The sequence below is a fragment of the Halomonas sp. KO116 genome, assembly GCF_000734975.2.
Classification (GTDB): Bacteria; Pseudomonadota; Gammaproteobacteria; order Pseudomonadales; family Halomonadaceae; genus Vreelandella; species Vreelandella glaciei.
The window spans coordinates 4,375,391-4,490,733 of sequence record NZ_CP011052.1 but is presented as its reverse complement, the minus strand read 5'-3'; the positions used below and the strand labels follow the sequence as shown (position 1 = coordinate 4,490,733).

At 54.8% G+C, this 115,343-nt stretch carries 106 protein-coding genes, 1 tRNA gene, 2 pseudogenes, 1 CRISPR repeat array and 1 riboswitch (2 of these 111 running past the window's edge); of the genes and pseudogenes, 56 read left to right on the top strand and 53 right to left on the bottom strand.

The features are described from left to right. The 4 genes from KO116_RS20560 to KO116_RS20545 form a co-directional block, all read left to right on the top strand. Positions 1-624, top strand: partial view of a DNA-directed RNA polymerase subunit alpha gene (locus KO116_RS20560; RefSeq protein ID WP_008959151.1) — the 3' portion only. The gene continues 372 nt to the left of window position 1, outside the view; only the last 624 of its 996 coding nucleotides appear in the window; its start codon lies off the left edge, out of view; its stop codon occupies positions 622-624. 39 nt (positions 625-663) lie between these two features. Beyond that, positions 664-1,050, top strand: a complete 387-nt coding sequence (gene rplQ / locus KO116_RS20555) for a 50S ribosomal protein L17 (RefSeq protein ID WP_008959150.1) — start codon at positions 664-666, stop codon at positions 1,048-1,050. Between the two features lie 322 nt (positions 1,051-1,372). After that, the gene (locus KO116_RS20550; RefSeq protein WP_035564141.1) at positions 1,373-2,704 is read left to right on the top strand and encodes a D-alanyl-D-alanine carboxypeptidase family protein; all 1,332 of its coding nucleotides are present in this window, start codon (positions 1,373-1,375) and stop codon (positions 2,702-2,704) included. A gap of 127 nt (positions 2,705-2,831) precedes the next feature. Next, complete coding sequence (locus KO116_RS20545; protein ID WP_035564064.1) at positions 2,832-3,707, top strand: DMT family transporter; 876 nt, start codon at positions 2,832-2,834, stop codon at positions 3,705-3,707. Positions 3,708-3,715: 8 nt separating this feature from the next. Here the strand turns inward: KO116_RS20545 and KO116_RS20540 are convergent, their stop codons facing one another. The 5 genes from KO116_RS20540 to thiM form a co-directional block, all read right to left on the bottom strand. Further along, a complete protein-coding gene (locus KO116_RS20540; protein WP_035564068.1) occupies positions 3,716-4,453 on the bottom strand; it encodes a DODA-type extradiol aromatic ring-opening family dioxygenase in 738 nt (245 codons plus the stop codon). 57 nt (positions 4,454-4,510) lie between these two features. Then, positions 4,511-4,930, bottom strand: coding sequence for a DoxX family protein (locus KO116_RS20535; RefSeq protein WP_035564071.1), 420 nt, complete (start codon positions 4,928-4,930; stop codon positions 4,511-4,513). A 79-nt stretch (positions 4,931-5,009) separates the two neighbouring features. Continuing rightward, entirely contained in the window at positions 5,010-5,930 is a 921-nt protein-coding gene (locus KO116_RS20530; RefSeq protein WP_035564074.1) for a LysR family transcriptional regulator, read from the bottom strand. Next, the gene (thiE, locus tag KO116_RS20525; protein ID WP_035564077.1) at positions 5,927-6,550 is read right to left on the bottom strand and encodes a thiamine phosphate synthase; all 624 of its coding nucleotides are present in this window, start codon (positions 6,548-6,550) and stop codon (positions 5,927-5,929) included. Before thiE ends, KO116_RS20530 begins: the two co-directional genes overlap by 4 nt. Next, positions 6,540-7,349 carry a hydroxyethylthiazole kinase gene (gene thiM / locus KO116_RS20520; RefSeq protein ID WP_035564079.1) on the bottom strand — a complete coding sequence of 270 codons (810 nt, stop codon included), beginning with the start codon at positions 7,347-7,349 and terminating at the stop codon, positions 6,540-6,542. Before thiM ends, thiE begins: the two co-directional genes overlap by 11 nt. 23 nt (positions 7,350-7,372) lie before the next feature. Next, a riboswitch (TPP riboswitch) is annotated at positions 7,373-7,471 on the bottom strand. Between the two features lie 127 nt (positions 7,472-7,598). Here thiM and gloA point away from each other — a divergent pair. Together gloA and KO116_RS20510 are read left to right on the top strand one after the other, a co-directional pair. After that, positions 7,599-8,125, top strand: a pseudogene (gene gloA, locus KO116_RS20515) (lactoylglutathione lyase). 9 nt (positions 8,126-8,134) lie between these two features. Further along, positions 8,135-8,503 carry a DUF6164 family protein gene (locus KO116_RS20510; RefSeq protein ID WP_035564082.1) on the top strand — a complete coding sequence of 123 codons (369 nt, stop codon included), beginning with the start codon at positions 8,135-8,137 and terminating at the stop codon, positions 8,501-8,503. Positions 8,504-8,517: 14 nt separating this feature from the next. On the opposite strand, the gene KO116_RS20505 is transcribed toward KO116_RS20510, so the two are convergent. Then, positions 8,518-9,183, bottom strand: a complete 666-nt coding sequence (locus tag KO116_RS20505; protein ID WP_035564085.1) for a cupin domain-containing protein — start codon at positions 9,181-9,183, stop codon at positions 8,518-8,520. Positions 9,184-9,351: 168 nt separating this feature from the next. Then, complete coding sequence (gene ampC / locus KO116_RS20500; protein ID WP_442905828.1) at positions 9,352-10,515, bottom strand: class C beta-lactamase; 1,164 nt, start codon at positions 10,513-10,515, stop codon at positions 9,352-9,354. A 157-nt stretch (positions 10,516-10,672) separates the two neighbouring features. Here ampC and KO116_RS20495 point away from each other — a divergent pair, with 157 nt between their 5' ends. Then, positions 10,673-11,563: a LysR family transcriptional regulator gene (locus KO116_RS20495; RefSeq protein WP_035564092.1), complete on the top strand. Its 891-nt coding sequence runs from the start codon at positions 10,673-10,675 to the stop codon at positions 11,561-11,563. Between the two features lie 23 nt (positions 11,564-11,586). Here KO116_RS20495 and KO116_RS20490 read toward each other — a convergent pair whose 3' ends face one another. The 5 genes from KO116_RS20490 to KO116_RS20475 form a co-directional block, all read right to left on the bottom strand. Next, positions 11,587-12,666 (bottom strand): metal ABC transporter solute-binding protein, Zn/Mn family, encoded by a 1,080-nt coding sequence (locus tag KO116_RS20490; protein ID WP_035564094.1) that lies wholly within the window; start codon positions 12,664-12,666, stop codon positions 11,587-11,589. 47 nt (positions 12,667-12,713) lie between these two features. Further along, the gene (locus KO116_RS20485; RefSeq protein WP_035564097.1) at positions 12,714-13,592 is read right to left on the bottom strand and encodes a metal ABC transporter permease; all 879 of its coding nucleotides are present in this window, start codon (positions 13,590-13,592) and stop codon (positions 12,714-12,716) included. After that, the gene (locus KO116_RS20480; protein WP_035564100.1) at positions 13,576-14,310 is read right to left on the bottom strand and encodes a metal ABC transporter ATP-binding protein; all 735 of its coding nucleotides are present in this window, start codon (positions 14,308-14,310) and stop codon (positions 13,576-13,578) included. Before KO116_RS20480 ends, KO116_RS20485 begins: the two co-directional genes overlap by 17 nt. After that, positions 14,307-14,456: a hypothetical protein gene (locus KO116_RS25540; RefSeq protein WP_170938615.1), complete on the bottom strand. Its 150-nt coding sequence runs from the start codon at positions 14,454-14,456 to the stop codon at positions 14,307-14,309. Before KO116_RS25540 ends, KO116_RS20480 begins: the two co-directional genes overlap by 4 nt. Positions 14,457-14,612: 156 nt before the next feature. Then, the gene (locus KO116_RS20475; protein ID WP_035564103.1) at positions 14,613-15,284 is read right to left on the bottom strand and encodes a hypothetical protein; all 672 of its coding nucleotides are present in this window, start codon (positions 15,282-15,284) and stop codon (positions 14,613-14,615) included. Positions 15,285-15,444: 160 nt separating this feature from the next. Here KO116_RS20475 and KO116_RS20470 point away from each other — a divergent pair, with 160 nt between their 5' ends. The 8 genes from KO116_RS20470 to cas2e all read left to right on the top strand — a co-directional run bounded on the left by KO116_RS20470 (position 15,445) and on the right by cas2e (position 24,858). Continuing rightward, positions 15,445-18,120, top strand: a complete 2,676-nt coding sequence (locus KO116_RS20470; protein ID WP_035564106.1) for a CRISPR-associated helicase/endonuclease Cas3 — start codon at positions 15,445-15,447, stop codon at positions 18,118-18,120. A 546-nt stretch (positions 18,121-18,666) separates the two neighbouring features. Further along, a complete protein-coding gene (gene casA, locus KO116_RS20465; protein ID WP_035564143.1) occupies positions 18,667-20,367 on the top strand; it encodes a type I-E CRISPR-associated protein Cse1/CasA in 1,701 nt (566 codons plus the stop codon). Next, positions 20,367-21,032: a type I-E CRISPR-associated protein Cse2/CasB gene (casB, locus tag KO116_RS20460; protein WP_008958402.1), complete on the top strand. Its 666-nt coding sequence runs from the start codon at positions 20,367-20,369 to the stop codon at positions 21,030-21,032. Before casA ends, casB begins: the two co-directional genes overlap by 1 nt. A 59-nt stretch (positions 21,033-21,091) precedes the next feature. Continuing rightward, positions 21,092-22,183, top strand: coding sequence for a type I-E CRISPR-associated protein Cas7/Cse4/CasC (gene cas7e / locus KO116_RS20455; protein WP_035564109.1), 1,092 nt, complete (start codon positions 21,092-21,094; stop codon positions 22,181-22,183). A gap of 9 nt (positions 22,184-22,192) precedes the next feature. Next, a complete protein-coding gene (gene cas5e, locus KO116_RS20450) occupies positions 22,193-22,945 on the top strand; it encodes a type I-E CRISPR-associated protein Cas5/CasD (RefSeq protein ID WP_035564111.1) in 753 nt (250 codons plus the stop codon). Continuing rightward, positions 22,945-23,634, top strand: coding sequence for a type I-E CRISPR-associated protein Cas6/Cse3/CasE (gene cas6e, locus KO116_RS20445; RefSeq protein WP_035564113.1), 690 nt, complete (start codon positions 22,945-22,947; stop codon positions 23,632-23,634). The genes cas5e and cas6e overlap by 1 nt, the downstream gene beginning before the upstream one ends. Before the next feature lie 9 nt (positions 23,635-23,643). Continuing rightward, positions 23,644-24,564 (top strand): type I-E CRISPR-associated endonuclease Cas1e, encoded by a 921-nt coding sequence (gene cas1e / locus KO116_RS20440; protein ID WP_035564115.1) that lies wholly within the window; start codon positions 23,644-23,646, stop codon positions 24,562-24,564. Continuing rightward, positions 24,565-24,858, top strand: coding sequence for a type I-E CRISPR-associated endoribonuclease Cas2e (cas2e, locus tag KO116_RS20435; protein ID WP_035564117.1), 294 nt, complete (start codon positions 24,565-24,567; stop codon positions 24,856-24,858). Between the two features lie 110 nt (positions 24,859-24,968). After that, positions 24,969-31,349: a CRISPR direct-repeat array (repeat unit 29 nt; unit sequence CCGATCCCCGCACGAGCGGGGATGAACCG). 233 nt (positions 31,350-31,582) lie between these two features. Here cas2e and KO116_RS20430 read toward each other — a convergent pair. After that, on the bottom strand, positions 31,583-31,885 hold the full coding sequence (locus KO116_RS20430; protein WP_035564119.1) for a hypothetical protein: 303 nt from the start codon (positions 31,883-31,885) through the stop codon (positions 31,583-31,585). A gap of 45 nt (positions 31,886-31,930) precedes the next feature. Then, positions 31,931-32,926 carry an alpha/beta hydrolase gene (locus KO116_RS20425; protein ID WP_035564121.1) on the bottom strand — a complete coding sequence of 332 codons (996 nt, stop codon included), beginning with the start codon at positions 32,924-32,926 and terminating at the stop codon, positions 31,931-31,933. A 164-nt stretch (positions 32,927-33,090) separates the two neighbouring features. On the opposite strand from KO116_RS20425, the gene KO116_RS20420 reads away from it, so the two are divergent. After that, positions 33,091-34,119, top strand: a complete 1,029-nt coding sequence (locus KO116_RS20420; protein ID WP_035564123.1) for an acyltransferase family protein — start codon at positions 33,091-33,093, stop codon at positions 34,117-34,119. Between the two features lie 36 nt (positions 34,120-34,155). On the opposite strand, the gene KO116_RS20415 is transcribed toward KO116_RS20420, so the two are convergent. Beyond that, complete coding sequence (locus tag KO116_RS20415) at positions 34,156-34,779, bottom strand: hypothetical protein (protein ID WP_035564125.1); 624 nt, start codon at positions 34,777-34,779, stop codon at positions 34,156-34,158. A 533-nt stretch (positions 34,780-35,312) separates the two neighbouring features. On the opposite strand from KO116_RS20415, the gene glnA reads away from it, so the two are divergent. The 4 genes from glnA (at position 35,313) to ntrC (ending at position 40,132) form a co-directional block, all read left to right on the top strand. Further along, positions 35,313-36,719 carry a glutamate--ammonia ligase gene (gene glnA / locus KO116_RS20410; RefSeq protein ID WP_008956934.1) on the top strand — a complete coding sequence of 469 codons (1,407 nt, stop codon included), beginning with the start codon at positions 35,313-35,315 and terminating at the stop codon, positions 36,717-36,719. A 161-nt stretch (positions 36,720-36,880) separates the two neighbouring features. Next, positions 36,881-37,429, top strand: a complete 549-nt coding sequence (locus KO116_RS20405; protein WP_035564126.1) for a DUF4124 domain-containing protein — start codon at positions 36,881-36,883, stop codon at positions 37,427-37,429. A gap of 221 nt (positions 37,430-37,650) precedes the next feature. Continuing rightward, positions 37,651-38,712 carry a nitrogen regulation protein NR(II) gene (glnL, locus tag KO116_RS20400; protein WP_035564127.1) on the top strand — a complete coding sequence of 354 codons (1,062 nt, stop codon included), beginning with the start codon at positions 37,651-37,653 and terminating at the stop codon, positions 38,710-38,712. After that, positions 38,705-40,132, top strand: a complete 1,428-nt coding sequence (gene ntrC / locus KO116_RS20395; RefSeq protein ID WP_035564128.1) for a nitrogen regulation protein NR(I) — start codon at positions 38,705-38,707, stop codon at positions 40,130-40,132. The genes glnL and ntrC overlap by 8 nt, the downstream gene beginning before the upstream one ends. Positions 40,133-40,146: 14 nt before the next feature. Here the strand turns inward: ntrC and KO116_RS25190 are convergent, their stop codons facing one another. From KO116_RS25190 to KO116_RS20365, 6 genes are all read right to left on the bottom strand, one after another. Beyond that, positions 40,147-40,314, bottom strand: coding sequence for a DUF6435 family protein (locus KO116_RS25190; protein ID WP_144408617.1), 168 nt, complete (start codon positions 40,312-40,314; stop codon positions 40,147-40,149). Positions 40,315-40,400: 86 nt separating this feature from the next. Next, positions 40,401-40,931, bottom strand: a complete 531-nt coding sequence (locus tag KO116_RS20390) for a YqiA/YcfP family alpha/beta fold hydrolase (RefSeq protein WP_035564130.1) — start codon at positions 40,929-40,931, stop codon at positions 40,401-40,403. A 5-nt stretch (positions 40,932-40,936) separates the two neighbouring features. Further along, on the bottom strand, positions 40,937-41,068 hold the full coding sequence (locus KO116_RS20385; protein WP_008956940.1) for an entericidin A/B family lipoprotein: 132 nt from the start codon (positions 41,066-41,068) through the stop codon (positions 40,937-40,939). A gap of 1,055 nt (positions 41,069-42,123) precedes the next feature. Then, positions 42,124-42,663, bottom strand: a complete 540-nt coding sequence (locus KO116_RS20375; protein WP_035564134.1) for a phosphatase PAP2 family protein — start codon at positions 42,661-42,663, stop codon at positions 42,124-42,126. Further along, on the bottom strand, positions 42,626-43,789 hold the full coding sequence (locus KO116_RS20370) for a glycosyltransferase family 4 protein (protein WP_035564135.1): 1,164 nt from the start codon (positions 43,787-43,789) through the stop codon (positions 42,626-42,628). Before KO116_RS20370 ends, KO116_RS20375 begins: the two co-directional genes overlap by 38 nt. A gap of 400 nt (positions 43,790-44,189) precedes the next feature. After that, entirely contained in the window at positions 44,190-45,395 is a 1,206-nt protein-coding gene (locus KO116_RS20365) for an IS256 family transposase (RefSeq protein WP_035565815.1), read from the bottom strand. 31 nt (positions 45,396-45,426) lie between these two features. On the opposite strand from KO116_RS20365, the gene KO116_RS20360 reads away from it, so the two are divergent. Next, a complete protein-coding gene (locus KO116_RS20360; protein ID WP_045812193.1) occupies positions 45,427-46,419 on the top strand; it encodes a porin in 993 nt (330 codons plus the stop codon). A 153-nt stretch (positions 46,420-46,572) separates the two neighbouring features. Here KO116_RS20360 and KO116_RS25535 read toward each other — a convergent pair whose 3' ends face one another. The 4 genes from KO116_RS25535 to phnD (KO116_RS20345) form a co-directional block, all read right to left on the bottom strand. Continuing rightward, positions 46,573-46,782 (bottom strand): PhnE/PtxC family ABC transporter permease, encoded by a 210-nt coding sequence (locus KO116_RS25535; protein WP_200897118.1) that lies wholly within the window; start codon positions 46,780-46,782, stop codon positions 46,573-46,575. Then, positions 46,779-47,330, bottom strand: a complete 552-nt coding sequence (locus tag KO116_RS20355; protein ID WP_200897117.1) for a PhnE/PtxC family ABC transporter permease — start codon at positions 47,328-47,330, stop codon at positions 46,779-46,781. The genes KO116_RS25535 and KO116_RS20355 overlap by 4 nt, the downstream gene beginning before the upstream one ends. Before the next feature lie 61 nt (positions 47,331-47,391). After that, the gene (gene phnC, locus KO116_RS20350; protein ID WP_035565188.1) at positions 47,392-48,198 is read right to left on the bottom strand and encodes a phosphonate ABC transporter ATP-binding protein; all 807 of its coding nucleotides are present in this window, start codon (positions 48,196-48,198) and stop codon (positions 47,392-47,394) included. Between the two features lie 112 nt (positions 48,199-48,310). Further along, positions 48,311-49,219 carry a phosphate/phosphite/phosphonate ABC transporter substrate-binding protein gene (gene phnD / locus KO116_RS20345; protein WP_052703813.1) on the bottom strand — a complete coding sequence of 303 codons (909 nt, stop codon included), beginning with the start codon at positions 49,217-49,219 and terminating at the stop codon, positions 48,311-48,313. 259 nt (positions 49,220-49,478) lie between these two features. Here phnD (KO116_RS20345) and KO116_RS20340 point away from each other — a divergent pair, with 259 nt between their 5' ends. Further along, positions 49,479-49,928: a DUF305 domain-containing protein gene (locus KO116_RS20340; protein ID WP_035565191.1), complete on the top strand. Its 450-nt coding sequence runs from the start codon at positions 49,479-49,481 to the stop codon at positions 49,926-49,928. A 150-nt stretch (positions 49,929-50,078) separates the two neighbouring features. Here KO116_RS20340 and KO116_RS20335 read toward each other — a convergent pair whose 3' ends face one another. From KO116_RS20335 to ugpB, 7 genes are all read right to left on the bottom strand, one after another. After that, positions 50,079-50,450 (bottom strand): DUF1428 domain-containing protein, encoded by a 372-nt coding sequence (locus KO116_RS20335; protein ID WP_035565194.1) that lies wholly within the window; start codon positions 50,448-50,450, stop codon positions 50,079-50,081. 21 nt (positions 50,451-50,471) lie between these two features. Beyond that, the gene (locus KO116_RS20330) at positions 50,472-50,834 is read right to left on the bottom strand and encodes a YciI family protein (RefSeq protein ID WP_035565197.1); all 363 of its coding nucleotides are present in this window, start codon (positions 50,832-50,834) and stop codon (positions 50,472-50,474) included. An 82-nt stretch (positions 50,835-50,916) separates the two neighbouring features. After that, positions 50,917-52,161: an RNA polymerase sigma factor gene (locus KO116_RS20325; protein WP_035565199.1), complete on the bottom strand. Its 1,245-nt coding sequence runs from the start codon at positions 52,159-52,161 to the stop codon at positions 50,917-50,919. 90 nt (positions 52,162-52,251) lie between these two features. Beyond that, positions 52,252-53,307 (bottom strand): sn-glycerol-3-phosphate import ATP-binding protein UgpC, encoded by a 1,056-nt coding sequence (locus KO116_RS20320; protein ID WP_035565201.1) that lies wholly within the window; start codon positions 53,305-53,307, stop codon positions 52,252-52,254. 2 nt (positions 53,308-53,309) lie between these two features. Next, the gene (ugpE, locus tag KO116_RS20315; RefSeq protein WP_035565202.1) at positions 53,310-54,152 is read right to left on the bottom strand and encodes a sn-glycerol-3-phosphate ABC transporter permease UgpE; all 843 of its coding nucleotides are present in this window, start codon (positions 54,150-54,152) and stop codon (positions 53,310-53,312) included. A gap of 38 nt (positions 54,153-54,190) precedes the next feature. Continuing rightward, positions 54,191-55,075: a sn-glycerol-3-phosphate ABC transporter permease UgpA gene (gene ugpA, locus KO116_RS20310; protein ID WP_035565205.1), complete on the bottom strand. Its 885-nt coding sequence runs from the start codon at positions 55,073-55,075 to the stop codon at positions 54,191-54,193. A gap of 65 nt (positions 55,076-55,140) precedes the next feature. Further along, entirely contained in the window at positions 55,141-56,466 is a 1,326-nt protein-coding gene (ugpB, locus tag KO116_RS20305) for a sn-glycerol-3-phosphate ABC transporter substrate-binding protein UgpB (RefSeq protein WP_035565206.1), read from the bottom strand. A 231-nt stretch (positions 56,467-56,697) separates the two neighbouring features. On the opposite strand from ugpB, the gene argE reads away from it, so the two are divergent. Further along, entirely contained in the window at positions 56,698-57,861 is a 1,164-nt protein-coding gene (gene argE, locus KO116_RS20300; protein WP_035565208.1) for an acetylornithine deacetylase, read from the top strand. 81 nt (positions 57,862-57,942) lie between these two features. On the opposite strand, the gene KO116_RS20295 is transcribed toward argE, so the two are convergent. Beyond that, the gene (locus KO116_RS20295; RefSeq protein ID WP_008957053.1) at positions 57,943-58,254 is read right to left on the bottom strand and encodes a hypothetical protein; all 312 of its coding nucleotides are present in this window, start codon (positions 58,252-58,254) and stop codon (positions 57,943-57,945) included. Between the two features lie 186 nt (positions 58,255-58,440). Here KO116_RS20295 and KO116_RS20290 point away from each other — a divergent pair, with 186 nt between their 5' ends. The 9 genes from KO116_RS20290 to KO116_RS20250 all read left to right on the top strand — a co-directional run bounded on the left by KO116_RS20290 (position 58,441) and on the right by KO116_RS20250 (position 70,146). Continuing rightward, entirely contained in the window at positions 58,441-58,914 is a 474-nt protein-coding gene (locus KO116_RS20290; RefSeq protein WP_035565210.1) for a YchJ family protein, read from the top strand. 70 nt (positions 58,915-58,984) lie between these two features. Continuing rightward, complete coding sequence (locus KO116_RS20285) at positions 58,985-59,962, top strand: Bug family tripartite tricarboxylate transporter substrate binding protein (RefSeq protein ID WP_235272447.1); 978 nt, start codon at positions 58,985-58,987, stop codon at positions 59,960-59,962. Positions 59,963-59,998: 36 nt separating this feature from the next. Further along, entirely contained in the window at positions 59,999-63,499 is a 3,501-nt protein-coding gene (locus KO116_RS20280) for a putative bifunctional diguanylate cyclase/phosphodiesterase (RefSeq protein ID WP_035565215.1), read from the top strand. Continuing rightward, positions 63,496-63,795 (top strand): GIY-YIG nuclease family protein, encoded by a 300-nt coding sequence (locus KO116_RS20275; protein WP_235272444.1) that lies wholly within the window; start codon positions 63,496-63,498, stop codon positions 63,793-63,795. Before KO116_RS20280 ends, KO116_RS20275 begins: the two co-directional genes overlap by 4 nt. Positions 63,796-63,804: 9 nt before the next feature. Beyond that, entirely contained in the window at positions 63,805-64,839 is a 1,035-nt protein-coding gene (locus KO116_RS20270) for a histone deacetylase family protein (protein WP_035565217.1), read from the top strand. 101 nt (positions 64,840-64,940) lie between these two features. After that, positions 64,941-65,291 carry a hypothetical protein gene (locus tag KO116_RS20265; RefSeq protein ID WP_035565219.1) on the top strand — a complete coding sequence of 117 codons (351 nt, stop codon included), beginning with the start codon at positions 64,941-64,943 and terminating at the stop codon, positions 65,289-65,291. A gap of 68 nt (positions 65,292-65,359) precedes the next feature. After that, entirely contained in the window at positions 65,360-67,051 is a 1,692-nt protein-coding gene (locus KO116_RS20260; RefSeq protein ID WP_035565222.1) for a VRR-NUC domain-containing protein, read from the top strand. Next, positions 67,048-69,342 carry an ATP-dependent DNA helicase gene (locus KO116_RS20255; protein WP_035565224.1) on the top strand — a complete coding sequence of 765 codons (2,295 nt, stop codon included), beginning with the start codon at positions 67,048-67,050 and terminating at the stop codon, positions 69,340-69,342. Before KO116_RS20260 ends, KO116_RS20255 begins: the two co-directional genes overlap by 4 nt. Before the next feature lie 21 nt (positions 69,343-69,363). Then, positions 69,364-70,146 (top strand): sulfite exporter TauE/SafE family protein, encoded by a 783-nt coding sequence (locus tag KO116_RS20250; RefSeq protein WP_035565226.1) that lies wholly within the window; start codon positions 69,364-69,366, stop codon positions 70,144-70,146. A gap of 29 nt (positions 70,147-70,175) precedes the next feature. Here the strand turns inward: KO116_RS20250 and KO116_RS20245 are convergent, their stop codons facing one another. From KO116_RS20245 to ispB, 9 genes are all read right to left on the bottom strand, one after another. Further along, positions 70,176-73,181, bottom strand: coding sequence for a response regulator (locus tag KO116_RS20245; RefSeq protein WP_035565228.1), 3,006 nt, complete (start codon positions 73,179-73,181; stop codon positions 70,176-70,178). Further along, entirely contained in the window at positions 73,181-73,864 is a 684-nt protein-coding gene (locus KO116_RS20240; protein WP_035565230.1) for a sensor histidine kinase, read from the bottom strand. Before KO116_RS20240 ends, KO116_RS20245 begins: the two co-directional genes overlap by 1 nt. 42 nt (positions 73,865-73,906) lie before the next feature. Continuing rightward, a complete protein-coding gene (locus KO116_RS20235) occupies positions 73,907-75,112 on the bottom strand; it encodes an IS256 family transposase (RefSeq protein ID WP_035565815.1) in 1,206 nt (401 codons plus the stop codon). Between the two features lie 51 nt (positions 75,113-75,163). Further along, entirely contained in the window at positions 75,164-76,459 is a 1,296-nt protein-coding gene (locus KO116_RS20230; protein ID WP_052703812.1) for a GAF domain-containing protein, read from the bottom strand. A 33-nt stretch (positions 76,460-76,492) separates the two neighbouring features. Then, positions 76,493-78,145, bottom strand: a complete 1,653-nt coding sequence (locus tag KO116_RS20225; RefSeq protein ID WP_035562535.1) for a diguanylate cyclase — start codon at positions 78,143-78,145, stop codon at positions 76,493-76,495. Next, entirely contained in the window at positions 78,129-78,527 is a 399-nt protein-coding gene (locus KO116_RS20220) for a response regulator (protein ID WP_144408616.1), read from the bottom strand. The genes KO116_RS20225 and KO116_RS20220 overlap by 17 nt, the downstream gene beginning before the upstream one ends. Before the next feature lie 127 nt (positions 78,528-78,654). Continuing rightward, positions 78,655-79,779 carry an MFS transporter gene (locus KO116_RS20215; RefSeq protein ID WP_035562784.1) on the bottom strand — a complete coding sequence of 375 codons (1,125 nt, stop codon included), beginning with the start codon at positions 79,777-79,779 and terminating at the stop codon, positions 78,655-78,657. A gap of 250 nt (positions 79,780-80,029) precedes the next feature. Next, positions 80,030-80,106: transfer RNA gene (locus KO116_RS20210), tRNA-Pro, on the bottom strand. A gap of 100 nt (positions 80,107-80,206) precedes the next feature. Further along, positions 80,207-81,211, bottom strand: a complete 1,005-nt coding sequence (ispB, locus tag KO116_RS20205) for an octaprenyl diphosphate synthase (RefSeq protein ID WP_035562541.1) — start codon at positions 81,209-81,211, stop codon at positions 80,207-80,209. A 327-nt stretch (positions 81,212-81,538) separates the two neighbouring features. Between ispB and rplU the strand changes: the two genes are divergently transcribed. The 4 genes from rplU (at position 81,539) to proB (ending at position 84,715) form a co-directional block, all read left to right on the top strand. After that, entirely contained in the window at positions 81,539-81,850 is a 312-nt protein-coding gene (rplU, locus tag KO116_RS20200; protein ID WP_035562544.1) for a 50S ribosomal protein L21, read from the top strand. Between the two features lie 29 nt (positions 81,851-81,879). Further along, positions 81,880-82,137, top strand: coding sequence for a 50S ribosomal protein L27 (rpmA, locus tag KO116_RS20195; RefSeq protein WP_008957069.1), 258 nt, complete (start codon positions 81,880-81,882; stop codon positions 82,135-82,137). A gap of 222 nt (positions 82,138-82,359) precedes the next feature. After that, the gene (gene cgtA, locus KO116_RS20190) at positions 82,360-83,547 is read left to right on the top strand and encodes an Obg family GTPase CgtA (RefSeq protein WP_008957070.1); all 1,188 of its coding nucleotides are present in this window, start codon (positions 82,360-82,362) and stop codon (positions 83,545-83,547) included. 28 nt (positions 83,548-83,575) lie between these two features. Further along, a complete protein-coding gene (gene proB / locus KO116_RS20185) occupies positions 83,576-84,715 on the top strand; it encodes a glutamate 5-kinase (protein WP_035562547.1) in 1,140 nt (379 codons plus the stop codon). A gap of 11 nt (positions 84,716-84,726) precedes the next feature. On the opposite strand, the gene KO116_RS20180 is transcribed toward proB, so the two are convergent. After that, positions 84,727-85,719: a DUF1853 family protein gene (locus KO116_RS20180; protein WP_035562550.1), complete on the bottom strand. Its 993-nt coding sequence runs from the start codon at positions 85,717-85,719 to the stop codon at positions 84,727-84,729. A 155-nt stretch (positions 85,720-85,874) separates the two neighbouring features. Further along, positions 85,875-86,351: a hypothetical protein gene (locus tag KO116_RS20175; RefSeq protein ID WP_035562552.1), complete on the bottom strand. Its 477-nt coding sequence runs from the start codon at positions 86,349-86,351 to the stop codon at positions 85,875-85,877. A 146-nt stretch (positions 86,352-86,497) separates the two neighbouring features. Here KO116_RS20175 and KO116_RS20170 point away from each other — a divergent pair, with 146 nt between their 5' ends. The 13 genes from KO116_RS20170 to KO116_RS20110 all read left to right on the top strand — a co-directional run bounded on the left by KO116_RS20170 (position 86,498) and on the right by KO116_RS20110 (position 100,589). Then, positions 86,498-86,866 (top strand): PepSY domain-containing protein, encoded by a 369-nt coding sequence (locus KO116_RS20170; protein ID WP_035562554.1) that lies wholly within the window; start codon positions 86,498-86,500, stop codon positions 86,864-86,866. Positions 86,867-86,940: 74 nt separating this feature from the next. After that, positions 86,941-87,615: a response regulator transcription factor gene (locus tag KO116_RS20165; protein WP_035562557.1), complete on the top strand. Its 675-nt coding sequence runs from the start codon at positions 86,941-86,943 to the stop codon at positions 87,613-87,615. Continuing rightward, positions 87,612-88,991 (top strand): sensor histidine kinase, encoded by a 1,380-nt coding sequence (locus KO116_RS20160; RefSeq protein WP_035562560.1) that lies wholly within the window; start codon positions 87,612-87,614, stop codon positions 88,989-88,991. The genes KO116_RS20165 and KO116_RS20160 overlap by 4 nt, the downstream gene beginning before the upstream one ends. Before the next feature lie 15 nt (positions 88,992-89,006). After that, on the top strand, positions 89,007-90,926 hold the full coding sequence (locus tag KO116_RS20155) for an alkaline phosphatase D family protein (RefSeq protein ID WP_035562562.1): 1,920 nt from the start codon (positions 89,007-89,009) through the stop codon (positions 90,924-90,926). Between the two features lie 175 nt (positions 90,927-91,101). Further along, entirely contained in the window at positions 91,102-91,911 is an 810-nt protein-coding gene (locus tag KO116_RS20150) for an EAL domain-containing protein (RefSeq protein WP_052703811.1), read from the top strand. Positions 91,912-92,181: 270 nt separating this feature from the next. Then, positions 92,182-93,147 (top strand): phosphate/phosphite/phosphonate ABC transporter substrate-binding protein, encoded by a 966-nt coding sequence (gene phnD, locus KO116_RS20145; RefSeq protein WP_035562565.1) that lies wholly within the window; start codon positions 92,182-92,184, stop codon positions 93,145-93,147. Positions 93,148-93,225: 78 nt separating this feature from the next. Next, positions 93,226-94,065 carry a phosphonate ABC transporter ATP-binding protein gene (gene phnC, locus KO116_RS20140; RefSeq protein ID WP_035562568.1) on the top strand — a complete coding sequence of 280 codons (840 nt, stop codon included), beginning with the start codon at positions 93,226-93,228 and terminating at the stop codon, positions 94,063-94,065. After that, complete coding sequence (gene phnE / locus KO116_RS20135; RefSeq protein WP_035562571.1) at positions 94,062-94,901, top strand: phosphonate ABC transporter, permease protein PhnE; 840 nt, start codon at positions 94,062-94,064, stop codon at positions 94,899-94,901. Before phnC (KO116_RS20140) ends, phnE (KO116_RS20135) begins: the two co-directional genes overlap by 4 nt. Before the next feature lie 42 nt (positions 94,902-94,943). Next, the gene (gene phnE / locus KO116_RS20130; protein ID WP_035562574.1) at positions 94,944-95,759 is read left to right on the top strand and encodes a phosphonate ABC transporter, permease protein PhnE; all 816 of its coding nucleotides are present in this window, start codon (positions 94,944-94,946) and stop codon (positions 95,757-95,759) included. Positions 95,760-95,791: 32 nt separating this feature from the next. Beyond that, on the top strand, positions 95,792-96,421 hold the full coding sequence (locus KO116_RS20125; protein ID WP_035562577.1) for a histidine phosphatase family protein: 630 nt from the start codon (positions 95,792-95,794) through the stop codon (positions 96,419-96,421). 903 nt (positions 96,422-97,324) lie between these two features. Further along, positions 97,325-97,900 (top strand): antibiotic biosynthesis monooxygenase, encoded by a 576-nt coding sequence (locus KO116_RS20120; protein WP_035562581.1) that lies wholly within the window; start codon positions 97,325-97,327, stop codon positions 97,898-97,900. Between the two features lie 185 nt (positions 97,901-98,085). After that, a complete protein-coding gene (locus tag KO116_RS20115) occupies positions 98,086-98,757 on the top strand; it encodes a glutathione S-transferase (protein ID WP_035562584.1) in 672 nt (223 codons plus the stop codon). A gap of 8 nt (positions 98,758-98,765) precedes the next feature. After that, a complete protein-coding gene (locus KO116_RS20110) occupies positions 98,766-100,589 on the top strand; it encodes a putative bifunctional diguanylate cyclase/phosphodiesterase (protein ID WP_035562587.1) in 1,824 nt (607 codons plus the stop codon). Positions 100,590-100,680: 91 nt separating this feature from the next. On the opposite strand, the gene nhaD is transcribed toward KO116_RS20110, so the two are convergent. Next, entirely contained in the window at positions 100,681-102,159 is a 1,479-nt protein-coding gene (nhaD, locus tag KO116_RS20105; protein WP_035562589.1) for a sodium:proton antiporter NhaD, read from the bottom strand. A gap of 420 nt (positions 102,160-102,579) precedes the next feature. Between nhaD and KO116_RS20100 the strand changes: the two genes are divergently transcribed. Both KO116_RS20100 and KO116_RS20095 read left to right on the top strand, forming a co-directional pair. After that, positions 102,580-103,557, top strand: coding sequence for a TAXI family TRAP transporter solute-binding subunit (locus KO116_RS20100; RefSeq protein WP_035562591.1), 978 nt, complete (start codon positions 102,580-102,582; stop codon positions 103,555-103,557). 88 nt (positions 103,558-103,645) lie between these two features. After that, complete coding sequence (locus KO116_RS20095) at positions 103,646-105,445, top strand: TRAP transporter permease (RefSeq protein ID WP_035562594.1); 1,800 nt, start codon at positions 103,646-103,648, stop codon at positions 105,443-105,445. On the opposite strand, the gene KO116_RS20090 is transcribed toward KO116_RS20095, so the two are convergent. Both KO116_RS20090 and KO116_RS20085 read right to left on the bottom strand, forming a co-directional pair. Continuing rightward, the gene (locus KO116_RS20090) at positions 105,442-106,011 is read right to left on the bottom strand and encodes a hypothetical protein (protein ID WP_035562597.1); all 570 of its coding nucleotides are present in this window, start codon (positions 106,009-106,011) and stop codon (positions 105,442-105,444) included. The two genes, KO116_RS20095 and KO116_RS20090, sit on opposite strands and share 4 nt — an antisense overlap. Positions 106,012-106,098: 87 nt before the next feature. After that, positions 106,099-107,055, bottom strand: coding sequence for a calcium/sodium antiporter (locus tag KO116_RS20085; RefSeq protein WP_035562600.1), 957 nt, complete (start codon positions 107,053-107,055; stop codon positions 106,099-106,101). A gap of 369 nt (positions 107,056-107,424) precedes the next feature. Here KO116_RS20085 and KO116_RS20080 point away from each other — a divergent pair, with 369 nt between their 5' ends. The 3 genes from KO116_RS20080 (at position 107,425) to KO116_RS20070 (ending at position 109,165) form a co-directional block, all read left to right on the top strand. Further along, the gene (locus tag KO116_RS20080) at positions 107,425-107,631 is read left to right on the top strand and encodes a cold-shock protein (protein WP_007111857.1); all 207 of its coding nucleotides are present in this window, start codon (positions 107,425-107,427) and stop codon (positions 107,629-107,631) included. 248 nt (positions 107,632-107,879) lie between these two features. Then, on the top strand, positions 107,880-108,620 hold the full coding sequence (locus KO116_RS20075) for a metal-binding protein ZinT (RefSeq protein WP_235272442.1): 741 nt from the start codon (positions 107,880-107,882) through the stop codon (positions 108,618-108,620). Between the two features lie 146 nt (positions 108,621-108,766). After that, positions 108,767-109,165, top strand: a complete 399-nt coding sequence (locus KO116_RS20070) for a lysozyme inhibitor LprI family protein (RefSeq protein ID WP_035562603.1) — start codon at positions 108,767-108,769, stop codon at positions 109,163-109,165. Between the two features lie 108 nt (positions 109,166-109,273). Here the strand turns inward: KO116_RS20070 and KO116_RS20065 are convergent, their stop codons facing one another. Continuing rightward, entirely contained in the window at positions 109,274-110,089 is an 816-nt protein-coding gene (locus KO116_RS20065; RefSeq protein ID WP_035562605.1) for a helix-turn-helix domain-containing protein, read from the bottom strand. Positions 110,090-110,341: 252 nt separating this feature from the next. Here KO116_RS20065 and KO116_RS20060 point away from each other — a divergent pair, with 252 nt between their 5' ends. Both KO116_RS20060 and KO116_RS20055 read left to right on the top strand, forming a co-directional pair. After that, the gene (locus KO116_RS20060; RefSeq protein WP_035562607.1) at positions 110,342-111,718 is read left to right on the top strand and encodes an APC family permease; all 1,377 of its coding nucleotides are present in this window, start codon (positions 110,342-110,344) and stop codon (positions 111,716-111,718) included. Between the two features lie 12 nt (positions 111,719-111,730). Continuing rightward, positions 111,731-112,618: a carbon-nitrogen hydrolase family protein gene (locus KO116_RS20055; RefSeq protein WP_200897116.1), complete on the top strand. Its 888-nt coding sequence runs from the start codon at positions 111,731-111,733 to the stop codon at positions 112,616-112,618. Between the two features lie 339 nt (positions 112,619-112,957). Here the strand turns inward: KO116_RS20055 and KO116_RS20050 are convergent, their stop codons facing one another. The 5 genes and pseudogenes from KO116_RS20050 to KO116_RS20035 all read right to left on the bottom strand — a co-directional run. Beyond that, positions 112,958-113,524: a hypothetical protein gene (locus KO116_RS20050; RefSeq protein ID WP_035562610.1), complete on the bottom strand. Its 567-nt coding sequence runs from the start codon at positions 113,522-113,524 to the stop codon at positions 112,958-112,960. Positions 113,525-113,548: 24 nt separating this feature from the next. Next, on the bottom strand, positions 113,549-113,701 hold the full coding sequence (locus tag KO116_RS25945) for a DUF4113 domain-containing protein (RefSeq protein WP_235272573.1): 153 nt from the start codon (positions 113,699-113,701) through the stop codon (positions 113,549-113,551). A gap of 108 nt (positions 113,702-113,809) precedes the next feature. Further along, positions 113,810-114,823, bottom strand: a pseudogene (locus KO116_RS20045) (Y-family DNA polymerase); the annotation flags it as partial. Beyond that, positions 114,820-115,200, bottom strand: coding sequence for a LexA family protein (locus KO116_RS20040; protein ID WP_035562613.1), 381 nt, complete (start codon positions 115,198-115,200; stop codon positions 114,820-114,822). The pseudogene KO116_RS20045 and the gene KO116_RS20040, both read right to left, overlap by 4 nt. Next, a protein-coding gene (locus KO116_RS20035) for a DUF1654 domain-containing protein (protein WP_035562615.1) crosses the window boundary here: on the bottom strand, positions 115,197-115,343 show its 3' portion. Its footprint extends 84 nt past the window's final position; the window shows 147 of its 231 coding nt (coding positions 85-231); its start codon lies off the right edge, out of view; the stop codon is at positions 115,197-115,199. Before KO116_RS20035 ends, KO116_RS20040 begins: the two co-directional genes overlap by 4 nt.

The window sequence follows — 115,343 nt, the reverse complement described above, 5'->3', positions numbered from 1 at the left end:
AACCCGGACCACATCATTGCTCATGTCAATGAAGGTGCCGAGCTGAAAATTCAGCTTAAGGTAGCGCTGGGTCGTGGCTACGAACCGGCTGACGCGCGTGGCTCTGATGAAGAGACGCGTGCCATTGGCCGCCTGCAGCTGGATGCCACCTTCAGCCCTGTCCGCCGTGTTTCCTACTCGGTTGAAGCCGCTCGCGTAGAGCAGCGCACCGACCTCGATAAGTTAATTATCGATCTGGAAACCGACGGTACCCTGGATCCGGAAGAGGCTATCCGTCGCAGTGCGACCATCCTGCAAGAGCAGCTGGCCGCCTTCGTCGACCTGGAAGCTGATAAAGAACAGGAAGTCGAAGAGGAAGAGGATCATGTTGATCCAATTCTATTGCGCCCCGTAGACGATCTTGAGTTGACCGTTCGCAGCGCGAACTGCCTAAAAGCCGAGAATATTTATTACATCGGTGATCTTATCCAGCGCACAGAAGTTGAGCTGTTGAAGACACCGAATCTCGGTAAGAAATCTTTGAATGAAATCAAAGACGTATTGGCGGCTCGCGGCTTGTCCCTTGGCATGCGGTTGGAAAATTGGCCACCGGCAAGCCTGAAGGACGACAAAGCCTCCGCGTGAGCGTCGACTTGAGTCCCAGTTTGGTAAGGAATTACAACCATGCGTCATCGTAAGAGTGGTCGTCATCTGAATCGCACCAGCTCGCATCGTCAGGCCATGTTCAAGAACATGTCTGTCTCGCTGGTCGAGCATGAAGTCATTAAGACAACCCTGCCTAAAGCCAAGGAGCTGCGTCGCGTTATCGAGCCGCTGATCACCTTGTCTAAGCAGGATAGCGTTGCAAACCGTCGTTTGGCATTTGCCCGCACGCGCTCTAAAGAAGCCGTCGGCAAACTGTTCAACGAACTAGGTCCGCGTTATGCCGAGCGTCCGGGCGGTTACGTCCGTATTCTTAAGTGCGGTTTCCGCACCGGCGACAACGCGCCTATGGCGTTCGTTGAGCTAGTTGATCGTCCGGTTGTTGAAGAAGCTGCTGCAGAAGAGTAATCCTCTGCGCTAGGTTTCTTTAGAAGCAATCGAAAACCGACCCCTCAGTGGGTCGGTTTTTTTATGGCATATATTTATCTTCTTTTGATACGCATGTAACTTCTCTTTTTCTAAGCCTAACTCCGTATATACTCAACTTATTATTAAAAGTACCTAGCATGGCCGTGCAGCGCAGGGAAAGCCTTGCGTTGCACCTTGAGTATGGCATGGTAGTTAGGCCATGGATCAGTCACAGTACGTTGATAACAAGCAAGGGGCAGGTATGTATGCGAGGGTAAAACAGATCGCCGTTGGCGGTGCATCAACGGTATGGTCACTGAGTATGGTGTTGCTGCTTATGCTGGCAATAGTCTCCAGTGCTCACGCCGACAATCCACGCTATGCAGGCATTGTGGTGGATTTGGATAATGGTGAAGTCCTCTACGCTGAAAATATTGACGATCAGCGTTATCCTGCCTCGCTGACCAAAATGATGACCCTGTATTTGACCTTTGAAGCGCTGGAAGCGGGCACGCTGCGTTTAGACCAGCCCTTGCCGGTTTCCCGTTTTGCAGCAGCAAAGCCAGCCGTAAAGCTCTGGCTTGCTGCAGGTAGTTCTATCCCCGTCGATACGGCCATACGTGCGCTAGCGGTTCGCTCGGCTAATGATGTTGCCGCGGTGGTTGCCGAAGCACTGGGCGGTAGCGAAGCGCGTTTTGCACAGATGATGACCACCAAGGCGCGCGAGCTCGGCATGCACGCGACCACCTTCCGCAATGCCTCTGGCTTGCCTGATGACGGCCAAGTAACCACCGCACGGGATATGTTGACGCTCTCAGTACGCGTAATGCAGGATTTTCCGCAGTACTACCACTATTTCGGTCTCCAGGAATTTACCTATCGCGGTACACGGCATACCAGCCACAACCGTCTGGTGCGTGATTATCCTGGCGCTGATGGGCTGAAAACCGGATTTATTAGAGCGTCTGGTTTTAATGTGGCGACCACCGCAGTTCGAGGTGATCGGCGATTAGTGGCAGTGGTGATGGGCGGTTTTTCATCTCAGTCGCGTGATACCCATATGGCCAATTTGCTAGACCGCAGCTTCTTGCGAGCTTCACTACGTGATCAGCGTAGCTGGGTGGCCGACACCGCCTTTTCACAAGAGTTTATGGCTTTTGCCCCTCCCGCCCAGCCGGTTTCCCCACCCACGCCTGAACCGCGTCAGCCGCTGTTGGCCGTCGTGGAAACGACCACGCTTTCGCCCTCCGCTGACACTGCCGCTTCAGCGCCCGTCGTGGATCTTGAAGAACAGTTGGCCGATATAACCAGCGTTCAGCGCCCCACGCCTGAAAGCGAGATGCCCCAGGCCGACCCATTGCAGGCCTTTATTGAGCGCGAACGTCAGCTTGCTTCCGTCAATGAAATAGGCGGCGGTTGGGGAGTTCAGGTAGGCGCCTTTAGCCAGGAGGCTCAGGCACGGCAATTGGCGCAGCAGGCGGCTCAGCGTATTGCACAAAATTTAGGTGGCCGTGTGGCCATTGACACTTTAGAGGGTCAGAACCCGGTTTACCGCGCCCGCTTAATGGCGTTGGATGAGCAGCGCGCCCGCCAAGCGTGTCGCGAACTGCACTCCCAGGGGATGGACTGTATGGTCGTTAACGCCAGCTTGTAAGCTAGCTAAGCTGGCGTTGTTTCAAGCGCTGATTCAGGTGCGTATCACCCCGCCACTCGCTATTGGGCGGGGTTTTTGCTTTTAAGCCATTGACGATTACCGGCTAACAACAACTAAGGGGATAGCGGTGACAACCTCACTGAAGGGCATACTCTGCATGTGTATGGGCGTTCTTTTTCTTGCCCTGGGGGACGCCGTTTCCAAATGGTTAGGCGAGACACACTCGCCGCTGCAGATTATTTTCTTCCGCGCTTTAGTCTCCTTGCCGATGATTGCGTTGCTTGCCCATTTTGCCGGTGGTTTACGTAAGCTACGCACGAAGCGTCCAGGTATTCATTTTCTGCGTGGGTTAATCTATACCGCCACCATGGTTTGTTTTGTATGGGGCTTAACGCTGTTACCACTTGCAGAAGCCACGGCAATCGCTTTTGTGGCACCACTATTCGTAACGTTACTCTCGGTGCCACTACTGGGAGAGCGAATCGATCCACCGGTGCTCATCGCTTCATTAGTGGGCTTTGCAGGGGTGCTGATCGTGGTTCGTCCTAACGGCGATGCATTTCAAATGGGCGCTTTGGTACTCGTGGCGGCCGCGCTTTTTTATGCCTTGATGATGATCACCGCACGGCGCTACGGCGCTCGTGAACACCTATGGGCAATGCTGTTTTACATGACGTTTGTGCCATTAATAGTGACCGGTTTAACGTTGCCATGGGTATGGCAAGCTCCTCAGCCGTGGCACTGGGTCGGATTTTTTGCTTCAGGCGTACTCGGCGTTGCGGCAACGGCCTTTATTACCCTGGCCTTTCGTTATGCGCCTGCCGCCATTGCCGCACCGTTTGATTACACGGCGATGCTTTGGGCAGTGCTGCTTGGCTGGTGGTTTTGGGGGGAAATGCCCGACCTCTGGGTCTGGGTGGGCAGCGCCTTGATTATGGGCAGCGGATTAGCGGTCGCGTATCACGACCGCCGCACTACTTTGAAACGCCGACCTACTGCTTAACAGAGCGCTTAAGCGAACTGGTAAACGTCCATCGCCAGTACGCCGTGTTCCACGCTGTGGTGTAACTGGGTGGCGTTACCACCAGCGCCCATCGCAACTAGCAAAGGTTGAAAATGCTCGGGCGTGGGGTGATTCTTCCGCCCGCTAGGGGCGTTCTCCCAATTTAGCAACGCCTCACGGTCATTGGCGACCAGGTGATCGTGTACCCAGTGCGCAAACTCATCTACCCAGCCGGGCATCGGGCTATCTTGCGCCATCAGCTCATATAAATTATGGGTCAGGCTGCCCGAGCCGATCACCAAAATGCCCTCGTCCCGCAGTACCGACAGCCGTTCCCCAAGTGCCGCCAGCTCCGCATTGCTCCAGCGCACCGGCAGCGATAAAGAAACGACGGGTATATCCGCGTCAGGAAACATTAACGAGAGCGGCACCCAAACGCCATGGTCGAAACCGCGCTCTATCGGTTTGGCGCCCAACAACACGGCCAGCCGTTCCGCCAGTTCAGGGTCGCCAGGCGCGGCATAGTGCAAATCAAAAAGCGCCTGCGGAAAACCGCCAAAATCGTGAATCGTCTTTGGTTTGGCGCTGCTACTGACCAGTAGCTCGCTGCTCTCCCAGTGGGCCGACACCACTACCACCGCTTTAGGCGAGAGCTGACTGCCAAGTTCACGCAGAAACGTATGGGCAGATGTTTTATTCAGTGCCAGCATGGGTGAACCATGGGAAATAAATAGGCTAGGTAACATGGGTAGATCTCCACGGCAGTACCGGCGCTTACGGTGTAGCAAGCGCCGGTGATGAGGTTAGGCAAAGCGACGGCTTAATACCCAGCGACCACTTCCCAGGCCCGCTTGAGTAATGAGGGCCAGCGTCCAGAACACCGGAAATTCCCAACCGCCACCCGCATTCGAGAACATCCAGCCGTTACCCAAATGCACCCAGGCGGCGCCCAGCAGTACCGGCACCAGGGCTAGGCTTACCCAGCGGGTGTACACGCCGAGCAGAAGGGCGATCCCACCACCTACTTCAGCCGCAATGGTTAGGTACGCCACAAACCCTGGTAAGCCGAGTGACTCAAAATAGCTGACCGTACCCGGTACGGTAAATACCAACACTTTGAGCAAACCATGAGCGAGGGCCATAACGCCCAGGCTGATGCGCAGAAGTGAAATAGCATAAGGCTGTAGCGAAGGAGTAGCCGTAAGTGATGATTGAGTCGTCATGTGAGGAGCTTCCATCTGGGTGATTGATGGAGCTACTTTACTGCCAAGCCAGTGTGAGATAATCAACGCGTTATGCACATCACTGTTGCGTAATAGGCGACAATCCAATCGCCTGTTCCCATATAGGGGGATCTCCCCACGCCTCGGTAAGCAGATCGATAAAGCATTCCACCTTGGCGGGCAGATAGCGCCGGGCAGGGTAGAGTGCGTGAACGTCGAGTCTTACCGCAGGCTCGTTGGTTAAAATCGGCACTAAACGCCCGCTGGCTATACTCTCCGTGACCAGAAAGCTGGGCTGTTGAGCGATGCCTAAGCCCGCTTCTGCGGCCTGGGTCAGCACATCACCATTATTACTCTCCAATGGGCCACTGACCGCTAATGACTGCGTTGCAATCTGCCAGTCAGCGCTCTGCTGACCACTGCGATAGCGCAGGCAACGGTGCTCAGCAAGGGCGTTAACGCTCCGGGGTTCGCCGTGGCTGGCAAGATAGGCTGGCGATGCACAAAACAGCAAACGGCAGCGAGTCAGGCGGCGTGCCACCAGGCTGGAGTCCGGCAGGCTGCCGATACGGATCGCCACGTCATAACCCTCTTCCAGTAGATCAACGCGACGGTCATTAAGGTCCAGGCGCACGTCAAGCGCCGGGTGGGCAAGCATAAATTGGGTAACGAGTGGCGCTAAGTAGCGGGTACCAAAACTCATGGGCCCGTTGACGCGTAAACGGCCGCGCACGTCACTGGTGCCTTGGCCAACTTCAGTAGCGGCTTCATCGAGCGCTTGCAGTACCTCCTGGGCACGCATTAAATAACGCTCGCCTGCCTCCGTGAGATGGAGACGACGCGTTGTGCGCTGTATCAGGCGCGCCCCAAGAGTCTCCTCCAGTGCCATGACCTGACGCGACACGCGGGTACGCGAAATATCGAGCGCTTCAGCGGCCCGGGTATAGCTACCCAGCTCGGCGACTCGCACAAAAGCCACGATATGCTCTAGTTGGTTCATAGCGGCGCAGTTGCCTGAAAAGCGCGTGCCGCTTTGAAAGGATCGTGTTGGCCACAGATCGCAGAAATCACGGCAATACCGTTCGCTCCCGCCCGCTGCACGCTAATGGCATGCTCAGCTTTCAACCCGCCAATCGCCACGCTGGGCAGTGGGCAGGCCTTGACCAGCGAGGCTAAGCCACCAAAGCCAATCGGCTGGGCGTGGTCCTGTTTACTGCCGGTCGCAAACACGGGTCCAATACCCACGTAATCGAGTAACGCGATAGGTGCCGCTTGGAGCTGAGCGAAGGTATTGATCGACAGACCAATAATCGCCTGCTCACCTAGCACTTGGCGGGCTTCCTCAATAGCGGCATCGCTCTGACCGACATGCAGGCCATCTGCCTGGCTCTCTAGCGCTACCTGTAACCGGTCATTAATGATCAATGGCACCCCGCTACCTGCCAGCAGTGCTTTTAGCCGCTTGGCTTGAGCAGTCATCTGTTCATCGCTGGCATACTTATCACGTAGCTGCACGATGGTCACACCACCTCTTACCGCTGCTTCAACCGTCTGCTCTAGGCCATAGCCGTCGCAAAGCGCAGCGTCGGTTACCAAATAAAGCGATAGATTAAACGGCATGGCGTGGCTCCAACTGGGTATGAGCAGTGAGATCGTCTGGGGTCAGTTGATAAAGTGCATCCAGCAGAGCGACCTGAAAACTGCCTGGGCCCAGCGCCGTTTTACCCGCCCGCTCGCCAGCAACGGCAAAGCAGCCGAGAGCAGCGGCGGTGGCTTCCAGCGGGGCTTCACGGTTGGCCGCTACAAAGGCGGTGACCAGCGCGCTTAAGCCGCAGCCTAGCGTTGTAACCCGGGGCATCAAGGGGTGGCCACCGTGAATACGGTAGTGCTGTGTGCCATTCGTCACCCAGTCGCTTTCACCGGTCATCGCGACAATGCAGCCATGTTGTTGCGCCAGCGCTATCGCTGCGTCGATGGCTTGGCCGGAGGCGGCGGTCGAATCCACGCCGCGGCCTTGGCTGGCTAACCCATTGAGCGCCAGGATTTCAGAGGCATTGCCGCGAATCACGCTAGGCTTTAACGCGAGTAACCGCGTGCACAGCGATTGACGATAGTGGGTCGCGCCAACGGCGACAGGGTCTAACACCCAGGGAATCGAGTGCTGGCCAGCGGTAGCCGCTGCGGTCAGCATGGCCTCTGCCCAGTGGGCAGAGATAGTGCCAATGTTGATCGACAGCCCTGTTGAAATAGCGGTGAACTCAGCCACTTCCTCTGGCGCATGCAGCATGGCGGGTGACGCGCCAGTGGCTAGCAGCAGGTTGGCCGTGCTGTTCATGGCGACATAATTGGTCATGCAATGGACTAGCGGTGTCGCTGTGCGTAGCGTCGCAAGATAATCGCCAAGCGGAGGTAGGGTCATAGCATCCTCCCGGCGGGGAGGTGGTAAGCAGTACCACGACTCCCTACGCCGGTGTTATCCGGTTCAGGTTCAAAGGGTTCTTCTCAGCTCGCCAATAACGGCGAGCGCCCCTGCCGAACGATTACTATCCTTGGCTGCGTTGGCCCTGTAAAGCCCAGGGTGAGGGAGATGGGTGGAAATATGGCGCCTTAGCCCCCATGTTAAGCGGTATAAGCCGTTAACGAACCACATCAGCGACAGGAGAGCGTGATGAGTTTTCAAGGTGAGCAGCATTCTGGTGTTGTCGATACGCCGCCCCAAACCCAAGGATTCCGTTTAAACCACACCATGCTGCGGGTGAAAGACCCCGAGCGGGCGCTGGCGTTCTACTCCAAGGTGTTTGGCATGCAGGTGCTGCGGCGGCTGGATTTCGAAGAGATGCAATTCTCGCTCTACTTTTTAGCCAACCTAGAGCCAAGCGATAACGTGCCGGAAGAGACTGAAGCGCGTACTGTCTGGACCTTTAGCCAAAAAGGGCTATTAGAGTTGACCCACAACTGGGGCACCGAAAACCAGGAAGATTTCGCCTACCACGATGGCAACGCCGAGCCCCAGGGCTTTGGTCACATCTGCTTTAACGTGCCGGACTTAGCCACGGCTCAGGCGAGCACGACGTTACCTTCGTCAAGCGCGCCGACCAGGGCAAGATGCAAGATGTTATCTTCGTTAAAGACCCGGATGGTTATTGGATCGAAGTGGTCCAAGCGAACTTGATGGTGGGGAAGAGCGATACATGAGGCCTATCAATGGCTAAACTACTGTTCCGGCTGCGCCATGTGACCGACGAAGAAGCCATGGAAGTGCGCGACCTGCTCGCTGCCCATGGCTTTGATACCTATGAAACCCAGGCGGGCTTTTTCCGCCTAGGGGTCGATGCGATTTGGCTGCGTAACCCACATCAGCATGAGGCGGCCATCGCCGCGTTAGACGCCTATCAGGCGGAGCGCCTTGAGCGCGCTCAGCGTGAGCATCAAGCAGCGGTAGAGCGGGGCGAGGCAGAAACCTTGTGGCGCCGTTTGGCCGCACACCCGCTGCAGGTGGTGCTGGTTCTGTTAGCGGTGGGACTGATTGCAGCCCTGACGCTATTGCCATTTCTGGGCCTGTCTCGAACCTGAGTTTAAACTTTGGCCTAAGCGGGCGGCAGATGACCCCGTTTGAGGTACATCATCACGTCATCATCACCGGCGGTGAGTTCAGGAGCTGCGCCGCTGGGGTAGCGACACCAGGTGCCCGCCGTGTAGCTCTGCTCGCTATCGCTCAGACTGCCTTCCAGAATCAAAAGCTCCAGACCGCCCAGCAGAGTCGGGTAGGCAATCGAGGTGCCCGCCGACCAGCGCTCCAGGCTGGTGCGCTCCTGCTTATAGGTGTGCAGCATCTTGTAGGCAATGCGCGGGCGTCGGTCTGGCTGCCAGGGCAATCGGTGAGCCGGTACCGCCAGTTGTAGCGTATCGTTAGGGTCAAACTGATGCAGTTTGACAAAAATCAGCGCCCCTTCTTCCCCAATCTGCGGCGTATGGCCGGTGCCAATGGGGTTTCTCAAGTAACTGCCCGCCGCATAGCGGCCATGCTCATCGGCGAACACGCCTTCCAGCACCAGAATTTCTTCGCCGCCGCCGTGGGTATGGCGCTCAAACTGCGTATTGGGCGCGTAGCGAACTAGGCTGGTCGCGCGGGCAACTTCATCACCAATCCGGTCAAACATCATGCGCTCGACCCCGGCACTGGGGGAATCGACCCACTGATACGCTTCCGGGGTAACACAGGCAAAGTGGCTAAAATCGGCGTTTAGACGCATGGGAAAGACTCTTCGCAGTGAAGGTAAGTGACGGGGGAGGGTGCTAGTCTCCTTATCGACAGCGAAAAATGCAACTTTCGATGTATTTCACGCGCCATTTAGATATAAAAATGCCGCCCGAAGGCGGCAACGCTTAATACTGATTAAGAAAAAGTAACAATAGTCTCACTAAGGGGCGTCGGTGAGCGCGGTAAGGAGGTGGTGTGCAGCTTCGATGCGCGCCTGATTGGGATAGTTGCGGTTTGCCAGCATGACAATACCGATCTGCTCACTAGGCACAAAAGCCACATAGCCGCCAAAGCCGTTGGTTGAGCCGGTCTTGTTGTAGAGCGCCTCTTGCCTAGGGGCTAGCGGCGGGGCTAAGCGGTTGGCGGGAGTGGGCTGCAAAATCATCTCAAGCGAGTTACCTGCCAGCAACTGATCGAGCGCTACTGGGTAGGCATAGCTTTCCCAGCCCAGTCCTTGGGTCATGTTACCCACACCAAAGTAACCCGTGCGCGTTGCTGCCAAGGCTTGGCTTAGTGATTCATCAAGTTCAGCCAACCCCATATGCGCTTCCACAAATGTCAACACATCGGCGGCTGTGGATTTCAAACCGTAAGCTTGGGCATCCAACATGCCGGGGTTCACTCTAATCGGCTTATCCTCTTTAGAGTAACCGTAGGCGTAGTGTGCCTGCTGTGCTTCTGGTACCTGAAAATAGCTGTGCTCAAGCCCCAGCGGGGCGAACAGCGCTTTTTCCATCAGCATCTCGAACGGTTTACCAAGGCGTTGGGCAGTTAAATAGCCCATCAGGCCTATGCTCGGATTGGAGTAGAGCCGATGGCTGCCGGGGGGAGATTCAGGCTGCCACTGGCGATAGTAGTCGAGCATTTGCTCTTCGTTTTGTACCGCATCGGGGAACTGCAGCGGAAGCTCACCTGCCGTATAGGTGCCCAGTTCCAGCAGCGTGATCTCATCGAAGGCACTGCCTTCAAGGGCGGGCAGGTACTGGCTGGCCGGGTCGGAAAGCGAAAGCGCACCGCTGGACTGGGCATAGCCCGTTAACGCCGCCGTGAAGATCTTGCTGATCGAGCCAAGTTCGAACAGTGTCTCATCGGTGACCGGAGTACCCGCTTCTTGGTCGGCTTCTCCATAATTAAAGTAATGCTGTTGGCCACCGATACTCACAGCGACCGTCATGCCTGGAATACGGTGCTCCGCCATCAAAGGCGCAATAGTGTCGTTTACCAGCGCCTCGATGTCTGCGTTTTCAGTCGCATCAGATGCCCAGGCAAAGCTGCCGATGACAAGAGAACCCGTCATGATAAGCCCGGAGTTTGCTGCTAACATCTTACCCATACCAGTATCCTGTTTGATTAGCATTGAGTGAAAGCTGGGTGGTCTCACCCGCCGTAAAGAGCGTGACAGTGGTTAATTTACGGCGTGCTGTGTCGATTAACAAACAGCGATATTTTGCCCGAGCCATTAGAAAAATTTGGGGGTCAAGGTGGTGCGTCCCTACCTACCGTTAAAAGCACTGCGCGCCTTTGAAGCGTCGGCCAGGCATTTAAGCTTTACCCGAGCATCTGAAGAGCTGCACGTCACCCAGGCCGCGGTTAGCCATCAGGTGAAGCTGCTCGAAACGCAGTTGAAGGTGCCGCTGTTCAAGCGCTTGCCTAGGGGGCTAATGCTGACTCAGGAGGTTGAGCTGCTGCTGCCGGTATTGAAGAGTTCATTTGATCAGATCTCCCACACCCTGGAGCGGGTGGGCGAGAGCAGCTACCGGGAAGTGCTAAATGTCGGAGTGGTCGGAACCTTTGCCGTCGGCTGGCTGCTGCCAAGGCTGGCGGATTTTAAGGACCAATACCCGTTTGTCGATTTGCGCCTTTCCACCCATAACAACCGGGCGGATATTGCGGGCGAAGGGCTCGATTTTGCTATCCGCTTTGGCTCCGGGGCCTGGCACGCTACCGCGGCGCAGCCGCTGCTACCGGCGTCACTTTCGGTCATGTGCACGCCGACCATTGCTGCGCGGCTTAACACGCCAGCCGATCTATTAGGCGAGACCTGGCTGCGCTCTTATCGCGCCGATGAGTGGACAGAGTGGCTATTAGCGGCGGGGCTGCCGCGCAGCTTTGCGATGACTAACAGCATTGTGTTCGACTCTTCCATCGCTATGGTGGAAGCCGCGATACAAGGGGCAGGCGTGGCGCTGGCGCCACCGCTGATGTTCCCCCGTCAACTGAGCAGCGGCGCGCTGGTACAGCCTTTCGACACTGCTGTCAGTTTGGGAGGTTACTGGCTTACTCGCCTACAGACACAGCCTGAAACACACGCCATGGCCTCTTTTCGCGAGTGGCTGCTCACGGCGATTAATCGTCGAGACGCTGATAGCTGAGCAGCGCGGTTGACGTTGAGGGCTTAGTGGCTATGACCATGATCATCGTGGTCGTGGTCGTGGTCGTGGTCGTGGTCGTGGTCGTGGTCGTGGTCGTCATGCCCAGGCTCTGCCAACGCATCGTGCAGCACCTGGGCATTGTGGCGCATCATCCCCAGGTAGGTGCTGGCTTCGCCTTCTGTTGCCAGCGCATCCGCGTAGAGCGTGCCCGCAATCGGCAGGCCGGTCTCTTCGGCTAGCTGGGTGATGATCGACTGATTGGTCATGTTCTCGTGGAACAGCGCCTTCACGTTCTCCTGCTCAATCACATCCACTAGCGCCGCCATGCTGGCACCGCTTGGGTCAGCTTCCGTAGAAAGCCCCACGGGAGAAAGGAAATTCACCCCGTAGGCGCTTGAGAAGTAGCCGAAGGAGTCATGGCCGGTAATTACGCTGGTGGAAGCCGGTATCTCGTCAATCAGCGCACGAATTTCAGCGTCGACCTCCGCCATTTCCTGTAAATACTGCTCCGCATTGGCGCGGTAGGCATCGGCGTTATCGGCATCGGCGGCGACTAACCCATCGCGGATATTGGCCACATACACTCCGGCTTGGTGCATATCCTGCCAAGCGTGGGGATCTTGATTGCCATGGTCGTGACCGGCGTGATCATCGGCATGGTCGTCATGGCCATGGTCATCGTGACCGTGCTCTTCATGATCGTGTTCGTCATGACCATGATCGTCATGCTCTTCATGTTCAGCGAAAGCGCGCGCCTCAATACCATCGGTGGCGGTGACCAGAGCGCCGGAGTAGTCGCTGGCGCTAATCAAACGCTCCATCCAACCCTCAAATAGCAGGCCGTTAAAGACCACTAAATCAGCGTTCGCCAGGGAGCGTGCATCGCCGGGGCTGGGGGAGTAAACATGGGCATCGCCATCGGCAGCGACCAGGGAGGTCACGTCAACGTGGTCACCGCCGACGTTTTCCACCATATCCGCCAGGATAGAGAAACTGGTTACCACCTGAACGCGCTCATTAGCCATGGCCGCAGGCAGCGCCAGCATAGCGGACACCCCTACTAACCAGCGTGAAGACCGAGATGATAAAAGGGTAAGCGACATACAACACTCCTTACGATAAGCATGAAAACAGGCAATTAAGACCCTTGCTACGCTGCCAGCGGCGTTGTTTTACGTCGCAGCTTGGCTGCCAAACTGTGGTAGCGACCAAACAGGGCCGAAAAGAGATAACCGAACCCGGCCAGCAGAATAATGCTCGGCCCCGAAGGGATATCCAGATGAAAAGAGAGCAGCAGGCCGCCGGTACTCGCCACCATGGCCAGCACAATCGCGATGCCGATCAAGCCTTCTAAGCGTTTACTCCAAAAGCGTGCCGAGGTGGCGGGCAGCATCATTAAGCCCACGGCCATTAACGTACCCAGCGTTTGAAAGCCAGCAGTGAGATTCAGCACTAGTAGCCCCAAAAACACGCTGTGTACCCAACCGCTGCGGCGGCTCTGGCCACGCAAAAAAAGCGGGTCTAGGCACTCCACGACCAAGGCGCGAAAGACTACCGCCAGAATCAGCACAATCAGCGTACTAATACCCGCAATCAGCAGCAGCGCGGTAGAATTGATCGCCAGAATTGAGCCGAACAGCACATGGGTAAGATCCACGCTGCTGCCGCCTAGCGAGATCAGCATCACGCCTGCGGCCAGGGAGATAATAAAAAAGCTCGCCATGGCGGCATCTTCGCGCTGGCCGCCCATTTTCGAGACCGCCCCCGCCAGCAGCGCGACCATTAACCCAAACAGAACCCCGCCAATGCTCATAATCGGCAGCGAAAACCCTGCCAGCAAAAAGCCTAACGCGACCCCGGGCAAAATGGCGTGGGCCATGGCATCGCCAATCAGGCTCATACCGCGCAGCACCAAAAATACACCCAGCGGCGGCGCAGCCAATGAAAGCGCCAATCCACCCACCACCGCGCGGCGCATAAAGCCGTAATCGAACGGGCTGACAAACCACGCATTAAGCAGATCCAACATGGCGACCTCCCATGGTAAACGGTACTACCTGAGCGGGTGCGTGTTGATGGGTCAGCGCACTGGGCGCGACCCAACGGCCGTGGCCGCCGTTGAGCATCAGCACTTCATCGGCCAGGCGGCGCAGGTGATCCATATCGTGGAGCACCACAATGATCGTCGCGCCGTCGTCGGCCATCTGGCGCAAAATGCGGATCAAAATATCCACGGTTTCGCTATCCACATTGGCAAACGGCTCATCGAGCAGCAGCAGCTCGGCTTCCTGCATTAGCGTGCGGCCAATTAACGCGCGCTGGCGCTGGCCGCCGGAAAGCTCGCCCAGCGGGCGGTGGGCCAGGTGGGAAATACCCAGCCGCGCCATAATCTCGCGGCCCTTGCGGTAGTGCGCTGCGCAGTAGCCGGTTAACGCGCCGTGGCTGGGCCAACTGCCGGTCATCACCAGCTCTTCCACGCTCATCGGGAAGGTCAGGTCCAGCGCTAACTGCTGGGGCAGCCATGCTCGGCGCTCTTTGGCGACGGTACAGACCACTTCGCCGCTAATAGGTCGAAGTTCGCCCATAATCGCCTGAATCAGCGTGCTTTTACCGGCGCCGTTAGCGCCGATCAGCGCGGTAATGGCGCCCGGCTTAAAGTCGCCCTCAAGGTGTTCCAGCACCGTGCGGCGCGCCTGGGCCAGGTGCAGATTGTGCAGCTGCAAGCGTGATAAAGAGCGCTGACTCATCCTAACCACCCGCCAGCCCAAACCACCAACACCCAAAGCGCCAACAGCGGCACGGCAACAAACAGCAGCCGTTTAACAGCCGATAGCGACATCAAGGAGAAATGGCAGGGGCCCTCCTTATTATGGCGGTGCGTATGCTCACTCATCAAGCGGCCTCGTATAATGACGAATAGGTTATAACATAACGTTTGGCAAAGCCAAAAAATTGCTGGGTATTTTACGCGTTCACGCCGCACAGGCAAAGATAAAGCGCTGGCGGAAAATCGCCGCCAGCGCTTTAGAGGAGTAACAAACAGGGAGAATCAGTAGCGCCAGGTAGCCCCCAGCTGCTGTGGCCCCACGTTGAACGCATATTCACCGGGGATGGTAATCGGCCCTAGCGAGAGGTTAGCGGGCTGGAAGCGATTAATCGCCGAAGACGCCTGATTGGGCTGCGACCAAATTTGCAGCTCGTTAACCAGCATGCCGGTGGCAAAGTTGATAGCGCCGTCGCTTTCCCGGCCATCGGCGGCAATCACCGCACCCGCCACGCCATTGACCACCAACGAGCTCACCCGGGCGCCCCAGCCGCGCCGTTCGCGTTCGGCTTGGGCGAGCTGCAAGCCCAGCGCCTGCACGCCGCTTAAATCGCCGCTGGCTTTCAAACGCTCATACTCGGCCAGTGCCGCCGGGTGTGGCTGGCGATCCGTCAGCATACCGGCCACGGCCAGGGCGGATTTCACCACGCCCACCCGGGCATCAAAGCGGTCATCCGGGTCACTCGCCTCGCTCGACTGGTAAGCGTTGACTGCCAGGCTTGTGCCGTAAACGCCTGTCCAGCCCCACTGCCAAACGTTGGCGTGGCTGGCGCCGTTCTCAAATACCTCATCGTATTCACCCCACTGCCCATCTGTTTGTGCCTGGGCTTGTAGAGAGACAGGCATAACGACCACCAGGGTGGTCACTAGCGCGGCGAGAAGACGAAAAGCATGCATGAAGAGGTGCCTATATAGGGGAGCGGTAGCGCTAAGCGTAGCACGCAAATCAAATCAGCCGAGGGTGGATTCAGGGTTGGCGAAGTATGACTAAGGTCAATGGCGCTTAAGCATAAAGAATGATTAGATGAGGTATTGGTAAAACGGTGGAGGGGAGGCGGTGATTTACTATCACTACTGGGGTAAAGCGCAAGCTAAAGGGCAGAGTGTAGAGTGTCATCTATTGCCGTATCACAACCTAGATGTTGCTGCGGTGGGCTGGTTGCTGCTTTCGCCGGATAGACCGCTGACACAACGTCTGGCAGCGCAACTGAGTCTTGAACCTGAAGTGCTACGTCAGCTATTGGTTTTTTGGTTGGGCTTGCACGATATCGGTAAGTTCTCCCGAACTTTTCAGGGGCTTTTTCAACCCGTCTCAAGCTTGGCATTAGTCCCTCCCGCTGCGCAATATGCCTATACCGAGCGCCATGATCGCTTGGGTGATGTGGTTTGGGAGGCTAAATGGCTAGACTGGTTTGAAGATGGCACGTTGCAGTGGTCAGTAAGCTTGACGCGCGCTGAGCGCAAAGCGCTTCGCGCAGCTTTTTCTGTTCTCTCACCACCCTTTTTTGGCCATCACGGTCAGCCAGTAAGCGCAGGCAATATCGACATAGAGAGGTTTTTCTGTCGTGATGAACACGCTGATGATGTAGAAGCAACGCGGCAGTTTATTGCCGATTGGGCCAACGTCGTTCCGCCAGAGTGGCCAATCGAGCAGCTGTTTTCAGAAGAATGGGTTTATGCCCTGCAGACGCTAAGCTGGTCAATCGCAGGCTGGGCAACTTTAAGTGACTGGCTGGGCTCGAACCAGGATCACTTTCCCTATTGTCAGAAGAGAATACCGCTCGCCGATTATTGGCAAATTGCGTTACACAATGCTGAGAAAGCATTGGAAGAAACAGGGTTTAACAAGTTTTCCGAACCGTTGCCTTACGCAGGTATGGCCGACTGGTTTGACAAGCAATCCATCACGCCAACGCCCTTGCAGCATGCCGCCGAGACAGTAGCTCTCACGGATGGGCCGCAGCTGTTTATCTTGGAAGATGTTACCGGTTCAGGAAAAACCGAAGCCGCCTGTATTCTGACTCAGCGCCTATTAGCAGCAGGACACGGCGATGGGCTCTATTTTGCACTGCCCACGATGGCAACCTCTAACGCCATGTACTCACGGCTGGGCAATTTGCATCGCCGCTTTTATACCGCTGACTCTTCTCCCTCCTTTGTTCTCGCCCATGGTGCGCGGGATTTAAACGATGACTTTGTCGCCGCCGTTGCCGCGACTCAGCCTGCTGATTTGGATTACACCGCTAGCGAGCTCTCTGCCACCAGTCGCTGCAATCAATGGCTAGCGGATTCGCGTAAAAAGGCGCTGCTGGCAGAGGTGGGCGTAGGCACCATCGACCAAGCCTTAATGGCCATTTTACCGTTTCGCCACCAGTCGATGCGTTTGTACGGGCTGGCGCGCAAGGTATTAGTGATTGACGAGGTTCACGCCTACGACAATTACATGCAAACACTGCTTAGCCAGCTGTTGGCCTACCATGCCCGGCAGGGCGGTAGCGCGATTCTGCTAACTGCCACGCTTCCCCGCGCCATGCGCAGTGCCTTAATGGCTGCCTGGCAAACGGGACTTGGCCAGCCAGCAACGAAACCACAAAAAGATGACTTTCCGCTACTGACCCATGTGAGCGAAGGGCAACCGTTGGAGCTGCCGCTAGGATCGCGCAAAGAGGTGTCCAGAAGCGTTGAAGTCGCTTGGCTAACCGAAGAGGAGCAGGCGATAGAAGCGGTGATAGAAGTAGTGGAGGCCGGTGAGTGTATCGCTTGGGTGCGCAATACAGTAGATGACGCTATTCGCGCATTCGAAGCCATTGCTGCTCGCCACCCAGAGCCTGAGCGCTGCCTACTGTTTCACAGCCGCTTTGCAATGGTCGATAGGCAGCGCATTGAGTCCCAGGTCATCGAGCGGTTAGGTAAAGACTCAACGCCTGAAGTGCGTAAGGGGCAAGTGTTGGTCAGCACGCAGGTATTTCAGGAATCGCTGGACTGTGACGTGGATGTGATGATCAGCGATATCGCACCCATTGATCTACTTATCCAGCGGGCAGGGCGATTACAACGCCATCAGCGTGGAGCGCGCTGCCTGCCGCGCCTGCTGGTACTAGCGCCGCCCTGGGCGGAAGATCCCGATGAGCATTGGCTCAAGCGCACGCTGCCAGGCACCCAGGCGGTTTATCGCGACACATCGTTAAGCTGGTTAACTCAGCGGGAGCTGCGTCGTTTGGAAGCAATCCGTATGCCCGAAGAGGCGAGAGATCTTATTGAAGGTGTTTACGGCCCCGTATCTGACGATATTCCTGATGCTCTGCAGGCAGCGCGCTATGAACAAAAAGGAATGCAGAGAACGGCGGGCTCGATGGCAAACTTCAACGCACTCAACCTTGAAGAGGGCTATGTAAAAAGCGATCAGTGGCAGGAAGAGCAAGAGATAGGCACAAGGCTGATGGACGAGCCCACGGTTAATGTTGTGCTGCTGTCACTCACCGATGATAACGAGCTGGCGCTCTGGGCGGGTGCGCGCCGCCATGCCGATATGCTTAGCCAGGTGAAGCTACGCCAAAGCCAGGCCGCCAAGTTGGTAACACTGCCAAGCCGTTATGAAAGCCAGTGGCTTGCCCTTCAAGAGCGTTATAAAGCGCTGAAGTATACCCAGCCCTGGCTGCCCGGTGATGACGCTGCTTGTGACTACGACACCCAGTGGGGAGTTAGGCTAGGTGGTAAGGAGAAAGCGCCATGATGTGTTTAGTACTTGTTTGGCTAAAAACGCAGACTTCTTTAATTCTGCTAAGTAATCCCCGCTTGTGCGGGGAGCGTTCTTCGACTCTGGACAGAACCGGTTGATCTCCGCTGCGGCAGAGAAGTGAATATCTTACATCACGATTGACATTTTACGCATGTGGAGAACATACTGCCCAAGCATTCTAAATATTAATCTATCGAAACTGGATAGAACCTTATTTTTATGAGTGCATAGAACGGCGACTGATCACCGAACCATGCATTGTTGCTCGCAACGACAAGTTAAGGTTTTCGGTGCTACTACGCAAGTAGAGGTCGTCTACTTCGGATACAACGCCTTCGCAGGAGGCAAAAATGATATTTCGACGTTACCGAAAAACCAAAGATGGAAGGGTGCTTGATGCGCGTGACTATGGCTATGAAGCTTGGCCAATCACGCCTCGGCCAACACGCAAAAGTAAGAAACCAAAGAAATAGTTGATTGTATTGGCTGGTCTCAGTAATGAGGCCAGCTTTTTTAATTTATAGCATTTCTGAGGTGCTCATGAACCTACTTGACGACCCGTGGTTACCCTTCCTGTTGAAAGATGGGAAGGTAGAGAATCGCCCTGCTTCAGCCGTGGCTGATTCTGATGTAATTAACCTTGCTCTACCGCGAGCGGACTTTCAAGGAGCAGCATACCAGTTCCTGATCGGTCTGCTGCAAACCGCACTGCCGCCGAAAACTCACGACGACTGGCTTGATCGATTGCTTGAAAGACCCAGCGTTGAAGAGTTAGGCAAGGCGTTTGCACCTTTCAGTAGTGCTTTCGAACTGGACGGCGACGGCCCCCGTTTTATGCAGGATCTTGATCCGCTTGAGGATGTAAACAACGCCACCGTCAGCGGTTTATTGATTGATGCCCCCGGTGCTAACGGCATCAAAAATAACACCGACTTTTTCGTCAAGCGCGGCCGTGTTGAGGTGATGTGTGACGCCTGCGCGGCCATAGCGCTCTACACCATGCAGATTAACGCACCTGCGGGCGGTGCCGGTATCCGGGTGGGCCTGCGGGGTGGTGGCCCACTAACCACGCTGGTGATGCCGGAGTCATCCGATGCAAGTCTGTGGGAGCGGCTGTGGCTAAACGTCATTACGCAGAAAGAAGCCATCCAGAAAGGGCAGCAGTGGTCGACGCCGCATCCAGAAGAACCTTCACTATTTTTCTGGATGGCTGATACGCGGGTAAGCGATAAAAAAGGCACCGAAGTGCTACCTGAAGACACCCACCCATTGCACGCCTATTGGTCGATGCCGCGCCGCTTTCGGTTGCTATTTGAAGATGCAGATGAGTGCCCGTGCGATATTTGCGGACGAAAAACACAGCGGGTCGTGCGCGAATTACGCGCTAAAAAACAGGGGGCCAACTACGACGGCCCTTGGTTACATCCGCTAACCCCCTACCGACGTGATCCCAAAAAGCCCAATGAACTGCCGCTTTCAAGTAAAGGTCAGCCGGGTGGGCTTGGCTATCGCCATTGGTCAGGCTTTGTACTGAATGATGAAGAAAGCAGTGGCGCAATCGCGGCAACGGTTTTAAAGAGCTACCTCGACAAACAAGACGTAGTAAAGCAGGAACGTCGCTTTGATAAAGGCATTCCAGAGCTGTTGAGAGAGGCGCGTCTATGGGTCTTTGGCTACGACATGGACAATATGAAGCCGCGCGGCTGGTACAGCATCGAAATGCCCCTGGTGGACATTCCACAAGGTCAGCAGGAAAGGCTCCGCGCCTGGGTTCACCAACTGACCGAGCTATCACGCAATATTGCCTGGATGGTTCGCACCCAAGTTAAAAACGCTTGGTTTTCGCGGCCATCGGATGCCAAGGGTGATATGAGTGCCATTGATAACCAATTTTACGATGTAACCCAGCCTGGGTTTTTTAAAGCGTTGTTAGCCCTTCAGCAGGTGCTGCAGCAAGACTCGCCACCTCCGCATATTCCTCCCGATATCGCAGAGCGTTGGTACTTCGCCCTTAAGCATGAAGCTATGCGCGTATTTGAAGAACTGGCACTAAGCGGTGCCCAGGAAAGCATGGATCTTGAGCGTGCTACCGCTGCCCATCGGCAGCTGCAAAGCTTTCTTGGTGGTAAGAGCAAAGGTAGCAAAGTGGTGAGTGACTTTATCCAACAGGGTGATTTTGACCCCTCCGCGAAGGCCAAGCGTAATGCGGCCTCTGCTGCAACAACGACAGGAGACGCCTGATGAGTAATGTGGAGACGCCGGAAACAATCGAAAAAGAAGATATTTTGTCCGAGGCGGAGAAAAAAGCGCTCGTCGCTTTGAAGTTGGATGAAGCCGCCGCCCTGCGCCGCTGGTGGCAGCGTTTGACGTTAACCCCACAGGCTTTGAAAGCATTCACCCCCCAGCCGCCACTGCCCCGAGGTGTCCGAGCAGTACTGCGCCGCTGTGATAGCGCGGAAGCAGCGATGTTAACTCAAGGTTTTCGTGAGCTTTGGGCGATGCTACCGGAGACGACGAAACAAACGGATTATCGCGATGAAAAATTACAAGTTTGGTCATGTATTGCGTTAATCGCTGCGGAGCTGCGCGAAGAAAAGAAGAGCGCATCGTTAGCCGCGCGCCTTGGTCAGCAAAAAGAGCAAACCGGTAAACCGTTAATGAGTGAGCTTCGGTTTCAGCAGCTGCTTTCCTGCCGTACGCCTGAAGAGTTTATCCAGCGCTTACGCCGCGCGCTGGCGCTTGCGGATAAGAGGGATGTCAGTGTTGTACTGCTGGCGAGTGTTATCTCACTCTGGTGGCGTGAACATCGTGGACGTTTATCTGCCAAGCCTACCCAGCGGCTTGGATTTGTACTGGCAAATGACTATTTCGCAGCAACATCTCGCTATAGCCACCGCGGCGACTGATTTTACGACTGACTATCACCCTTTCTAGTTTCATATGGAAATCACTAACGGAGTTATCCATGAGCCACTTTATTCAACTGCACCTGCTGACCTCTTATCCGCCCGCCAACCTGAACCGTGATGACCTGGGCCGCCCCAAAACTGCCTTGATGGGGGGGGCTAAGCGTCTACGTGTCTCGTCACAAAGCCTTAAGCGTACTTGGCGTACCTCTGCGCTCTTTGAAGAAGCGCTGGCTGGGCATGTGGGCACGCGTACTAAGCGTCTGGGCAAAGAAGCTTACGATCAGTTAGTAGAAAAAGGCGTTGATCAAAAAATGGCGGGGGCTTGCGCAGAAAAAATAGCGGGCGTGTTTGGCAAGCTGCGTAAAGTAGAAAAAGGCGAAGCTAAAGAGTTTGAGATCGAGCAGCTAGTGCACGTTGGCTTGGAAGAACGCCAAGCGATCAGCGAGCTGGTGGAAACGCTGGCGGAAGAAAAACGCGAGCCCAACGATGATGAATTAAAGCTCTTACGCCACAAACCTGCTGCCGCCGATGTAGCGCTGTTTGGCCGTATGCTGGCCGCCGTTCCTGAATATAACGTCGATGCCGCCTGCCAAGTGGCCCACGCCATCACCGTGCATGCCGCTGAAGTAGAAGATGATTATTTTACCGCTGTCGATGACTTAAATAGTGGTGATAAAGACCGGGGCGCGGCTCATATCGGTGAATCTGGCTTTGGTGCCGGGCTGTTCTACCTCTACATCTGCATCGACCGACAGCAGTTGGTGGAAAATCTGCAAGGTAACAGTGAATTAGCCGACCAAGCGATTGCTGCATTGGTGGAAGCCGCGGTTAAAATGTCGCCCAAAGGCAAGCAAAACAGCTTTGGCTCCCGTGCCCATGCGAGCTACGTGCTGGCGGAAAAAGGTAACCAGCAGCCGCGCTCACTCTTCACCGCTTATCTGCGCCCGGTGACAGGGCAAGATCAAGCACTCGATGCCATTAAGCGTATTGAAGAACAGGCCAACGCTTTTGATAGTGCCTATGACGCAGGCGCTGACAGCCGCTTTGTTGTTAGTGCCGAGCCTAGTTATGAAACACCACAGCTAAAAGGCAATGTTAAAAAAGGCAGCCTGACTGATCTGATCGCTTTCTTGAAAGCTGACCAATAAGGGGGCGGCATGACCGACTATCTTATTTTTCGGCTCTATTCGCCCCTAGCCAGTTGGGGGGAAGCCGCCGTTGGTGAAACGCGCCCTACCGCGACTTACCCTGGTAAAGGTGCCGTACTGGGTTTGCTTGGGGCTGCGCTGGGTATTCGCCGAGACGACGATGCAGGCCAAATGCAACTGCGGGAAAGCATTGCCATGGGCGTAAAACAGTACACACCCGGTATGCTGATGCGCGACTACCACACAGTGCAGATGCCTGCCGCGCAGTCAAAAGTGAGCTATCACACCCGCAAAGAAGAGTTAAGCGCGCCGCGCGATGCGCTGAAAACGATCCTCTCTAGCCGGGACTATCGCTGTGATGGTCTATGGACAGTAGCTGTGTGGCTAACGCCAGCGTCAACCCTCACGCTTTCTGAGCTTGAGCAAGCGCTAAAAACACCCCATTACCCACTTTATCTAGGGCGAAAATCCTGCCCGCCCGCTGCGCCGCTTGCACCCCAGCGTCGGCAGTGCAACACGCTTAAAGAAGCGCTTGATATAGCGTTCCCTAAGCTAGCGGTCAATTGCCAAGCAGACAGAAAGGCTCTGCGTTTTCCCGATGAAGCGCTCTACGCCTGGGAGGGAGAAGCCAGTACGTTAGACGGCAATGATCAGGCAGCAGAGTACAACGATGTGTGGGATTTGCCGTTGAATCGTCGGCGCTGGCAGTTTGGCCCCCGGTTAGAGTTTCGCCGGGCCATAGCAGCAGAGGAGGCGCGCTAATGTATCTCTCACGTGTACGTGTTGACCTGAACGGGCTGTCTCGCGACAAGCTGTTTGATGTGATGAACGCTGAAGCCTATACGGCTCACCAGCTTTTATGGCAGCTATTCCCTGACTACGAAGGGCGACGGCCCTTTGTCTTTAGGCAAGAGCTGGAAGAAGCCGAAGAGAGTAGAGGCCCCAAAGGACTACCGCTATTTTATGTTCTTTCAGATCGTGAACCTGTATCAGTGGCAGGCTTACTGACTGCAGAGAGCAAACCCTACGCGCCAGAACTCAAGGTGGGCGAGAGACTGGCATTTCGCCTACGCGCTAACCCCACAATGGCGATTTCCGTGCCTGGACAACGTGGCCAGCGTGCCGATGTGTTAATGGCAGCTAAAAAGCCATTCCCGCCGGGGCAGCGCACCAGCCAGGCCTGTGTTGATGCGATGAATGGCAAAGCCCGTGAGTGGCTCGAAAACCGCGCTGAAACATGGGGCTTTAGCTTGCCGGTTACGCCAGAGTTGGGTGCCTACCGCCAGCATGTGCTGAATAAAGGGAGCGGCAAGCCGGTTCAGTTCTCAACGGTGGATTACGAAGGCCTGCTGGAAGTTACCAATCCAGGAAAGCTAGTCGAAACAATGGCCCACGGCATTGGGCGGGCCAAAGCATTTGGTGGTGGTTTGCTACTACTGCGCCGACCTTAGGAGACCAACATGGGCTTTATTCCGCTAAAGCCCATTCCCGAAAAAGACCGAATGTCGATGATTTTTATCGGGATGGGGCAGATAGATGTACGCGACGGTGCTTTTGTCGTCATAGATGAGGTGAATGGCGAGCGCATGCATATCCCGGTGGGTTCGGTGGCTTGCCTGTTGCTTGAACCGGGTACGCGGGTTTCACATGCCGCAATAAAGCTGGCGGCTACGGTAGGCACATTACTGATTTGGGTAGGGGATGCTGGCGTACGGCTCTATAGCGCTGGCCAACCGGGTGGTGCGCGGTCAGATAAATTGCTCTATCAGGCGCAGCTGGCGTTGGATGAAAAGCTACGCCTTAAAGTAGTGCGAAAGATGTTTGAACTGCGCTTTGGTGAAGAGCCTCCTTCGCGTCGCAGCATCGAGCAACTGCGTGGTATGGAAGGCGCAAGGGTGCGCAAAACATATCAACTGTTAGCTAAACAGTATGGCGTTAAATGGAACGGACGCCGTTACGATCCCAAACAGTGGGAGGCTTCTGATGTTGCAAATCAGTGCTTGTCTGCTGCCACGGCTTGTCTCTATGGCATAACCGAAGCGGCTATTTTGGCGGCAGGCTACGCCCCCGCGATTGGCTATCTGCACACCGGCAAACCGTTGAGCTTTGTGTACGATATTGCCGACATCGTGAAGTTTGAAACGGTAGTGCCTGCGGCCTTTCGAGTGGCGGCGCGCAATCCGCCCATGCCGGAAAGAGAAGTGCGTATCGCTTGCCGCGATGCGTTCAAGCAATCCCGCATACTCCAGCGCTTAATCCCCATGATCGAAGATGTGCTTGCCGCTGGTGATATTCAGCCGCCGCCACCAGCACCTGATGCAGTACCGCCTGCGATTCCCGAACCCCCTTCGGTTGGCGATGCCGGGCATAGGAGCGGATAAATGGCAATGCTCGTGGTAATTACAGAAGCTGTACCACCGCGCCTACGCGGCAGGTTAGCAGTGTGGCTCTTGGAAATTAGAGCCGGTGTTTACGTTGGCGATGTGAGCCGGCGCATCCGCGAAATGATTTGGGAGCAGGTAGAAGCCCTGGCAGAAGATGGCAACGTAGCAATGGCCTGGGCCAGCAACCATGAATCAGGGTTTGAGTTCCAAACCTATGGTGAAAATCGCCGAGAACCGGTCGACCATGACGGACTACGTTTGGTGCGCTTTTTGCCGCCACAAGTTAACTAATTGATTTTATTTGATCTTTAATAATTTAATGTGGTTAAAAAGTAAGCAAAATAGCTGGTGGGTTTTTTATCTGCTATTTTCTTTTTGTAGATCAACTATCTACAGCAAGTCCGATCCCCGCACGAGCGGGGATGAACCGACGCCTCCACCCACTGAGTCACTGAACAAGTACCGATCCCCGCACGAGCGGGGATGAACCGGTTTGCCGCGTGATGTAATAAAGTTGAATCTTCCGATCCCCGCACGAGCGGGGATGAACCCACATCTAAATGCCGCTGAATATATTCAGCAATCCGATCCCCGCACGAGCGGGGATGAACCGCGGATTTAAACGGCGCAGAGCATCAAGAGCTTCCGATCCCCGCACGAGCGGGGATGAACCGCCGTATGCGAAGCGTGAGAGCAACATTGCACGGCCGATCCCCGCACGAGCGGGGATGAACCGGCTGGCGGGCGGGATCTGCACCCACGTCGGGCCCGATCCCCGCACGAGCGGGGATGAACCGCCCCATATCTTTTATGGGGCTTTTTTATGTCCCCGATCCCCGCACGAGCGGGGATGAACCGCTTACAGGCGCGGCTGCCGACCTGCTTAACGCCCGATCCCCGCACGAGCGGGGATGAACCGACTTGATGGGCAATGAATAAGCCATTCGATTACCGATCCCCGCACGAGCGGGGATGAACCGCTGAAATACCCCCCGGCCATCTTCGGCATAAACCGATCCCCGCACGAGCGGGGATGAACCGAAATTATCTACAATCAGAAGCTTACAGGCGCGCCGATCCCCGCACGAGCGGGGATGAACCGTCGTAGAAATTCAGCGTGTTGGGGAAGCCGAACCGATCCCCGCACGAGCGGGGATGAACCGTTTCATATCAGCGGTTCCGCATCTCCAGCTCACCGATCCCCGCACGAGCGGGGATGAACCGTGGTGAATATGCCCGTGCCTAAGATGCGGGCTCCGATCCCCGCACGAGCGGGGATGAACCGAATATGCACGTCCGGATGGGCGCAGGTTCATACCGATCCCCGCACGAGCGGGGATGAACCGAGCCGTGATATGGGCATGTCTTGGTTATCGGTCCGATCCCCGCACGAGCGGGGATGAACCGGCTCGTATGTTTATGTCGCTGCTACCGCCTGACCGATCCCCGCACGAGCGGGGATGAACCGCCCTATTAATCGATGGGGCTTTTTAAATGGCACCGATCCCCGCACGAGCGGGGATGAACCGTAGATAGATGCCCTATCGCCCCGGCCTATACCCCGATCCCCGCACGAGCGGGGATGAACCTTTATTATCACTAGACAAACCAGGGTAATAAACCCGATCCCCGCACGAGCGGGGATGAACCGTTACAACAAAAGCGCCAAAGCCGAAACCAAAACCGATCCCCGCACGAGCGGGGATGAACCGTGATCGAACAAGCCCGCGCCGAGTCGCGCAAACCGATCCCCGCACGAGCGGGGATGAACCGACCGTTATAGGCACGGATAGAAACAGCGGTCGCCGATCCCCGCACGAGCGGGGATGAACCGCTCTCTGGTATCCAAATAACTGGCTTCACTAGCCCGATCCCCGCACGAGCGGGGATGAACCGTGCTTACGATGCGTCGCCCGTTTTACAGCGGTCCGATCCCCGCACGAGCGGGGATGAACCGCCTGCACAACGTGTCAGCACTGCAGCTTGTTACCGATCCCCGCACGAGCGGGGATGAACCGGTTGGAGCCTGCTGTTGTGTCACCCGTTGGTACCGATCCCCGCACGAGCGGGGATGAACCGCATACGAACGGAGTTTGCTGGAATGAAGCTCGCCGATCCCCGCACGAGCGGGGATGAACCGCGGGCACCGCCGACTGGGTTCTCTGTGTTGCGCCGATCCCCGCACGAGCGGGGATGAACCGGCGTAATAGAAGTAAAAGCCTCAGTAGCAGCACCGATCCCCGCACGAGCGGGGATGAACCGCGCTAAACCGCAAAGGCAACGCGCTGGAAGCGCCGATCCCCGCACGAGCGGGGATGAACCGATGTAGTTATCATCAGCGGTCACTTCACCCATCCGATCCCCGCACGAGCGGGGATGAACCGACGCCCTGAGTGAGCGAGTGCGGGCTGCGGTTCCGATCCCCGCACGAGCGGGGATGAACCGCTCTTTTTGCACCAGCTCGTCGCGCTTTTGCGCCGATCCCCGCACGAGCGGGGATGAACCGTCTTTGCTCTCCACCTCGTCGGCGTACTCCATCCGATCCCCGCACGAGCGGGGATGAACCGCATCAGTAGGCGTCAGGGCTGCAAGATCAAAGCCGATCCCCGCACGAGCGGGGATGAACCGGCGCTGATTGATGACTGCCTCAAGGACTGGACCCGATCCCCGCACGAGCGGGGATGAACCGGATGAAAAAGATGCGGCTTTTTATTCGTAGCGCCGATCCCCGCACGAGCGGGGATGAACCGGCATACACTTCATCGGTGTAGTGACCGCCTGACCGATCCCCGCACGAGCGGGGATGAACCGCAAGTGGCTGTGTCGCCTGGGTATACCACGGACCGATCCCCGCACGAGCGGGGATGAACCGTCAGGCAGATTGAATCGTTTAGCGAGATCATCCCGATCCCCGCACGAGCGGGGATGAACCGATGGCGGGGATGGTGAAGATGATTCTGGCGGCCCGATCCCCGCACGAGCGGGGATGAACCGGCCAACGGCTGCGCGATCGACAGCCAGGCCAGCCCGATCCCCGCACGAGCGGGGATGAACCGTTCTGGCCCATTACGTTCCCAACACAATCAACCCGATCCCCGCACGAGCGGGGATGAACCGGCTGGCACGGGCAACTGCCGGTCCATACAGGACCGATCCCCGCACGAGCGGGGATGAACCGTAGTCCATCTCCCGTGGTTTTGTCGAACTGTCCCGATCCCCGCACGAGCGGGGATGAACCGATGATAGCAGCGGAACGCGGTGAAACTATGCGCCGATCCCCGCACGAGCGGGGATGAACCGATCACGCCGAGGCCGAGCGCGAGCTGGAACGCCCGATCCCCGCACGAGCGGGGATGAACCGGCATTCCCCGCACCATCGTTGCCGATACGCGACCGATCCCCGCACGAGCGGGGATGAACCGCCTCCTGCGTGCCTTCGACGCGCTCTTATGTCCCGATCCCCGCACGAGCGGGGATGAACCGACTACAGGTTCCACTTCTTCCCCTGGTTTGAACCGATCCCCGCACGAGCGGGGATGAACCGGCGTGGTTCTAATGGCTACGGACACTGAGTACCCGATCCCCGCACGAGCGGGGATGAACCGGTGGTTTTGGATCTGAAATTGGTAGCCGGGGGCCGATCCCCGCACGAGCGGGGATGAACCGATGATGGGCAGACTTTCCCTTGGACGTTAATGCCGATCCCCGCACGAGCGGGGATGAACCGTCGCCCGCGTTGGCCTTTCGGGCCAGCGTTGACCGATCCCCGCACGAGCGGGGATGAACCGAATGCGAACAGCTAGCGGCGCACGTTGAACGCCCGATCCCCGCACGAGCGGGGATGAACCGGCTATAGCTGGGGCACGCCCACGGATGCATTGCCGATCCCCGCACGAGCGGGGATGAACCGGGAACTCGGCTACCATGTCGTCGGCCAATGCCCCGATCCCCGCACGAGCGGGGATGAACCGAGAACTCTCCGACGTCATAAACAGCCTCGCCTGCCCGATCCCCGCACGAGCGGGGATGAACCGTCGGTTCTGGCGCAGCTCGATATGTTCCGTCGCCGATCCCCGCACGAGCGGGGATGAACCGCTGCCCATGTAGTCGGTCTGCAGGGTCACGGACCGATCCCCGCACGAGCGGGGATGAACCATGTTCATGATGGCGCGTTCGCCGTCACGCGTGCCGATCCCCGCACGAGCGGGGATGAACCGAAGAGGAAGCACCAGGTGGTAGCAATTCATGGCCGATCCCCGCACGAGCGGGGATGAACCGGACGGGAACGGCATATCTGCGGGTTCTATTGACCGATCCCCGCACGAGCGGGGATGAACCAGACTATTTCAAGCGACTCGCGATCTTGATGAACCGATCCCCGCACGAGCGGGGATGAACCGCAGCTGCGCACGATCGGCATGCTGGACGCCAACCGATCCCCGCACGAGCGGGGATGAACCGCTCACATACATAGAGCCCACCGCCAAGGGCAACCGATCCCCGCACGAGCGGGGATGAACCGATGGCGTGGGTATCTCTCCAACTTCTATATCACCGATCCCCGCACGAGCGGGGATGAACCGATGCATTAGATGGGTGGAGGTCATCAAATAACCCGATCCCCGCACGAGCGGGGATGAACCGATTCATTAAACAATCCTCACAACACGCAGCACCTGATCCCCGCACGAGCGGGGATGAACCGGATTGTTCAGGGTTGGGGCTTTCCAATAGACGCCGATCCCCGCACGAGCGGGGATGAACCGGATCTCGGGAGAATCCCCAAGCCGACAGACCTCCGATCCCCGCACGAGCGGGGATGAACCGTTTTCATCAACCTGAACTACTTTGATGAGATTCCGATCCCCGCACGAGCGGGGATGAACCGGTCCTTATTCTGGCGAGTATGAACCTTTTGAACCGATCCCCGCACGAGCGGGGATGAACCGTTTGGTGAAAATGTAGAGGCTGAGTTGGCGGGCCGATCCCCGCACGAGCGGGGATGAACCGGCTTAATTTTAATAATCATATAAAAAGCTAGCCCGATCCCCGCACGAGCGGGGATGAACCGCCAAAAACATCAGAAGACAGCAGCTCGATCGGCCGATCCCCGCACGAGCGGGGATGAACCGGCATGAGCCGCGAAGCCATCGACTCAATTAAGCCGATCCCCGCACGAGCGGGGATGAACCGTACCTACCAGGAGTTAGTCCCCATAAATTAAGCCGATCCCCGCACGAGCGGGGATGAACCGTTAATCACCAAGGGAGACTGCGAGGAGAGCAACCCGATCCCCGCACGAGCGGGGATGAACCGATATGGCTGAACGTACAGGGATGACAGAAGCTCCGATCCCCGCACGAGCGGGGATGAACCGGCCAGCCCGGTAGAGCAGCGCAAAGCCCTAGACCGATCCCCGCACGAGCGGGGATGAACCGTCTCGTTAATCATTTTGGCGGTCAACTGCACACCGATCCCCGCACGAGCGGGGATGAACCGGTTCAGTGTGGCACCCATGATGGACTGGACGGCCGATCCCCGCACGAGCGGGGATGAACCGCCTGTATGCCGCCCACCATCCTTGCGTCGAATCCGATCCCCGCACGAGCGGGGATGAACCGCTGCCCTACCGGCTCCCCGCGCATCTTCTCGCCCGATCCCCGCACGAGCGGGGATGAACCGGCGGTATTTTTGTCTCCTCATAAAAAATATGACCGATCCCCGCACGAGCGGGGATGAACCGAATTGGGTCGGGAGCTGTCGTCGTCATGCCGCCCGATCCCCGCACGAGCGGGGATGAACCGCCTGATGTGATTGTCTCCCCCGTTCTGGCAGACCGATCCCCGCACGAGCGGGGATGAACCGGGGATAGAAAATGCTCGACATGTTGGGCCATGCCGATCCCCGCACGAGCGGGGATGAACCGATTCGAGCGCTAGGAATTCACCGTCCCGCTGGCCGATCCCCGCACGAGCGGGGATGAACCGTAACCACGAGTGGCGACTTTGTTAATCTCCCACCCGATCCCCGTACGAGCGGGGATGAACCGAAACCAACCAGGGCAAGCCCTGCGGCGGCTGGCCGATCCCCGCACGAGCGGGGATGAACCGCCGAAGGACCCGGTGAGCCCTGGTCGTACCATCCGATCCCCGCACGAGCGGGGATGAACCGACTAGTGTGCGTGTATATTGTGATGTTTTCATCCGATCCCCGCACGAGCGGGGATGAACCGTAGCGCCCGTCACCCACCGCAGCTATACCCTCCCGATCCCCGCACGAGCGGGGATGAACCGTGGCTAAAGAAGCCGCTGAGAAGGCCGAGACACCGATCCCCGCACGAGCGGGGATGAACCGACTGATCACTATCCAGGCGCGACCGGATGCCCCCGATCCCCGCACGAGCGGGGATGAACCGCGGTTATTCGGCAGCGAGAGCAGCCAGGCGCTCCGATCCCCGCACGAGCGGGGATGAACCGCCAAAGACCTAGCCGCAGACGACTACCGCGCCCCGATCCCCGCACGAGCGGGGATGAACCGCCTAGAGCGGCTACTGCTACTACTGCACCCACCCGATCCCCGCACGAGCGGGGATGAACCGGTAAATAAAGAGGCCCATGGTCAGAACTCCACCCGATCCCCGCACGAGCGGGGATGAACCGATTCATTTATGATCGTTTTCTCTTAAATTGGGCCGATCCCCGCACGAGCGGGGATGAACCGCCGGTGATTTTTCAGCGCCGGCGCGATTACAACCCGATCCCCGCACGAGCGGGGATGAACCAGCGTCAGCTGCCTCTTCACTCATCACGCAAGCCCGCTCCCCTCGCTCGCGGGTCTTAACATAATATCTGCCGCCCAGGCAGCCTAAAGGGGCGTGAGCGAAAGCTACCTTCTATCAGTGCAATTATCAGGATGGTAGAGATACTCCCATTCTGAAGAGTGGCTAGGAACCACAAAAAAAAAGCCACCGCGCGTTGGGTGGCTGTGCATGCTTAATGGGGCAAAACGTTAGGTGTTAATCTTCTTTCGGCGGGGTTTCCATGGCGCGTTTGTCGTCGGGAACTCTGACGATGTGGCCGATATCGAGCTTGCTGTGGCTTTGGTGGCGGCCGCCTTTGGCGTCGATGATCGCGACGACTTCACCAATGCTTACTGCGTCATCTTCGCGGTATGCTTCTACCTTGATGCGTACCATGACGCCTTGGTAGCGGGCAGAAATAATGTCGCCTGGGTCGGGGGCGTTATGGTCGGGGTCGTTTTTAAAGTACTCCGCTACGCTGGCGCTACCTGGGTTATCCCATTCTATATGCTGATGCATCGTCGTCTTCCTTGTTACGTTGGATGTCGCTTTAGTGTAGTGCGTTCAGCTGCTTACTTCATCAGGGCTTTCTTCGACAGGCATTGCTTGTTCCGCCGTCTCTTCAGCTGCCGCTACATTATTGGGCTGACCCACGTACTGAAATAAGAAGTTGAGTGCGGCGGGTAGGCTGGCGCGCCAAACCTGCCATGTGTGGCCGCCGGGGTAAAGGTCGAGCCTTACGGCGTTGGGTTGAATGCGCTCCATGGCTTGACGGAGTAAGCGGGCGTGAAATTCTGCGTCGTAAACGTCGCTCCGCCCGGCGCTGATATACAGTGGTACGAGGGGAAGGTCGCCTTCTTCATCGGTGCCGCGGGGGGTGACACGCAGGCGGTATTCTTCTAAATGGGCGGTGTAGTTGAGGGTTTCCCAAAGCTCGCGGTCAAATTGCCCTTGGTCATTTATAAAGGCTGGGTGGCGCCAGGCGGAGGAGTTGCGCGGTGGTAGGGGGACGTAGCTTGCGGGGCTTAGCGCCGCGACGGCAGCAAATAAATCAGGCCGTTCTAGGGCGAAGTTAAGCGCGCCGTAGCCACCGGCGGAAAGCCCCGCTACGCCACGTAGGTGGCGTTCTTGCCCAACGCGATAGGTAGCTTCCACGTGGGGCATTAGGTCATTAAAAAAAGCGCTACGGGCGGGTTCGTTGTGGCCATCTACCCACCAGCTGCGGCTACCGGGCATAATGAAAACTGCTGGGGGGATATGCCCTGCGCGAATTAACCTGTCGGCTACCTGTTGAAGATTGCCGCGGGAAACCCAGTCGCGGTCGGTGCCAAAGGAGCCGTGTAGCATGTAAATGACGGGATAGGGCGTGGTTGCCTGGGTGTCATAATTATCAGGTAAATAAACGCTATAGGGGTAGTCGTAACCGAGGGTGGGTGAGGAAAAGTGATGGTGCTCAACGTCGCTTGCCAAGCTGTGCCCGCTGAGTGTTAGCCACCCAATCAAAGTGGTGAGTAGGGTGCGACATCGGTAGGAGAGGAAAGGTGGTTTTGGGATGAACACGTTTTCTCCGGAATTAAAATAGTTTAATAAAGTCGGACAGCGCGACGGCAATGGTTGTTCATCGTAGTTATGCCAAGTTGTTATGCAGACTCGTTACGCAGCATAGTTACACAGAGTAGTTATGCAGAATAGCAGGTTAGGCGTATGTAGCGGCGGGAGGCCCAATGCGAAAAGTTGAAGAGATCTATTGGTTGCGCGCTTACGGCTGTATAGCCGTTTTTTTGTTTCATTTATTAGATCACGTCAATCAACGCCTCGATAATGTCGCCACTGATTTAATGCGCCTGCCGTTAGTGCTGGGTACGCCAATCTTTTTGTTTATATCGGTCTTTGTGTTTGCTGTTCGCTACGATAAATCCGTGCCGGAGGGGTTTCTTACTCAGCGCGTAAAGTATGTGATGGTGCCGTACTTTGTGTATGGCTTTATTTATTCCACCGCTGAATGGTTAAGCCAAAAGACGTCGGATGAGCCGGTGGGGTTCGTGGCTAATGCTATCGAGTATTACGTTTATGCGGGCTGGCATGGCTATTTTTTGATTATTGCGATGCAGTTTTACGTGGCTTATTGGCTGTTTACCCGCTGGCAGCTGTGGCGATTAAATCCGGTGCCATGGTTGTGGGGTGCCTGCGTCATCAGCATGGCGTATTGGGGGCTGGCTTATTGGTTTGATGTTGATTTGCCCGGCTACCTGCTGTGGATCGCCCCGCTGGGGTGGATCTATGTGTTTTTCCTGGCGCTGGTGCTAGTGCGCTACTACCCGCTAGCCCCAGAGGGGGTACTCGCTGAGCGGCCCACCTGGATGCAGCAATTGGCGCACCCGGCGTGGTTGGTGCTGTTGGTGGCGCTACTTATAGCGGCGACGTTTGCGGGTTGGCTGGCGTTTTCATCCAAAGAGGTGTGGGTGATCCCATTCTTCGTGCTGTTTACGCTTTGCGCCATGCGTTATTTGGCTGGGCGCCCGGCGCCGTTGTGGGTGCGCCACATCAATGCGTATTCGTTTGGGATTTACTTGGCCCACCCCATGTTCTTTGTGCTTGCCGATCTGGTGGTTGAGCCTTTGTCGTTGCCGATTGGCGTGTATGCGCTGGTACTCATCGTCGTGGGTCTCGTCGGGTCGGTGGCCCTTAATAAATTGGCGAATACCACCACGCTGGGAGCGATGCTGTTTGGCAAGCGCTTGAAGGTTCGTTAATGGGAAAATGTTAGTGCATAAATCGAAAGGCACGGCTTACCGCTTCGATGTGTAAGCGAGATCCGGGTCGTTAGGCAGCATGGCGGATGGGTATTCATCGGCCTGGCTAAGCAAGCGGCCGCTGTACGTTTTTAGGCGAGTGGGGCAGTCATGCAAGCGCTGTAAAAAATCGTCAATCGCGCTGGCGTCATCCAGCTCAGGATCAAATCCACCTAAGCGCTCAAGCCAGGCCCGCCTGACGGCGATGTAGGGCGGTAACAGCAGCGTGCTTGCCAATAAGCGGCGCAGGATGCGTTTGGCTAATGATGGCTGAGCAAGGCCAACAATTAAGGCATCAAGGCTGTAGGTGTTCAATTGCGGGTAGAGTGAGCCCCAGAGGCTGGCAGGCAGTGGCTGTTTCTGCAGCGCAATAATTAACCACTCAGCTTGGCTGGCAAAGGCTGCTTTATTGAGGCGTGCGCCTAGTGGTAGCTTGGGGGTGATCAAGCAATGAGTGTGGTAACGCTGCTCAATCGAGCTGAGACGCGCATGGGCTTGCGTGCTCGTTACCAAAATGGGCAGCAAGTGGTCGGCTACGCCAGAATCACGTATGGATTTTAAGTGGCGTGGCAACATGTTACCCGTCACCATGGCATCAACGATAAAGCAAACCGATCCCATTTGCCGACTCCGATTGTGAGCAAATCTATCAAATTGTAATTTATTGTAGTAGCTGGCTTATTTGCGTAGCAAGTAAAAAAACTTGCGAGCCAAAAAAGAGGGCTCACTATTATTTATGCACTTTATTGGCGCATAAGGCATTATTTTTGCTCTGTATTGGTGCGTCATGCCTTTCTTAAACAGCTTCCGGGCCTGTATTTAGCCGCTTTGCGTCATCAAGAGGCATCCTGATCCACTTTTTAACAGTTATAAAACAATTGGTTGCTGTTTTTCTATGCCATATTGGTGCAGAGTTGGCATGCTCTCTGCATTATATTTGCAAGCGGCTAGCGGGCCGTAGGCATAAGTCCTACGACGTGCTAAAACGATAGCCGGTTTGAAATGCTCGCTGAGCGATTTGTTCACTAATGTCAGGCAAACGTTGAGCGAACAAGAATGACAAACGTGCGGTTTAGCGCGTATTTTGTCGAACAACACATTTATCGGTAGCTTACAGTCGTTAGCTTTAAGCCACGCTCATACCGGAGGACTCTATGTCAGCCAAGACTCTCGCGCTAATTGAAGAACATGATGTTAAGTGGGTAGATCTGCGTTTCACCGACACACGCGGCAAAGAACAGCACGTTACTGTGCCTGCTCGCGATGTGAACGAAGAATTCTTTGAGAATGGCCAGATGTTTGATGGCTCTTCTATCGAAGGTTGGAAGGGCATTAACGAATCCGACATGATTCTGCGCCCGGAAGATGGCACTGGCTATCTCGACCCCTTCACCGAAGATGCGACGCTGGTGCTGCGCTGCGACATCATCGAGCCGGCCACTATGCAGGGCTACGATCGTGACCCGCGCTCCATCGCTAAGCGCGCTGAAGCTTATCTAGAGTCTACTGGCCTGGGCGACACCGCGTTTTTCGGTCCTGAGCCTGAATTCTTTATTTTTGACGAAGTACATTGGAAGTCTGACATTCAGGGCTCCATGTACAAAATCACGTCTGACGAAGGCGCCTGGGCGACCAATAGCCAGGTAGAAGGCGGCAACCTGGGCCACCGCCCGCGCGTTAAAGGCGGCTACTTCCCGGTTCCCCCGGTTGATAGCTTCCACGATATTCGTGGCGCGATGTGTAACACCCTGGAAGCGATTGGTCAGACGGTCGAGGTTCACCACCACGAAGTTGCCAACGCGGGTCAGAACGAAATCGGCGTTAAATTCAACACGCTGGTGAAGAAAGCTGACGAAGTTCAGGAAATGAAGTACGTGATCCACAATGTGGCGCACGCGTATGGCAAAACGGCGACCTTTATGCCGAAGCCGCTGGTAGGCGATAACGGTTCTGGTATGCACGTTCACCAGTCGTTCTGGAAAGGTGGTGAGAACCAGTTCGCCGGTGACGAGTACGCTGGCCTGTCTGAAATGGCGCTTTTCTACATCGGCGGCATCATCAAGCACGCTCGTGCCCTGAACGCCTTTACTAACGCTTCTACCAACTCGTACAAGCGTCTGGTGCCAGGCTTTGAAGCGCCGGTAATGCTGGCCTACAGTGCCCGCAACCGTTCTGCTTCAATCCGTATTCCTTACACCGCTAGCCCGAAAGGCAAGCGCGTTGAGGCTCGCTTCCCTGATCCGACTGCCAACCCGTACCTGGCATTCTCTGCCATGTTGATGGCCGGTATCGACGGTATCAAGAACAAGATCCATCCTGGCGATGCTATGGATAAAAACCTGTACGACCTGCCGCCAGAAGAAGGCAAGCTAGTACCGACCGTAGCGCACAGCCTGGATCAAGCACTGGAAGCCCTCGATGCTGACCGTGCGTTCCTGACCGAAGGTGGCGTGTTCACCGACGAAATGATCGATGCCTACATCGAGCTCAAGATGGAAGAAGTGGAGCGTATCCGTATGACGACGCACCCCATCGAGTTTGATATGTACTACAGCTGCTAATCAGCGTATTAACCCCTAGCCTGGCTGCTATTATCAGCTAGGCGCTGGTAACAGTTGATAAAGACGCAGTTGATAAAAATGCAGTTGATCAAAATAGTATCAAAACCCCGCTTCGGCGGGGTTTTGTCGTTATTGAGGTTGTGACAAGTGTGAGGAGCGGTATGGGCAAGCTAACCACGTGCGCGATCAGCTTCTTGATGGCTGCTGCACTGAGCATTGAGGCGACCATCATTTCAGGTGCCGCTTTCGGGCAGACGGTTTTCAGGGTCATTGATGAGCACGGTAACGTTACGTTTACCGATAACCCTGGCCGCGGCGGTGAGGCGTTGGAATTGGCACCGTTGCCAAGCCTACCACCTGGGTTAAGCGCGGCTACGGCCAGTGTGGCAACGCCCGCTACTGAGCGCCCACGTGGCAAGCCAGGGCAGCCTTTTATGCCTTATGACCACTTTTCGATTGCGCTGCCCCAGCAAGGCGCACGGCTGCCGGAGCGAAGCACCGCGGTGGAAGTGGCCATTGCGCCTCCGCTGCGCGATGACCACCAAGTGCGGCTGATAGTGAATGGAGAGATTAGCCAGACCGCGCTGCACAGTGATGTTTTCTGGTTAACAGGGCTTCCTGCGGGGCAGCACGAGCTTCAAGCAGAGCTATTGGATAGTAGCCAACGTTTACAGCATCGCACGCCCGCAGTGACGATTACGGTTCCTTAGACCGGGTGGTTAAAATCTCGGATGCACTAAATTGGTGCGCTTGTGGCGGCATTTGGCGCGGTGATTGCGCTAAAACGATCCATCTTCTTTTATGGCTATGCCCGCAAGCCGTGCAACTAGGCATAAATGTATAATTGGCGCGCTTTTTGCAGTTCCCTCATTGATTATCCACCTGTAGGTCTGCAACGGCGATGGAAGACGTAATTTCTCAGGACACCACCATGCATCAGCGTTTGCTTGAACATCTCACCACGGCGGTACTGCTGCTGGACGGCGAGCTGCGTGTGCGCTGGATGAACCCTGCCGCTGAAGCCTTACTAGCGGTTAGCTTAAGCCGCGTTCACGGCATCAGCCTAGATACGCTTCTGGGCGGTGTTGACAGCATCGATGAGGTATTGGCTAAAGCGCGGGATGCGTTTCATCCTTACACCCAGCGAGAAGCGCGTATTACGCCGCTGAACAGTGAGCCGCTGACGGTCGACTACACCGTGACGCCGCTATCGGACGACGAGTTACTGTTAGAAGTGGAGCCGCGGGATCGGTTGATGCAGATTTCGCGTGAAGAGGCGCTAACCACTCGCCAAGAAACCATCAAGATATTGGCCCGTGGGCTTGCTCACGAAGTGAAAAATCCGCTCGGCGGGATTCGTGGTGCTGCACAGCTGTTAGAACGGGATTTAGACGATCCGGCGCTGCGCGAATATACCCATATCATTGTGGAAGAGGTGGATCGGCTGCGCGACTTGGTCGACTCCATGCTGGGTCCTAACCGAGTGCTTAAGCATGAGCCGGTCAATATTCACCGGGTGTTGGAGCGTGTACGCGCGCTGTTAATTGCCGAGCATCCCAGCGTTGTTATTAGCCGCGATTATGACCCCAGTTTGCCCGACCTTTCCGGCGATGAATCTCAGATGATTCAAGCGGTCCTCAACGTGGCGCGCAACGCCGTGCAAGCCATGAGCGATGCGCAAACCCCTGAAACTACCTTAATACTGCGCACCCGCGCCCGGCGTCAGTTTACCCTCGGGGCGGAACGCCACCGTTTAGTCAGTGAAGTCTCGGTGATTGATAACGGCCCAGGCATTCCCGATACGCTGCAGGAAACGCTGTTCTACCCGATGGTATCAGGACGCGCAGAAGGCAGTGGCCTTGGGTTATCGATCGCCCAGTCGATTTTGCACCAACATCAAGGATTGATTGAATGCGACTCACGACCCGGACATACCGAATTTCGTTTACTGATTCCATTGGTAATAATTTTACCGGAGAAGCGTCATGACTGAGGCTACACGTACCGATGTTGCGCGGGTGGTGATTGTCGATGACGACCGCGCTATCCGCTGGGTGCTGGAACGCGCCCTGGCGCAGCCCGATCTCGATGTTGAGTGTATTGAGCGTGCAGATACAGCCCTTGCGCGTTTACTCGAAAGCCCTCCTGACGTGCTGGTCACCGACATTCGTATGCCAGGCATCGACGGCCTGGACTTAATGGCGAGAGTACGCGAGGCGCATCCCGATCTACCGGTGATCGTGATGACCGCGCATTCCGACCTAGACAGCGCCGTCGCCTCCTATCAGGGCGGGGCGTTTGAATACTTGCCCAAACCGTTTGACGTTGATGAAGCCCTGGCGCTGGTGCGCCGCGCCGTGGCCCACGCCCGGGAACGCCAACGCCCGGTCGCCGTGCCGGAAGGCTTAAACGCTGAGATTATTGGTGAAGCGCCCGCGATGCAGGAGGTGTTTCGCGCCATTGGCCGTCTTTCTCACTCGCATATCACGGTGTTAATCAACGGGGAGTCGGGGACGGGGAAAGAGCGCGTTGCCCAGGCGCTGCATCAGCATAGCCCGCGTGCCGGTAAACCCTTTATCGCGTTGAACATGGCGGCGATTCCTCGCGACTTGATCGAATCGGAGCTGTTTGGCCATGAGAAGGGCGCTTTTACCGGGGCGGCACAGCAGCGCCAAGGGCGGTTTGAGCAGGCCAACGGCGGCACACTGTTTTTAGACGAAATAGGCGATATGCCATCGGAAACCCAAACGCGCCTGCTGCGCGTGCTGGCGGATGGCGAGTTCTATCGCGTCGGGGGGCATACGCCGGTCAAAGTGGACGTGCGAATCATCGCCGCTACGCACCAAAATCTAGAAGTATTGGTCGAAGATGGCCGCTTCCGGGAGGATTTGTTCCACCGCCTGAACGTGATCCGTATTCACCTGCCGAAACTAGCTGAAAGGCGCGAAGATATACCGCGTTTAACCCGGCACTTTCTGGCCGAAGCGGCGAAAGAGCTGACTACCGATATCAAGGTGCTGACCAGTGAAGCGGAAGCCCACCTAACACGCTTGCCGTGGCCCGGTAACGTGCGGCAGTTAGAAAATATCTGCCGGTGGCTGACGGTGATGGCGTCGGGGCGTGAAATCCTTGTTGAAGATTTGCCGCAGGAACTGCGCTCGCCAAGCGCTTCCGAAAGTAGCGCCCATGGCGATTGGCGTACGGCGTTTCGCGACTGGGCGGATCATGCCTTGGCCGAAGGCCATACCCATCTTTTGGAAGAGGCGGTGCCCGATTTTGAGCGGATTCTGATTGAAACCGCTTTAAAGCATACCGGTGGACGCAAAGGTGAAGCCGCTGAACTGCTTGGCTGGGGGCGTAATACACTGACCCGCAAATTAAAAACGCTGCTGCCAGCACTGGCTGACGAGTAAAGGCTAAGCAGTCGTTACTGCTCAAGGCGTTTAATCTCAGCCAATATCGCCTCAGCTTCTTCGGTAAGGGTGGCATTGGCGCGCATATCGCCGTTACGAGACGCTTCCATCGCGGCTTGCAGTTTACGCTCATAATTTTGCTGGAGTTTCTTTTTGGGGTCGCGCTTAAACATGCCAAACATAAGCAATTTCCTCACTATCTGGTTTTGGTGTACACCATTTGTATAGGTTTTGGTTGCTTGTGTCGAATGTTTGTTTTGGTCAGCGGTTATGCGTCGTTCTGAGAGTCCGCGCTGCATTGACATAGAAAGCGCTCAAAATCGACCAAAATGGTGTCGAGGCTGGCGTGTAAGCGGTGATCATCGTCCACCATTCTCAGCGACAGCCGCTGCAGGCGAGCACGTTCAATCACCGGTTCAGGGGCAACGATATCATCGCGCCAGCCGTGAACAATGTGCGTGTGGCGTGCCTGGATGGTGGGCGACGTTTCAGGGTAGGCGGCTATGCCTAACGCGGGGGCTAACAAAAAACAGCCTAATACGGGCTGCTGAGCGCTGACGGCCGCGCTTAGCCACCCGCCCAGGCTTGAACCTGCCAGTACACAGTGGGCAGGGTCATCACCGCGCTCGGCTATCACCTGTAAAAGATGCTGAAGACGTTGCTGGGGCTCTGCCATGCCTCGATAGTCCATTACCACGGGCTCACAATCATCTAGTTTTTCAGCAACGCCTTTTAGTGCCTGGATTTTAAGTGCCCCTGGGCCGCTCTCTAGGCCGTGGGATAAGTAAACAGTCATCATCACGTTTAGCTCGCTGAGCGTTGGATAGCTTCTCCACCCTGTTCGATATCCTCACCAGCACCCCGAATGGTATTGCAACCACTTACCAACAGAAGTGTGGTCATGACGAGTATGGCAAGCGCAATAGTACGTTTCATAGCGGTTTCCTCAAAGGCATGGGCGTGCGTCAAACATTGATAGAGCTGTCTGGACACTTTTTAAAGCAAAGCCTTTTTATAGCAAAGTGGGAAGGTTCGTTAGCAAAAATAATCGCTGTTGCGCCGTTTCGCCATCATTTTAATGTGTTTCAGCTAGATAGATGTGTCTTGATAACGTGTGCTTATGTCGCATGTGCCAGTTCTACACATCAAAAGTGCAGGGAAATTAGCCTATTTGGAGATGTTTGTTGTTTTTAAGTTATTGTTTTTAATTATTAATGTTGATTATTGGCATGGCTTGGCGCAGTCCCTGCAGCTACTGAGTAGTTGCGTAGAAGTTCAGTTGTTTAGCTCTAGCCGTTTAGATAATTGTTATTAGTAACTAAGTGAGTGGGTTGAGAGAAAAAAGGAAGGCAGGACGCCGAAAGACAAACAGGAAGTTAAAGGACAATCCGCCCACTCACTGGTTGCAGCGCAAGGAGGCGCTGTTCATCAGACCAAGGAGTGGAATCGGTGCAAAACGACCATCTCGTAAAAACGGGGTGGTCTTTTTGCGTGCGTATAATATTATAAGTAGTTGATTTTTAAATATTTTAAAAATTTAGCGTTCTGCATCGCTTTTGTACACACAGCTCTCGTACAGATAAAACCTGTGTTTTAGTCTATCCTTTCGATAAAACCAAATGTCGCGGTTAGAAAACGTCAACGTAACGACCGCACACGAACAGGGACAAGATTATGGCGATGGCATTGATGTTATGCATGTTTGTTTTGTTCTTAGGGTTTTCGGGGGTGGGTGTGTATATGATGTTTAAGACATCTTTCATGGCCACTATGGACGAGCGCGATGACATGCCCCCCGACATTTAACCAACTGCTCTAACCATAACAATTATTTAAAAATAACTAAAATGCCCGCGTCAGCGGGCATTTTGCGTTAGTGCTTCCAACGGCCTTTGCTTCGCTCAGGCACCATACGCTCGAAATAGAGCAAGCCAAATGCAAGCCAGCCCACGGTTAATAAGCGGTAAAAATAAGTCGCAAGAAAACGGCCATTACCCCATCCAATAAAGGCTGACCAAGGCAAAGGCATAGCCCAATGCAGCGCCTGCCAGTACATCACTCACATAGTGCAGCCCCAGCCCGACGCGGGAGATCGCAATCAGCAGGGATAGCGGTAGGATCACCGGTAGTAGCCAGGGGGTGTGAGCGGCTACTAATACGCTAAACATCACCGCATGCATGGTGTGGCCGCTGGGAAAACTATAACGATCACGTGCCGGTTCACAGCACAGAATGCCCTCGCTATAGGTAATAAAGGGCCGCTCACGACAGAGTCGTGTTTTTACCAGGCGATATACGGCTATGGCAAACAGCGCAATAACGCTGTACTGCATCAACCGCCACGAGCCGTTTGGTTGAAGCCAGGGCTGGGCCAGAATCAGCAGCACCCATACCGGCCAATCACCTAAGCGGCTGGCGGCTTGCAGAGTAATGCGCCAGGGGCGATACAGCGAGAGCCGCGATACGCGCTGGCATAATTGCCACTCTAATAAGTCAAGACGGTCGAATACGACAAGCGGACGCGGGCGCATGGTGAGCCTCCTGGGCTTGGTGTAAATAACGCAGAAACTGCTCTGCAATCCCTGTCCAGCTCTGCTCAAGTGCACGTAAACGCGCTACTCGACCTAGGCGCGCGTAGTCAGCGGGGTGCTGGCACAGCTCGACCGCTGCCTGCTGAAAGGCAGCGCTATTGCCAGCGGGAACGGTAATACCGTTATAGCCACTATTAATGAGTTCGGCGCTGGCAGCATGTTCATAAGCCACCACGGCTAAGCCGCTGGCCATTGCCTCTGCGACCACATTCCCCCAGGTTTCTGAAAGTGAGGGGAAAATAAACAGATCGGCACTGGCATAGTGGCGAGCCAGCGATTCCTGCCCCACGAAGCCGGTGAAATGCGCGTCCGGCAGTGCTTTTTCCAGCTGTGCCCGCGCAGGGCCGTCGCCTACGATGACCTGAGCGATATCGGGACGCACTTCGCGCATGGCTTGAAGGCTTTCATGGAGCAGGGTGAGGTTTTTTTCGGCGGCTAACCGACCAACATAAAGTGCGACCGGCTGATGTTCGCCTACGCCCCAGCGCTGGCGCAATTGTGTATCACGATGAGCAGGCGAGAAGCGCTCTCCGTCTAGCCCACGTGAAAGTACATGGATATCCCGGATCCCTTGCTGTTGAAGCGTATTAGCTTGCTGATGGGTAGGCACTAACGTTAGGTCGCAGCCATTATGAAAGTAGCGAAGGTAGCGCCGTGTGGTCGATGCCAGCCAAGTAACACCATAATCTTCGCAGTAGTGATCAAAGTTCGTGTGCCAACCCGCCACTAGAGGGATATTGAGCCGCCGCGCTGCTTGGCGAGCAGCCCAGCCGAGCGGGCCCTGGGTTGCTAAGTAGATAACATCAGGGCGATGTTGGCCCCAAAAGCGCCGCAATGTGGCGGGTGTGACTAACCCCACCTGTACATCGGAGTAGCCGGGTAAAGCAAGGCGTTGCACTTGCAGTTCGCTGTTCACCCCCGTCGCATGACTTGGGGTTCTTGGGCGAGGACGAATAACATCAATCGGCACTCCTTGCCGGCGGAGTTCGTAACTTAACCGGCTCAGCGTATGGGCAACGCCATTGATATCCGGTGACCATGTTTCACTGACGATGCAGAGCCGCATAAGCGATCCATCCCTTTATCACGTTTTTATGCAGTGTGGGCAGAGTGAATGACACTGCCGAGTCAAACAGGTGAATAAGTGATGACATGCAAATAATAATGAGCTTATAAAGGGCGGTAACTATTCACTTAAATAACAGTTAAATGTTAAATTAAGATGACAATCTTATGTAAAGAGCATAAAAAAATAAGTTCCCAAAAAATTAAAACTTTAAGATTAATGAAATATAACTACTTTAAAGTTCCCTGCGTTGAGGCGTTATTCGTCCTTCATTGTGCCTTCGCAAAGTGCAAGCATTAACTACTTCAATGGGAACAATCATGTTTAAAAAAACGACACTGGCCCTGGCCGTTAGCGGTCTATTGGAGGGTGTTCAAAACTCTGTGTCAGCCAACCAGCCTTATAGGCTGATGTGATGTTCCAAGCGCCCTGGGAAGTGGATGGCCATCTGTGACAGCGTCAAGTTCCAGTTCTGCACGGGGTGCGTCCAGCGCTCAGAGGCCTTGAGTATACCGGCATAGAGCAGCTTGAGTAAGCTGTTCTCATTGGCGAAGCCGCCCTTGGTCTTGGTGAGCTTGCGGAACTGGCGGTGTACGGCTTCCACCGCGTTGGTGGTGTAAATCGCCTTGCGCACGTAATCGGGGTATTTGAAGTAGGCTGAGAGCGTGGGCCACTTGTCCCGCCAGGACTTGATAACCATGGGATATTTATCACCCCACTTGGCTTCCAGGTCATCAAGCGCAAGTTCGGCGGCATTGAGCGTGGCAGCCTTGTAGACGGCTTTCAGGTCGGCCATAAAGGCCTTCTGGTTTTTCGAGGCAATGTACTTCATCGAGTTCCGGATCTGGTGAATGATACAGTGCTGGATCTCGGTGTCGGGGTAAATCGACTCAATGGCTTCGGGGAAGCCCTTCAGTCCATCGATACAGGCAATCAGGATGTCTTTGACGCCCCGGTTGTAGAGGTCCGTGAGTACACTGAGCCAGTGGTGAGCACCTTCCTGGTCCGAGAGGTAGAGGCCGAGCAGTTCTTTCTTGCCCTCGATGTTCAGGCCAAGGAGCGTGTAGATCGCTTTGCTGACGTAGCGACCATTCTCTTTGATTTTGTAGTGAATGGCGTCGAGCCAGACAATGGGGTAAATAGCTTCCAGGTCACGCTCACGCCAGGCTTGCAGCTCCGGTAGCAGTTTGTCGGTGACGGCGTTGATGGTGCCGTTGGAGAGCGAAACACCATACAGCTCGGCGATGTGCGTACGGATGTCCTGATAGCTGTTACCGAGTGCGAACAGGGCAATGATTTTACGTTCCAGTTCGTCAGTAAGGTGGGTCTGGTGCTTCTTGACGATCTGGGGCTCGAAGGAGCCGGTCCGGTCTCTCGGTGCGTCCAGCTCAAAGCTGCCAGTCGGCCCTTTCATGGTCTTGCGACTGGAACCGTTCTTGCGGTTGGCTGTGTCCTCCGAGGCTAGATGGGCCTCCAGCTCACCTTGCATGGCGGCTTCGGTGAGTTGCTTGATCAACGGGGTCAGGATACCGTCTTTGCCGGTGAGGTCTTTGCCCTCACGCAGAGCTTGAAGTGCGGCATCCATATCGAACATAGGTTTGGTCATAAGTCATCTCTTTTCGGTTCAGTCTAAAGAAATGACACAGAATTCTGAACACTACCGTCTATTGGCAGCCTCTGCAGCACAAGCAGCAACCGTTTATGACCAAGACGGTACCGATCTCGAAATCTACGGCCGTATTGCCATGGGATTTGAAGGCGGCGGTGTTGATGACGGTGTTGATAACGGCGAAGAGTTCCGCAATTTCGGCTCCCGTCTGCGGATTACCGCTGGCCATCAGATCTCCTCTGACCTGCGTGCATTCGCCCGGGTAGAGTGGCGCTTTACGGGTGATGAGCGTAATACATCTTCTGGTTTCGATGAGGTGCGTAACAGCTACCTGGGGCTGGAAAGCCAGCAGTTCGGTACTTTCATGGCCGGTAATTACAACAGTTTTTACGATAACTACGTTATGACGCCGTTCGATGTCTACGTTGAGCGCGGCTATGAGTTTGCGGGTGGTGGTACCCAGGCACGCGGCGACTCTATTGGCTATAAAACGCCTAAAATGAGTGGTTTTCAGGCGGTTATTTCTGCCAAGCACTTCTCTGAGCGTGGTTTGACTGAAGCCGAGCAGACTTCCGAAGGGTCCGTTATCGCCACTCAGGGTGGTGTTGTCTACGAAACAGGCCCAGCTCGTTTAGCGCTTGGCTATGTGGAAGATACGGTACGTGGTGGCGGTAACGGTGAAGTGCGTTTTGGCGCTACGGGCGAATTTGCTATTACAGATGCTTTCGCTGCCCGTGTAGGGTATGAAACCCGTGGGGATGACGATGTTAACGGTGGTGGTTTCGATAAAATCGGCGTTGGTGCTACGTATGCTATCGATTCCTGGAAGTTCTTCGCCGATTACTACAACATCGACGTAGACGGCGCTAGCGATGAGCGTAACGCTTGGGCGCTAGGGTCAATGTACAAGCTGACGAGTAATTTCGATATGTTCCTCGAACTGAACGATCGTAACCTGGATGCTGTAAATGACTTCGAAGAAGATATGTACTACGCATTAGGCGCTCGCTATCACTTCTAATTAATAGAGTGATGTTAGCGGTAGTGTTGCATTAGTTTTTTGTATTAGTTCTTTAGCTTTTAGTTAGCTCGCATGTTTCGATCTTTACCGGTGTGGATGATTCCACACCGGTTTTTACTTTGTCTTTAATATGGTTTTAATGGTTTTGATATATTAAATGACGCGTTTTCTGATTTGCGAGGAGAGTTGTTCAAAGCCAATGACAACGACCAGAATAACCAAAATAATGGTTAACGCGCGGTCATAATTAAATAAGCGCATAGCGGCCGCTAGTTCTACGCCGATGCCACCAGCACCTACCAGTCCAAGTGTCACCGCCGAGCGCAGCGCTTTTTCGACGCTATAAAGGCTGGTGGCGGTCATTGACGCCAGTGTTTCCGGCAAAATGGCACCGCCCCGATCACTGACAGCCTACCTGCGCCAGTGGCGCTCAACGCTTCCGATGGGCCAGGGTGAACTTCTTCAATGCGCTCCGAAAAAAATCGAGCTGCAAAGCCGATAGTGTCCATCACAATCGCGAGCACCCCTGCAATCGGCCCTAAGCCAACCGCTACGACAAAAATAAGCGCCCAAATAAGGTCTGGGATAGTGCGCATAGTGGCAATGATTAGACGAGTGATGGAGCGAATCCAGGGCGCTGGCGAGGTATTGCGAGCGGCCAGTAGCGAGAAAGGAATGCTCAAAATAACCCCAATGGTGACACCCACAATGGCAATATTAAGGGTTTCATACATTGACCACGCCAGCACATCAAGATCGGCGAGGTCGGGTGGAAAGGCGCGCCCAATAAAGTGCACTAAATTGACGCCGCCGCGCAGCAGGCGTTCCAGCGTTAAGTTGGTGGCCATCACGCCCTGAATAAACAGCGCTAAAAAAACCAACACCACACCCCAAGTAAACGGGGAGGGCATAGCAAATCTCGGTGGAAGAGAAGATGAGGTACGACGTTGTATAGACATAGCGCTCTCGATATTAGCGGGTAGAGGGGATGGCGGTGGTAACAGCGTCTTGAGCAGAGGTTTGGTCGACCCGTACATCGCCCTGATAAAGTTGCTGCATAGTGGCAAGTGCTGCGTCCTGCCGAGGCGTATCGAGGACTATTTGGCCCGCTTTCATACCGATAATTCGGTCGCCGTACTGCTGGGCTAACTCCAACTGATGCAGCGTGCACAGCACGGTTAAGCGTCGCTCTGACACCACATCCAGCAGCAAGTCCATGATTTCTCTACCAGCTTTCGGATCGAGGCTAGCGATTGGTTCGTCGGCAATTATGATCTCAGCGTCTTGCATCAGCGTTCGGGCAATCGCCACTCGCTGTTGTTGCCCGCCGGAAAGCTCACGGCAATCGGCGTGGGCCTTGTGCGCTAACCCAACGCGCTCAAGCGATGCCATGGCGCGCTCGCGTAACTCATTAGTGGCAAAGCAAGCAAGTGAGGAGAGTAGCCCTAAACGTTGTTGACCCATGGCGCCATACAGCACGTTTTGAAAAACGCTTACGTTTTGCACTAAGTTAAATTGCTGAAAAACCACGCCCACTTTGCGCCGTAGTTGACGCAATTTAGAATTAGAAAGGTGGCTGAGGGAGTCGCCCAAAATGGTGATCTCGCCTTGATCGTGAGGCGTCAGGCCATTAAGGCAGCGCATTAAAGTCGATTTACCGCAGCCGTTTGCACCTAACAAAATGACGCATTCGCCTTGGGGAATCTCTAGTGTTAAGCCACGCAGTACGTGCAACTGCCCGTAGTGTTTTTGCAGATTGTGGACGCTGATGGCCTTCATAAAAAAACCTCCTGCGTTAACGACAGGAGGTGGATACGTTCAATGTTCATGGTCAAACCTACTTATAAGCAGCACATCCCTGTGCTGGTATGTAGCGAAAAAATGGGGGGGCTTAGAGTTCGATGCCGGCTGCTTCGTAGGCACGGCGTACCACGTCGTAATCTTCGTTGGTACGGTCAAAGCCGAGTGATGAGTCGCGGTTTAAAAACTTATCTTCATTGCGATCTGTTGCAATCAGCGCATTCCAAAGCGTGTCGGCATTGGTTCTGAGTGACTCGCGCAGGGCTGTTTTGCAGGCATCATCCAAAGAGCCGCGCATAACGACTGGGTCACCGGGCAGTACATCGCTTTGGGCAATAACGCGATACTCACCGTTGGGGTCCATAGCTTGAATCTCATCGATATCCCGGTTGCCGCCGCCCATGGCATCGACGTCACCGTTGACCAGTGCGGCAATGCGCGCATCCCCAGCCATAATAATTTCCAGGTCGCGTTGAATGTCTAAACCCGCATCGACCAACATCTGGCTGGGAAAAATATGCCCGCTTGTAGAGCCCACATCTTTCAGCGCCACGCGGCGGCCTTCCAGGTCTTCAAGCGTTTCGATATCGCTGTCGACGGGGACAAAAAAGCTGCTGCCGTAGTGCGGACGCTCAATAGCAAACAGAATTTCAATATCGCTTTCGCGATCGAACAGCACAAATTCAGAAGGACCTGCGAAAACAAGCTCAACATCATCGTACTGCAATGCGGTACCCGCGGCGGTGCGGTTGCTGAGGCTGAACATCTTCAGTTCAAGGCCAGTCGTTGTTTCAAACGCTTCGGCGAAGGGGCCGAAGGCGTCTTCTAGAGGCCCCATGCCTTCAATACCGGTATCGGCCATGCGAATGGGATTAGGGCAAACATTGCGTAAATCGTCATTGGCCAGCACCGACGGCGCCGTAAAAGCGGCAACCCCGGTAATAGCCAAGCTCAAAGCTGCGTTATGAATACTCAGTTTACAAATATTGGCTTTATGCATTGGTCGTCATCCTGTCGGCGAAATATGTCTATATTCAAGTGGTAGTTAGAGTGGCAGCCGACAATGAAGGTAAGGTGTAGTTAAGATGACGTTCTCGTCACAGATTTATGACAGCCTCTTTGCTCCACCTTTATTGCTAAGGTGCCAAGGCATGAATATGGAGCTAGCCATAAAGGGTGATTCCAGCGCCATGGTTCGGCAGAGTAACGAATCAGTATCTACACTCGTAACTCCGATAATTGGTTCAAGGAGGAGGGCGATGAAAATGTATTTACGTTTCGGCGCTATGATCGTGACGGCGACCGTGATCATGTTGGGGTTGATGTACCTGAACACTTACCAGTTAGACCATGTCACTTTCAGTGAAACCCGTACTTACATGGCTATTGTCATGGGGGCCACGATGGCAGTGGTCATGCTGGGTTTCATGCTTGATATGTACTCCAAAAAGGGCGTGAACCTGGCTATTTTGGTGGGCAGCATCGTGGTCTTTGCCGGGGCGCTGTGGCTGGTGCGCAGCCAGCAGACGGTGGATGATGTTTCCTATATGAAGGCGATGATTCCACACCACTCTATTGCCATTCTGACCAGTGAGCGTGCTCAGATAACCGATCCCCGCGTACGCGAACTCGCCGACTCGATTATCGAGACCCAGCGGGAAGAGATCGCAGAAATGAAAGCATTAATAGCGGATCTTGAAGATGAGTAATAACGTTTAGTGAAACCGCCGCTGGAGGGTAGGTTAGGACAAGATTGTCGAAATTCAGTTGGCAGGTAGTCGGCCGGACATTGGGTTGGAAGGCGCCATGCCATCGGTTCATGCAGAGCGCTCCCAACTTTTATGTCGACCGGTGCCCTGTCACTCCTCATCAATGATACTTTTAAAACCACCGAAAATGAGTCGCTTGCCATCAAACGGCATTGGATTAACGTCCATCTGCAAGCGCGGGTCCTGCATGACCTTGGCCATTCCTTCATCACGCACGGCCCGCGATGGCCACTCTATCCAGGAAAAGATGATACTTTCGTCATCCTTGCGTTTGACCGCCATGGTAAAGGAGGTCACTTCCCCTTCGGGGACATCGTCTCCCCAGCACTCCACGACCCGCAGTGCGCCGTGCTCCTTGAAAACAACGGCCGCGGCATGGGCATGCTCAATAAACGCATCTTTATTAGCGCTGGGCACGGCAGCGACGAAACCATCTACATAAGGGTGTGTAAGCTTGCTCATGGCTGTTCTCCTATTACTGTTTTATTCTGCTTTAGAGGGGAGTTCTCGAACGGGGCGTACCTCAATGCTACCCAGCCGGGCGGGTGGGATGCGGCTAGCCAGCTGCAGCGCTTCATTCAAGTCGTGGGCTTCGAGTAGATAGAAACCCGCCAATTGCTCCTTGGTTTCCGCAAAGGGGCCATCGGAGATTAACGTCTCGCCATCGCGTACACGCACGGTGGTAGCGGTTTCTACTGGCTGTAACGCTTGTCCGGCCAGGTAGTGGCCGTTGGTGCTTAAGCGCTCTACCCCGGCGATACACTCCTGATTGAGGTCGTGCCATGCCTGTTCGCTCATGGCGTTGATAATCTGCTCTTGGTAATACACCAGCGCAACGTACTTCATTGAGAGCCTCCTGGTTGGTCAGGGTAGTGACTCTCTTTAGTCGTTTGGCATCGTCTTGAATCGACATAGCCTAAGCATTTTTTTAGGGGGAATTTTCGAGCTCTGCCAATCGCCGGTTCAAAAAGCGTTTTTCTGGATCCAGGGTGACCAATAGCAGTGCCTGTTGATAGGCGCTGCGCGCGGCAACATGCTGGCCTTGGCGACGCAGTAAATCCGCTTTAGCGGCATAAAAGAGATAATAGCGGCTTATTTGCGGATGATGAGCGATGTCGTCGAGTAACTTCAGGCCGGTATCGGGGGCACCATTCATGGCAATGGCGACCGCACGATTCAGCGCCAGGATGGGTGATGGAAAACGACGGCAGAGGGCATCGTAAAGCCTGACGATACGCCCCCAATCGGTCTGCTCAGCGCGGCTAGCCTGGGCGTGTACGGCGGCAATCGACGCCTGAAGGGTGTAGTACCCGGTAGGGGTGAGCGCCAGCGCCTGTTCCAGCCATGCAATGCCGACCTGGATATCCTCTTGGCGCCATAGGCGTCTGTCCTGAGCATCCAGTGTCACCAGTTCACCCTCGCTATCCTGGCGCGCATCCCGGCGGGCATCATTAAGCAGCATCAAAGCCATCAGCCCAAACACTTCACCCTGGGGCAGTAGCCGTGCCAGCTCATTACCCAGGCGCATGGCTTCTTGGGTTAGGCTGATATCGACCACGCTAACGCCCGTGCTGCGTGAGTAGCCTTCGTTGAAGACCAGATAGATGACCTGGAGCACATCAGGTAGGCGCTCAGGTAATTCTTCCTGGGTAGGGACTGCATAAGGGATATGCGCATCGCGAATTTTTCGTTTGGCTCGTACGATACGCTGAGCCAGCGTCGTAGGCTTCATCAGTAGCGCGCTGGCTACTTGCTCAGTGGTCAAACCGCACATCTCGCGAAGCGTCAGGGCAATCCGTGCTTCCATGCTCAAACTTGGGTGGCAGCAGGTGAATAGCAGCCGCAAGGCGTCATCTTCGATAGCCGTTAGCTCAAGATCCAGCGTCTCTTCTGTAGGTAACCGCTCTGTGGGTAATAGCAAGTGAGCCCGACGGCGAGCAGTACTGCGCTGGCGGATTTGGTCGATTCCGCAGTGGTAGCCGGTGCGAATTAGCCATGCCGTGGGGTTGTCAGGTTTGCCGTTAACCGGCCACTGTTGAACCGCCGCCACAAAGGCATCCTGCATGGCTTCTTCGGCTAGTTCAAAATCCCCCAGCAGGCGTATCAGCGTCGCCTGCACGCGCCGGGAGTGCTCACGATACAGGTCATCGACGTATGAAGGTTCAGTACTCATCAAGGGAGGTCCGTAAGCTTTATCTCAAACGTAGCCCATGGTTTCTCCGTTGACTTGTTTTTCTTGTTTTGTCTTTCGGGGGATAGGTATTCAATCCCCGGTGCGTTTTCCCGTGGCGCTGTTGAAAGGATGCAGGGCGTCGCGGGTCACAAAAAATCGCAGGGTTTCGCCTTCGGCAACGGGCGGCTGCCCCGAAACGCGGATGACTGTAGGCTGGTCGCTATCGGCGAGGGTCACATACAGGTGGCTTTCGGCCCCCGCGGCTTCAAACAGCGCCAGCGTTGAGTCGACAATTAGGTGAGGCGCGGTCGGCGGCGCTAGATGCATATCATCCGGTCGAATGCCGACGACATCGGTGCCGTCGGGCAGGTTATCCAGCAGCCCGTTGGCGCCTTGTTCGTTCAAGTAATCCACTGGCAGCATGTTCATGGCAGGGGAGCCGATAAACCCGGCGACAAACATGCTGGCGGGGCGGGCGTAGATCTCCATGGGTGTGCCGACTTGCTCAATCTGCCCGGCGTTAAGCACCACTAAACGGTCGCCCAGTGTCATGGCTTCCAGCTGGTCGTGGGTCACATACAGGCTGGTGGTTTTCAGGCGCCGCTGCAGCTGTTTGATCTCTACGCGCATCTGCACCCGCAGCTTGGCATCCAGGTTGGAGAGCGGCTCGTCGAATAGAAACGCCGCAGGTTCGCGCACGAGGGCGCGGCCCATGGCCACCCGCTGGCGCTGACCACCAGAGAGCTTGCGCGGTTTGCGCTCCAGAAACTCTTCGATCTCGAGCATTTTGGCGGCAATTCGCACGCGCTTTTCAATGTCTTCTTTGTTAAACCCGCGGTTCTTGAGGCCGTAAGCAAGGTTGTTGTACACCGTCATATGCGGGTAGAGCGCGTAGTTCTGGAACACCATGGCGATATCGCGCTCGGCGGGCTCCAGCTTATTGACCACCCGGTCACCGATTTTGAGCGTGCCCTCGGTAATGGTTTCAAGCCCCGCCACCATGCGCAGTAGGGTAGATTTGCCGCAGCCGGAAGGCCCGACCAGTACTACGAATTCACCGTCTTCAATGTGTAAGTCGATGCCTTTGACGGCGTGAACATCGCCGGTGTAGGTTTTTTTTAGCCCTTCCAAGGTAATACTGGTCATTCTTATTTCTCCGTCTCGGTCAGGCCTTTCACAAACAAGCGTTGCATAAACAGAATCACTAATACCGGTGGCAGCGCTGCCATCACCACTGCGGCCATCACCAGGTGCCATTGTGGGTTCTCTTCCGAGGTCATGCGCTGAATGCCCATCACAATGGTGGTGTAGTCGGGGTCGGTGGTGATCAGCAGTGGCCACAAATACTGGTTCCAGCCATAAATAAACATGATCACAAACAGCGCCGCGATGTTAGTCACGGAGAGCGGCATCAAGATATCTTTAAAGAATTTGAACGGCCCGGCGCCGTCGACCCGGGCGGCTTCGAGCATCTCTTCGGGAATGGTCATAAAGAACTGTCGGAACAGAAAGGTCGCGGTGGCTGAGGCAATCAATGGTATCGACAGCCCGGCAAAGCTATTGAGCATATTAAGGTCCGCGACCACCTGAAAGGTGGGGATAATGCGCACCTCAACCGGCAACATCAGGGTGACGAAGATCAGCCAGAAGAAGAACATCCGAAAACGGAAACGGAAGTAGACAATCGCAAAGGCGGAAAGTAGCGAAATGGACAGCTTTCCCACGGTGATGGCCATGGCCATCACAAAGCTGTTCCAAAGCATCAGCGCGGCAGGCGGGGAGTTCGCTGACGATATGCCCGATTGCCACATCTGGGTATAGTTTTCGATTCCATGGCTGCCGGGCAGCAGCGGTAGGGTGCCACGCATTAACTCACCCGGCGCCTGGGTCGAGGCCACCAGGGCGATATAAACCGGAAAGACCACCAGCGCGACGCCGATGATTAACACGGTATGGGCGAAAAAATTGGCCCATGGGCGATTTTCAACCATGACAACACTCCAACGAGGCCGATTTAATAGTACGTTTGTTAATAGTTCACGCGCCGCTCAATAAAGCGGAACTGAATCACCGTGAGCACCACCACAATCACCATGAGGATCACCGACTGAGCTGCGGAAGAACCCAAATTGAGGCCTACAAAGCCATCGGCGTAAACTTTGTAAACCAAGATATTGGTCGACTGAGCCGGTCCGCCTTGTGTAGTGGCGTGGATAATGCCGAAGGTGTCGAACATGGCGTACACCACGTTAACCACCATCAAGAAGAAGGTTGTGGGTGAAAGCAGTGGGAAAATTATCGTCCAGAATCGCTTGATAGGGCTGGCGCCATCAATTGAGGCTGCCTCAATGAGCGATTGCGGAACAGACTGTAGACCCGCCAAAAAGAACAGAAAGTTGTAAGAGATCTGCTTCCAGGCCGCGGCAAGAATGACCAGCAGCATGGCGTCGCTCCCCGAGTTGCGGTGGTTCCACTGGTAACCGACCATTTCCAGCATATAGGGCACGATGCCGATGGAAGGGTTGAAGATAAACCACCACAAAACACCGGCAATCGCAGGCGCAATGGCGTAGGGCCAAACGAGGAGCGTGGTGTAGGTGCTGCGTGAACGAATCATCCGGTTCACAGTACTAGCCAGCAGTAGCGCCACCGACATTGATACCAGCGTGGTGCCAACAGCGAATATGGCGGTCACCGACATCGAATTGAGGTAGCTACCGTCGCGAAACAGACGGGCAAAGTTTTCCAGGCCCACAAACGTAGAGCGCAGCCCAAAAGCGTCTTCACGCAGTAGCGATTGGTACAGCGCTTGGCCCGCAGGCCAGATAAAAAAGATCAGAGTAACTATTACCTGGGGCGCCAGCAGCGCGAAAGGCAGCCATCGCCCTGGAAACGTCATGCGTTTAGTTTGCATGGGCAGCTCGCATGTAAACGAAAGCGCCGCCTACCCTAAGGGCAGGCGGCGAAGTAAGTGCTTATTTACTGGTTGGCGGATTCAAAGTCACGCAGCAGCGCATTACCGCGCTCTACCGCGTCGTCTGCGGCTTCCTGACCTGATTTACCACCGGTCATCACGGCTTCCATCTCTTCGGAGATGATGTCGCGAATCTGTACGAAGTTGCCAAAACGAAGGCCTTTCGAGTTCTCGGTCGGCTCGTTGAGCGTCATCTGCTGCAGAGAAATATCCGCACCGGGGTTCTCTTCGTAGTAACCCTGCTCTTCACTCAAATCCCAAGCGGCTTGGGTGATGGGTAAGTAGCCGGTCTGCTGATGCCACTCTGCCTGTACTTCAGGCTGAGAGAGGTACTCAAAGAAAGCGGCAACAGCTGCATACTCTTCATCGCTGTGGCCTTGAAGTGCCCAGAGCGTTGCGCCACCGATAATCGAGTTCTGCGGTGCACCTTCTACGTCGTCGTAGTAGGGCTGCATGCCAAAGCCGACTTCAAATTCTGAGTTAGCGGCGACATCAGCGCGAGAGGCGGAGGAGCCAAAGAAGATCGCACAGTCTTGGGAGTAGAACATCGGCTCGGAATCCGGGCCGGTGCCGGGGCCAGCCCAGCGGTAAATGTTCTCATCCTGCCAGTCGTGTAGGTTATCCCAATGGCGGGCGACCAGCTCATTGTTGAAATTTAGCTCGGTCTCCATACCGCCAAAACCGTTTTCCAATGTGCCGAGCGGCGAGTTATGCATGGCGGAGAAGTTTTCCAGCATTACCCAGCTAGGCCAAGAAGAAGTGAAACCGCAGCTAGCCGCCCCGGATTCGACGATTTGACGAGAGGCATCGGCCAGCGCTTCCCACGTTTCGGGCGGCTGCTCAGGGTCAAGGCCCGCTTCCTCAAATACGTCGCGGTTGTAGTACATAATCGGCGTAGAAGAGTTGAACGGGAAAGAGAGCATGTTGCCATTGGTATCGGTGTAATAACCGACCACGGCGGGCAGGAAGGCCTCATTATCGAAAGCGCGACCGTGCTCTTCCATCAGTTCATATACTGGGTAGATGGCGCCTTTGGCGTTCATCATGGTGCCGGTGCCGACTTCAAACACCTGCAGGATATGTGGCTGTTCGTTGGCACGGAAAGCGGCAATGGCACCGGTCATGGTTTCGGCATAGGTGCCGCGGTAGCTGGGCGTGACCTGATATTCGTCTTGTGACTGGTTAAAATCCTCGGTGATGCCCTCAAGAATTTCGCCGAGCTGACCGCCCATGGCGTGCCACCAGCTAACTTCCGTTGCGGCCTGGGCGGATAAGCTTAGGCTGGCAGTCGCCACCCCAACGGCAAGCGCGTGCAGTGATAAACGAGACATAACAGCTCCTTGTGGGCCTGAAATTAATCAGGTGTGCAGTGTGTTATTAAGTTTTGTTGGATGCACTGAACAGTAGAAAGTGTAGGTGACGTTTTGATGAAGGCAAGGTGAATACAAGATGACAGCTGGCGCGACGGGCGGAGTAGGCGAAGTATCTGAGGGGTGTTAGGGTTAGCGGTAAGCTACTTTTAAAAAGCTGTTGCTGAAAAGCTATTTTGGAAAGAGAACATAATGCCTCACGCTATCGCTCTACTCGAAAAACTGGTTGCCTTTGACACCACCTCCAGCGAATCCAATTTGGCGCTGATTGAGTATGTTGAAGGCTATTTGGCCGAGGTTGGCGTTAGCGCCGAGCGGGTGATGAGCCCCTGCGGCACCAAGGCCAATTTGATCGCAAGGGTCGGCCCAGACGCGCCTGGAGGGGTAATGCTTTCCGGGCATACCGATGTGGTGCCGGTGGCAGGGCAGCCTTGGTCGAGCGATCCCTTTACCCTGCGCGACGGTGATGATGGGCGGCTCTACGGTCGGGGTACCTGCGATATGAAAGGTTTTATCGCCTGCGTCTTGTCGATGGTGCCTAATTGGGCGAAAGCCCCTCTGCAACAGCCCATTTATCTCGGCTTCTCTTACGATGAGGAGATCGGTTGCGTGGGCGCCCCCAGCCTGATTAAACGCTTTTACGAGCACTACTCCACCACCGCTCATGTGATTGTTGGCGAGCCCACCAGCATGCAACCTGTGGTCGCGCAGAAAGGCGCTACCAACCTGCGCACTTCGGTGACTGGCCAGGAAGCTCATAGCAGCCAAGTGAATCAAGGCACCTCAGCCATTCACGTGGCGGCAAGACTCGTCACCTTTATTGAAGACACCATGGCGGCGTTGGTCGAAGAGGGGCGAGTTGATGAAGCCTTTAACGTGCCTCACACCAGCCTGCATGTGGGCAAAATAAAAGGCGGAACGGCCATCAATATTATGGCGCGGGAGTGTCAGTTCGAGTGGGAAATCCGTCACCTGCCGACCGATACCTTCGATGAGATATACGCGCGCTTTGAGGCGTTTTGTGAACAGCTAACCGGTGAGCTTAAGGCCAAAGGCAAGCACGTTGATATCACCACCGAACCCCTTAACGTCACAGTTCCGGGGCTAGCGGATCGCGATAACGACCATGTGCTTCGCTTGGCTAAAGACCACTTGCCTACCGCTTGCTGCAACCATGCGGTGGCTTACGCTACAGAAGCGGGGCAGTTTCAGGGCCAGGGTTTACAAACCATTATTCTCGGTCCTGGCAGCATTGCCCAAGCGCACCAGCCCGATGAGTATATTGATATCGAGCAGCTTGAAGCGTGCGAGGGTTTTCTAACGAAAATGGGTAAAGCGTTAGAGAAGCCCACCTAATTAGCTAATAACTGACCAAAAAAATCCCACCCGGTTAATGGGGTGGGATTTTTTGTAGTGCTTTCATACCATGTCGTTTTTTCAGTGCTGAGGATGTTGTTCAAACAGCTCAGCTTTTGCATGGCGCATCACATCTTCGCACGCCTGCTGTTGGGCTAACTGCGTCAACAGGCGCTGAGTTACTTCGAAGCCCTTGCCTAAGCAAGTGTCCACTTCCTGTGGGCTAACGGCTGGCGTCACGCGATAATCGATTTTTACCGTGCGCCCGCCGCCTTCCAGCCGATCCGCAACTCCCCTGAGCCGCCACGCGATTTTCTCTTTCCAAGTTGCTGATTCTTCCGCGCCTTCGTTTACGCTAAACGTGCACTGCCATTCCGGTTTAAAGACCTTCATAGGAGAACCTCCAAAAATTTTGGAAAGAATGATCAATCGTGATTCGTACTCCGTCGTCTGAATGTATTGCCCCACTACTATATACCTAACGTGGCATGAAAATCGAAACAATAGTGATACACGTCGGGCGACGCGCATAGGATGTATCGGTTAGGCTATAGAAGATGACGTTAAAGAGCCTAAGCTATGACCCGCACGACTGATGTAAGTTGCCCCTGTGGTAGCGATTTAATGCTGACTATCTGCTGTGGCCGGTACCATCAAGGCGAGATAGCGCCTACCCCTGAAGCGCTAATGCGCTCTCGCTATTCGGCCTTTGCATTAGGCTTAAGCGACTATCTGTTGGCCACGTGGCACCCCACCACACGGCCCGCAGAGCTTGCGCCTGATCCTGAAACCAAGTGGAAGAGACTGGTGGTTGTGAGCGCCGAGCCAGCGCTTGCGCAGAGTGGTCAGGTGCATTTTCGGGCATTTTTTTATGAACGAGGGCATGGGCGAAAACGCTGGCATGTATTGGAAGAGGTGTCCCGCTTCGTGCACGAGCAGCAGCGTTGGTGGTATGTGGATGGCTCCCCCACGCTTACCCGACTAAAACCCGGCCGCAATGACTCATGCTTATGTGGCAGTGGGCGTAAATTAAAGTTATGTTGTGGTGAGTAGGCGCGAATCACTAATAAAAATGAGCCCAAAAAAGGGGTTAGCGTTAAGTCATCTCAGAGGAAAGGGTGGCTTGAACAAACGCTTAAAAAGGGCGCTTATAGCGTGGATGGGAACATGGCTATGCATCTGGAGCGTTACCACGCTGGCAGATAATCCCTTTCCCGACACCGACATTACGCTAGTCATACCCTTTGGCCCTGGGGGTGCCACCGATGTACTGTTTCGTGACATATCTGTGGAAGCACAAACCTATCTAGATACCGCGATCAATATCGTTAATATTGCGGGCAGTGGTGCGACGCGTGGATCACAAACTGTCAAAGATGCAGAGGCCGATGGTCATACACTGCTAGGCAGTCACCAAACCATCGACCTTGCATACTTTGCGGAGCTGTCTGCTTATTCTCATCATGCCTTTGCGCCTGTTGCACTACTCACGCGAACAGTGAACATACCCGCTACCTATCCCGGCCACGCTGCTCAACGTGCCAGTGATATTCCTGCGTTAGTCGCGGAGCAGGCTGAACCGTTAACGTTTGGCGTAGTCCCCACCTCCACTGACCATTTTTTTTGGCTGCATTTTTTCCAGCAAACGGGTATTGATGCCCAAGAAATAGTGTTCATTCAGTACCCTGATACTGGATCACAAGTGACCGCATTACTGGCTGGTGAGATCGATTTTGCGATGCTTAACCTGCCCTCAGCGAGTGAGTTGTTCGCTACCAATGCACTCACGCCGTTGGGCGTGGCAAGCAACACTAGGTTAACCGCGTTGCCAGCAGTACCCACTCTACTAGAGCAGGATATCGAGCTGGTGAATACCACTGACAGGGGTGTTTTTGCACCGTTGAACACTCCCCCCGAAAGATTAGCGATACTGGCCAATGCCTTTGAGCAAGCGCTGGCTCAGCCAAAGCTGGCGCGCACTATTGAACATAGTCATGGCTCTCTAATCGACTATCGTCCGCTTAACGACTATGCCAATTATCTTAACCATCAGTACACGCTGTTAAAGTCGCTGTCGGAAAGCGTCGCGTTTGAACGTTAGCCATCAGTGTCGTGCTAAGTAGGAGTTCCGTAGCACATGCCGATTAATACCCGTGATCTGGCGTTGGAAACGCTGCTTTTAATGGTCGCTGCCGCGCTACTCTTCATGGGCTTGGCAGGGCTAATGTTTGGTATTGGCGCGCAGTACTCGTTGTTCGCGGTAACCCTGGTGCCTGACGCTGCCGTGGCAACCTTGCTATTAGGTATAGGGCTGTTGGCAGCGTTGCAACATTGGGGATGGCTACGCCGTCTCAGCGCATGTTTATTGATGGCAATGCTGGTGTATACCCTGGCGCACAATCAATGGGCGGGGGGGCAGGAAGGCTCATGGTTAACAGGACAGCCGCGTATTACGTCGATAGCCGCTGTGATGCTACTCGCGGTGGCGCTCTGTTTATTTATTGGGTTCGCTACCTTTCGCCGCCGCTGTTTATGGCTGGCGACGGGCCTTATTTTATGGCTCTTTTCAGGCTTAGTCATTGCACGTTTATGGGGTGGCATCGAAGCAGAGAGTCCGCTTTTTTCATCTTCACCCGTGGCAGTGGTGGTTTTTGCCGTGCTGCTGGGAAGTGCGCTGATTGCCATTGGTGGGCGTAAACAGCCAGCACCTCTTAATCCAGGTCGTTGGGCTATCGTTGCTGCGTTGTCCGGCGTCGCCATCAGTAGCGTTGCGTGGCTACTACTCAGCATGCAGCAGCATGCGGCCACGCATCAACAGGCTATGTATCTACTGGATAATGTACAGCTCAATGCTGAGCAGGCAACGCGTGCCCGTTTACATCAGATGCAGCGTATGGCCGAGCGATTGAACGCAGCAGAAGGCGATGTTGATGCGGCTTGGTTGGTGCCTGATGCGCAGAATTATCTGCGCGATATGCCCAGCTTAAAAGCCATCATGCTACTCAATGAAGAGCGGCAGCTCTTGTGGTCAACCACCCGCACTTTGGATGAGGAAACGTGGTTTCAACAGCAAATCACCAAGCCGCGAGTAAATAACTGGTTGAACGCTCCACTCAGCCAGCCGCGCTTGATGATTCCTGATGCGAGCCAACCTCAGCGGGTATTGATGACTATTTCTAATCAGAGCAGCGGGCAGCAGTTGCTCTCGACGTTTGATATAGCAGAGTTGCTTAACAATGAGCTGCGAATGGCGCTAGGGCCTTTTCAGGTCAGTGTTAATCGTGCAACGAAGCCGCTGCTCGTACTACACCCGTCAGGGTTTAGTGCTGATCCCGTTTTAACGCCGGATATGGCGTTGGCATCGCGGCATGCCGGCTTGCCAGGCGGGATTAACCTCACCTTATACGCCTACCCGGGCGCTCATTATAATTGGTATATGATGAGCTTTATGCCAGTCACCGTTGCCATGGGAGGGCTGCTACTCAGCTGGCTATTGGCATTTAGTTTAGGGTTGGTGGGCGTAGGCATCGCACGCGCTAGAGAGTTAACAGCGGCGCAGCTTTCACTGGCGGAGAGCGAACAACGCTACCGCTCGCTTTTTACCTATCATCCTGATGCGGTGTTTTCACTGGATAGCGAAGGCCGCTTTGTTACCGCTAACGCGAGTTGCGTTAACATCACCGGTTATACGCAGAGCGAAATTCTAGATCAGCATTTCACCCATTTTATTAATGCTGACGACAAAGAGCGTGTCGATCAGCATTTTGCAATTGCCATCCAGGAAAAGATTACTCGTTTTGATCTCTCTATCCTTGATCGTAACGGGGAGTCCCATCTTTTAGATGTGATTGCCCTGCCGATTAGCATCAATAACAACGTTGTCGGCATCTACGGCATTGCTCAAGACGTGACTATCAGCCGTGCTCAGCAAACACAATTACGCACCTTGGAGCGCAGTGTTGAAGCCAGTGTTAACGGGGTGCTGATCGCTGATGCCAATCTGCCTAATATGCCCATCCTGTATGCGAACAAAGCGTTTACCACCATGACGGGCTATACGCAGGAAGATGTTATCGGTCAAAACTGCCGGTTTCTGCAGGGCAGTGGAAGCGATCCTGCCATTGTGGCGAAAATTCGTCTTCACTTGGCTGAACAGCGTGATGTGCACGTGACCCTGTGCAACTATCGCAAAGATGGTACGCCGTTTTGGAACGATTTATATATTTCTCCAGTGCGAGATCAAGAGGGGCGCGTTACCCATTTTGTGGGCGTTCAGCACGATATCTCTAAACATAAAGCGTATGAAGCGCGGCTGGCTTATCACGCAAGCCATGATGACTTAACGCGGTTACCCAATCGTGCCCTGTTTGAAGAAAAGCTGCTGGCGCAATTTACTCTATTACAGCAAGGCGAACAGCGGTTAGCGGTGCTGTTTGTGGACTTAGATGATTTCAAACCGATAAACGATAATCTCGGCCATGCCGTAGGGGATCGAGTACTAATAGAGGTCGCTAGACGCCTGCAAGCTAGCGTGGAGTCAAACGATACAGTGGCGCGGTTAGGTGGTGATGAGTTTGTGATGCTACTTACCAATATCACAGAAGAAGCGCAGATCGTAGAACGTGTAGAGTGCATGCTAACGACATTGGCGCGACCCTATTGCCTAGACGGACAAGAGCTTTACCTCACTGCCAGTATTGGCATTGCGCTCAGTCAAGACACTACCCTACAGCCGCAAATGCTGATTCAGCAGGCCGATATGGCGATGTACAAAGCCAAGCAGCAGGGTCGTAACGCCTATGAGTGGTTTACTGAGGCTTTTACCGACTCAGTCAGCGAGCGGATGGTGTTACGCAATGAGTTGCAAGAAGCCATCGAGCGGGAGGCCTTCCAGCTACATTATCAGCCATTGATCGACCAGCGTGGTCAGTTGGCGGGCGTTGAGGCTTTGCTACGCTGGCAACACCCGAGTAAAGGTTGGATTTCACCATCACGTTTTATACCGCTCGCTGAAGCCACCGGCCAGATCATACCGATTAGTGAATGGGTGCTTAAACGTGCTTGCTTAGATATGCAGGCGTTAACCCTAGGCGGGTTGGGCCCCGTTCAAGTAGCTGTTAACCTATCACCCCTTCAATTTAACCGTGCTAGTTTTCTGACCACGCTGCGTCAAACGTTGTTAGACACTGGGTTACCGCCGGAACAGTTATCTTTAGAACTGACCGAAGGAATCCTGATGGATAATACCGAAGCGGCGATTGATACCCTTCAAGCGCTGCGGAGTATGCAGATAAGCGTATCGATCGATGATTTCGGCACCGGATTTTCAAGCTTAAGCTATTTAAAACTCCTGCCGATCAGCACAGTAAAAATAGATCGTAGCTTTATCCGCGAGCTTACCCATAGCGGCGATGATGCCGCCATCGTGCAGGGCATTATTTCCATGGCTCACCACCTTGGGCTAAGGGTGGTAGCGGAAGGCGTCGAGACTGAAGAGCAGCATCTACGCCTAATGTCCTACCAATGCGATATATTTCAAGGTTTTGGGCTAGCGAAGCCAATGCCAATTGAGGCCTTGAAAAACTTTATTGCCTCGCTATCGACCGATTCAATTCCCTATTACGAGACAAACGAGTGACTAGCTTGCCAAGCGAAAGCCAGCTTGCTGAAAATCAGTGGTATGTTTATCTGCTGGAGTGCCGACGCGGTACCTACGCGGGCATTACCAATAACCTAGCGAAGCGCTATCAAGCGCACTGCACAGGCAAAGGGGCACGTTATACCCGTGCGAATCCGCCCGTTGCGCTGCTGGGCGCCGAGCCGTTTGAAGACCGCGCCGCTGCCAGCCGAGCTGAGTATCAGTTAAAGCAGCAAACGCCGAGTCAAAAACGCCGCTGGGCCAAACAGTGGCCTGTTCAGTTAGATGTCCATTAAGGAGCCGGAATGCTGACGTTTTATTCAGAGGGCAGCCGCTTACGCCAAGCGCGTACAGAGCTACATGACGGCGCGTTGGTCACCCCGTTTGAGTGCCCGGAACGCCTGGATTTAGTGCTAAAGCATCTCCGTCAATCTGGGCTTGGCGATATTCGAGCGCCCGCTGCCTATGGGCTGGCGCCGGTGCTGGCGGTGCACGATGAGGCGTATGTGACGTTTCTAGCCAACTGCTGGAAAGAGTGGCAAGCGGCTGGGCATGAGGGGGAGGCGATTCCCAATATTTGGCCCGCCCGAACCATGCGCGGTGACCGCATTCCGCAATCCGTTAGCGGTCAGCTAGGCTATTACGCACTGGCGGCAGAAACGTCCATTTCAGAAGGCACCTTTGAAGCCGCGATGGCGAGTAAAGACGTGGCGTTAGGTGCGGTAGAGCATACGCTACAAACCGGCGAACCCAGTTTTGGCCTGTGTCGTCCGCCAGGCCACCATGCTGCGTTTGATCAGTTCGGCGGGTACTGCTTTTTTAATAACGCCGCTATTGCCGCCCAGCGGGCGCTGGATGCAGGCAAGCGCCGGGTCGCCATTCTTGACGTCGATTTTCACCACGGCAATGGTACCCAGCAGATTTTCTACAAGCGTGACGATGTTCTATTTATCTCATTACACGGAGACCCTGAGGTAACCTTTCCGTATTACTTGGGCTACGCTGATGAAAGCGGCGAAGGTAAGGGCGAGGGCTTTAATATTAATTACCCGTTGCCGCCCGGTACCAGCGTGACCACATGGATGGCCACACTGGAGCAGGCGTTGGCGCAGGTGAAAGCCGCTGAGTGCGAGTGTTTAATCGTATCGCTAGGGGTCGATATCTTTGAGGGCGACCCGATAAGTGCCTTCACTTTTACCAGCGCGGACTTCACTCTGTTAGGTGAACGTTTGGCGCAAGCGGGTTTGCCCTGTGTGTTTCTGATGGAAGGAGGCTATGCGGTAGATGAAATCGGTGTCAATGTAGTCAACGTGTTACAAGGTTTTAAACAGGCGCTATAAAACGGCCTGGAACTACATTTAAATAAGGGTAAAGGTTAACCGTGACAGCGGCCCCTAAATCGGGCAGGCTATTGCCCTTTCAACGGGCAGGGAGCTCAAGCGTGGCAGTGTATGGTGGAATTCAGGCACATGAATTGGAGCGTTGGCTTAATGCGTTAACCAACGCCGCCTATGACCGACGCTGCCCGCTGGTAAAAGTACACGGGGGCAATGCCCGTGCGCGTACCGCGCGTCAAGATCTGCTCCATCTGGCGAACGACTACCGCTGCGGTGATTCTAGCCGCGAGGAGAGCGCCGCCGAACTTGGCCGCTGGTGCCAAACCTACCTTTCAGAAGCGGAATGGTACGTGTTAGTCGGTACCCGCCAAGCGCCTGTGCCAACCCAAGGCACAGAAGCATTAAGCGAAGAAGAGCGAAGCCTTACCGTGCTCAAGCAGCACCGGGTGGGGTAAAAGCGCTTTCATAGCCAAGCCCGTTAATCCCCATGACGGCAAAACGATAGCACTGATACAATGGATAAATGAACAGTGCTTTCGATACGCCTACCGCCTCGCTCGATGATCCCTACTATTACCTGACGAACTTTCGCTTCGTTTTGGCCTGGGTGGGCGAGCGCCATGCTGATCTGCTGGCTGCAGACGAGCTTACTTTTCTTGAGCAGTTCGAGCGTTTACCCCAGGCCTCGCAAGCGCTGCTGGTGCGCATGGTCATGCGTAAAGGCGAGCTGTTTAGGCTCAGCAAATTAAGCTATGCCGAGGTGGGCGACAGCGCTGAGGCGATAGCGCCACTGGTCGCGCTGGGCTGGGTCGATAGCGATCCGGCGCTTAGCGTCGATGAGCTGTTTAACCAGCTGCGCCTTGCAGAACTTCGCCACCTGCTGGCCGATGAGATACATGCCGCTGGGCTTAGCGTGTCTAGCGCTAAAGCGGTGCTCTACGACACCTTAACGAGCCAACTGACACACACCGCACCCTTACAAGCATGGTGGCCTGATGCCAGCGATCAAATCGTGCGTCTCAAGGTAATGGAGACCTGCGACCGGCTGCGGCTGATGTTTTTTGGCAACCTGCGACAGGACTGGGCGGAGTTCGTATTGACCGAGCTGGGGCTGCAACGCTTTGAGACGGTGTCTTTTACGCCGCACTCGCGCGCCTTCCAATCGCGTCAGGAAGTGGATACCTACTTAGCGCTCCATCAACTGCGTCAACGTCTTGATGCAGGAGAATTGCCTCCTGATCTACATATTGAGGTGCCGCCGCGCGTGGATAACCGTTGGCTCGCTACGCGGCGTGCACGGTTGCTGCTGCAGTTGGGCCGAGAGGCAGAGCGTAGCGGAGATACAGCGCTGGCGCTGACGCTTTATCGCGACTCTAACAGCAGTGAAGCGCGGATACGCCAGCTTCGGGTGTTGGAAAGGCAGGGCGAGCATCGGGCTGCCTTTGAATTGGCGAGCAAGGCACTTAATAGCAGCCCCAATGAGACAGAGCACCAAGCGCTGGCGCGGCTGCTGCCACGCTTGCAGCGGCGGCTTAAACTGCCTGCTTCGCCGAGTGACCCGGAGCCCGTCCATGAGCGTTGGGACTTGCAATTGCCGGGGCCGCAAAGCGTTGAGCGCGCCGTGGCTCAAACCCTTAGCGAGCCCCAGGCACCCGTCTGCTATGTGGAGAACAGCCTGATCACGGGGCTGTTTGGTTTGCTCTGTTGGCCGGCTATTTTTGCTCCACTGCCGGGCGCTTTCTTCCACCCTTTTCATAATGGCCCAGCGGATTTGTATCGCGACGATTTTGTGGCGCGTCGGCGTGACCTTTTCGATGCGTGCCTAGCGCGCTTGGAAGACGGCAGCTACCGCGAAGTCATTCAGACGACTTGGCGCGAGAAAGCGGGCCTTTCATCGCCGTTTGTTCACTGGGCAATCGTTGATGAAGCGCTCATTGAGCTCGCACTGGCATGTATCCCACCTGAGCACCTTCGACACTGTTTTGAGCGGCTGCTGGGCGACTTGAAAGCCAACCGGGCAGGGCTGCCGGATTTGATTCAGTTTATGCCTGACGCGTCGGCTGGCGAACCGCGCTACCGGATGATCGAAGTCAAAGGCCCCGGTGATCGGTTGCAGGATAACCAGCGCCGCTGGCTGACATTTTTTCACCGTCATGAGATGCCCGTCGCAGTGTGTTACGTGCGCTGGATCGCCAGCGACGAGCTTGAGGTATGAGTGCGACCTATCGCGTGGCGGTGCGGGCACTGTGTGATTTCACTGCCCGTGAAGGGGATCTCGATCACCGTTTTACCCCAGCGCCCAGCGCGCGGGAAGGCATTGAAGGGCATACCCTTGTCACTAGCCGACGCGGGGCAGACTATATTGCCGAACTGCCGCTGTCGGGTACCTTTGAGGGATTGGTCGTCACGGGCCGAGCGGATGGTTTTGACCCCGTGGCCAATCGCCTGGAAGAGATCAAAACCCATCGCGGCAGCTTGGAGCGCATGGCGGATAATCAGCGCGCCCTCCACTGGGCGCAGGTAAAAGTCTACGGCGCGCTGCTATGTGCAGAGCGAAGCCTTGAGCAGATCAACTTGACGCTGGTTTACCTGGATATTGCCAGCGGCAAAGAGACGCTATTGAATCAAGAGGCCAGCGCCGCCGAGCTGCAGGCGTTCTTTGCCTCCCAGTGCCGCCGCTTTCTTAGCTGGGCGAAACAGGAGGCAGACCATCGCCAGCGCCGGAATGCTGGCCTACAAACCCTGCGCTTTCCCCACGCTGCATTCCGCCCCGGCCAGCGTGAACTTGCCGAAGACGTTTATAAAGCCGCCAGTACCGGGCGCTGCCTACTCGCCCAGGCGCCCACCGGCATTGGTAAAACGCTGGGCACGCTGTTCCCCATGCTTTTGGCAATGCCGCGGCAGCAGCTGGATCGTATCGCCTTTCTGACCATGAAAACCCCCGGCCGCCGTTTGGCGTTGGATGCCCTCGCCACGCTGCGCGCCAGCCAGAGCGATGAAGCCCAGCCCTTGCGTGTGCTTGAGCTGGTGGCGCGGGGAAAAGCCTGTGAATACCCCGATCGCGCCTGCAATGGCGAGTCTTGCCCGTTAGCTTCCGGTTTTTACGATCGTTTACCTGTTGCCCGTCAAGCGGCGGTGGAAGAGGGGTGGCTGGATCGCGAAGCGCTGCGCGAGGTGGCGTTGGCCCATGATGTTTGCCCCTATTATCTCAGCCAGGAACTAGCGCGCTGGGCGGATATGATCGTCGGTGACGTTAACCACTGGTTCGATAGCCACGCCCTGCTGCACGGTTTGGCCCAGGCCAACGATTGGCGAACGGGCGTGCTGGTCGACGAAGCGCATAATCTGGTGGAGCGCACCCGCGGCATGTACAGCGCTGAGCTCGATCAACAACGCTTCAATCGCATACGCCGGTCATCTCCCAAAGCGCTGGCGGGGCCTTTGGGGCGCTTAGCCCGCCAGTGGCAAAATGTGGTTAAAGACGCGGAGCTGGAAAATGAGGGTGGTCAGGGTAAACCAGCCTACCGACTGCTAACGGCACTGCCTGATAAGCTGGTGGCCGCCGCTCAGCAAGTAGGGTCTGCCATCACTGATTATCTTGGCGAGCACCCCGAGCAAACCAGTTTTGAACTTCAAGAACTGCTGTTTGAGGCGCTGGCGTTTTGCCGCTTGGCAGAGCGCTTTGGTGAGCACTCGCTGTGTGATATTACTCGCCATGGCCGCGGGCGGGCCGTGCTCGGGTTACGCAATCTGATACCCGCCGATTTTCTGGCCGCAAGGTTTAACACTGCGCACTCCGTGGTGCTGTTTTCAGCCACGTTAAATCCTGCTCACTACTACCGGGATCTATTGGGTTTGCCGGAGAATACGCCCTGGCGCGAGGTCGTTTCTCCTTTCTCAGCGCGCCAGCTTGAAGTGCGTATTCGCAGCGATATTTCGACCCGCTTTCGTGATCGAGAGGCGTCGATTGAGCCGATGGTGGCGACCATGGCGCAGCAGTATCAGCGCAAGCCAGGCCACTACTTGGCGTTCTTCAGCAGCTTTGCCTACCTGGAAGCCGCGCTGAACCACTTTCGCGAGGCGCACCCAGGCGTGCCTGTTTTCAGCCAAACCCGTGGCATGCCCGAGGCTGCGCGTGAAGCGTTTCTAGCGCGCTTTACGCCCGGCGGAAAAGGCATCGGCTTTGCGGTGTTGGGTGGCGCCTTTGCGGAAGGTATCGACCTGCCCGGTGATCGGCTGATTGGCGCTTTTATTGCCACGCTGGGGCTGCCGCCGTTTAACGATTTTAACGAAGCGCTTAAAGCACGGCTAAACGCGCGCTTTGGTAAAGGTGACGATTACACTTATCGCATTCCCGGCATGATCAAGGTGGTGCAGGCCGCAGGGCGAGTGATTCGCAGTCCTGAAGATGAGGGCGTTGTGGTATTAATGGATGACCGTTTTGCCCAGGCCAGCGTGCGTGCGCTATTGCCAAGCTGGTGGTCGCTGGGCAACCCCAACCCCTAATTTAGGACCCTAACGCGAGCCATGACGGATCTACTCTGGTACCAGTATGCGCTGATCGGGCTAATTTTTGCCTGGAGCGGTTTTGTGCGAACTAGCCTGGGCTTTGGCGGTGCCGTGCTGGCGCTACCTTTCCTGCTTTTGGTGGTCAACGAGCCCCTGGTGTTCTTGCCGATTATTGCCATTCACCTGCTGATTTTCTCCAGTTGGATTGCCTGGAGCGGCCATCGCCAATTGCAGAAAGCGGGTGTTGGCAACACGTCGCCAGAGAGTAATATCGATTGGGGCTATCTAACTAAAGCCCTGAAAATCATGATCATCCCCAAGCTGATCGGGGTGGTGGGGCTGTTAACGCTTCCCGCACAGGTCATGACCAGCATCATTTTCGGCATTGTGATCATCTATGCCATTGGCTATGTGCTGAACAAGCCGTTCAAGAGCAAGAACAAATACGTTGACTACGTGCTGCTGGCACTCGGGGGCTATGTCAGCGGTACGTCGCTGATTGGCGCGCCGTTGATTGTGGCGGTGTTCGCCACCCACGTGGCCAAAGCGCAACTGCGGGATACCATGTTTGTGCTGTGGTTTATCCTAGTGATGATCAAGATGGTCTCGTTCTTGATCGCGGGGGTGGATCTACAGTTAATCCACCAACTGTGGCTGCTGCCCTGTGCCTTTATTGGCCATTTGGTGGGCGAGAAAGCCCACCGCTTTATGCTCAAAGCGGACACCGGGCTGTTCTTCCGTGTGCTGGGCGCGGTGCTGATTTTGGTCAGTGTCGTGGGATTGATTCACCCGCCTGCATGATTTGTAGCGTAAGCACCTAAAAAGTGGCATTAAAGAGCAGAGTTTGCCGGTTCTTGCCCGTTCGAACGTATCGATTCAATGCGCGCATTGATTCCATTAATCAGTGTTTCTCTGGATAAGCGTGATTTAAGCAAAACAGCTTCGACTTGCCCATGTTGTTGCTGTGTCATATCGACCCCGGAAAGGATGACCAGTTTTGCGTCAGGCTGGCAAGCGCGAATGTCAGGGACCAAATCCCATCCCGATCCATCCGGCAGGCCGATATCAAGGAGCACGACGTCAAATGCCCCCTGTTTCAACCTCGTGCGCGCCTCTTGCAAAGTGCGGGCGGCTTCAAAAGTAAAATGGTCACCGGCCATGGCGCAAACCACTTGATGCAAGTCGCGGTCATCTTCGATGTGGAGTATGCGGGGGCCGGACTCCCGCGTGGTGGACAGCTGTTGCCGGACGATATCCATGAGTTGTTGCTGGTCTATCGGTTTAGCCAGCCAGTCAATGTTGGTGGTATCACCGAAGATGTCTAAACGACCCCGTTCCATTTTACCCGAGACCACGACTATTGGTATGTCGGCGGTGCCTGGCTGTTGACGCAGCAGGTGGATAAGATCCAGCCCACTGCAGTCCGGTAGCATCAAGTCCAGACTGATGAGGTCGTAATGCCTCTGCTGCAGTCGGTTCAGCGCATCAGCGCCCGTAAACACGGTATCGACTTGATACCCGGCATCCGTGAGCATGATGCCCAGCAGCTTGACAACGTCCTGGTCATCCTCAACCACTAAAATGCGCGGAGACGTGTGATGTCCCGTCTCGTCCTCCAGTTGCCCGGAGATTTCCTCAGCCGCTTGCACTAACGGTAGTTCAAAGAAAAAGCGTGAGCCGTTGCCTTCGGAGGACTCAAAATCAATCCGCCCCCCCATGTGCTCCACCAGTTCGCGCGTGATGGCTAAGCCAAGGCCCGTACCCTCTTTGGCACGGGAATCCGATGCATCCGCTTGGGCAAAACGCTGGAATATTTGCTTACGAAACGCATTGGCAATGCCGGGCCCGCTGTCGATAACGCTGATACTTACCTTGCTCTTCGTTGTCTCAACCGCGAGGGTCACCTCGCCCCCTTGAGGGGAAAACTTGATCGCATTGGATAACAAGTTGGCCAGTATCTGCATAAAGCGTTGGTTATCAACGTTGATCAGCGCATTTGAAGCCTTACCCGCCAATGACAGCGTAATATCCCGGTTGCTTCCATAGTGCTGGTTCGCCTCCAGTGCCTGCTCGAGCAAGGGCATTACTGCATGAACCTGCATATCGAAATGCAGTTTACCTTCGGCGATTTTTTCGATATCCAGCAAATCGTTAATCAAGTGAGTCAAACGCTTGCTGTTTCTATGGGCGGTAGCCAGTAGTGTCCTAGCTTTTTCAGGCAACTCACCAACATTACCGCCGACCATCAAGCCCAGCGCACCTGAGATGGATGTCAACGGCGTACGCAGTTCATGGTTAACCGTCGATATAAACTCATTTTTAATCTGGTCGGCACGTTTCCGCTCGGTAATGTTTTCAGCAATACCCAGGTAACCGTTAATCTCTCCAGCACTGTCGCGCATGACCGTGACTACCATTGATACGGGGATCTGGTGACCATCTTTGTGAACGTAGGTCCACTCGCGTTTTTCTGATCCACGTTGTTCGGCTTTCTCCACAAACACTCTAAAACCCTTAACGGAATGACCTAGCTCAGTGCTTTGTTGTGCCGACCGAGCATCCACTTCCTCTTTCAGATGCAGTATGGCGGGGGTCTGTTTGCCGACCATCTCTTGGTTGCTATAACCGAGCATATTCTCGGCACCCTTATTAAATGCAGTGATTATCCCGGCGGTATCGGTGGCAATAATGGACACTTCCGACGCGGATTGAAGCACACTGGATAAAAATCGCTCGGCTTTATGAATAGCCATATCCGCCGCTTTTCGCTCATTGGCTAAGCGGTTCATCGCGTGGGCTAATGCAGTTACCTCCGGGCCGCCCTTTTCCTGGAAATCACTATCAAAACGTGCATTATCAGCCATATGTTCAATACGGCGGGTTATTCTTTCTATTGGGCGCGTTAGGCTACGTGCAATCCATGCGCCCGCTAACCCCACAATGATCATGGCAATCAGTGTGATGATCAGGAATTGACGGAAAGAGGCCTGCGCAGGGGCGATGGCCTCACTATAAGGCAGCGCCCGCAGGATGATCCAGCCGGGAGAATCCAGCTTTCGGCTAGCCACTAGGTAGGACTCTTGCCGGTGCTCAACGATGCTGCCCGTAGGGCTGAGCGATAGTGCCGCGTCGACTAAGGCATCAACGCCTTCATCGGGCAGAGGCTCGGGCCTGTCGAAGCGCTCTTGCATTGATACAAACAGGCGATGTTGAGGGTCAATAATCAGAGTGACTGTGCTTGAGTCGCTCTCGATGACGCTCCCCGTGTCGACGAGGGGCGTATTGGCGAGATTCAGTATGCCACCCGCATAGCCGATAATATCGTCATCCTCAGACAAAATCGGTTGCAAGTATGAAAGCAACGGCAGCCCGGTGGTTCGCCCTAAAATCGGCTCAGAAATCACCGGCTGTTTGGTTTGCCGGGCATGTTGGAAGTGAGGGCGATCCGCGTAATTGGTACCCAAACGCCCCGGTGAATATTGATCTTCTGCAATAGCGGTAGCCTCTGCATCAAGCACCAACAAGCCATCCGGGAACAGCTCGCTAGCAACAGAAGACCTCTGCAGCAGCGATTGCAGAGCGTCGTCGTCAAGTAGCTGGCCGTCATCATTGACTAAGCGGGTGGCGAAGGCCTCCAATCCCAGCAATCGTTTTTGATTTGATAATTCCAGCTCAGAGGCTACGCGCTTTATGACAGCTGTTTCTCGCTCCGCTACCAATGCTTCGTAATCGGAGACCATTAACTGGTAAACCGTTGCTAGCATGCCGCCGACCAGGATGCCACTCGTGACTAGCACGAGTAGAACAATTCGCACGCTTAGCGGTGCTTTTATCATTACGCTTCCCTTGGTAATACAATAAAAAAGTCGGCCCCGCCGCCGACAGCGTCGCGATAGCCGACTTCTCCACCCATTTGCTTGCAGATTTCTTGACTAATCGCCAGCCCAAGTCCTGTTCCGGGTAGCTTTCGGGTGTCACTGCCGTCAGCTTGAGAAAAACGCTGAAACAAGTGAGCGCGAAATATCGGATCAATCCCCGGGCCGTGGTCGCAAACGGAAATTTCGATAGTGTCTGCATAAGTCTTAACGCGCACTTCAACGGCTTCGCCTTGGGGAGAGAATTTAATCGCATTGGATAATAAGTTGGTGAGTGCTTGTGCCAAGCGAGGAGCGTCAACATTAATCAGAGCGCTAGGCCAGTCGTCAGGCATTTGGATAGCCACCTGATGCTGCGCGCTATAGCCCCACATGGACTCAATGATCTCGTCGAGTAACGGGGCCACTGGTTGCACTCTCAGGTTCATGGGCATTTTGCCAGCCACCAGTTTTTCCATATCTAATAAATCATTAATCAATGCGAACAAGCGTTGAGCGTTGCGTTCGGCGGTGCTTAGCAGCGCCTGAGCTTTGCTGGGCAGGGGCCCAGCGGCACCCCCGCTCAGTAGCCCTAGTGAGCCTTTAATCGACGTAAGGGGAGTCCGCAATTCGTGGCTGACAGTGGCGATAAACTGATCTTTCATTTTATCCGAGGGTGTTCAAAACTCTGTGTCAGCCAACCAGCCTTATAGGCTGATGTGATGTTCCAAGCGCCCTGGGAAGTGGATGGCCATCTGTGACAGCGTCAAGTTCCAGTTCTGCACGGGGTGCGTCCAGCGCTCAGAGGCCTTGAGTATACCGGCATAGAGCAGCTTGAGTAAGCTGTTCTCATTGGCGAAGCCGCCCTTGGTCTTGGTGAGCTTGCGGAACTGGCGGTGTACGGCTTCCACCGCGTTGGTGGTGTAAATCGCCTTGCGCACGTAATCGGGGTATTTGAAGTAGGCTGAGAGCGTGGGCCACTTGTCCCGCCAGGACTTGATAACCATGGGATATTTATCACCCCACTTGGCTTCCAGGTCATCAAGCGCAAGTTCGGCGGCATTGAGCGTGGCAGCCTTGTAGACGGCTTTCAGGTCGGCCATAAAGGCCTTCTGGTTTTTCGAGGCAATGTACTTCATCGAGTTCCGGATCTGGTGAATGATACAGTGCTGGATCTCGGTGTCGGGGTAAATCGACTCAATGGCTTCGGGGAAGCCCTTCAGTCCATCGATACAGGCAATCAGGATGTCTTTGACGCCCCGGTTGTAGAGGTCCGTGAGTACACTGAGCCAGTGGTGAGCACCTTCCTGGTCCGAGAGGTAGAGGCCGAGCAGTTCTTTCTTGCCCTCGATGTTCAGGCCAAGGAGCGTGTAGATCGCTTTGCTGACGTAGCGACCATTCTCTTTGATTTTGTAGTGAATGGCGTCGAGCCAGACAATGGGGTAAATAGCTTCCAGGTCACGCTCACGCCAGGCTTGCAGCTCCGGTAGCAGTTTGTCGGTGACGGCGTTGATGGTGCCGTTGGAGAGCGAAACACCATACAGCTCGGCGATGTGCGTACGGATGTCCTGATAGCTGTTACCGAGTGCGAACAGGGCAATGATTTTACGTTCCAGTTCGTCAGTAAGGTGGGTCTGGTGCTTCTTGACGATCTGGGGCTCGAAGGAGCCGGTCCGGTCTCTCGGTGCGTCCAGCTCAAAGCTGCCAGTCGGCCCTTTCATGGTCTTGCGACTGGAACCGTTCTTGCGGTTGGCTGTGTCCTCCGAGGCTAGATGGGCCTCCAGCTCACCTTGCATGGCGGCTTCGGTGAGTTGCTTGATCAACGGGGTCAGGATACCGTCTTTGCCGGTGAGGTCTTTGCCCTCACGCAGAGCTTGAAGTGCGGCATCCATATCGAACATAGGTTTGGTCATAAGTCATCTCTTTTCGGTTCAGTCTAAAGAAATGACACAGAATTCTGAACACTACCTTTTATCCAGTTTGCGGCGTTCAGTGATATCTTCAATCAAAGACCAGATCACCTGTCGACCATCCTGTTCCTGGCTGAGCATGCCTTGCAAGCGGACTGGGTAACGGCTGCCATCCTTGCGGATATACTCTTTCTCGAAAGGGCCGTAGCGGCCCGTCGTCTTTAAGCTTAAAAGTGCTTGCTCTTCTTCGGGAAGGTACTCTATCGGGGTGAGGTCCCAGTAGCTCAATGACACAAACTCATCGCGGGTATAACCCGTGGGTAAAATTAAGGCGTCGTTTAAATCGATAAATTGCCCGGTGGTCATATCATTGAGGGCAATACCGATGGGAGAAAACTCGAACAGCCCCCGTAAGCGGGCTTCGCTTTGCGTCATGGCAAGGCGTGCTAGTTCCTGTTCATGAATATCTTGCAGGTAACCATGCCATAAGGTACTGCCATCGATAAGGCGTTCTGGTTTGGCTTGGCCCGTAATCCAGCGATAGTCGTTTTCCTGGCGCGCAACACGAAACGTTGCCGTCCAATCTTCCAGTGTGTTGGCTGAGTGCTCGATAGACGCACTGATGGCGTCAAGATCATCGGGATGAATCCGCTCAAAAGCCGGGGTAGCATCCTCTGCGGCCTGCGCGGGGGTGATGCCATACAGTTGTTGAATTTGCGGTGAGCTGAACGGAAACGTCATTTGACCTTCAGGAAAACGGCGAAACTGATAGACCGTACCTGGCAGTTGGGCCACGAGCTTTGTCAGCCGTTCACGGCTGGCTCTTAATTCAGATTCAAGGCTTAAGTATGTTTGTTGACTGATTTCGTCGACTTGTATCAGTTCTTCCGCCGTCGCTGCTAGATCGACCAGCATATCGGTCTGTTCAGTTGAAAAGTGTCTCGGTCGCGTATCAATCAGGCACAGTGTGCCAATACGATAGCCGTCGACGGTATGCAACGGCGCACCCGCGTAAAAGCGTATCTTAGGCGCCTCGGTGACAAGGGGGTTGGCGGCAAAGCGTGGGTCTTCAAGCGCATTTTCGACGATCAATGGCGAGCTGCAAAGAATGGCGTGGCCGCAAAAGGAAAGGTTGCGTGGCGTTTCCTCAGCATCGAGTCCTTGTCGCGACTTGAACCACTGCCGTTCGTGGTCAATTAATGAGACGAGGGCAATAGGCACTGAGAAAAGCTGACGGGCAAGGCGCGTTAAGCGATCAAAGCGCGCCTCCGAATCCCTATTCAGTAATCCGGTTGCATCAAGGGCACGCTGACGCTCATTTTCGTTATCCGGGGTCGGTGGCGTTATCATTGTTCTACCTCAGCGGTCACATCGCTTTTGATGCTAATCTTTCGCCAAATAGACACGGTTGCGACCACTTTTCTTGGCTTTGTAAAGCGCTTGATCAGCTCGGTTAAGCAGAGACTCGGCGGTGTCATCAGGAAAATGCTGATTGTCTACCACACCCGCCGACAAGGTGCAGGAAAACGGGTTGTCGCCGCCGGTAAACTGAATCGCAGCAAAATCTTCGCGCAGGTTGTTCACCATGCGTTCGGCGTGTTCAGCGGTGCAATCCATAAGCACCAGCGTAAACTCTTCACCACCATATCTGCCCAGTCTATCGGTGCTACGGAAGCGTTGGCGCAGCAGGGTGCCTACCGCCGCAATGACGACGTCCCCCATGGCATGTCCATGGGTGTCGTTAACGGCTTTGAAGTGGTCGATATCGAGCATGACCACGCTGAAAGGCTGCGGTTTTCGTTGAGTCAACTGCCATTGGTAGTCTAGCGCCTCTTTGATGCTGGCGTGTTTCAATAGACCGGTAAGGCTGTCTCGGTTTTGGGTATCTTCCAGCTTGCGTCGTTGCTTTACCCGGGAGCGGCATAGGTTGATGAGAAGGTCGGGGTCAATGGGTTTTTCCAGAAACGCATCGCCCCCCTTTAATAATGCCTGGTCGCGTAGCTCTGAATTGGATTGGCTCGAAAGATAGACAATGGGCACCTGAGACCATTGTTCCACTTGCCTTAATAAGGCCGCCATCTCTGTGCCAGTAACGCCGGGCAACCAGAGATCCATCAAAATTAGTTCAGGATTTACTTCATGCATCGCCTCAAATAACGCATCGGCACGATCAAGCACTGTCACGTGCATGTCGGCCTCCTCCAGCACTCGTTGAAGGTGCTGAGCCAATTCCTTGTCGTCTTCGATAATCATCACCCGCTCGGGCACGGTATCTTTGGTTTTAATCAATTGCGCCATATGGGAGGCCAAATTGATCATATCCAAGGGTTTAACGAAATAGCTCTGTCCTCCGCTACGTAAGGCGTTGAGGCGCGCGGTGAAGCTTTCCTCGCTCCCGGTAAACAGAACCGGGCAGGTAAAGTCTTTTAAATGTTGTTGCCAGAAGGTGACAGGATTAGCCCTGAGGGCCTCTAGATGGGAGGCGCGATGGTCGATTAAGAGCAAATCAGGCAATGAGCCTTTGTCGTGAGCGAGCGCCTCTGCATCACGTAAATGGCGGATATGAAAACCGAAGCTGTGTAGTTGTTGAACCATATATTCTGCCAACATGGTATCGCGCTCTACCAGCCAGATGACCGGCTCTCCGCCAACGCTTTCTATCCTAGACGTCTCAATGCGCACAGCCGATTTTTTGCTTTCGTCCGTTTTAAGCGCTTTTTGTAACGCTATAATCCATTCAAAAACAGGCAGTGGCTGTTTGTCATTGCAAGGTTGCTCCAGGATTGTTGCTACCTGCAGCTCCTGCTCTCTGGCTTGACGCCCAAGCTGTACAAAGCCGAAGGTGCCTGCTGACCCTGCCAGCGAGTGCAAGGCAGCATGTAATTGCTGAAGGGATTGTGTATACGTTGGGTCTTCTTCGAGCTGACCAGCAAGTATCGTGAGATGGTTAAAATCATCAGCAAGGCGTTTTGAGTAGGCAGCAGCTAGCTTTTCCAGCCGCGCAACGAAAGTTTGGTGATTAGTTGATTCGGCCATTAAATGCCTTCCAGATTGAGCGGACGTCATCAGCGAGCGTCATGGGGTCAAATGGCTTTGCTATAACGTCTGTGGCCCCAAGCTTCTTATAACGCGCCACTTCTTCGGGATGAACTTTAGCCGTCATGAAGGCCACCGCTGTTGCTTCGGTGATATAGCCTTGGCGGCTCAATTCCAACAGCGTGCTAGGCCCATCCATGCCCGGCATCATCACATCAAGTAAAAACATTTGGGGAGCAAACGCTTCAACGTCTCTTAATGCTTGTTCGCCGGAACTGCAGGCTTTGATTGTTAAGCCGCCGACATCCTCCAGCGCCATGCATGCGACTAAACGGATATCGTCATCGTCTTCAACGTACATGACTCTTTCAAGTGTATCCAAGCCGCGTCTCCTTCAAGGTTTTTAAAGGATTTATCACAAGCTACAACTGTATGAGCGATGTACTAGAAGTGCCATGCTTTTTTAGTAGCGCCGATGGTGCGGCTGGGAATGGCAAAGTAACGTCGGCCTACAGTTGGCTGTCTGCCTGTAGCGTCGTTTTGCTTAAAATAGTCAGGGTGATGGCGAACAGGCCGCAGAGCACCGCCATGGCGATAAAGACGCTGCGCAGTGAATCAAGCCAAATCACCGCGGGGGCGACCACCACCGGGGAGATAAACTGGCCAAAAAAGAAGGTTGAGGTAAAACCACCAAATACCCGGCCCCGTACTCGCTGCGGAGTGATTCGCATCAGCCAAGTGGTGGTGTTGGGCATAAAGGCACCCAGGCCCAAACCGGAAATCCCCGCGCCAACAATGGCCATGGCGTAACTCTGGGTGAACCCAACGATCAAAAAGCCAGTGGCCGCCAGAAAGAATCCCAAAACATAGATCGTCATCACCGAAAGAAACGGTTTGTAGTAGCCGTAGCAAAACGCCACGATGCTGGCCGTTAGGGCCGCCATTGAAAGCGCGATACCGATCGCCATGCCACTGATCTGGCCCTGCTGAGAGAGCAAAAAGGGGAGTTGGGCGGGAAACATATAAAACATCGCCATGCTGATCATAGCGATGAGGTAGGCAAGACCGGTGCGCCCATAATCCACCTTCACCGGGGCATCGGTTACATCAGCGTTTACGCCACTGCTTGCTTTGGGCTCTTGAAGAATCGCCCAGGCATAGGGCAGTAAAAGCACGCCGGTTAGGTAGAGGAGAAACGGGCCGCGCCAACTCCAGTCGGAAAGTATCCCACCAAGGTTAATAAAAATAACCCCGCCCAAAGCCATGCAACTGCTTTGCAGCCCCAAAAAGCGAGCGCGTTCGGTGCTATCGAAATAATCGCCTACCAGGGTCGTACTGATACTTAGGATGCCGGCCACCGCTATCCCCATCAGTGCGCGGGAGCTTAGTAGCAGATCCACGCGATCGATGAAAAAGCCCGCGACCCCGGCAAAACCATAAATGCCCAGCATCATCAGCAGCAATTTCTTGCGCCCAAACCGGTCAGCCAGATAGCCCATCAGCGGGCTGAACAGTGTAATCATCAGCGCAGGAATGGTCAGGATCAGTTGAATCAGCACCTGCGGCTGGTCAGGAAAATGGCGGCTAATTCCCGGCAGTGCAGGCGCGATAATCGCCCCCGACATAACGGTCATGGTGCTGGCAAATAGCAGTACTGCCTTAATATGCGTTAACTGGCTAATGGTCTTTTTCCATATCAAAAGAAGGGAAAGGATTTAAAGCAGAAATGCTAATCTTAGCATAGTTGTTAGCAGGCTAGTTTGTTTTTCGCAGTGCTTTTATGGGTAAGCAGCGGCGAGTGGAACCTATGTGTCACCTATCACCCAACCAACAAAAAACGGCCACTTGCTGTGTTAGCTAAGTGGCCGTTTTTTTCTGGAATTTTGGTCGGAATAGCAGGATTCGAACCTACGACCTCTGCCTCCCGAAGGCAGCGCTCTACCAAGCTGAGCTATATTCCGAAAATTGTTGAGAAGAGCTTATCTGCGCTCAACAACGGAAATGGATCATACTTAGCCAGACGTTTTTTTTCAAGTCTTCGGCGGTGTGATCTAGCAATTTTTATGCTTGGCGATCAACCGCTAAGCGGGCCAACTGGGCCATGCTATCACGGTAGGCGCTGGGCGGCAGGGCGTCCAGTTGCTGCAGGGCTTTATCGGCCATCTCTTCGGCACGCTGGCGGGTGTAGTCGAGTGCGCCGGTGGCGTGAATAATTTCCAGCACGGCGTCGAGTTGCTCAAGCCCGCCATCGCGAATTACCTGGCGAATCAGCTTGGCCTGTTCCGGCGTGCCTTGCTCCATGGCGTGGATCAGCGGCAACGTCGGCTTGCCTTCGGCTAGGTCGTCGCCAACGTTTTTGCCCATGGCATCGGCGTCGCCCTGGTAGTCCAGCAGGTCGTCAATCAGTTGGAAGGCGAGACCCAGGTAGCGGCCATAATACTGGAGTGCTTGCTCCTGTTCCGGCGTTGCTTCTGCCAGCACCGCACCACTGTGGGAAGCTGCTTCGAACAGCATGGCGGTTTTACCCAAAATGGTCTCGAAGTAGTCCTCTTCAGAGATGCTGGGGTTGCCGATATTGGTCAACTGCAGCACTTCGCCTTCGGCGATGATGCAGGTAGCGCCGGAAAGGATCGCCATAATGCGCATTGAGCCGACATCAACCATCATCTGAAACGAGCGGGCGTAGAGGAAGTCACCGACCAGTACCGATGGCGCATTGCCCCAGGCATCGTTGGCGGTTTTCTTACCGCGGCGCATATGCGATTCGTCCACCACGTCATCGTGCAGCAGCGTGGAGGTGTGCATAAACTCGATCAGCGTGGCCAGCGGTATATGTTTGTCGCCGGAGTAGTTGAGCGAGCGGGCGGCCAGCAGCGCCAATAAAGGGCGCAACCGTTTGCCGCCGCTTTCGGTAATGTACTGGCCGATGGTTTCAACCAGCGGTACTTTGGAATTGAGCTGCTCGACAATTGTGCGGTTGACGGCGGCGAAGTCATCGGCCACCACGGCGTGCAGCGGTGAAGGCGTTGGGCTGACGGGCTGGGCTGAGGAGACGTTGGCGGTCATGGAATCCGTTCATCGCGGCAGATGGAGGCGGTAAGTGCCGCCCGTAGTTGAGGTGTAGATGTGGTCATGTGTTGGGGTCATGCTATGGGGCTGCCTGTTGGGCGTCAAGATACGAGCGACGGTTACACTTTAGTTGTTATCGGGCTTGGCAATTGACAACGGCCTGTGGTCTTGTGGTAAGCATAGATAGTCGTTATAATCCGCGACCCACTCATCATGCTCCCTGTCAGATGGCTCCAAAAGGGGCGCCACTCGCAGCAGGTCGATAAGAGCGAAAGGCGATGAGCGCTGCCGAAAGCGGCATTAACGACAAGTCCGGAGAGCGACATGTACGCAGTTATTAAAAGCGGTGGCAAACAGTACCGTGTTCAAGAAGGTCAAACGCTCAAACTCGAGAAAATCGAAGTCGCCACCGGCGAAACGATCGAGTTTGACGAAGTGCTGATGGTTGCAGACGGCGATGACTTCAACATCGGTGCGCCGATGCTTAGTGGTGCTAAAGTCTCTGCCGAAGTGGTTTCCCACGGCCGTGGCGATAAAGTGACCATCATCAAGTTCCGTCGTCGTAAGCACAGCATGAAGCGTCAGGGCCACCGCCAGTGGTTCACTGAAGTCAAAATTACCGGAATTTCTGCGTAAGCGGTCAATTCCCTTAGGAGGATTTTGCAATGGCACATAAAAAGGCAGCCGGCTCCACGCGTAACGGTCGCGATTCCGAGTCCAAACGGTTAGGTGTAAAACTCTTCGGTGGCCAAGCGGCAACTGCGGGTAACATCATCGTGCGTCAGCGCGGCACGCGTTTCCACGCGGGCACAGGCGTCGGCCTAGGCCGTGACCACACACTGTTCGCGCTGAGCGACGGTTTTGTGAAGTTTGAGACCAAAGGCCCGAAAAACCGTAAGTTCGTTAGCATCGTTTCTGCCTAAACGGCTAGTGCTATGCTCGCGCTTGCGAGAAAAAAGGCCCCGCTATGGCGGGGCTTTTTTGTCGGTTAAATCTCTTTTCCAATACGCTTTACCACGATGTCTTTATCACCATGTCTATATCACGATGTCTTTATCATTATGCTGGTGGCAATAAAGAGTTGGGAAAAGAGTTGGGAAAACAGTAGTACATATTAGGGCGGCGGAAGCGGCCGGGAGAATCCAATGCAGTTCGTCGATGAAGCCTCGATTATTGTTGAGGCGGGCAAAGGCGGCAACGGCTGTCTGAGCTTTCGCCGCGAAAAATATGTGCCCAGGGGCGGCCCCGATGGGGGTGATGGCGGTCATGGCGGCAGCGTTTACCTGATTGGTGACGATGCGCTTAATACCCTGATCGATTTTAAATTCCAGCGCTTCTATAAAGCGCAAAACGGTCAGGGCGGCATGGGCCGTCAAATGAGCGGCAAGGCTGGTGAGGACCTGCACGTCAAAGTGCCGGTGGGTACCACGGTCATTGATGAAGATACTTTGGAAGTCATCGCTGATGTGACTGAAATCGGTCAAGTGGTATTGGTGGGCGAAGGTGGTCGGCGTGGATTGGGTAACATCCACTTTAAGTCCTCGACCAACCGCGCGCCCCGCCGTACCACCACTGGCACCGATGGCGATCGCCGCAACCTGCGCCTAGAAATGAAAGTGATGGCCGATGTTGGCTTGCTGGGCATGCCCAACGCGGGCAAATCAACGCTGATTCGCTCAGTGTCGGCTGCCAAGCCTAAAGTCGCCAACTACCCGTTCACTACCTTGGTGCCCAACTTGGGCGTGGTGAAACTGGGCATGCACGAGCACTTCGTGATGGCCGATGTACCCGGCTTGATTGAAGGCGCCTCTGAGGGCGCAGGGTTAGGGCTACGCTTCTTGAAGCACCTGACGCGCACGCGGCTGCTGTTTCACGTGGTCGATGTGGCGCCGTTTGACGAGTCTGATCCGGTCGAGGCTGCCAAGGCCATTGTTCACGAGCTGGGGCAATTCTCGCCGGCGCTTTCCGAGCGTCCACGCTGGCTGGTGCTGAACAAGTTTGACCTGCTGCCGGAAGAGGAGCGTGAAGAGCGCGCTCAGAAGATTATCCAGGCGCTCAACTGGGAAGGCCCGGTGTTCCGCATTTCGGCGATCAGCAGCGACGGCACCGATAAGCTGGTTCAGGCAGCCTACCGCTGGTTGACCGAGCAGCGTCGTCTTGAGAATGAAGATGAAGAAGCGCTGGCCCGCGAGCAGGAAATGCGCCGCCGCATGGAAGAAGAGTCGGTCGCGCGTACCGAGGATCGTTTGGGGCGTCGCCGTAAGCGTGATGATGAAGATGACGAAGACTTCGACGACGATGATTACGATGTTGAAGTCGAGTACGCGCCTTAGTGTCAGTGCCTGGTGAAGGTGGGGTGGCATGGAAAGTAACGAGCAAATCCTAGGGCGAAGCGCGCTGAGCCGCGCGCGGCGGGTCGTGGTGAAGATTGGCAGTGCGCTACTCACTAACGATGGCCGTGGCCTGGACGAAGCCGCTATTGGCGGCTGGGTTGATCAAATTGCCGCCCTGCATCAGCAGGGGATAGAGGTAGTGCTGGTCTCTTCTGGCGCGGTGGCGGCGGGCATGGTGCGGCTGGGCTGGCAAGTGCGCCCCAGCGCTGTGCATGAGCTTCAGGCGGCCGCTGCCGTAGGCCAGAATGGTCTGACCCAGTGTTATGAACAACACTTTGCCCGCCACAGCATGCTCACCGCGCAAATCCTGCTTACCCACGACGATCTTTCTAACCGCAAGCGCTACCTGAATGCGCTCTCTGCGCTACGCACGTTAGTAGAGATGCGCGTGGTGCCGGTAATCAATGAAAACGACACCGTCGTAACCGACGAGATCCGCTTCGGCGATAACGATACGCTAGGGGCGCTGGTCGCCAATCTGCTGGAAGCGGACGCGCTGCTGCTATTGACCGACCAGGAAGGCCTGTTTGACGCCGACCCGCGCCACAACCCCAACGCCCAGATGATTGCCGAAGGGCGCGCGGACGATCCACGCCTAGCCGCTATGGCAGGCAGCGGGGGGGCGCTGGGGCGGGGCGGTATGACCACCAAAGTGCGCGCGGCGCAGTTAGCGGCGCGCTCTGGGGCGGTCACGGTGATTGCCAGTGGACGTCAGCCTGATGTTATCAATCGGATTATGGCGGGCGAGTCGTTAGGCACGCTGTTGCGCCCGGATCAAGTGCCTATGGCGGCACGCAAACGTTGGTTGGCGGGGCAATTGCAGGTGCGCGGCACGCTGGTGCTGGACGCCGGTGCGGTGAAAGTACTGCGCAATCAAGGCTCTAGCCTATTGGCGGTTGGCGTGCGCAATGTGCAGGGCAGTTTTAAGCGCGGTGATATGGTGGTGTGTGTGGATGAGCAGGGCGCCTCAGTGGCCAAGGGTCTGGTTAACTACGGCGCCGATGAAGCGCGCCAGTTGGCAGGCCAGCCCAGCCATCAGATTGAAGCGATCCTTGGCTACGTGGAAGCCCACGAGCTGATTCACCGCGATAACCTTGTGGTGGTGTAAACGTATCGTCGCTAGCGTACTACGGGCGGAAGAGGTACCTGGCGTGGCCAGTTGTCGGGTACCAAAAAAAGCCGCTCATAGCGCTGCTGCTGCGGGTAATACAGCATCACTTGCTGGGGTGAGCGCCAGGTATGCACCTTTTCGAAAATGGCGGGCAACTGTTCTGCCATCGGGCGAAAGGCGCTGTGAAGGGGCGGCGCTAGCCAGTGGGGTTTTGCCAGCCATGCCATTTCAGGCCTTTCGGTTACACTCGCCGCCAGCGCAGGCCAATCGCGTAAGTAACACCACGTCCCACGGCGGTGATCGGCTGTCGCGCCTTCGGGCGCTGGCATTGCCGCGTGCCAGGGATAATACAGCACGCCCGGCATTGCCAGTCGCTGGGTTAGCTGCTCGCCTAACTCCTTACTAGAAACCCCAATGTCCCGTGGCGCAAGCCAATGGGCGAGTGTTTCCAGCGCGGGTGCCGTGGTGGAAAGCGGCAATTGATGGCGGCGCAAATGACCGCACTTCAGCGCTAGGCTGTCTAACCCGCCGGGGCCAATCCAGCGGCTTTGGCTGGTGGCCGCGCCAGGCCCTTCGGGCAGCCCCAGGTAGAACTTGATCGCCACTTCCAAATGCACCGGTGCCGGGTTGTCGCGGGTTCTGTAGAGCATATCCAGTTCGCCCAATGTGTTGCGTTGACGAGTAATGCGCACGTTTCGGGCGAGCAGTCGCGTATTCGGTGCATGATCTAATAGCGTATGCCACAGGCGTTCGTGGTAGTGCCCCATGCGCGTTGCGCGGCTGCCGTTCAAGGCGATTAACGATGGGCGGCCAAGCTGACGTAGCCAGGGTAGTAGCGCTTGCTCCAGCCCTAACTCTTTGATGGTGGGTCGCCCTCCACAGGGAATTGGCGGTGGAAGCTCCACCAGATCATGCGTGGTGACCAGCCACGCTAAGTCCCGCAGCACCGTTGAGCCGAGTTCTTCATTCCCTAGCGCGCCGTCAACGCCTTCGTTCAGCACGGGTTTCTCCTTAGCACCTTGGTCAGGTCGGCACTATACATTTAGCTGCATGACTTGTTAGCTGTATAGTTTGGCAGCCTACCATAAACGCAGCGGGCTCCCTGTAGGGAGCCCGCAAGATGGTTTAAAGCGCCGCCGATAGCGTTGGTACGTGTTTAATCGCGGTCAATTTGGGTAACTTCAGAAGAGCCCTGGCGCACACTGATTTCCAGCTCACGGCCATTTTCACCGCGGCCTTCGATATCGATGATGCCGCTCTTGTCGATATCAAGGTCTTCAAACTCAACCATACCTTCCTGGCGGGCAACGTCTAAGGCTTGGCGGATATCGTCTTCGCTCATGCCCCAGGCACCGGTAATCAGGCGCTCGCGTTTCTCTTCTAGCGTATCTCCGTTATCAAGGGAGAAATCCACATCCGCGTACCACTCCTCGTCCAGCCAACCTTCTACTTCTACGCGGCCGCGACCTTTAACGCTAATTTCTTCGTAGTGGCTGAAACCGTAATCATTGGCGTGGGTCAATACGTCATCAATGCGATCCATCGGCAGCGAATCGGCCTGGGCACTACCTGCAGCAGCGGCAAGTAGCAGAGCAGAGGTCGGGATCAGCAGCATTTTTTTCATGGTATTCATAGCAAATTCCTTCTTTACGTATTTAAACGTGAATGAGTGACTGACACTCAGCGAATGCGACAGGGAATTTATACCACCGCGATACTTTCCTTAAGCTGACAAAACTGTTCATCTAACGTTCATGTTGGCTTTGGCATCCTAGCGTTATGAGTAAACTCCTACGTCACCTTATAAAGCCGCTGCGCAACGTCTCACGACGCGCTCGACGCAACGTCACTGGTATAGCCTTAGTGCTATTGCTGGTGGGTAGCGCGGTGGGTGACCAGCACTGGGAGTCATTGCACGGCGAGGTTAGCCGTGGCGAGGTCGTCCCGCTCGACACTATTTTAGATTGGCTGGAAGCTCACTATATAGGTGAGGTGCTGGAGGTTGAAGTAGAGCGCGAAGGGGGGTACGTGGAGTACGAAATCAAGCTGCTCGGCCCTCAGGGCCAAGTCGTTGAGTTCGAATTTGATGGTCATAATGGCCAACTGATGTCTATTGAGGGCGTGCGCATTAATGATATGCGCCGTTAGTGTCGTTACACCACGTATCGCTGCGATATCACACTTGGGATTGCCAAGACGTTGCCGGAAAGGGTAGTTAGCCAATGAAGTGTTTGCTGGTAGAGGATGACCAAGCGCTAGCGCGCGAGTTGAGCCAAGCGTTGCGTGATGGTGACTGGCTGGTAGAGCATGCGGCTAACGGCCAGGATGCCGATTTTCTAGTACGTACCGAAGCTTACGACACACTGATTCTAGATGTAGGGCTCCCCGATGGAGACGGCACGCGCTGGCTGGCGGCGTGGCGGGAAGACGGCATTGACCTGCCAGTGCTGATCCTGACGGCTCGTGAGCGATGGGCAGATAAAGCCGCGGGTTTTACCGCGGGCGCAGATGACTATGTGACGAAGCCGTTCGAACCAGCTGAAGTACTGTTTCGATTGCGTGCGCTTGTGCGCCGCAGCCACGGACACGCCCACCCGGTCCTGAAAGTGGGCGAACTGAGTTTAGACACCCATACCCAGCACGTAACGTTGGCAGGGCGGCCGGTAGGATTAACCGCGCAAGAAACCCGCCTGCTGGGCTATTTAATGCACGCCGCACCGCGGGTGGTGAGCCGCACCGAGCTTTCAGAGCACGTTTACGACCGCGACCACGAGCCGGACTCCAACGTCATTGATGTCCAGGTCAGCCGCCTGCGCCGTAAGTTGGGCAGTTGGCGGATTGCCACCCTGCGTGGCCAGGGCTACCGACTACTGGCAGAAGAGCCCGCCACCGAATGAGTCAATCCAGCACGACATGGCGTGACCAATGGTCAAGGCGTTGGGCTAAGCGCTCTATCAGCCTGCGGCTATTGCTGGCCGTGCTAGTGATGATAGGGCTGGCGCTGCCCATCGCTGGCACGCTGCTTTCCCACCACTACCACGCCGCCGCCACTCAAGCCTTTGACGAGCGTCTGGGTGCCACCCTCAACGTTATTATGGCGGGCGTTACTTACGACCGCATAGAGCAGCAGCTTGTCCACGACCGGGCGCTGGGCGACCCGCGTTTTGACAATGTCTACTCCGGCTGGTACTGGCAAATTACCGATGGCGAGCAACAAACCCTCGCCTCGCGCTCGCTGTGGGATCAGCGCCTGCCGTTCATCGAAAACGACACCCTGAGCGCCCGCTCCATCACAGGGCCCCGAGGCCAGTCGCTGCGCGTGGTAGAGCGCGATATCTACCTGGCCCCGTTAGAGGCACCGCTGCATATCAGCGTGGCCGCCCAGGACGATGTGCTCGCCAACGATATCCGTGAATTCCAACAGCTGCTGTGGGGCGGGTTGATCGGCTTGGGTGTATTGCTACTCGGCGTGTTAGCACTGCAAGTACGCTGGGGGCTAGCGCCACTGCGCCGTATGCACGCCAATCTACATGAGGTGGAGCAGGGGAGCGCAGAGCAGTTAGATACCCGCTTGCCTGACGAGCTGGCGACGCTTGCCGCCTCAATGAACGCGGTGTTGGCCCGCGATCAGCGCTTAATCGAGCGCGGACGCCATACCGCGGGCAATCTTGCCCATGCGTTGAAAACACCGCTGAGTGTGATGCGCCTGCAGCTTCGCCAGCTTCCGGAAGCGAACCGTGCCGCCTGGGCGGTAGAGTTGGAACGTTTGGATAGCGCGGTACGTCATCACTTGGCCCGAGCGTCCGCGGCGGGTGAAGGCGTGCGCTTTGCACCTATTGATCTATACCCTACGCTAACACCGCTGCTCAATGGACTCTCCAGGCTTGCCCAGCGGCGCGGCATTGTGCTGCGCCAAACCTGGGGCCAGAAAATCAGAGTGCACATGGATGAGCAAGATATCCAAGAGCTGGTGGGTAACTTGATGGATAATGCGCTGCGCTGGGCGCATAGCGAGGTGCAGCTTAACGTGAAAATTGACGGTCAGCAGTTGATTTTAACCGTTAGCGATAACGGCCCTGGCATGTCGGAGGCAGAGTGCCAGCAGGCGGTTCAGCGTGGTCAACGGTTAGATGAGCACCGCTCTGGCAGTGGCCTGGGGCTGGCCATTGTGACCGATCTTGTCGCCCTGTATAGCGGCCAAATGCATCTTACTCGCGCCAGCACCGGCGGGTTAGAGGTAGTCATCGAGCTGCCTGTGGTGGCGCATGGATAACGGAGACTTCATTGGATGAATGGCACTGATACGCTGCCCGATATATTAGCCGGCCCCTTATTAAGACGCATCAGCACGACTCGGCTGGTACTTTGGATGGTCGCCACTCGGCGATTAAATATGACGCTAATACTGCGGCCTGGGCAGAGTAATGCCGCGTCGATTGGTTTGGCGCATCACCAGCAGTGCATTCCTATCGGCCAGCGCGCCTTTATTTATCTAATTGATATGGAGCTGGATTCACCGCTGCCCTACGATGAGCGCATTGAGTACGACCTGCAAGTTGAAACGGCAACGGGTGATTGGCGCTCATTGCCCGAGTGGGCGCCATGGCTATGTTATGACGGCGCCGCTTATCCCGCCTTTGTGATTGCCTCGCGGCATCACCGGCTTATGCATGGTTCCTGCCGCAAACCCCATCACGACAGTGACGATGGTTTGGTGCGCGCCGATAGCTGGCTCGCCGAGCAGCAAGGCGCCCCAGCCGAGTGGCCCGCTTGGCTTTTGATGACCGGTGATCAAATTTATGCTGACGATGTGGCCGGCCCGATGCTGCGCGCCGTGCATGCGCTTATTGAACGGCTAGGGTTGGTGGATGAGTGGCTGGAAGGCGCCACGGTCGACGATAGCCAAGCGCTGTATGATTCGCCCGATAGCTACTATCGGCGCGCCGAGTTGCTGCCGGATGTGGCCAACAATGTGGCGCTACGCAAGCGCTTTTTTAGCGGCGTCAAGAAGCCGGTCTTTACGTCGGCGAATGCGCAGAACCATTTAATGACACTGGCTGAAATGCTCGCCATGTACTGCCTGGTATGGTCCCCGGTGCCCTGGCGAGTGATTACGTTCGACGCGCCTGCTTTAGATAAAAAAAATGCCGAGCTCTATCGTCAAGAGCAGGCGGTGATAGACAGCTTCGTGGCAGGTTTGCCGCAGTGCGCGCGGTTAATGGCGCACTTACCCAGCCTGATGATCTTCGATGACCACGATGTGACCGATGACTGGAACCTTTCCGCTGACTGGGAACTCGCTGCCTACGGCCATCCGTTCTCGAAGCGCATTATCGGTAACGCTCTGGTGGCTTATTTGCTCTGTCAGGCCTGGGGGAACGACCCTGATAAGCTCAACCCACTAACCCATCACGCCTCGACGCTGCTGGGTGATGGCAGCCAGCCGCTGGTATGCGCCGAGCAAGATGGCTTCATTGAGCGGCTACTGTGTTTTCAGGGCTGGGAGTTTCAGGTGCCGGGTACGCCTGCCTTAATCGTGCTGGATACCCGCACCCGCCGTTGGCGCAGCGAGCGCAATCTCAGCCACCCTTCCGGGTTGATGGATTGGGAGGCGCTCATGGAAATGCAGCAAGCGCTAATGGGCGCTAAAAGCGCGGTAATCATTTCGCCCGCCCCGATGTTTGGGGTCAAGCTGATCGAGGGAGTTCAAAAAATCTTTACCGCCGTGGGCAAGCCGTTGGTGGTCGACGCAGAGAACTGGATGGCCCATCGCGGGGCAGCCAGTACGCTGCTGCAAATATGGCGACACTCCAAAACCCCCGGCAACTACGTGATTTTGTCAGGCGATGTGCACTACTCCTTTGTCTACGACATCGTAGTGCGCCATCAGCGGCGCTCGCCGCACCTGTGGCAAATCACATCAAGCGGCATTAAAAACACCTTCCCGGCCACACTGCTCAATACTTTCGATCGGTTGAATCGCTGGCTTTATGCGCCGATGTCGCCACTCAACTGGTTTACTAAGCGTCGTAAGCTGAGTGTTCACCCCCGTGACCCTGATCGCGCCAGCGCTGGCGAACGGCTTTGGAATGCCAGCGGCATTGGGCTGGTAACCCTGGACGAGAAAGGGTCTCCGATCGATATTCGTCAGCTCGATGCCGATGGCCGCGATGTGGTCTTCCCTCCACCAGCAAAAACGCTTACCTGAACAGCCCCGATCTCGAACACGGTGTAGGGCGCTAACTATCTGACTCAGCAGGGGATTGTCATGATAATGTCACGAAAATGACGCACGCTTTCCGCCTATCAATCACTTCCAGGGATGGTGCACTCAATAGGTACCACCGCCATTGATTGGGGTGGCAGAATAGGGCAGCCGGCAAATGACCGCACAAGAAGCGCAGTGGCTGAAAAAGATCATTGCAAAAGAAGAGTTGCATGTTCTTTTTCAGCCCATTGTGAATGCTAGTCAGCAGGCCGTTTATGGTTACGAAGCACTGATTCGTGGACCGAGGACATCGCCGCTTCACTCGCCGTTACGACTGTTTGAAGTTGCCACCCAGGCAGGAAAGCTGGTGGAGTTAGATATCCTCTGCCGGCGGTTGGCGATTTACCGCTTTGCCGAACTTAAGCAACCCGGGCTGCTGTTTCTTAACGTGATGCCGCTAACCATCGTCGAGCGTGATTTTCGCGAAGGCTTAACGCTAGGTTTTATTCGTGACAGTGGCCTGCCCCCGGCAAGGGTAGTGATTGAGCTCACTGAACACGTGCCTATTCATGATTACGAGCTGATGCGCCAAGCGGTGGATCACTACCGGACGATGGGCTTTCAGGTCGCGCTGTATGCCAAACGGCGCGTGTCTGACGAGCAAGGCTTTGCTGCCGCTTACGTTGACTTAGATAACTTTAAAGCCTTTAACGATGCCTATGGCTACGCACGAGGCGACCACATCATTATTTCTCTATCACGGCTGCTGCAAGCGCAGGTGGATAACGTGGGTGGCTTTATCGGCCATATTGGCGGTGATGATTTTATGATGCTGCTACCGCTTGACCACTGGGAGAGCGTTTGTGGCCAAATCCTACGCTCTTTCGAAGTAATGGCGCCCGGTTTCTACGAAGATGCCGATCGGCTGAGAGGTGGGATTCAGATTGAAACCGCCAAAACAGTATCACTTTTTCCCCTTTGTTAGCGTGTCGATTGCGGTAAAGCCCATCACCGATACGGCGACTTGCAGAGCGCTGGATATTGCCGCTGAACTGTCTGAGTTGAAGCACCAAGCCAAAAAAAATCCCGGTAACAGCCTGTTTGTTGAGCGACGCGTTCACTGTGTTGGCTTATGAAACGTTCCTGTCATGTGACGTTCGTCAAAACGTCACTAAGTGGTCATATAAATGCCCCGCCGTTGTCATCTGAAGTGGTCAGGATTGTTGCTATCTTTTAACAACACGTTAGGTGTCCCATGCAGACGTTATCCCTCTCCCGCACGTTGATCAGCGCCGCCGTCGCCAGTGCCTTCGCCTTGGTTGCCGTGAACGCTTCAGCGGATCTCTCATCGCGTTATGTCGATAACGATGGCGATATGGTCGCCGATGCACCTAGCGATGAGTCTCAGTGGGCCGATCCCGATACGCTCGTGTTTGCCTATACGCCGGTAGAAGATCCTGCGGTTTACGCTGACGTATGGTCTGATTTTCTCGAACACCTGAGCGAAGCAACGGGTAAAGAAGTGCAGTTCTTCCCCGTGCAGTCCAACGCCGCCCAGCAGGAAGCGCTGCGCGCTGGCCGTTTGCACGTTGCCGGCTTTAATACCGGCGGTGTACCGGTGGCGGTGAACTGCGGTGGTTTCCGTCCGTTTGCCATGATGGCAGCAGACGATGGCAGCTTTGGCTACGAAATGGAGATCATCACCTATCCGGGCAGTGGCATTGAGTCCGTTGAAGACCTGGAAGGTCGCCAACTAGCCTTTACCTCTGAGACCTCTAACTCTGGTTTCCGCGCCCCCTCTGCACTGCTGCGCTCCGAGTACGGCATGGAAGCGGGTGAAGATTTTGAAACCGCTTTCTCGGGCTCCCATGACAATTCCATCCTGGGTGTGGTGAACGAAGACTACGATGCGGCCGCCATCGCTAACTCCGTGGGCAAGCGGATGATTTCCCGTGGCGTCGTGAATGAGGGAGACTACGACATTATCTACACCTCAGAAACCTTCCCGACCACGGCTTACGGTTTGGCGAACAACCTGAACCCTGAGCTTGCCGAGAAAATTCAGGACGCGTTCTTCAGCTATGACTGGTCAGGCACCCCGCTTGAAGCAGAATTTGCCAACTCTGGTGAAGCGCAGTTTATTCCGATTACCTATCAGGAAAATTGGTCGGTTATTCGCACCATTGCCGATGCTAACGGTGTGACTTACGACTGTGACTGATCGTTAAGGTAAACGGTACTGCACGGCCAGGAAGGCACCCCTTTCTGGCCGTTTCGCTATACAGATGAGGCAGGAAAAATGTTGACACTAAGCGGCGTTGGTAAGCGTTACCCCACCGGGGATCGGGCGCTGACGGACATTGAACTCACGCTGCCCAAAGGCCAGGTAATGGCGCTAATTGGGCCATCCGGCGCGGGTAAAAGTACCCTCATTCGCTGTGTGAACCGGTTAGTGGAGCCTACCCAGGGCAGTATTCGCCTGGAAGGCACGGAGCTGACCAAGCTTTCAGGGCAGAAGCTTCGCCAGGCGCGCCGCTCAATGGGGATGATTTTCCAGGAGTATGCCCTGGTCGACCGGCTCACCGTGATGGAAAACGTGCTATCCGGCCAGCTCGGCTATGTCGGTTTTTGGCGCAGTTTTTTGCGTCGCTACCCACAGGAAGCAGTCGTCGAAGCCTTTCGGCTACTCGAGCGGGTAGGGCTTCCTCATGCTATCGATAAGCGCGCTGATGCCCTTTCCGGTGGTCAGCGCCAGCGCGTCGGTATCGCCCGGGCACTGCTGCAGAGCCCCAAGCTGCTGCTGGTTGATGAGCCTACCGCCAGCCTCGACCCGAAAACGTCGCGTCAGATCATGCGCTTGATTCGCGAGCTATGTGCTGAGCGCGATTTGGCTGCGATCATCAATATTCATGATGTGGCTTTGGCGCAGCAGTTTGCCGACCGGATTGTCGGCCTGCGGGCTGGACAAATCGTTTTTGACGGCCTGCCTAGTGAACTGACCAGCGAAATGCTCACGACCATTTATGGCGAAGAGGATTGGGATACCACCCCCGAACCGCTGGATGACGAGGCGGATGACTCGGAAGCATCTTCTTACCAGCGCGGCCTGCCGACGATGGCAGCAGGGAGTGCTCGATGAGCGAGCGGGCAGATATGACACGGGTGCAAACACGTCAACAGGCGGCCCAGCGCGGCCAGTGGCGGCGCCTGCCATTGATTGAGAACCCGCGGTTGCGTTGGGGGTTGGCCATTGGTGCGGTGATTTATTTAGTGCTGGCGCTTGCCTCGGTCGAGGTGAACTGGGCGCGGGTAGCCGAAGGTGCAGGGCGGGCGGTTAACTTCTTGGGCGCCTTTATGCAGCCTGATTTTATCAGCCGCTACGACGACATCGTGGCGGGGCTGCTGGAAAGTTTGACCATGACGCTGACTTCCACGGTAGTGGGCGTGCTGCTGGCGATCCCGGTGGGCCTGGGCGCCGCGCGGAACATTTCGCCGCTGCCGATCTACTTTATATGTCGCGCGATTATTGCCGTTTCGCGGACCTTTCAAGAAATCATTATCGCGATTTTGTTTGTGGTCATGTTCGGCTTTGGGCCGCTGGCGGGGATGATCACCCTGGCCTTTGCGACGATTGGCTTTATGGCCAAGCTGTTAGCGGAAGATATTGAAGACCTGGACTGGCGTCAGGTGGAAGCCGTGAGGGCCACCGGGGCAAGCTGGTGGCAAACCATGAACCATGCGGTTCAGCCGCAAGTTATGCCGCGCTTGATTGGGCTTTCGGTTTACCGTCTGGATATCAATTTTCGTGAGTCATCGGTGATTGGCATTGTGGGCGCGGGCGGTATTGGCGCCACGTTGAACACCTCGTTGAGCCGCTATGAGTACGATACCTCTGCCGCTATTTTGCTGATCATTATCGCTATTGTGTTGTTGTGCGAGTACAGCTCGAGCCATGTCCGCCGTTGGACCCAGTGAGCGCTTATTAGCCCCCTGGTCTGTTATATTTGGAGAATCGCGATGCCAGTATCTACTAACTCCCAGGGTCTGCCGGTTTGGCGGCGGCGTACCACTCGCGCCCAATGGCTGCAGTATCTGGCTTGGCTGGCGGGTGTCAGTCTCTTTCTGCTCTGCTGGAAGATGATTTCCGACAATACCATGTGGGTGTTTGTCGAAGACGCTGGCCGTCAAGGGGCCGACCTGATCAGCCGCATGACGCCGCCGGAATGGGGCTACGCCAATGTGCTCTGGAAGCCCATGTGGGACACCATTAACATCGCCACCCTAGGCACCGCCATTGGCATTATAATGGCGTTCCCCGTGGCGTTTATGGCCGCACGTAATACCACGCCGCACCCGCTGGTACGCAGTGCGGCGCTGATGATCATTGTCTCATCCCGCTCGATCAACTCACTGATCTGGGCAATGTTGCTTGTCACCATTCTCGGCCCAGGGGTGTTGGCGGGTATAATCGCTATCGCCCTTCGCTCGATCGGTTTTGTCGGCAAGCTGCTTTATGAGGCGATTGAAGAGATCCATCCCACGCCCGTCGAGGCGATAAGCGCGACCGGTGCCAGCCGCCTGCAGGTGATGAACTATGGCGTGCTGCCGCAAATCATGCCTGCCTTCGCTGGGATTAGTGTTTACCGCTGGGATATTAATATCCGCGAATCGACCGTGCTGGGATTGGTCGGCGCAGGCGGGATTGGTTTGCAGCTAAATGCCTCGATCAACAGCCTCGCCTGGGATCAGGTCAGCGTCATTTTTATCATGATTTTCGCCACCGTACTGGTGTCGGAGTGGGTTTCCGCGCGCGTACGCCACGCGATTATTTAACCGGCAGTGGCACTGTTAAACGAGGGCTGAGTATGCGTTTTCCCGATGCGGAGATCACCACCATTGATTTGTTGCGCCACGGTGAGCCGGTAGGCGGGCGTATGCTGCGTGGCTCCACCGATCATCCGCTGAGCGAGACGGGCTGGCAGCAGGTGACCGATGCCGTTATGCGGCATACGGTCGAAGGCCATCTGCCTTATGATGCGATTGTCACCTCGCCACTTACGCGCTGCCGTGAGTTTGCACTGTGGCTGGGCGAAGAGTTTGACCTGCCCGTTCAGGTGGAAGAGGGCCTTGCCGAGCTTCATTTGGGGCGGTGGGAGGGTAAAACCCACGCCCAGGTGTTTGCAGAAGAGGGCACCGAACGGATGAGTGCGTTCTGGTACGATCCGGCATCGGTATCGCCGCCGGGCGGTGAAACTACCCAGGCCTTCGATGCGCGTCTAGCGGAAGTGTGGCAGCAACTGCTTGCCAACCCACCAGGAAAGCATGTGCTCATCGTGGCGCATCTATTTGTCTGCAATGGCCTACTGCACCAAGTGATTGAACAACCGCTTTCTCGGATGCTGGCGATGGATTTGCCCTATGCGGCACTGAGCCGGGTGCGCCATGAACGCCACTTGTTGGGTGAGACGACCTTTGTTGAGTGGATTGGCCGTTAATTATTACCGTTAACCATGGGCGACTAGGCATGCTTTTTGGGCGCCGCCCGTCACTCCCGTACCCCTTAAGTTATTGTGCCTGCTATCGATAATGTGTTGTGCAGTTCAAAGAGCCTGGGCAGTAATACGTTGTTCATATGCGTTAGTATCGATACTTATTCGAAGGAGATGTGGCGAAGTATCAATCCTTGAATCTGCTAAAGGAACAGTCTTAGTCTCAACAGCCCACCCAGCCCATACTTGTAACTCCCTGTGTAGTTAGCCGCGATGGTGTGCGCGGTATTTGTCGATTAAGTTTTTCTGAACAGGGCCGATTTATTAGTATTGATCCTTGAACCGGATGTTAAGCTTGCCTATGCACCGCGATGAAACATCGATCACCCTGAATGACCTCATTTATTACGTCATTCCCAATTTAAACAGTGCCGAAAATTAGTGCTCTCTACGCTAGAAAGCTTAAGTGAAGCGGCTACCAACCCTCGCTTAAACGCACAGATCAGCGCCAAGCGTTTGGGCTGGAGACCCACCGCATAAGAATCAATTTAGCACACTTGCTGAATCGCTATCGGTCCGAGGTCGATGCCATTCTTCGCCCTGAAGGTGAGTATCAAGGGCCACTCGTAGAACCTGATCTTCAAGAGACAAATGCGATACGCAGTGCTAAGTAGATCTACTAGCATATATGTGCTTTCCAGCGAGGAGAGCGCCCCACCCGATTCCTGGACGGTAAATCAACCGGCACACCTTGTGCTAGCGCCTAGCACCAACAGCTAGCGCGTAACATTCACAGCATGGCATCAACATTGCTTGTATAATGTGGCCATTGGACTTTCAGGTTTACCCGCCTGAAAGCAAGCAGCCTGCCTACCCGGCGCTGGCTGTCCACACATTAGGAGATATACCATGTCTGCCTCACCTGTCACATTGATGGTGGCTCGTCGCGTTGAGCACGGCCGCTACTTCGATTTTAATCGTTGGCTAAACGAGGGGCGCGAGCTGGCGGCTGATTTTGCTGGCTACCTCGGCTCTGGCGTACTGGCACCCCCCGCTGATGACGATGAATATCAGATCATATTTCGCTTTAGCAGCAGCGAAACCTTAGCCGCCTGGGAGCACTCCGCCTCACGACATGCGTGGTTGGCGCGCGGAAAAGGGCTGTATGAAGCGCCTCAAGAGCACCGTGCCACTGGGCTGGACACGTGGTTTCAAAACAACGGCAACAGCGCACCACCGCGTTGGAAGCAAGCCGTGGCTGTTTGGTTGGCCTTCTTCCCCATCTCGTTGCTTTTTCAATGGGTATTTGGTGGCGTATTGGCCGATTGGGCGCTGGTGCCCCGGGTGTTGGTGAGTACCTTGATGTTGACGCCAGTGATGGTGTTTGTGTTTATTCCGCTCTCAACGCGCTTATTAGCGCCTTGGCTGCAAGGAAAGTGTTCACCGCTGGATTTACTGGCGCGCTGGCGTCATGCACATCGTTAATCATTAATTTTCCTTGATTTTTACTAGTTTGATGCTTTCATGGGGTTCAGCGCTGTGATGGTGCTAACCTTGGTATATTGATCCTATTAAGAGGATCTTTATGATACTAAGCTGAAGGCGCTTGCAGTAATGGATAACTGTCGCCAGTGCAATGTTGGTGTATAACTCAGCCCCATGGAGTGTTTATGATTCACGTTCACCATTTGGAAAAGTCTCGTTCTCATCGGATTTTGTGGCTATTAGAAGCCTTAGAACTGGACTATGAGCTGGTAATTTACCAACGCGATGACAAAACACAGCAAGCGCCCGATTCGCTAAAAAAAATCCACCCGCTTGGTAAATCCCCGGTCATTACCGATGGTAATCTCACCGTGGCTGAGTCAGGCGCGATCATTGATTACCTATTACAGCGCTACGGGCAAGGGCGGTGTCAGCCTTCTTCCGATGACTTGCGGGCTTGGGTAGATTACCGTTACTGGCTACATTATGCCGAAGGCTCACTGATGCCACTGCTGGTGATGCAGCTTGTGTTTAGCCAAGTTCCCAAGCAATCGCCCTGGCTGATTAAACCGCTGGCGCAAGGCATCAGCGATACGGTGAGTAAGCGTTTTTTAGCACCGCAGTTGAAACAGCACCTCACCTTCATCAACCAGCACTTATCAGCCAACGGCAATTTTGCCGGCCCCTGGCCTAGTGGCGCGGATATTCAAATGAGCTTTCCGCTACAGGCGGTGGCGGCCGTCCAGTCGTTAGAGCAGTATTCTGCCATTGCTGCTTTTGTATCGCGTATCGAACAAGATTCCGCATGGCAGCGAGTGGTAGAGCGAGCTGGCCCGTTAACCATGCCTGGCCAGTAATAACTGCCATGTACCATTTCGCCACTTCTGCAGAGCTGCTGCGCAGCATTGACACTTATTTGGGGCGTTGGGGAATCGCCTTGCTGCTCATTTTTCTCCTTTTAGCACTGCTGGGCAATGTGCTGCTCAAACGCCGCATGCAACATAACCGGGCGTTGCTGCAAACCAATAAAGAGATGCTGGCGACTATTTTGGATAGTGTCGATGCCTTTATTTATATCAAATCACCGACCCTAAAATATCAATATGTTAATCGCCGTATCAGCGATTTATTTGGTCTGCCAGCCGACAAAATCATTGGTAAGTGCGACGCTGAGTTTTTTGATGCTGGCAGCGCTGCTGAAATGGAGCAGGTTGATCGCAGCGTATTGGCGTCGGGCAAGAAAGTAACGGTCGAGGAGAGGAACGTCTTGCAGGGTGAAAGCCGGGTAAGAACGTTCTTATCGATTAAAATGCCGCTATCGATGTCCCCCGGTGCTCCCCCTTCCCTGTGCGGTATTTCGACGGAACTCACCGACTACCTCGAAATGCAGTCGCGCACCTACTATTTGGCCTTCTATGACTCACTGACAGGTCTGCCCAACCGTCGGATGCTGATGGACTCCTTAACGGCCGCGATTGATCATGATGAGTGGTCAGCGTCTTATAGCGCTGTGTTAGTGATTGATCTGGATAACTTTCGCTTAGTGAACGACATCCAGGGTCATGAGAGCGGTGATCACCTGTTGATTAACGTTGCTGAACAGCTACGACAGCGGCTAGAGCCAGAGGCCACGCTGGCGCGCTTTAGTAGTGATGAATTTGTGGTACTGCTGAATAACCTGGGCGAGCCGCAGACCGAGGCCGCCCGAAAAGCGGAACGTGTGTCCCGCCAGCTATTGGAAACCATCGCTCAAGTGAGAAGCGGTCATTCGTTACCCATTAGCGCCAGTATTGGCATTGCACTGTTTACCGGGCGCGAACACAGCATGGATAGCGTGCTGCAACAAGCGGATATGGCCTTGCAGCAGGCGAAGAGGGCTGGCGGCAACACGCTGTGCTTTTTTAACACCGATATGCAGACCAGCGTACTGGAAAGGGCCAGCCTGGAAGCTGATCTGCATAAGGCCCTTGAGCGTAATGAGTTGGCTCTGCACTATCAGGTGCAGGTCGACCATCAGGGCGTGACCACGGGGGTTGAAGCATTATTGCGCTGGTATCACCCCCAGCGTGGCTGGGTCTCCCCCGCGACGTTTATACCTCTGGCAGAGGAGAATAGGCTCATTGTGCCCATCGGTTATTGGGTGCTTAGGTCGGCCTGCGAGCAATTGGCAAAGTGGTCCCATCAAGCGACCTACGCCACCTTAAGTATTTCCGTTAATGTGAGTTCTGTTCAGTTTCAGCAACCCGACTTCGTGCATGACGTAGAGGCGTTATTAGCAGAGACGCTGGCACCGCCAAGCCGTTTGGTGCTGGAAGTCACAGAGAGCCTGCTGATGTGCGAGCCAGTCAGGGTGCGCAATACGATGTTGAAACTCCGCGCTAGAGGGATTCGCTTTGCACTGGATGACTTTGGCACTGGTTACTCATCGCTGAGCTACTTAAAGCGCTTACCGCTAGATGAGCTAAAGATTGATCAATCGTTTATTCGCGAACTGCTCACTGACAAGACAGACGCGGCGATCGTGGATACGACGATACTGCTTGCCGTGAGTTTAGGCTTAACCGTGGTCGCAGAAGGGGTAGAGAAAAAAGAACAGCTTGACTGGCTAAGAGGCCATGGCTGTTACCGCTATCAAGGCTACCTGTTTGGCCGCCCGACACCGATTGAGTATCTTTTTGAAAGCTATTAAGCGGCTATATAAAAACCCCTTTCCAGCACGCTGAAAAGGGGTAAAGGTTAGGTCTATCTAACTTACATTTATCTAACTTACGTTTATACGATTAGCTGAAGAGCGCAAAGCTCTCAGCGTTAAGCCACATGTGAACCAAAATGCTGGCGATATAGCCGAGCAAAATGACCGGCGACCAACGCAAGTGGCCCATAAACGTATAGGAACCTCTTGCCTGGCCCATTACCGCTACCCCTGCCGCTGAACCGATCGACAGCAAGCTGCCCCCGACACCCGCGGTTAAGGTAATCAGCAGCCATTGGCCGTGGGACATATCGGGCTCCATCGTGAGTACCGCAAACATCACGGGAATGTTGTCGATGACCGCTGATACAATACCCAGCGTAATGTTGGCTGCCGTCGCGTTCCAGCCAGTGTAGAGCGCCTCTGACAGCAGGCCGAGATAGCCCATAAAACCAAGCCCGCCAACGCACATCACTACCCCGTAGAAGAATAGCAATGTATCCCACTCGGCACGTGCCACACGGTTGAAGACATCAAACGGTACCACGCTACCCAACTGCTCAAGCTTCTTGTTGTCACCGCGGCGGCTATAGCGTTCGCGTTTACGCTCCAACGAGCGGGGTAGGCTGCGGCGTAGGTAGTAGCCGAAGAACTGCAAGTAGCCCAGGCCGGTCATCATACCCAGTACCGGCGGCAGGTGGAGCACTACGTGGCACAGCACGGCGGTAATAATGGTCAATAAAAACAGCCCTACAATGCGCCGGGCACCCCGCTTCATCCACACATCTTCATACACGCTAGCGGGTTTCTCGTCCTTAATAAACAGGCTCATGATGGAGGCGGGTATTAGGAAATTGACCAGAGCAGGGAAGAACAGGATGAAGAATTCCTGGAACTCAACCATGCCAGCTTGCCACACCATGAGAGTGGTAATGTCGCCGAAGGGGCTAAATGCACCCCCTGCATTGGCGGCCACCACAATATTGATACAAGCGACGTTAATAAAACGCTGATCGCCCTCTGCCACTTTAGTTACCACGGCACACATCAATAGTGCGGTGGTGAGGTTGTCGGCAATGGGTGAAAGCACAAAGGCGAGACCGCCGGTCAGCCAAAACAGTGTCCGGTAGTTGAAGCCTTTGCGTAACATCCAGGAGCGCAAAGCATCAAACACCCGGCGCTCTTCCATCGCGTTGATATACGTCATGGCCACCAGCAAGAACAGCATCAGCTCGGTGAACTCCAAAAGCGTCACGCGAAACGCGTACTCTGACGCTTCCGACATACCATTTTGGACATACACCCAGCCGATGAGGCTCCAGATGATACCGGCTGCCACCAACACCGGCTTCGACTTGCGCATATGAATCTTTTCTTCCGCCATGACGAGTGCATACGCCAGAACGAAAATAGTTACTGCAAAAAAGCCGACAGCCGAGGTGGTTAAATTTAATTCACCAGTAACGGCAAATGCATTGGGACTTACGCCTAATAGTAAGGCCGCTAACAAAAAAAGCCAGCGACGATATAATCGTGGCTGGCAAGAGGGTTGGCACAACGTAGGCATGTGACGTTTTTCCTCATGGTTAAGTTGTCAGAAGTGGTGTAAAAGCGCCGCTAGTTTACCAGCCTATATTGCGCCGCAATACTTTATAAAAACGAACGAAAGTAGTTCTTCTTAGTGGAATAGCATCTTTTTTTAGGAAATTAATCTTTTAGGTAATGGTAACTTTAACAACATTCGTTTTGCCTAAGTGCTGATTTAAATGTGGGGTTATACTATTGCCGAATAGTATTATTAAATAATATCCATTTCTTTATACCTCTTTTCACTAATGCCCGCTTTCATTATCACCGCTCAACCCCAGGCGAGGCTGCCCGTTTAGGCATAGTCATGGTATGTTGATGCCCCCTAGGCCCATTGCTGGGTAACATAAAAACGAGGCCCGTTAGAAAACGGCCGCTGGATACGCTAAGGAAGATTAAGATGCGCAACTCATTTCGCTCCCTTCGCCGCACGCTTGGCGTGACGGCTGCTACGCTAGCGTTGGTAAGTACCGCTTTCTCCGCCCACGCTGAAACGCGGGTGACCTATAAATCGGCTTCTGCAGGTACCGCCTACTATCAGATGGGTGTAGAACTCTCAGAAGCAATCCGCCAGGGTACGGATGACGCGATTATTCTGACCCTTGAAGAGAGTCAGGGCTCGGTACAAAACGTCATGGAAGTCATGGCTCGTCAAGGCAATTACGTGTTTACCACGCCGCCTGCGTTAGTCGAACAGGCTATGGCAGGTGAAGGCGCCTTTGCCGAGCGTCAAAACCCCCGCTTTCAAGAGATTCGTGGCCTGTTCCCCATTCCCTCTATCACCATGCACTTTGTACTGGCGGGTGACGAAGGGGTGGCTAATATGTCTGCCCTGGAAGGCAAGCACTTATTAATTGGCCGAGGTACGTTTGGCGCCCGGGAAGCGGCTCGTTATCTGGAGCTGTTTGGTCTGGAAGAGACTGTCCAAATTGCCGATGCTGCCATTGGTAGTGGCCCGGATGCACTTAAAAACGGTCAGATTGATGGCTTTGTAACAGCCAGCTCTTTCCCGTCGCCTAACGTGATCGAGACCGCCGCCAGCATGCCTATAGCGTTGGTTAGTCTGACCGATGAGCAAATCGAACAAACCGGCGCAGCGCGCCAAACGATCCCCGGCGGTACCTACCCCGGCGTTGATAAAGATATCGAAACCACATCGCTGCCGGTGATTGCCTACACCACCACCTATATGGATGACGATACCGCCTACACGCTGACCAAAACATTTTGGGAGCGTCGTGATGCCATGGCCGAAGAGGCCGCCTGGTGGGGCAGTATTACCCCAGAGATGCTGGAAAACATGACCGGCTCGCTACACCCAGGGGCATTGCGCTATTACGAAGAAGCGGGTTTCGAGGTGCCTGACTCTCTACGTTAGTCACTTTCCCCCTTCTTCCTACTGCCACGGCGCTCGCGCAGTGGCAGTTCTGTATTGATGCAGTATTGATAGTAATAGGCAACTTGGCATGCGTGTTGTTACTTCTTCGCCAGCGGCGACCCCCATCGATGATGACGCCATAGCCCCAGGCTGGATGGCGCTGGGGGCGGTGAGTGTGGTGTTTCATCTTGGATTGATTTTTTATGGTTTAACACCTGCGCTCGTCAGTCGGCCGTTACACATGGCGCTGCTGTTGCCCTGGGTGCTGGTCTATATGGCCAACACACCGGTGCAGCGAATCAGCGGCTGGGTGCTGACGGTGCTGGGCGTGGCCGCATGTGGCTATATCGCCGTCAATGAGGCCGCGCTAGCCAATCAGTATGGCTTTATTGATACCCACCTGCAGATGGGGATCGGGCTATTTTTAATCGCGCTGGCGCTTGAGGCCGCCCGTCGGGCGATTGGCTGGCCGCTCCCGCTGGTCGCGTTGCTGGCCCTGATGTATGGCGCTTTCGGCCAATACATCCCTGGTGCGTTTGGCCACCCTGGGCTCCCGCTGCCTAGCATGGTGGGTACATTGACCATTGCCGAAGGTGGGCTGTGGGGATCGCTGACCGGCGTGAGTGTCAGTGTGGTGGCGATTTTTGTGATTTTCGGTGCGGTACTCAATGCCGGCGAAGCGGGTCAGGGCTTCATGAACCTCGCTGGCGCGGTGGCAGGGCGGCTGACCGGGGGCGCGGCCAAGGTGGCGGTGATTTCCTCAGCACTGATGGGGTCTATCTCCGGTTCGGCGTCAGCTAACGTGGCCTCCACCGGGGCGATTACCATTCCCTCCATGGTACGCCTGCGTTATCCGCGCTCACTCGCCGGTGCGGTGGAAGCGGTTGCCTCCTCTGGCGGGCAAATCATGCCGCCGCTGATGGGGGCCGGGGCGTTTGTCATGGTGGAACTGACGGGGACTCCCTATACACAAATTATGGCCGCGGCAATGTTGCCGGCAGTCCTCTATTTCTTGACCGTCTGGGTGGGCATCAATGCCTACGCGACCCGGCATGACTTGCAGCCCGTGGCTGAAAGTGAACGCCCCCATGCGAAAGAAGTCGCCATTACCTCACTATTTTTCGCGATCCCGTTCGTGTTGCTGCTCGAACGTATTTTCAACGGTGGCTATACCCCACAGTACGCTGCCAGCATTGCGATTTTCGCGGGCATCGCGCTGTTGTTCTTTGATGTGACGCTGCGCTTTTCGCTTCCTGGCTTTAGCCGTCGGTTAGCCGCCGCTGCGGTCACTGCCGGGCGCCAGATTGCCGTGATCGGGGCGATTATCCTGTGCGCCTCGCTGGTGGTCGGCGTTCTGTCGCTAACGGGGCTGGGTGTCAAGATTACCTCAGGTATCCTGTCGCTCTCCAACGACATGCTGTGGCCAGCACTACTGCTAACAGCGCTCGCCTGCTTGATTTTGGGCATGGAGGTGCCAACCACCGCCGCCTACGTGATCTGCGTCTCTGTCGCCGGGCCGGCGTTGACATCGCTGGGTCTGGAACCGCTTCTAGCGCACTTGTTCGTCTTCTGGTACGCGCTGCTCTCGACTATCACACCGCCGGTGTGTGGCGGTGTGTTTATTGCCGCTGGCATGGTGGGGGAGAACTGGCTGAAGGTGGCGTTCAAGGCCATGGCGCTGGGGATCGGGCTGTATATCATTCCCTTGGCCATGGTGGCCAACCCGGAAATAATCCAACTGGCCTTTAATCCGTCAGGTGCCCTGCTGAATGCGCTGAAAGTGGCGCTGGGGCTGGGGGCGATCTCTTACGGAGTGATCGCGCGCAAAGCGTTGTGGCAGCGTGCGGCGCTAGTCGCGGCGGGGGCCATCCTGATCTTCGTGGTTTAGTCCTGGGACGAACCTTCAGCATCCAGCCGTAGCGGCGAAGAGGCTGGCAGCGGGGTAGTGGCAAACATCACCCAGGTATCCAGCGCAGGCCCCAGTGACTGAACTAAACGCAGTTGCTCGGGTGCTTGCCCCAGCACCTCTTCAGCGCAAATGCCTGCCTCAAAACGTCCCGCAAGAAGCCCTTCTGCCACCGCCACTGTGGTGGGGGCGTTTATGATCTCTGTATAGGCCGTTAAGTCGGTGTAGTAGCGGGTTGCCGGTTGTAGCGCTACTTGGGTGGGGCGAATAGAGGTACGCTGGGCAATCAGCGCTAGTGGTTTGCTGCCCGCTATAAAGGTGTCTACGGGATAGGCTCGATGCATATAGCGGCCAACGCAGTCGCTATGCGTTGCATGAGCGGTGCACTGTAGAACGTGGCTCACTTGGCCGTTGATCAGGGCTTGGAAGGCATCTTCAAAGCAGTTAAATAACGTAATACTGCCTTCGCCTGAGCCGCGCATTTTGAGATAGCGCTTGGCAATCAGCTCATGGTTATTGCCACTAGGCCCCAAGGTTGCAATCTGCACGGTGATTTTTCTCCACGCTAAATGATCAAGTCATTGAGCCAAAAGCGTTGGGGCTTTTGGCTCAGCGCAATTGACGATTAAATCATCTCAAAAGATCGTAAAGCTTAACGCTATATAAGCGGCATAGCCTGCAAGCAGTGCCGCGCCTTCCCAGCGCGACAGGCGCATGCCAGTGTACAAAAATAGCACCAGTACGCCCGCAGCTCCCAGCATTACCCACTGGTCAAACATGGCCACCCGTGGTGCAAGGGGCAGCGGTTGTAAAAATGCTGAGATACCGAGGATGCCCAGCAGATTAAATATGTTGCTGCCCAGAATATTACCAACGGCAACATCAGCATGACGGCGCAGCGCCGCAATCACCGACACGGCCATTTCAGGTAGGGAGGTGCCAACGGCGACGATGGTTAGCCCAATGACTGCTTCGGAAATACCCAACGCCTGGGCTAACCCAATGGCGCCAAAGAGCAGTAGCTGCGACCCTCCTATTAGCATGCCTAAACCAATCACCAGCGCTAAGGCGATCATCCAGCCCGTGTTGGGAAGTTTGGTCATCTCTTCGGCTTCTGAGGCATGCATATCTGCCGCAGGAATATGCTGACGGCTTTCGCTTATATAAGCCCAAATAAGATAGCTAGCAAGACTGGCTATAAAGATTGCCGCATCAACGCGCCCTAATGCCCCGCCAAAGGAGAGGCCAATAAATAGTAGGCTGGCTAGCACCACCACCAAGCCATCCCGGCGTAGCGCTAAGGGTTGAACCACCATAGGGCAAATCACGGCGCACATGCCTAAAATCAATAAGATATTACCGATATTGCTACCCACGATGTTGCCAATCGCAATGTCTGGCTGTTGGTTTATAGCGGCATCAATAGAAACAACCAACTCGGGTGCCGATGTGCCGAAGCCAACGACGACCAATCCGGTTAGCAGTGGCGAGATACCCACCCTTCGTGCGCCAGCGACAGCCCCCCGAATCAGTGACTCGCCGCCCAGGGTGAGCAGCGCAATACCCGCCAACAAACTAAGTCCATATAGCATGTTAAAACCTCTTCCATAGTACTGGTCAGGCTGCGATTAATGCAGGGTTTGCCTGGCCAATAGAGCGCGCTAGGCGGTCGGATTAGTAGTGCCTAGCTCATTGGCAAGATTACTGCTAATTTTTGTAATTTGCGCGGTATTCCAGTGGTTATAAGAGGGAGAGCAAAAATTAAAAACGCATAAAGGCTTTGACCTGCTGCTGACTACGTGGCAGGATATGCGCAGTTAGTAAGTTAGCAAGCAAGCATGGTTCCAGAAACATTCGAATTCTTTCGGTAGTCTGTAATTGTATTCCTTGTTCTACTCACTATTTATCTGGGTAATACCAGGATTTCTACAATTCGCGACTTGCGAAAAGGATTTAATATCATGGCAACTGGCACAGTTAAATGGTTCAACGATTCTAAAGGCTTTGGCTTCATCGCACCGTCTGACGGCAGCGACGACGTTTTTGCTCATTTTTCTGAAATTCAGTCTGATGGCTTCAAAACTCTGCCTGAAGGCGCTAACGTCTCTTTTGACGTTACCCAAGGTCAGAAAGGCCTTCAAGCTTCAAACATTAAGCTGCTTTCTTAATCCTAGCGATTATTTAAGTTCTCGAATCGTTTAGATTCGATGATCGGGCCCCGCTCACGCGGGGCCCGATGCGTTTGTATCTTCAATAAATCTACGACGCCATTATCGTTGCGTCTGCCGACAGGCGCTGCTACTCCATCCGTTGCCACTTTCCCCACAATTCTATAGTGCATTAATCAACTAGCTTGATTAAATGATATGTTATATTGTATCTTTTTTGAGCGTTAACTCATAAGGGAGAAAGAAACATGGGAGCCAGCAAGATGGAAGATAGTCAAAAGATGGTGTCGCCGCTAAAGGCTGTCAGTGCCTTTGCATTCAGTACGTTACTGCTCGCTGGCGCTCAATACGCCAGTGCTGATGATCATGACCATGACCACAGCCATGATCACGATCATGCTCATCACGACCACGACCACGACCACGACCACGACCACGACCACGACCACGATAGCGATATCTATTCGGGTTATTTTGAGGATGAACAGATCAAGGATCGCTCACTTTCAGACTGGGAAGGTGATTGGCAATCCGTCTATCCGTACCTACAAGATGGCATGCTAGATGAAGTGTTTGCGGATAAGGCCGAGAATGGCGATAAAACCGCCGAAGAGTACAAAGCGTATTACGAGATAGGGTATGCAACGGATGTAGATCGTATCGTTATCGACGGCAGCAACGTCACTTTCTTTGCGAACGGCGAAGAGATGTCGGGTGACTATCAGTACGATGGCTACGAGATTTTAAATTACGAGGCGGGCAACCGGGGTGTTCGCTTTATTTATGAGCTCGAAGGCAAGGGGGCTGACGATCTTCCCCAGTATATTCAGTTCAGCGACCACAGCATTTACCCAACAGACGCAGACCACTACCACCTTTACTGGGGCGATGATCGTGAAGCGTTGTTAGAAGAAGTGACTAATTGGCCGACCTATTATCCTTCAGAACTAAGTGGCGAAGAGATTGTTGAAGAGATGCTGGCCCATTAAACTGTATTAAGCATACTTTAATAATTGAAAAGCGCTGGCTATCATGCCAGCGCTTTGTAGTTATTGGCACTGTTAAAATAGGATTCAGGGCAGATCGACGGCACACTTGCTGTATGGTTTTACCAATTGTCATAGAGCCATTCATTATGCGTTTGTCTTCACTTTTTATTGTTATTGGGTTGGTGGTCTCAAATAGCTTTGCTTATGCGGGCGATAGGTGTAATAACGCGACTACTCAGCCTGAACTCACCGAATGCTCGGCGCAGGCCTATCAAACGGCTGACGAGGCGCTCAATGAAGCCTACCAGGTGCTGGTAGACCAATTAAGTAATAACACCGCGTCACTGGAAAAGCTTAGAGCCGCCCAGCGGGCTTGGATCGGTTTTCGCGATACCGAGTGTGCATTTGAAAGTAGCGCTGTTGAAGGCGGCAGTGCACAGCCTATGGTGCGTAACGGCTGTCTTGAAGGGCTAACGGAAGCACGTGCTGAAACGCTGCGCAAGCATGCTGAATGTGAAGAGGGCGATCTAAGTTGCCCGCGATAAAGTTGTTCTTCAGTATGGCGATAAGCAGCGATAAGTCATTAATTTAATCATCTCAGTGTATATAACTTCACAAGCTTTTTAGTTCTTAAATATTGATAAGGCTAGGCGTCATTTGTGCTCAGCTAGCCGAGCGAACAGCGGCATCAGTAGCGCGAAGAGTTCCGCCTGGGACGAAATGCAGCACTTGGCATAGAGCTGGCGGCGGAAGACTTTCACTGTCTGAAGGCTGACTTCTAGGTGGAGGCTGATGGATAGGGAGGAGTGTCCTCTTAAAATAAACAAGGCCACTTCGGCTTGGCGTGGGCTCAGGCGAATGCCGTGTTGATGACTCAGGGCCTCTCTTAGGCGTTCCTCTAAAGGAGCGGGCGGCGCTTTGCCCACATCGTCAATGCGGTAGTCTTGCCAGTGCTTTTGCAGAAGAGAGCTGAGGGTGTTTTCGTACTGATGCAGAATCTCAAGTTCACGCCTATTGAAGGGTTTGCCGCTGGAGCGATCCCTGCCAAAACAGGCGGTTATCGTATCGCTCTCAGTGATATTGGCGAAAACCGCTACCTCATCCAGTAGCGTGGTCTGCTGGTAATAATTCTGATAGTAATGCGTGCGTCGAAAGTGATCGGGCGCTATGTCTCTCAATCGGCGTATGCCCTGAACATTGCCTCTCAGGTGCTCGCGGTAAAAAGGATCCAGCAGGTAATCTCCCCCTAGATATTGGCTATCCATCGGTAGGTAAACGACAGGGTCGGTGTATTCCCGATAGAGCACCGCTGGCCGGTGTTCGCCGTGATAAGCGATGATGATCAAGTTATCGAAGGCAGCGAGTTGTTTCAACAATCTAGAGAAGTGTTGAGGTAACGCAGGCGTTCCCAAGGCTATGATGGCATCGGCCAGTACCTCGTCATTTTCGCTTTGAGTCACTGCATCCACATCCGCAAGTCCATACCACGCTAGGGTTATATACGATCCGACGAGCTGCCAATACCGTTCTAAAGAGGTTGGCTACTAAGCGTCTCAGTCTAGCTGGATAGCTGTAACGCCAGCAACTGAGAGTTATTAGCCGGTCATTAACGGTAGCAAGCTGGTCTAGCCTCGGCGGCTGGCTTGATCAACCACCTCTTCGTTTTGTGCCGACTTAGCGGATTGCCCGCTGTCGGTTCCAACGTTTCCTGGAGATGGATCATGACGGATAACAATATCAAACTGGAAAGAACGCTATCCCTAAAAGCCGTGGTGCTGTTTGGCCTAGCCTACATGACGCCATTGATCGTGCTGGGCACTTTCGGTGTGATTGCCAGCACTAGCAATGGCGCCGTACCCACTGCTTACCTCATCACGACCGTTGCCATGCTATTCACGGCCTACAGCTACGGCATTATGGCGCGTACTTATCCGGTAGCCGGGTCTGCCTATACTTACGCCCGCAGAGCCATCGACTCGCGTGTTGGCTTTATGGTGGGGTGGAGCGTGCTGCTGGATTATTTCTTCCTGCCAATGGTGATTTGGTTGATCGGCGCCGCTTATCTGAACGCTCGTTTTCCTGAAGTACCGAGCTGGATATTCCTGCTGGGCTTTATTGGCATCACCACCTTCTTGAATATCTACGGCATCAAGCTCGCGTCCAAAGTGAACTCGTTGCTGATGGTTTTCCAAATACTGGTGATCGCGTTCTTCGTACTGCTTTCAATTCGTCACGTTTTTGCGACTGGTGGCACTGATTCGCTTTTTAGCCTGGGGCCGTTCTTGGGTGAGGATGCTGGTTTTACCGCGATTGCTGCGGGCGCCGCGGTGGCCGCTTACTCTTTTCTTGGCTTCGACGCCGTCACCACACTGACCGAAGAAACCATCGACCCGAAGCGCAATATCCCTAAGGCCATTATGCTCACCGCGCTGATCGGCGGGGGTATTTACGTACTCGTGGGCTACACCACCCAGCTGGTGCATCCTGGCAGCAGTTTCGTAAACTCAGACTCCGCCGCCTTTGAGATTGCCACGACCATCGGTGCGGATCTTTTCGGCGCTACCTTCCTGGCTGGTATGGTGCTCGCCCAGTTCACGTCCGGCCTGGCCGCTCAAGCCAGTGCCTCTCGGTTGCTGTTTGCCATGGGGCGGGATGCGGTATTGCCGCCTAAGCTGTTCGGAGCGCTGCACTCGCGCTTCCACACGCCAGTGTTCAACATTGTCCTCACGGGTGCTATCGGCATCATTGCCTTGTTCCTTGATGTGTTATCGGCCGCCTCGTTTATCAACTTCGGTGCCTTTATCGCCTTCACGATGGTGAACCTGTCAGTCATCTTTCTGGTCAGCAAAGACGCCGATGCAAGGCGCCAGTATGGTGTGATTAGAGGGATGTTAGTGCCGCTCATCGGTGCCCTGGTCAACCTTTGGCTGATGAGTAAGCTGGATATCAACGCCTTTATTCTTGGGCTGATCTGGCTGTCCATTGGTCTCGCCCAGCTGGCCTACCTGACCCGGTTCTTCCGTCGCGAGCCGCCGGAAGTGGCCTTTGATGATTCAGCGCCCGAGTCAGCAACCGCCTCAGTAAAAGCGACCTATTAACGGAGATCTACCATGTCCAGAAATTTGCCTGTCCTTGTGGTGCAGGAAGCCTCGCGGCCGCACGGCATTGACTCCGAACTGCTGGACTTCGAGGCCGAGCTGGCGGTACACCTGAGTGACTTCGGTGCCGATTTTGAACAGCCCAGGATGGTGGTTTATCCGGAGCTCCATCTATGTGCTGCCACGGGTACGCCGGAGCAGCGCAAAGAGCAACTGGAAGCCGCGGCTGAGCCGATCGATGGCCCCCGTCACCAGCACTTGTCACGTATCGCCCGCAACCTGGGAGTATGGCTGCTGCCCGGCACGGTATGCGAACGAGGTGAGGACGGGCATCTGTACAACACCGCGCCGGTGTATTCGCCTGAAGGTGAGCGAGTGGCTGCCTACCGTAAGTGCTTCCCCTGGCGGCCTTACGAGCCCTATCAACCGGGAGATCGCTTTGAAGTGTTCGAGGTGCCGGGCATAGGCCGGGTCGGCCTAGCCATCTGCTACGACATCTGGTTCCCTGAGATGGTGCGTCAGCTAGCGTGGCTGGGGGCGGAGGTGATCATCAACCAAGTGGCCACCACCACCTGCGACCGCGCCCAGGAGCAAATCCTTGTGCAGGCCAATGCTATTTTCAACCAGGTGTATATGGTCAGCGCCAATTCAGCCGCGCCTGCGGGGGAAGGTCAGAGTCTGATCGTCGACCCCGAAGGCCGCATCCGCGCGAGGATGTCCGGCGCTACTCCAGGCATACTCACCGATGTACTTAACATTGATGAGGTCGAGCGTGTGCGTACCTTCGGCACCGCGGGCCTAAACCGCATGTGGTCTCAGTTCCGAGACGATGACCCTGTGCTGGAATTACCCATGTATGAAGGGCGCATTGATCCGCGTAAGTGGAGGGAAAAGCGTTAAACAGCCCATCTTATGCAGGGGTGCTTTACGCTCATTGGATCTGTATCCGGGTTAATAGCCTAAGAAAGGCCAACGTGCGGGAGATAAGACGCAATGAAAACGAGGCTCACGAATAAAGAAGGTGAAGTAAGAGAACTCACAGACCGGGCCGTTAGACAAATGCGGCCTATGTCTGAGGTATTGCCTACTAGACTACAGCGTGCCATCAAGCAGCGTGAACGCCAGAAAGCTCCCATGACGTAGCAGCTTATCGTCGGAAGTAATAAAGCAGTTCAATGCATAGGGCAAAGGCTAGCTTTGAGGCGTACATTCAAGAGCAACGTCAGGGGGGAAACTAAATTATTGATTTAGCCATTTTATAGTTCCAATACCTCTAGGTATCTGTGCATTGATGCTCTCTGGATGATTCCAGAACAGCCTATGCTCATCTTGCCAAGCATCTCGATAGCTTTTTAGAAAATGATTTCTGTTGTGTCCTAATGTATATTCACAGTTTCCTCTTTTACATTTTGTTTTTGTCTGTCGGTTGATGGATTTAATTAGTTTGTCAATGTCAATAATCTCAATTGCAGCTTCTTTTTCAAGCCTGTGTGCTGTTCTTTCTGAAAAATGATTGCAAAAGCTTAGAATTAGTCCGTCTTCTTCTCTTCTTTCTTTAATGTACATGTGGTTAATCTGGTAGCCGTTAATATTGACATTTGTAAGAGTTATACCTCGAACATCTTCCAAAGCAATGACACCTTGAAGCACTGAGTATGGGTGAGTTGCCTCATAGATCAAATTTTCATCTGGAGTGAATATTCCATTTCGTTCCATTTTTCTGTATGTGCTGGCTAAGTTGATTGGTATCTCTCCACCATTCAACCATGGCTCTATCCATTCTTTTTTTGTTAAATATAAATACATTACGCTAAGGCCCTCGCTAAAAGCTTACGAGCTTGCAAATGGTAACTCATCCCACCTCGCAGTATACCTAGGCGTCCGGTGCTCGCAACTCAATTCCCAAGCATTGATCTTCCTCGACATCCCCAGTCTCACGGTGTTTTTACCGTGCTCGCGGTTCAGCTTGTCCAGCGTGGCCATTAGCTTTTCATTTTTGGCCCGTTTCTCATCACTCACTGGCTCAGCCAGCAGGCCCAACTGTTCATTGTCGTGGTCGCAGAGATCCATCAGCATCACGCCGTATTTTTGATACATGATGTCCGGTTTGAATATTTTCTCCAGCCCTGCGATGGCTGCACAGACTAGCTCACGGCTGTCGTCAGTGGGGTAGGGCAGCGGTATCACTAGACTTCTACTGTAGTTGGGAAGATCCTGCCTGAATCTATTCGTGCGCACAAACACTATGACTGCCTGGGCTAGACCCGACTGCTTGCGTAACTTTTCACCGGCGAGTGAGGTGTGCACGCGGATGGCTTCGTGAAGATCCGCTTTGTTGTTAGTGAGGCGCCCAAAGCTCCGACTGACCATTATTTGCTTTTTGGGCTGGGTCATGTCGTCCAGGTGGATACAGTCCACGCCCCGCAATTCCCAGACGATCCGTTCCATCACGACGCTGAAATGTTTCCTACGATGCTTGGGCGATGACTCACCTAGTTGCCATGCGTTTTCAATGTCCAGCGTGCGCAGTCGTGCGGCGCTGCGGCCAGCTACGCCCCATATCTCTGTAACTGGCAACTGCTCTAGGAAAGCGCGAGTGTCGTCGCTATCAGGATGCATGATGGCCACGCCGTTAAATTGACTTTCTTTCTTGGCTCTATGATTAGCTATCTTCGCCAGCGTTTTAGATGTGCTCAGCCCGACGCTAACAGGTATTCCTGTATCGCGCTTAACCTGGTGCCGCATTGATTGGCATCGCTCTGTCAGCGTTTCAGGCTCGAAGCCCTCAAAGCTCAGGAAGGATTCGTCGATCGAGTAAACGTCAACGTGCGGTGTGTGCTGGCTGAGAACGTCAGCGACGCGGCGACTCATGTCGCCTTAAAGCGCGTAGTTGGAGCTCAGCAGAATGCACTGGCGGCGGATATGGGGATCTATCTGATGCGCTAACATGCCCATCGCCACGCCAAGCTGTTTTATTTCGGCTGATCGAGTGACCACGCAACCATCGTTATTCGACATCACGCCTATCGGGCGGCCTTCCAGCTTAGGGTTAAAAACGCGTTCGCAGCTGACGTAGAAATTATTACAGTCGACCAGGGCGATCATACCGAGAACCCTGGGGCTAATGAGTGAATATTGTGCGTGACCACGCCCCACACCTGGCACTCGCGTCCCTCTAGTGGCATTGGCCGAAACTCAGGGGTAGCGGCAAAGAGGTAAGGTCGGTTGCCGATCGAATCCAGTTTCTTACAGGTGAGCTCGCCATCATAGATACCCGCGCCTGTCATTGAAGTGCCCTTTGCCCTGAAGTAGTACGTCGCGCTGGGGTGTTGTAACAAATGGGCAACAAGATCCAACTCAGCTTCTAAGTAGTCCTCCGCAGGGCTAGGAAAACCTGTGCGCACTCCACCACCGGCAAGGGGCAACTTAAGCCGTGGGGCGGTGGTATCAACGCGCCCGAGGATCGAGAGGTGTATACTCATGCCATGCTCTCCTCAGGGTTGCAAAGCAAGCGTATGTGTTCTGCAGTGTCATCCAGCGGGATCATGATCCCGTTCTCAACGGTACCCAGGTCTTCCAGCATGCGCGCCCAGTCATCAGCGCTATCATCATCCCGCTGGCGGAT

Bases quoted from the DNA above. Each gene is read 5' to 3' on its own strand.
- KO116_RS20430 (WP_035564119.1), bottom strand. From the start codon at position 31,885: ATGCATCAGCATATAGAATGGGATAACCCAGGTAGCGCCAGCGTAGCG.
- KO116_RS20475 (WP_035564103.1), bottom strand. From the start codon at position 15,284: ATGCATGCTTTTCGTCTTCTCGCCGCGCTAGTGACCACCCTGGTGGTC.
- KO116_RS20530 (WP_035564074.1), bottom strand. From the start codon at position 5,930: ATGAACCAACTAGAGCATATCGTGGCTTTTGTGCGAGTCGCCGAGCTG.
- KO116_RS20235 (WP_035565815.1), bottom strand. From the start codon at position 75,112: ATGACCAAACCTATGTTCGATATGGATGCCGCACTTCAAGCTCTGCGT.
- KO116_RS20170 (WP_035562554.1), top strand. From the start codon at position 86,498: ATGAGTAAACTCCTACGTCACCTTATAAAGCCGCTGCGCAACGTCTCA.
- KO116_RS20360 (WP_045812193.1), top strand. From the start codon at position 45,427: ATGACACAGAATTCTGAACACTACCGTCTATTGGCAGCCTCTGCAGCA.
- KO116_RS20550 (WP_035564141.1), top strand. From the start codon at position 1,373: ATGGTGTTGCTGCTTATGCTGGCAATAGTCTCCAGTGCTCACGCCGAC.
- KO116_RS20250 (WP_035565226.1), top strand. From the start codon at position 69,364: ATGACGGATCTACTCTGGTACCAGTATGCGCTGATCGGGCTAATTTTT.
- phnD (WP_035562565.1), top strand. From the start codon at position 92,182: ATGCAGACGTTATCCCTCTCCCGCACGTTGATCAGCGCCGCCGTCGCC.
- KO116_RS20340 (WP_035565191.1), top strand. From the start codon at position 49,479: ATGAAAATGTATTTACGTTTCGGCGCTATGATCGTGACGGCGACCGTG.
- KO116_RS20510 (WP_035564082.1), top strand. From the start codon at position 8,135: ATGGCTAAACTACTGTTCCGGCTGCGCCATGTGACCGACGAAGAAGCC.
- ampC (WP_442905828.1), bottom strand. From the start codon at position 10,515: ATGTTAGCAGCAAACTCCGGGCTTATCATGACGGGTTCTCTTGTCATC.
- KO116_RS20055 (WP_200897116.1), top strand. From the start codon at position 111,731: ATGTCCAGAAATTTGCCTGTCCTTGTGGTGCAGGAAGCCTCGCGGCCG.
- KO116_RS20165 (WP_035562557.1), top strand. From the start codon at position 86,941: ATGAAGTGTTTGCTGGTAGAGGATGACCAAGCGCTAGCGCGCGAGTTG.
- KO116_RS20120 (WP_035562581.1), top strand. From the start codon at position 97,325: ATGTCTGCCTCACCTGTCACATTGATGGTGGCTCGTCGCGTTGAGCAC.
- KO116_RS20415 (WP_035564125.1), bottom strand. From the start codon at position 34,779: ATGGGATCGGTTTGCTTTATCGTTGATGCCATGGTGACGGGTAACATG.
- KO116_RS20355 (WP_200897117.1), bottom strand. From the start codon at position 47,330: ATGCCCTCCCCGTTTACTTGGGGTGTGGTGTTGGTTTTTTTAGCGCTG.
- KO116_RS25535 (WP_200897118.1), bottom strand. From the start codon at position 46,782: ATGACCGCCACCAGCCTTTATAGCGTCGAAAAAGCGCTGCGCTCGGCG.
- phnD (WP_052703813.1), bottom strand. From the start codon at position 49,219: ATGCATAAAGCCAATATTTGTAAACTGAGTATTCATAACGCAGCTTTG.
- KO116_RS20505 (WP_035564085.1), bottom strand. From the start codon at position 9,183: ATGCGTCTAAACGCCGATTTTAGCCACTTTGCCTGTGTTACCCCGGAA.
- KO116_RS20155 (WP_035562562.1), top strand. From the start codon at position 89,007: ATGAATGGCACTGATACGCTGCCCGATATATTAGCCGGCCCCTTATTA.
- KO116_RS20375 (WP_035564134.1), bottom strand. From the start codon at position 42,663: ATGCGCCCGCGTCCGCTTGTCGTATTCGACCGTCTTGACTTATTAGAG.
- KO116_RS20075 (WP_235272442.1), top strand. From the start codon at position 107,880: ATGGGAGCCAGCAAGATGGAAGATAGTCAAAAGATGGTGTCGCCGCTA.
- ugpA (WP_035565205.1), bottom strand. From the start codon at position 55,075: ATGCAAACTAAACGCATGACGTTTCCAGGGCGATGGCTGCCTTTCGCG.
- KO116_RS20110 (WP_035562587.1), top strand. From the start codon at position 98,766: ATGTACCATTTCGCCACTTCTGCAGAGCTGCTGCGCAGCATTGACACT.
- cas6e (WP_035564113.1), top strand. From the start codon at position 22,945: ATGTATCTCTCACGTGTACGTGTTGACCTGAACGGGCTGTCTCGCGAC.
- cas7e (WP_035564109.1), top strand. From the start codon at position 21,092: ATGAGCCACTTTATTCAACTGCACCTGCTGACCTCTTATCCGCCCGCC.
- cgtA (WP_008957070.1), top strand. From the start codon at position 82,360: ATGCAGTTCGTCGATGAAGCCTCGATTATTGTTGAGGCGGGCAAAGGC.
- KO116_RS20290 (WP_035565210.1), top strand. From the start codon at position 58,441: ATGACCCGCACGACTGATGTAAGTTGCCCCTGTGGTAGCGATTTAATG.
- KO116_RS20160 (WP_035562560.1), top strand. From the start codon at position 87,612: ATGAGTCAATCCAGCACGACATGGCGTGACCAATGGTCAAGGCGTTGG.
- KO116_RS20100 (WP_035562591.1), top strand. From the start codon at position 102,580: ATGCGCAACTCATTTCGCTCCCTTCGCCGCACGCTTGGCGTGACGGCT.
- KO116_RS20085 (WP_035562600.1), bottom strand. From the start codon at position 107,055: ATGCTATATGGACTTAGTTTGTTGGCGGGTATTGCGCTGCTCACCCTG.
- KO116_RS20390 (WP_035564130.1), bottom strand. From the start codon at position 40,931: ATGATGACTGTTTACTTATCCCACGGCCTAGAGAGCGGCCCAGGGGCA.
- KO116_RS20280 (WP_035565215.1), top strand. From the start codon at position 59,999: ATGCCGATTAATACCCGTGATCTGGCGTTGGAAACGCTGCTTTTAATG.
- KO116_RS20040 (WP_035562613.1), bottom strand. From the start codon at position 115,200: ATGAGTATACACCTCTCGATCCTCGGGCGCGTTGATACCACCGCCCCA.
- ugpB (WP_035565206.1), bottom strand. From the start codon at position 56,466: ATGTCTCGTTTATCACTGCACGCGCTTGCCGTTGGGGTGGCGACTGCC.
- KO116_RS20370 (WP_035564135.1), bottom strand. From the start codon at position 43,789: ATGCGGCTCTGCATCGTCAGTGAAACATGGTCACCGGATATCAATGGC.
- proB (WP_035562547.1), top strand. From the start codon at position 83,576: ATGGAAAGTAACGAGCAAATCCTAGGGCGAAGCGCGCTGAGCCGCGCG.
- glnL (WP_035564127.1), top strand. From the start codon at position 37,651: ATGCATCAGCGTTTGCTTGAACATCTCACCACGGCGGTACTGCTGCTG.
- KO116_RS20230 (WP_052703812.1), bottom strand. From the start codon at position 76,459: ATGATAACGCCACCGACCCCGGATAACGAAAATGAGCGTCAGCGTGCC.
- ntrC (WP_035564128.1), top strand. From the start codon at position 38,705: ATGACTGAGGCTACACGTACCGATGTTGCGCGGGTGGTGATTGTCGAT.
- KO116_RS20060 (WP_035562607.1), top strand. From the start codon at position 110,342: ATGACGGATAACAATATCAAACTGGAAAGAACGCTATCCCTAAAAGCC.
- argE (WP_035565208.1), top strand. From the start codon at position 56,698: ATGCCTCACGCTATCGCTCTACTCGAAAAACTGGTTGCCTTTGACACC.
- KO116_RS20405 (WP_035564126.1), top strand. From the start codon at position 36,881: ATGGGCAAGCTAACCACGTGCGCGATCAGCTTCTTGATGGCTGCTGCA.
- KO116_RS20080 (WP_007111857.1), top strand. From the start codon at position 107,425: ATGGCAACTGGCACAGTTAAATGGTTCAACGATTCTAAAGGCTTTGGC.
- KO116_RS20245 (WP_035565228.1), bottom strand. From the start codon at position 73,181: ATGATAAAAGCACCGCTAAGCGTGCGAATTGTTCTACTCGTGCTAGTC.
- KO116_RS20260 (WP_035565222.1), top strand. From the start codon at position 65,360: ATGAACAGTGCTTTCGATACGCCTACCGCCTCGCTCGATGATCCCTAC.
- KO116_RS20095 (WP_035562594.1), top strand. From the start codon at position 103,646: ATGCGTGTTGTTACTTCTTCGCCAGCGGCGACCCCCATCGATGATGAC.
- KO116_RS20490 (WP_035564094.1), bottom strand. From the start codon at position 12,666: ATGTCGCTTACCCTTTTATCATCTCGGTCTTCACGCTGGTTAGTAGGG.
- KO116_RS20270 (WP_035565217.1), top strand. From the start codon at position 63,805: ATGCTGACGTTTTATTCAGAGGGCAGCCGCTTACGCCAAGCGCGTACA.
- KO116_RS20255 (WP_035565224.1), top strand. From the start codon at position 67,048: ATGAGTGCGACCTATCGCGTGGCGGTGCGGGCACTGTGTGATTTCACT.
- KO116_RS20325 (WP_035565199.1), bottom strand. From the start codon at position 52,161: ATGAGTACTGAACCTTCATACGTCGATGACCTGTATCGTGAGCACTCC.
- rplQ (WP_008959150.1), top strand. From the start codon at position 664: ATGCGTCATCGTAAGAGTGGTCGTCATCTGAATCGCACCAGCTCGCAT.
- ispB (WP_035562541.1), bottom strand. From the start codon at position 81,211: ATGACCGCCAACGTCTCCTCAGCCCAGCCCGTCAGCCCAACGCCTTCA.
- phnE (WP_035562574.1), top strand. From the start codon at position 94,944: ATGCCAGTATCTACTAACTCCCAGGGTCTGCCGGTTTGGCGGCGGCGT.
- KO116_RS20240 (WP_035565230.1), bottom strand. From the start codon at position 73,864: ATGAAAGATCAGTTTATCGCCACTGTCAGCCACGAATTGCGGACTCCC.
- cas5e (WP_035564111.1), top strand. From the start codon at position 22,193: ATGACCGACTATCTTATTTTTCGGCTCTATTCGCCCCTAGCCAGTTGG.
- KO116_RS20070 (WP_035562603.1), top strand. From the start codon at position 108,767: ATGCGTTTGTCTTCACTTTTTATTGTTATTGGGTTGGTGGTCTCAAAT.
- KO116_RS25540 (WP_170938615.1), bottom strand. From the start codon at position 14,456: ATGAGTGAGCATACGCACCGCCATAATAAGGAGGGCCCCTGCCATTTC.
- cas2e (WP_035564117.1), top strand. From the start codon at position 24,565: ATGGCAATGCTCGTGGTAATTACAGAAGCTGTACCACCGCGCCTACGC.
- phnC (WP_035562568.1), top strand. From the start codon at position 93,226: ATGTTGACACTAAGCGGCGTTGGTAAGCGTTACCCCACCGGGGATCGG.
- phnC (WP_035565188.1), bottom strand. From the start codon at position 48,198: ATGAAGGCCATCAGCGTCCACAATCTGCAAAAACACTACGGGCAGTTG.
- thiE (WP_035564077.1), bottom strand. From the start codon at position 6,550: ATGCCGTTTAATCTATCGCTTTATTTGGTAACCGACGCTGCGCTTTGC.
- KO116_RS20385 (WP_008956940.1), bottom strand. From the start codon at position 41,068: ATGAAACGTACTATTGCGCTTGCCATACTCGTCATGACCACACTTCTG.
- KO116_RS20320 (WP_035565201.1), bottom strand. From the start codon at position 53,307: ATGACCAGTATTACCTTGGAAGGGCTAAAAAAAACCTACACCGGCGAT.
- thiM (WP_035564079.1), bottom strand. From the start codon at position 7,349: ATGACCCTACCTCCGCTTGGCGATTATCTTGCGACGCTACGCACAGCG.
- KO116_RS20335 (WP_035565194.1), bottom strand. From the start codon at position 50,450: ATGAGCAAGCTTACACACCCTTATGTAGATGGTTTCGTCGCTGCCGTG.
- KO116_RS25945 (WP_235272573.1), bottom strand. From the start codon at position 113,701: ATGGCCACGCTGGACAAGCTGAACCGCGAGCACGGTAAAAACACCGTG.
- KO116_RS20115 (WP_035562584.1), top strand. From the start codon at position 98,086: ATGATTCACGTTCACCATTTGGAAAAGTCTCGTTCTCATCGGATTTTG.
- rpmA (WP_008957069.1), top strand. From the start codon at position 81,880: ATGGCACATAAAAAGGCAGCCGGCTCCACGCGTAACGGTCGCGATTCC.
- casB (WP_008958402.1), top strand. From the start codon at position 20,367: ATGAGTAATGTGGAGACGCCGGAAACAATCGAAAAAGAAGATATTTTG.
- nhaD (WP_035562589.1), bottom strand. From the start codon at position 102,159: ATGCCTACGTTGTGCCAACCCTCTTGCCAGCCACGATTATATCGTCGC.
- casA (WP_035564143.1), top strand. From the start codon at position 18,667: ATGAACCTACTTGACGACCCGTGGTTACCCTTCCTGTTGAAAGATGGG.
- KO116_RS20330 (WP_035565197.1), bottom strand. From the start codon at position 50,834: ATGAAGTACGTTGCGCTGGTGTATTACCAAGAGCAGATTATCAACGCC.
- KO116_RS20295 (WP_008957053.1), bottom strand. From the start codon at position 58,254: ATGAAGGTCTTTAAACCGGAATGGCAGTGCACGTTTAGCGTAAACGAA.
- KO116_RS20050 (WP_035562610.1), bottom strand. From the start codon at position 113,524: ATGTATTTATATTTAACAAAAAAAGAATGGATAGAGCCATGGTTGAAT.
- KO116_RS20420 (WP_035564123.1), top strand. From the start codon at position 33,091: ATGCGAAAAGTTGAAGAGATCTATTGGTTGCGCGCTTACGGCTGTATA.
- KO116_RS25190 (WP_144408617.1), bottom strand. From the start codon at position 40,314: ATGTTTGGCATGTTTAAGCGCGACCCCAAAAAGAAACTCCAGCAAAAT.
- KO116_RS20540 (WP_035564068.1), bottom strand. From the start codon at position 4,453: ATGTTACCTAGCCTATTTATTTCCCATGGTTCACCCATGCTGGCACTG.
- KO116_RS20125 (WP_035562577.1), top strand. From the start codon at position 95,792: ATGCGTTTTCCCGATGCGGAGATCACCACCATTGATTTGTTGCGCCAC.
- KO116_RS20215 (WP_035562784.1), bottom strand. From the start codon at position 79,779: ATGACCGTTATGTCGGGGGCGATTATCGCGCCTGCACTGCCGGGAATT.
- phnE (WP_035562571.1), top strand. From the start codon at position 94,062: ATGAGCGAGCGGGCAGATATGACACGGGTGCAAACACGTCAACAGGCG.
- KO116_RS20365 (WP_035565815.1), bottom strand. From the start codon at position 45,395: ATGACCAAACCTATGTTCGATATGGATGCCGCACTTCAAGCTCTGCGT.
- ugpE (WP_035565202.1), bottom strand. From the start codon at position 54,152: ATGGTTGAAAATCGCCCATGGGCCAATTTTTTCGCCCATACCGTGTTA.
- KO116_RS20150 (WP_052703811.1), top strand. From the start codon at position 91,102: ATGACCGCACAAGAAGCGCAGTGGCTGAAAAAGATCATTGCAAAAGAA.
- KO116_RS20225 (WP_035562535.1), bottom strand. From the start codon at position 78,145: ATGGCCGAATCAACTAATCACCAAACTTTCGTTGCGCGGCTGGAAAAG.
- cas1e (WP_035564115.1), top strand. From the start codon at position 23,644: ATGGGCTTTATTCCGCTAAAGCCCATTCCCGAAAAAGACCGAATGTCG.
- rplU (WP_035562544.1), top strand. From the start codon at position 81,539: ATGTACGCAGTTATTAAAAGCGGTGGCAAACAGTACCGTGTTCAAGAA.
- glnA (WP_008956934.1), top strand. From the start codon at position 35,313: ATGTCAGCCAAGACTCTCGCGCTAATTGAAGAACATGATGTTAAGTGG.
- KO116_RS20175 (WP_035562552.1), bottom strand. From the start codon at position 86,351: ATGAATACCATGAAAAAAATGCTGCTGATCCCGACCTCTGCTCTGCTA.
- KO116_RS20480 (WP_035564100.1), bottom strand. From the start codon at position 14,310: ATGAGTCAGCGCTCTTTATCACGCTTGCAGCTGCACAATCTGCACCTG.
- KO116_RS20535 (WP_035564071.1), bottom strand. From the start codon at position 4,930: ATGACGACTCAATCATCACTTACGGCTACTCCTTCGCTACAGCCTTAT.
- KO116_RS20485 (WP_035564097.1), bottom strand. From the start codon at position 13,592: ATGTTGGATCTGCTTAATGCGTGGTTTGTCAGCCCGTTCGATTACGGC.